This is a genomic window from Clostridium sp. E02, assembly GCF_003833015.1.
Lineage (GTDB): Bacteria > Bacillota > Clostridia > Lachnospirales > Lachnospiraceae > Lacrimispora.
The window spans coordinates 1-115,343 of the sequence record NZ_RJLQ01000014.1 but is presented as its reverse complement, the minus strand read 5'-3'; the positions used below and the strand labels follow the sequence as shown (position 1 = coordinate 115,343).

86 protein-coding genes and 5 pseudogenes (1 of these 91 running past the window's edge) are annotated in these 115,343 nt (G+C 37.4%); 21 read left to right on the top strand and 70 right to left on the bottom strand.

What is annotated here, in order from left to right; all coding sequences use genetic code 11:
• The 5 genes in view from EFT72_RS12070 to EFT72_RS12050 are tightly spaced (at most 58 nt apart) and all read right to left on the bottom strand, a layout consistent with a single transcriptional unit that may run on beyond the window.
• Positions 1–2,898, bottom strand: the beginning of a protein-coding gene (locus EFT72_RS12070) for an SDR family NAD(P)-dependent oxidoreductase (protein ID WP_124067172.1). It extends 4,500 nt beyond the left edge of the window; only the first 2,898 of its 7,398 coding nucleotides appear in the window; the start codon lies at positions 2,896–2,898; its stop codon lies beyond the left edge, outside the window.
• A gap of 58 nt (positions 2,899–2,956) precedes the next feature.
• Entirely contained in the window at positions 2,957–5,485 is a 2,529-nt protein-coding gene (locus tag EFT72_RS12065; protein ID WP_124067171.1) for an AMP-binding protein, read from the bottom strand.
• Positions 5,486–5,522: 37 nt separating this feature from the next.
• Positions 5,523–6,242: a thioesterase domain-containing protein gene (locus tag EFT72_RS12060; RefSeq protein ID WP_124067170.1), complete on the bottom strand. Its 720-nt coding sequence runs from the start codon at positions 6,240–6,242 to the stop codon at positions 5,523–5,525.
• Between the two features lie 43 nt (positions 6,243–6,285).
• Positions 6,286–6,525, bottom strand: coding sequence for a phosphopantetheine-binding protein (locus EFT72_RS12055; RefSeq protein WP_124067169.1), 240 nt, complete (start codon positions 6,523–6,525; stop codon positions 6,286–6,288).
• Between the two features lie 15 nt (positions 6,526–6,540).
• Positions 6,541–8,193, bottom strand: a complete 1,653-nt coding sequence (locus EFT72_RS12050) for an AMP-binding protein (RefSeq protein ID WP_164473143.1) — start codon at positions 8,191–8,193, stop codon at positions 6,541–6,543.
• A 315-nt stretch (positions 8,194–8,508) separates the two neighbouring features.
• Between EFT72_RS12050 and EFT72_RS12045 the strand changes: the two genes are divergently transcribed.
• On the top strand, positions 8,509–10,284 hold the full coding sequence (locus tag EFT72_RS12045; RefSeq protein WP_124067167.1) for an oleate hydratase: 1,776 nt from the start codon (positions 8,509–8,511) through the stop codon (positions 10,282–10,284).
• Positions 10,285–10,421: 137 nt separating this feature from the next.
• On the opposite strand, the gene EFT72_RS12040 is transcribed toward EFT72_RS12045, so the two are convergent.
• From EFT72_RS12040 to EFT72_RS11995, 10 genes are all read right to left on the bottom strand, one after another.
• Positions 10,422–11,117 carry a hemolysin III family protein gene (locus EFT72_RS12040; protein ID WP_124067166.1) on the bottom strand — a complete coding sequence of 232 codons (696 nt, stop codon included), beginning with the start codon at positions 11,115–11,117 and terminating at the stop codon, positions 10,422–10,424.
• A 15-nt stretch (positions 11,118–11,132) separates the two neighbouring features.
• Positions 11,133–11,801 carry a putative ABC transporter permease gene (locus EFT72_RS12035; protein ID WP_164473142.1) on the bottom strand — a complete coding sequence of 223 codons (669 nt, stop codon included), beginning with the start codon at positions 11,799–11,801 and terminating at the stop codon, positions 11,133–11,135.
• 43 nt (positions 11,802–11,844) lie between these two features.
• Positions 11,845–13,761 (bottom strand): VTT domain-containing protein, encoded by a 1,917-nt coding sequence (locus EFT72_RS12030; protein ID WP_124067164.1) that lies wholly within the window; start codon positions 13,759–13,761, stop codon positions 11,845–11,847.
• Positions 13,758–14,684, bottom strand: coding sequence for a hypothetical protein (locus EFT72_RS12025; protein WP_124067163.1), 927 nt, complete (start codon positions 14,682–14,684; stop codon positions 13,758–13,760). The genes EFT72_RS12030 and EFT72_RS12025 overlap by 4 nt, the downstream gene beginning before the upstream one ends.
• Positions 14,685–15,069: 385 nt before the next feature.
• A complete protein-coding gene (locus tag EFT72_RS12020; RefSeq protein WP_124067162.1) occupies positions 15,070–15,738 on the bottom strand; it encodes a helix-turn-helix domain-containing protein in 669 nt (222 codons plus the stop codon).
• Positions 15,739–15,865: 127 nt separating this feature from the next.
• Complete coding sequence (locus EFT72_RS12015) at positions 15,866–16,468, bottom strand: accessory gene regulator B family protein (RefSeq protein ID WP_124067161.1); 603 nt, start codon at positions 16,466–16,468, stop codon at positions 15,866–15,868.
• 5 nt (positions 16,469–16,473) lie between these two features.
• Positions 16,474–16,629 (bottom strand): cyclic lactone autoinducer peptide, encoded by a 156-nt coding sequence (locus EFT72_RS12010; protein WP_243110003.1) that lies wholly within the window; start codon positions 16,627–16,629, stop codon positions 16,474–16,476.
• A 127-nt stretch (positions 16,630–16,756) separates the two neighbouring features.
• Entirely contained in the window at positions 16,757–18,094 is a 1,338-nt protein-coding gene (locus EFT72_RS12005; RefSeq protein WP_124067160.1) for a sensor histidine kinase, read from the bottom strand.
• A complete protein-coding gene (locus tag EFT72_RS12000; RefSeq protein WP_124067159.1) occupies positions 18,084–18,797 on the bottom strand; it encodes a LytTR family DNA-binding domain-containing protein in 714 nt (237 codons plus the stop codon). Before EFT72_RS12000 ends, EFT72_RS12005 begins: the two co-directional genes overlap by 11 nt.
• A gap of 722 nt (positions 18,798–19,519) precedes the next feature.
• Entirely contained in the window at positions 19,520–20,434 is a 915-nt protein-coding gene (locus tag EFT72_RS11995; RefSeq protein WP_124067158.1) for a non-reducing end alpha-L-arabinofuranosidase family hydrolase, read from the bottom strand.
• A 243-nt stretch (positions 20,435–20,677) separates the two neighbouring features.
• Here EFT72_RS11995 and EFT72_RS11990 point away from each other — a divergent pair, with 243 nt between their 5' ends.
• Complete coding sequence (locus EFT72_RS11990; RefSeq protein ID WP_124067157.1) at positions 20,678–22,348, top strand: DUF2207 domain-containing protein; 1,671 nt, start codon at positions 20,678–20,680, stop codon at positions 22,346–22,348.
• A 182-nt stretch (positions 22,349–22,530) separates the two neighbouring features.
• Here the strand turns inward: EFT72_RS11990 and EFT72_RS11985 are convergent, their stop codons facing one another.
• Both EFT72_RS11985 and EFT72_RS11980 read right to left on the bottom strand, forming a co-directional pair.
• Entirely contained in the window at positions 22,531–23,085 is a 555-nt protein-coding gene (locus EFT72_RS11985) for a GNAT family protein (protein ID WP_124067156.1), read from the bottom strand.
• Between the two features lie 286 nt (positions 23,086–23,371).
• Entirely contained in the window at positions 23,372–24,736 is a 1,365-nt protein-coding gene (locus tag EFT72_RS11980) for a jacalin-like lectin (RefSeq protein ID WP_124067155.1), read from the bottom strand.
• Positions 24,737–24,947: 211 nt separating this feature from the next.
• On the opposite strand from EFT72_RS11980, the gene EFT72_RS11975 reads away from it, so the two are divergent.
• On the top strand, positions 24,948–25,541 hold the full coding sequence (locus EFT72_RS11975) for a TetR/AcrR family transcriptional regulator (protein ID WP_124067154.1): 594 nt from the start codon (positions 24,948–24,950) through the stop codon (positions 25,539–25,541).
• Between the two features lie 15 nt (positions 25,542–25,556).
• Positions 25,557–28,130: a PEP/pyruvate-binding domain-containing protein gene (locus EFT72_RS11970; protein WP_124067153.1), complete on the top strand. Its 2,574-nt coding sequence runs from the start codon at positions 25,557–25,559 to the stop codon at positions 28,128–28,130.
• A gap of 27 nt (positions 28,131–28,157) precedes the next feature.
• On the opposite strand, the gene EFT72_RS11965 is transcribed toward EFT72_RS11970, so the two are convergent.
• The 4 genes from EFT72_RS11965 to EFT72_RS11950 form a co-directional block, all read right to left on the bottom strand.
• Positions 28,158–30,587 carry a hypothetical protein gene (locus EFT72_RS11965; protein WP_124067152.1) on the bottom strand — a complete coding sequence of 810 codons (2,430 nt, stop codon included), beginning with the start codon at positions 30,585–30,587 and terminating at the stop codon, positions 28,158–28,160.
• A gap of 26 nt (positions 30,588–30,613) precedes the next feature.
• Positions 30,614–31,489, bottom strand: a complete 876-nt coding sequence (locus tag EFT72_RS11960) for a carbohydrate ABC transporter permease (protein ID WP_124067151.1) — start codon at positions 31,487–31,489, stop codon at positions 30,614–30,616.
• A gap of 14 nt (positions 31,490–31,503) precedes the next feature.
• Positions 31,504–32,433 carry a sugar ABC transporter permease gene (locus tag EFT72_RS11955; RefSeq protein WP_124067150.1) on the bottom strand — a complete coding sequence of 310 codons (930 nt, stop codon included), beginning with the start codon at positions 32,431–32,433 and terminating at the stop codon, positions 31,504–31,506.
• A 93-nt stretch (positions 32,434–32,526) separates the two neighbouring features.
• Positions 32,527–33,951, bottom strand: coding sequence for an extracellular solute-binding protein (locus EFT72_RS11950; RefSeq protein ID WP_124067149.1), 1,425 nt, complete (start codon positions 33,949–33,951; stop codon positions 32,527–32,529).
• 213 nt (positions 33,952–34,164) lie between these two features.
• Here EFT72_RS11950 and EFT72_RS11945 point away from each other — a divergent pair, with 213 nt between their 5' ends.
• Positions 34,165–35,787 (top strand): response regulator, encoded by a 1,623-nt coding sequence (locus EFT72_RS11945; protein WP_124067148.1) that lies wholly within the window; start codon positions 34,165–34,167, stop codon positions 35,785–35,787.
• The gene (locus EFT72_RS11940; RefSeq protein ID WP_124067147.1) at positions 35,787–37,571 is read left to right on the top strand and encodes a histidine kinase; all 1,785 of its coding nucleotides are present in this window, start codon (positions 35,787–35,789) and stop codon (positions 37,569–37,571) included. The genes EFT72_RS11945 and EFT72_RS11940 overlap by 1 nt, the downstream gene beginning before the upstream one ends.
• A gap of 51 nt (positions 37,572–37,622) precedes the next feature.
• Here the strand turns inward: EFT72_RS11940 and EFT72_RS11935 are convergent, their stop codons facing one another.
• The 9 genes from EFT72_RS11935 to EFT72_RS11895 form a co-directional block, all read right to left on the bottom strand.
• The gene (locus tag EFT72_RS11935; RefSeq protein WP_124067146.1) at positions 37,623–37,925 is read right to left on the bottom strand and encodes a hypothetical protein; all 303 of its coding nucleotides are present in this window, start codon (positions 37,923–37,925) and stop codon (positions 37,623–37,625) included.
• A 36-nt stretch (positions 37,926–37,961) separates the two neighbouring features.
• Positions 37,962–39,761, bottom strand: a complete 1,800-nt coding sequence (locus EFT72_RS11930; RefSeq protein WP_164473141.1) for an ABC transporter ATP-binding protein — start codon at positions 39,759–39,761, stop codon at positions 37,962–37,964.
• Positions 39,754–41,337 (bottom strand): ABC transporter ATP-binding protein, encoded by a 1,584-nt coding sequence (locus tag EFT72_RS11925; protein WP_164473140.1) that lies wholly within the window; start codon positions 41,335–41,337, stop codon positions 39,754–39,756. The genes EFT72_RS11930 and EFT72_RS11925 overlap by 8 nt, the downstream gene beginning before the upstream one ends.
• Positions 41,338–41,721: 384 nt before the next feature.
• The gene (locus EFT72_RS11920) at positions 41,722–42,249 is read right to left on the bottom strand and encodes a GNAT family protein (RefSeq protein WP_124067143.1); all 528 of its coding nucleotides are present in this window, start codon (positions 42,247–42,249) and stop codon (positions 41,722–41,724) included.
• Between the two features lie 34 nt (positions 42,250–42,283).
• Positions 42,284–43,342, bottom strand: coding sequence for a lysylphosphatidylglycerol synthase transmembrane domain-containing protein (locus EFT72_RS11915; protein ID WP_124067142.1), 1,059 nt, complete (start codon positions 43,340–43,342; stop codon positions 42,284–42,286).
• Between the two features lie 404 nt (positions 43,343–43,746).
• Positions 43,747–44,136 (bottom strand): VOC family protein, encoded by a 390-nt coding sequence (locus tag EFT72_RS11910; RefSeq protein ID WP_124067141.1) that lies wholly within the window; start codon positions 44,134–44,136, stop codon positions 43,747–43,749.
• Between the two features lie 95 nt (positions 44,137–44,231).
• A complete protein-coding gene (locus EFT72_RS11905) occupies positions 44,232–44,738 on the bottom strand; it encodes a WYL domain-containing protein (RefSeq protein ID WP_124067140.1) in 507 nt (168 codons plus the stop codon).
• A gap of 254 nt (positions 44,739–44,992) precedes the next feature.
• Complete coding sequence (locus tag EFT72_RS11900) at positions 44,993–46,945, bottom strand: NAD(P)/FAD-dependent oxidoreductase (RefSeq protein WP_124067139.1); 1,953 nt, start codon at positions 46,943–46,945, stop codon at positions 44,993–44,995.
• Positions 46,946–46,966: 21 nt separating this feature from the next.
• Entirely contained in the window at positions 46,967–48,124 is a 1,158-nt protein-coding gene (locus tag EFT72_RS11895; protein ID WP_124067138.1) for an iron-containing alcohol dehydrogenase, read from the bottom strand.
• 280 nt (positions 48,125–48,404) lie between these two features.
• Here EFT72_RS11895 and EFT72_RS11890 point away from each other — a divergent pair, with 280 nt between their 5' ends.
• A complete protein-coding gene (locus EFT72_RS11890) occupies positions 48,405–49,673 on the top strand; it encodes a helix-turn-helix domain-containing protein (protein WP_124067137.1) in 1,269 nt (422 codons plus the stop codon).
• Positions 49,674–49,866: 193 nt separating this feature from the next.
• Here EFT72_RS11890 and EFT72_RS11885 read toward each other — a convergent pair whose 3' ends face one another.
• The 6 genes from EFT72_RS11885 to EFT72_RS11860 form a co-directional block, all read right to left on the bottom strand.
• Positions 49,867–51,336 carry a glycoside hydrolase family 32 protein gene (locus EFT72_RS11885; RefSeq protein ID WP_347561880.1) on the bottom strand — a complete coding sequence of 490 codons (1,470 nt, stop codon included), beginning with the start codon at positions 51,334–51,336 and terminating at the stop codon, positions 49,867–49,869.
• Between the two features lie 32 nt (positions 51,337–51,368).
• Entirely contained in the window at positions 51,369–52,361 is a 993-nt protein-coding gene (locus EFT72_RS11880) for a carbohydrate kinase (RefSeq protein ID WP_124067135.1), read from the bottom strand.
• Positions 52,362–52,397: 36 nt separating this feature from the next.
• A complete protein-coding gene (locus EFT72_RS11875; RefSeq protein ID WP_124067134.1) occupies positions 52,398–53,957 on the bottom strand; it encodes a family 43 glycosylhydrolase in 1,560 nt (519 codons plus the stop codon).
• Between the two features lie 63 nt (positions 53,958–54,020).
• Positions 54,021–55,664, bottom strand: a complete 1,644-nt coding sequence (locus EFT72_RS11870; protein WP_124067133.1) for an extracellular solute-binding protein — start codon at positions 55,662–55,664, stop codon at positions 54,021–54,023.
• A gap of 35 nt (positions 55,665–55,699) precedes the next feature.
• Positions 55,700–56,596: a carbohydrate ABC transporter permease gene (locus tag EFT72_RS11865; protein WP_124067132.1), complete on the bottom strand. Its 897-nt coding sequence runs from the start codon at positions 56,594–56,596 to the stop codon at positions 55,700–55,702.
• Positions 56,597–56,611: 15 nt separating this feature from the next.
• Entirely contained in the window at positions 56,612–57,553 is a 942-nt protein-coding gene (locus EFT72_RS11860) for an ABC transporter permease subunit (protein WP_124067131.1), read from the bottom strand.
• A 362-nt stretch (positions 57,554–57,915) separates the two neighbouring features.
• Between EFT72_RS11860 and EFT72_RS11855 the strand changes: the two genes are divergently transcribed.
• Positions 57,916–58,968, top strand: coding sequence for a LacI family DNA-binding transcriptional regulator (locus EFT72_RS11855; protein ID WP_243110002.1), 1,053 nt, complete (start codon positions 57,916–57,918; stop codon positions 58,966–58,968).
• Between the two features lie 1,018 nt (positions 58,969–59,986).
• On the opposite strand, the gene EFT72_RS11845 is transcribed toward EFT72_RS11855, so the two are convergent.
• Positions 59,987–62,410: a flavocytochrome c gene (locus tag EFT72_RS11845; protein ID WP_124067128.1), complete on the bottom strand. Its 2,424-nt coding sequence runs from the start codon at positions 62,408–62,410 to the stop codon at positions 59,987–59,989.
• 14 nt (positions 62,411–62,424) lie between these two features.
• Positions 62,425–63,024 (bottom strand): NADPH-dependent FMN reductase, encoded by a 600-nt coding sequence (locus EFT72_RS11840; RefSeq protein WP_124067127.1) that lies wholly within the window; start codon positions 63,022–63,024, stop codon positions 62,425–62,427.
• Positions 63,025–63,195: 171 nt separating this feature from the next.
• On the opposite strand from EFT72_RS11840, the gene EFT72_RS11835 reads away from it, so the two are divergent.
• The gene (locus EFT72_RS11835) at positions 63,196–64,134 is read left to right on the top strand and encodes a LysR family transcriptional regulator (RefSeq protein ID WP_124067126.1); all 939 of its coding nucleotides are present in this window, start codon (positions 63,196–63,198) and stop codon (positions 64,132–64,134) included.
• A 1-nt stretch (position 64,135) separates the two neighbouring features.
• Entirely contained in the window at positions 64,136–65,080 is a 945-nt protein-coding gene (locus EFT72_RS11830; RefSeq protein ID WP_124067125.1) for an FAD:protein FMN transferase, read from the top strand.
• 66 nt (positions 65,081–65,146) lie between these two features.
• Here the strand turns inward: EFT72_RS11830 and EFT72_RS11825 are convergent.
• Positions 65,147–65,245, bottom strand: a pseudogene (locus tag EFT72_RS11825) (cupin domain-containing protein); the annotation flags it as partial.
• A gap of 35 nt (positions 65,246–65,280) precedes the next feature.
• On the opposite strand from EFT72_RS11825, the gene EFT72_RS11820 reads away from it, so the two are divergent.
• Complete coding sequence (locus EFT72_RS11820; RefSeq protein ID WP_124067124.1) at positions 65,281–65,928, top strand: Vat family streptogramin A O-acetyltransferase; 648 nt, start codon at positions 65,281–65,283, stop codon at positions 65,926–65,928.
• Between the two features lie 74 nt (positions 65,929–66,002).
• Here EFT72_RS11820 and EFT72_RS11815 read toward each other — a convergent pair whose 3' ends face one another.
• A complete protein-coding gene (locus tag EFT72_RS11815) occupies positions 66,003–66,530 on the bottom strand; it encodes a nitroreductase family protein (RefSeq protein ID WP_124067123.1) in 528 nt (175 codons plus the stop codon).
• 107 nt (positions 66,531–66,637) lie between these two features.
• On the opposite strand from EFT72_RS11815, the gene EFT72_RS11810 reads away from it, so the two are divergent.
• Positions 66,638–66,973, top strand: coding sequence for a helix-turn-helix domain-containing protein (locus EFT72_RS11810; protein WP_124067122.1), 336 nt, complete (start codon positions 66,638–66,640; stop codon positions 66,971–66,973).
• Positions 66,974–67,000: 27 nt separating this feature from the next.
• Here EFT72_RS11810 and EFT72_RS11805 read toward each other — a convergent pair whose 3' ends face one another.
• A complete protein-coding gene (locus EFT72_RS11805; protein WP_124067121.1) occupies positions 67,001–67,579 on the bottom strand; it encodes a TetR/AcrR family transcriptional regulator in 579 nt (192 codons plus the stop codon).
• Positions 67,580–67,729: 150 nt separating this feature from the next.
• Here EFT72_RS11805 and EFT72_RS11800 point away from each other — a divergent pair, with 150 nt between their 5' ends.
• Together EFT72_RS11800 and EFT72_RS19690 are read left to right on the top strand one after the other, a co-directional pair.
• The gene (locus tag EFT72_RS11800) at positions 67,730–68,902 is read left to right on the top strand and encodes an alpha/beta hydrolase (RefSeq protein WP_124067120.1); all 1,173 of its coding nucleotides are present in this window, start codon (positions 67,730–67,732) and stop codon (positions 68,900–68,902) included.
• A gap of 245 nt (positions 68,903–69,147) precedes the next feature.
• Positions 69,148–70,311, top strand: coding sequence for a helix-turn-helix domain-containing protein (locus EFT72_RS19690; RefSeq protein WP_243110001.1), 1,164 nt, complete (start codon positions 69,148–69,150; stop codon positions 70,309–70,311).
• Between the two features lie 240 nt (positions 70,312–70,551).
• Here the strand turns inward: EFT72_RS19690 and EFT72_RS11790 are convergent, their stop codons facing one another.
• From EFT72_RS11790 to EFT72_RS11715, 16 genes and pseudogenes are all read right to left on the bottom strand, one after another.
• On the bottom strand, positions 70,552–72,069 hold the full coding sequence (locus EFT72_RS11790) for a carbohydrate-binding protein (RefSeq protein ID WP_124067119.1): 1,518 nt from the start codon (positions 72,067–72,069) through the stop codon (positions 70,552–70,554).
• 27 nt (positions 72,070–72,096) lie between these two features.
• Positions 72,097–73,452 carry a glycoside hydrolase family 43 protein gene (locus tag EFT72_RS11785; protein ID WP_124067118.1) on the bottom strand — a complete coding sequence of 452 codons (1,356 nt, stop codon included), beginning with the start codon at positions 73,450–73,452 and terminating at the stop codon, positions 72,097–72,099.
• A gap of 14 nt (positions 73,453–73,466) precedes the next feature.
• The gene (locus EFT72_RS11780) at positions 73,467–74,687 is read right to left on the bottom strand and encodes a carbohydrate-binding protein (RefSeq protein WP_243110006.1); all 1,221 of its coding nucleotides are present in this window, start codon (positions 74,685–74,687) and stop codon (positions 73,467–73,469) included.
• Between the two features lie 74 nt (positions 74,688–74,761).
• Positions 74,762–75,328, bottom strand: a pseudogene (locus EFT72_RS19790) (carbohydrate-binding protein); the annotation flags it as partial.
• A gap of 185 nt (positions 75,329–75,513) precedes the next feature.
• A pseudogene (locus tag EFT72_RS11770) lies at positions 75,514–76,620 on the bottom strand (sialate O-acetylesterase); the annotation flags it as partial.
• A gap of 898 nt (positions 76,621–77,518) precedes the next feature.
• Complete coding sequence (locus tag EFT72_RS11765) at positions 77,519–77,782, bottom strand: IS66 family transposase zinc-finger binding domain-containing protein (protein ID WP_124067116.1); 264 nt, start codon at positions 77,780–77,782, stop codon at positions 77,519–77,521.
• Complete coding sequence (locus EFT72_RS11760) at positions 77,767–77,979, bottom strand: hypothetical protein (protein WP_124067115.1); 213 nt, start codon at positions 77,977–77,979, stop codon at positions 77,767–77,769. The genes EFT72_RS11765 and EFT72_RS11760 overlap by 16 nt, the downstream gene beginning before the upstream one ends.
• A 138-nt stretch (positions 77,980–78,117) precedes the next feature.
• Positions 78,118–78,492: an IS66 family insertion sequence element accessory protein TnpB gene (tnpB, locus tag EFT72_RS11755; protein WP_124067114.1), complete on the bottom strand. Its 375-nt coding sequence runs from the start codon at positions 78,490–78,492 to the stop codon at positions 78,118–78,120.
• Positions 78,486–78,812, bottom strand: a complete 327-nt coding sequence (locus EFT72_RS11750; RefSeq protein WP_124067113.1) for a transposase — start codon at positions 78,810–78,812, stop codon at positions 78,486–78,488. The genes tnpB and EFT72_RS11750 overlap by 7 nt, the downstream gene beginning before the upstream one ends.
• A gap of 94 nt (positions 78,813–78,906) precedes the next feature.
• On the bottom strand, positions 78,907–80,361 hold the full coding sequence (locus EFT72_RS11745) for a glycoside hydrolase family 1 protein (RefSeq protein ID WP_124067112.1): 1,455 nt from the start codon (positions 80,359–80,361) through the stop codon (positions 78,907–78,909).
• A 10-nt stretch (positions 80,362–80,371) separates the two neighbouring features.
• Positions 80,372–81,361 carry a PTS transporter subunit EIIC gene (locus EFT72_RS11740; protein ID WP_124067111.1) on the bottom strand — a complete coding sequence of 330 codons (990 nt, stop codon included), beginning with the start codon at positions 81,359–81,361 and terminating at the stop codon, positions 80,372–80,374.
• 841 nt (positions 81,362–82,202) lie between these two features.
• Positions 82,203–82,703, bottom strand: a complete 501-nt coding sequence (locus EFT72_RS11735; protein ID WP_124067110.1) for a cupin domain-containing protein — start codon at positions 82,701–82,703, stop codon at positions 82,203–82,205.
• Positions 82,704–82,960: 257 nt separating this feature from the next.
• A pseudogene (locus tag EFT72_RS11730) lies at positions 82,961–83,405 on the bottom strand (IS3 family transposase); the annotation flags it as partial.
• Between the two features lie 319 nt (positions 83,406–83,724).
• On the bottom strand, positions 83,725–84,519 hold the full coding sequence (locus EFT72_RS11725; protein WP_124067109.1) for a PhzF family phenazine biosynthesis protein: 795 nt from the start codon (positions 84,517–84,519) through the stop codon (positions 83,725–83,727).
• A gap of 56 nt (positions 84,520–84,575) precedes the next feature.
• On the bottom strand, positions 84,576–85,556 hold the full coding sequence (locus tag EFT72_RS11720; protein WP_124067108.1) for an NADPH:quinone reductase: 981 nt from the start codon (positions 85,554–85,556) through the stop codon (positions 84,576–84,578).
• Between the two features lie 43 nt (positions 85,557–85,599).
• A complete protein-coding gene (locus EFT72_RS11715) occupies positions 85,600–86,064 on the bottom strand; it encodes a RidA family protein (RefSeq protein ID WP_124067107.1) in 465 nt (154 codons plus the stop codon).
• A gap of 267 nt (positions 86,065–86,331) precedes the next feature.
• Between EFT72_RS11715 and EFT72_RS11710 the strand changes: the two genes are divergently transcribed.
• Positions 86,332–86,937 (top strand): TetR/AcrR family transcriptional regulator, encoded by a 606-nt coding sequence (locus tag EFT72_RS11710; RefSeq protein WP_124067106.1) that lies wholly within the window; start codon positions 86,332–86,334, stop codon positions 86,935–86,937.
• Between the two features lie 9 nt (positions 86,938–86,946).
• Here the strand turns inward: EFT72_RS11710 and EFT72_RS11705 are convergent, their stop codons facing one another.
• Complete coding sequence (locus EFT72_RS11705) at positions 86,947–88,374, bottom strand: FAD-binding protein (RefSeq protein WP_279221995.1); 1,428 nt, start codon at positions 88,372–88,374, stop codon at positions 86,947–86,949.
• Positions 88,375–88,818 (bottom strand): annotated as a pseudogene (locus EFT72_RS19785) (FAD-dependent oxidoreductase); the annotation flags it as partial.
• Between the two features lie 66 nt (positions 88,819–88,884).
• Here EFT72_RS19785 and EFT72_RS11700 point away from each other — a divergent pair.
• Positions 88,885–89,829, top strand: a complete 945-nt coding sequence (locus tag EFT72_RS11700; protein ID WP_124067104.1) for a flavodoxin family protein — start codon at positions 88,885–88,887, stop codon at positions 89,827–89,829.
• A gap of 82 nt (positions 89,830–89,911) precedes the next feature.
• On the opposite strand, the gene EFT72_RS11695 is transcribed toward EFT72_RS11700, so the two are convergent.
• The 3 genes from EFT72_RS11695 to EFT72_RS11685 all read right to left on the bottom strand — a co-directional run bounded on the left by EFT72_RS11695 (position 89,912) and on the right by EFT72_RS11685 (position 93,921).
• Positions 89,912–91,612, bottom strand: coding sequence for an alpha-amylase family glycosyl hydrolase (locus EFT72_RS11695; RefSeq protein ID WP_124067103.1), 1,701 nt, complete (start codon positions 91,610–91,612; stop codon positions 89,912–89,914).
• Between the two features lie 118 nt (positions 91,613–91,730).
• Entirely contained in the window at positions 91,731–92,687 is a 957-nt protein-coding gene (locus tag EFT72_RS11690; RefSeq protein WP_347561879.1) for an adenylylsulfate kinase, read from the bottom strand.
• 64 nt (positions 92,688–92,751) lie between these two features.
• Positions 92,752–93,921: an MFS transporter gene (locus EFT72_RS11685; RefSeq protein WP_124067102.1), complete on the bottom strand. Its 1,170-nt coding sequence runs from the start codon at positions 93,919–93,921 to the stop codon at positions 92,752–92,754.
• A 230-nt stretch (positions 93,922–94,151) separates the two neighbouring features.
• Here EFT72_RS11685 and EFT72_RS11680 point away from each other — a divergent pair, with 230 nt between their 5' ends.
• Together EFT72_RS11680 and rpoN are read left to right on the top strand one after the other, a co-directional pair.
• Positions 94,152–95,309, top strand: coding sequence for a helix-turn-helix domain-containing protein (locus EFT72_RS11680; protein ID WP_124067101.1), 1,158 nt, complete (start codon positions 94,152–94,154; stop codon positions 95,307–95,309).
• A 9-nt stretch (positions 95,310–95,318) separates the two neighbouring features.
• Positions 95,319–96,659 carry an RNA polymerase factor sigma-54 gene (gene rpoN, locus EFT72_RS11675; protein WP_124067100.1) on the top strand — a complete coding sequence of 447 codons (1,341 nt, stop codon included), beginning with the start codon at positions 95,319–95,321 and terminating at the stop codon, positions 96,657–96,659.
• Positions 96,660–96,679: 20 nt separating this feature from the next.
• On the opposite strand, the gene EFT72_RS11670 is transcribed toward rpoN, so the two are convergent.
• The 6 genes from EFT72_RS11670 to EFT72_RS11645 form a co-directional block, all read right to left on the bottom strand.
• The gene (locus tag EFT72_RS11670) at positions 96,680–98,671 is read right to left on the bottom strand and encodes a sigma 54-interacting transcriptional regulator (RefSeq protein ID WP_124067099.1); all 1,992 of its coding nucleotides are present in this window, start codon (positions 98,669–98,671) and stop codon (positions 96,680–96,682) included.
• A gap of 93 nt (positions 98,672–98,764) precedes the next feature.
• Positions 98,765–100,330 (bottom strand): ABC transporter substrate-binding protein, encoded by a 1,566-nt coding sequence (locus EFT72_RS11665; RefSeq protein WP_164473139.1) that lies wholly within the window; start codon positions 100,328–100,330, stop codon positions 98,765–98,767.
• Positions 100,331–100,349: 19 nt separating this feature from the next.
• Positions 100,350–101,303 carry an oligopeptide/dipeptide ABC transporter ATP-binding protein gene (locus EFT72_RS11660; RefSeq protein ID WP_124067097.1) on the bottom strand — a complete coding sequence of 318 codons (954 nt, stop codon included), beginning with the start codon at positions 101,301–101,303 and terminating at the stop codon, positions 100,350–100,352.
• A 1-nt stretch (position 101,304) separates the two neighbouring features.
• The gene (locus tag EFT72_RS11655; protein WP_124067096.1) at positions 101,305–102,279 is read right to left on the bottom strand and encodes an ABC transporter ATP-binding protein; all 975 of its coding nucleotides are present in this window, start codon (positions 102,277–102,279) and stop codon (positions 101,305–101,307) included.
• Positions 102,280–102,291: 12 nt separating this feature from the next.
• Complete coding sequence (locus EFT72_RS11650; RefSeq protein ID WP_124067095.1) at positions 102,292–103,158, bottom strand: ABC transporter permease; 867 nt, start codon at positions 103,156–103,158, stop codon at positions 102,292–102,294.
• A 5-nt stretch (positions 103,159–103,163) separates the two neighbouring features.
• A complete protein-coding gene (locus tag EFT72_RS11645) occupies positions 103,164–104,126 on the bottom strand; it encodes an ABC transporter permease (RefSeq protein WP_124067094.1) in 963 nt (320 codons plus the stop codon).
• A 473-nt stretch (positions 104,127–104,599) separates the two neighbouring features.
• Here EFT72_RS11645 and EFT72_RS11640 point away from each other — a divergent pair, with 473 nt between their 5' ends.
• A complete protein-coding gene (locus tag EFT72_RS11640) occupies positions 104,600–107,878 on the top strand; it encodes a CocE/NonD family hydrolase (protein ID WP_124067093.1) in 3,279 nt (1,092 codons plus the stop codon).
• Between the two features lie 113 nt (positions 107,879–107,991).
• Here the strand turns inward: EFT72_RS11640 and EFT72_RS11635 are convergent, their stop codons facing one another.
• Positions 107,992–110,409, bottom strand: coding sequence for a pyruvate formate lyase family protein (locus EFT72_RS11635; RefSeq protein WP_164473138.1), 2,418 nt, complete (start codon positions 110,407–110,409; stop codon positions 107,992–107,994).
• A gap of 304 nt (positions 110,410–110,713) precedes the next feature.
• On the opposite strand from EFT72_RS11635, the gene EFT72_RS11630 reads away from it, so the two are divergent.
• On the top strand, positions 110,714–111,643 hold the full coding sequence (locus tag EFT72_RS11630) for a glycyl-radical enzyme activating protein (protein ID WP_124067091.1): 930 nt from the start codon (positions 110,714–110,716) through the stop codon (positions 111,641–111,643).
• Positions 111,644–111,976: 333 nt separating this feature from the next.
• Here the strand turns inward: EFT72_RS11630 and EFT72_RS11625 are convergent, their stop codons facing one another.
• Positions 111,977–113,461, bottom strand: a complete 1,485-nt coding sequence (locus EFT72_RS11625; protein WP_124067090.1) for a hypothetical protein — start codon at positions 113,459–113,461, stop codon at positions 111,977–111,979.
• A 180-nt stretch (positions 113,462–113,641) separates the two neighbouring features.
• Here EFT72_RS11625 and EFT72_RS11620 point away from each other — a divergent pair, with 180 nt between their 5' ends.
• Positions 113,642–115,030: an MATE family efflux transporter gene (locus EFT72_RS11620; RefSeq protein WP_124067089.1), complete on the top strand. Its 1,389-nt coding sequence runs from the start codon at positions 113,642–113,644 to the stop codon at positions 115,028–115,030.
• The last annotated feature ends 313 nt before the right edge of the window (positions 115,031–115,343 follow it).

Genomic DNA, 115,343 nt, shown 5'->3' with positions numbered 1-115,343 from the left:
TATAATACCATCTATAACGCCATATTTTTTTTTGATATCAGTGATCAGATTTTTTACATCGCTTTCAATAGAAATATCTGCTTGATATACTGTAATGTCATGCCCTTGTCCGGTCAATTTCCGAATTGTATTTAACCTTTTTGCCAGCTGCTCATCTTTTCCCTCTAGTTCTAACTTCTCCCATTGATCTTGCGAAGGGAAACTGCTTCTAGACACAAGTATTAATTTTATACCACTTGCCAATGAAGCTAAATAATCAGCAAAACATAATCCCATGTTTCCCAAACCACCGGTAATAAGATAGACACCCTTATCCTTAATTTCTATATTATTATCTGGCAATTCATCTGGATGAATGGAGGCAAACTCTTCTACAAATCTTTTACCATCCCTCAATGCCACATAGAACTCACTATCTTTGTGTTCAATCTCCTTTAATACACTTTTCTTCACTGTTTTATCTGTTACATCTATGACCTTACATAATATATTTGAAAATTCCTGATTAATATTCTTTGCAAAACCTACTAACATCGCATTTTGTGGATTTATACGAATTTCTTTCCCCGTTACCTCATAAGCAGAGTCTGTAATAATAATGATATTAATTTTATTGTTTGTTTTTCTTTCGGCAAAAGATTGTATAAAATCAAATAATCCCAGAAACCCTTTATCCAATTCGCAGCTCAAGCTGCCTATTGAATTAATATTATCCTTTATCTCTGCTGTAGGAGCGTATACAATTGTCTTATAATATCCCAAATCAATTTCACTAAGCAGCCTGCTAAATCCAGTATGATTAAGCTGGACCCTATATGAATGACTGTCTAGTTTTTCAAAATGTTCTCCCGCAGTAATCGTTAAAACATCATAGTTGTAGTATTTTAAACCATTCGTTATCTCAGACATTAATATGCTATTATCCTGAATTACTAAAATACCATCATTCGCATTCATCCGTTTATCACTAAGCTGCGGCACTTCTACATAACGCACATTATAAAATATAGTTTCAGATTGTTTTTTTATGGCGGATATCGGATATCTAAGCCAGCAATGCTTCCTATCAAATGGATAAGAAGGTACTTCTATACGTGTATTTGACGATTCTCTATATAATGTTTTCCAGTCAACACGTAAACCTTTCACATATTCTTCACATAAGGTATTAAAAAGAGAACGTTTATTATCCTGCACATATGTAAGGTGGTCAATTATATAGTCAATCTCAGCATCACTTACTTTTCCATACCAAACATCTTTTAAATCAGTAACTCCGTCCAGACCTACTTTACATATTTTTATAAGTTTGCCTTGTAAATCCTTATTGGAATTAGAAAGTAATGCTACACGATATTTAAAAGCTCGTTTTCCTATATTTGATGTATAGCAAATACGGGTAAAATCATTATCATTACTTATATTAAGGTATTCAATGTAAGCATGAATCATATTATATAGCGCAGATTCTGATTTTGCTGAAAGCGTAAATATCTCAACGTCATTCTCTTTGATATTACGGTTTGGGATTGTTTGGTCAGGTGCTTCCTCAAGAACCATATGGCAATTAACACCACTGATCCCGAAAGAACTTATTCCACAGTATCTTTTTCCAACCGATGAATCCCAATACTTAAGCTCGGTATTAACATATAAAGGAGAATCAATAAAGTTAATTAAATCATTAGGCTGCTGAAAGTTGATTGATGGTGGAATTTGGGCATGCTTTAGAGATAGAATCGCTTTTGCTAAACCCGTTATTCCAGAACAATCTAAGAGATGTCCAAGATTAGATTTCACTGAACCAATTGCACAGAACTGTTTTTTATCTGTATAATGAGAAAATGCTCTTGTAAGAGAATCAATCTCTATAGGGTCTCCCAGCTTTGTTCCTGTTCCATGGCATTCTATATAGGAAAGCTTTTCAGGATTTATACCGGCATCAGCCCAAGCAGCAAGCAGCACTTTTTCCTGTGCATCTGGGTTTGGAGCGGTTAACCTCAGTGATCTGCCATCATGGTTGACTGCACTTCCCTTAATGATCGCATGAATATAATCACCATCACGTTTCGCCTTATCGAAAGGCTTAATTAACAGAACCACAACACCTTCTCCATATCCAGACCCATCGGCTGCACTGTCAAACGTTCTGGTTGACGCATCAGTGGATTCAATTCCTATTTTATAACAGTTATCATCCAAAGGTATTAATTGGATTCTCGCTCCACAGGCAAGTGCCATATCGCACTTATTGTTTTTTAATGCCTGGCATGCTTCATGTACAGCTACAAGAGATGAAGAACATGCAGTATCAACAATTTCCACTGGACCTTGTAAATTAAGAAAATTTGCAAGCCTTCCACCCATCATAGATAGAGTTGTTCCCGTGATAGCCAAAGGAAGTTCAGATGGTTTAACATCACGAACCATTTCCTTATAGCTATGAATATTTAAATCACCAAATGCGCCAATAAAAATCCCTGTATTGCTTCCATCAATATTATCACCATTGTAACCTGCAGTCTCCAATGCAGTTATTGCAGTCTCAAAAAACAATCGATGCAATGGATCTGTTAACTCGGCTTCTTTGGGAGATAATCCAAAGTAATCATAATCAAATTGATCTATATTATTCAAAAATCCACACTGCATAAATTTTTGTTTGGATTCGCCATATTTTATTTTCAGATATGGCTGTATATTATTAGCTCTTGAATTTGGAAAATCTACAATTGATTCAACCCCGTTTTTTATATTTGCCCAAAATTCATTTGCTGTATCAGCCATAGGTAATTTAACAGCCAATCCAATTACTGCCATATCATTTTTACGAACAGAGGTTGAACTATTCTTCTTATTATTTTTTTGTTGTTCTTCTAAACCCAAAATACTACGCATATATTCTCCCTCCAGACTTTCTTTGAGATAAAGGTAACTTAAATATCCACATTTGTTCCTATATGTTTTTTATTACTTTCGCAAAAAGTTTTAATAAGTTTTCCATACGACCGGAAACAAGTTTATTTGAATTATAATAAAGAGATATAAAGATTTGATTACCCTGTTGTGTTATCCCCCATAACATATCGAAAAAACCAAGTGCAATACGATCTGAATCTCTTAACAATTTTGTATTATATACTAGGGATGAGATATTATGGCTTTTATTAAATTTTGATTTACTTTGGAACATTTCAATCTTAATTTGATTTGATTTCTGTTTGGAAATTTCTTGATATAAATCATCAATCTCTTGTAGCGAATCAAAGTCAAAAATATAGGTATCAATAAAATGACTCTCCTTTAATAAACCATACAATGACGCAACCGAGTCATGAGTAACTTCCCAATATAAGTATGCAATTAATGTTAGAATCACTTCATCTGCATTTATGGTATACTTCCTTGATAAATCTTGTATTCTGTTCGCATCTAGTTCACAAAATGTTAACTGCAGTTCAGAGAAATCATTACATTCATAATCTGGATAATAGTATTGTTCCGGCCACTTTATAGTCTTTAATTGGATATCAGCTTTTGAACTTAGTGCACTTGCAATTTCTTTTATTGTCCTGAATCTATAGATATCAGCTACCTTTAATGCGCCTGGATAGCAGGCATCTATCTGGTCATAAATTTGCATAACAAGCATTGATTGCAACGAATAATAGAATAAATCATCCGCTATCCCAATCGTATCTGTTCCTATAACAGCTTTCACTATATTCAAAACTTTTACTTCTGTTTGCGTTATTGGCGCTTCCATTGTTCTCTGTGACAAACGTTCCTTCCTAATATGGTCAATCACTAAAATAGTATCATCAAAAATTCCATTTCTGTATTCTTCTAATAGTTTAAAACGCTGTATTTTTCCACTTGTAGTTTTAGGCATTTTTTTGATGGGAATTACATATTTTACACTCAATCCAAGTTCATGGAAAATGCCCAATCTTATTTCTTCTGTGGCAAATTCAAAATCTTTTAGCTCACCTCTATAGGTTACAAATACTAAAATTTGCTCCACCGTTCCATCAAAATAGCCTACAATCGCAATATCAGAAAATTTTACAGTCGAAAGTCTCTCTGCTATTCGCTCCAGATCAGTGGCATAGTAATTTTGACCATTAACAATAATAACTTCCTTTGATCTTCCCAATACGACAAGACTTTTATTACGGAAAAATCCAATATCTCCAGTATCAAGCCACCCATCTCTTTGCAGAATGACAGTGTTAAGATCTTCCCTGAGGTAGTAACCTTTCGTAACATTATCTCCCCGAACTTGGATATTTCCAACGATATGATCAGATACAATGCTTCTCTTATCATCAACAATTCTTACTTGACAGTTCGCAACAGGGGATCCCAAATCAACAAATACTGAGTCTTTTTCAGACTCGGTTTCAACTTCAATTACTTGCTGACCTACGGAGACTGTACTACGATCTACGATTACTCCCTTAATACCCTCTCCAAGAATTGAAAACGTGATTGCAAGACTTGCCTCTGCCATTCCATATACCGGAAACATAGCCCGCTCTTTAAAACCATACTGTTTCATGTGACAAATAAAGTTTTTTACAAGATGATAAGAAATCATTTCTGCACCGTTAAAAATAATTTTTAGCGAAGATAAGTCCCAATTATAATTGTTATTATGATCCATCTTCTGCAATAAATGAGAATAACCAAAATTTGGAATAGATGTTATTGTAGCTTTGTGTTCGGTGATTTTCTCCATAAAAAGCTGTGGACGCTTTACAAACATTGTAGGAGTCATAATATATTGATCAGCGCCAAGAACCAATGGTGTAAAATGCATTCCAATCAAGCCCATATCGTGAGTTAGTGGCATCCACGATATGGAGATATCGGTCTTCTCAGCATGACACCCTTTAAGAATTGATTTCACATTTGTCATAATATTTTTATGGGATAAAGTAACTCCCTTTGGGTCTCCTGTTGAGCCGGATGAAAACTGAACATAAGCAATATCAGCCTCCATAGCCTCCATAACAATACCTTCAAAATCATCTTCTTGTTTTATATTGAAAATCCTGCCTTTAATATCTTCTACGACTTTTTTATTTTCAACTACTTCATCTAGTAATTCTAAAAAACTATCATGTATTTCTGGAGAAATTATCAAATGCGGATTGGATAGCTGTTCCCAAATCTTTGCAACTTTAGTTCCATTTTCTTTGCTATTTCCTGTCGTAATAGGTATGGGGATAATACCACCTAAAAGGCATGCCCAAAGTGTACGGATAAAGTCTTTATTATCTACAATTTGGAAAACTAACTCGTCGCCTTTCACCATACCTCGCTTTTGAAATTGATATAAGGATACTTTTGCTTGTTGATAAAGTTCAGAATATGGTAAATATAACTCACGATTTTGTGAATATATAAAATGAATACCTGTATCCTGGTCTTTGATGCCAGCTAAGGCATCCGTTAAAGTATTTCCATTAAATATTTCCATAATATCATCCCTTTTTATTTGTTTTTACTCAATAATATTAGTTAGTATTTGCTTTAAGTTGATGATTAACCACCTTAATGATTTCATCATCAAATTCCCGAATAAAAAAATGATCTCCTTCAAAAAAGTAGTAAGAACACTTCTCCAAAGTCGTATTATCCCATTCTGTAATCCTTTTCATATCTACTTGCGGATCATCTTTTCCGCACAATACTGTTACCTCGCAATTCAATTGATAAGGAATATTACTGTAATGGTAATTACACGCTATATCCAGATCATGCCTGATAAGTGACATACAGAGTTCAAAATATGCTTGATTAGACTTTATTTCATCCGGTATTCCGCCCATTTTTATTATTCTTTCATCAAGTTCTGCAATAGACAAATTTCCAAATTGTTTTTGGGACATTTCGTATGATATCTGTGGGGCATTACTTGCAGCAACAAATAAGTGATTCGGTTCTTTGCAAAGGCGAATTTTAAATTGACGTGACAACTCAAAAGCTAATATCGAACCCATACTGTAGCCAAAAAAAGAAAAATCCGAATCACCAATCACCAATTTACATTTGTTAAAAATATCATCAATCATTTCATTGAAAGTTTTGTAAGCTGGTTCTTTATACCTAACTCCTCTACCGGCAAGTTCAATTAGCTCAACCTCAATTGGTTCACCAGTTTTTCTAGACCAATCCCGATACATGGAAACAGAACCTCCTGCGTACGGAAGACAAATCAATTTGATAGGTGACATAATTATTCCTCCAATACATTAATCTTTAATCATGTATAAATTGCTAAACAATATTCTCCATTTTTCCTTTAACATATGAAACTATATCTTCCACTGTTTGAATGGTAATTATATCCTCATCCAAAATTTCGACATCAAAATTTTCTTCAATGATGCCACAAAGATTCATAACTTCAATTGATGACATCTCAATATCTCGGATCAAATTTGTTTTTAAAGTTATATCTTTCGGATTAATATTCTGCATTTCACATAATATGGTTTTAATTTTTTCTTCCAACATAATCACTCCTTTCGATTAGTTCTCACTGCATATTAAATGTCTTTTTATTTTACCTGAGCTTGTTTTTTCAAACTCCGCATTACGTAACCGAATCAGCTGCACACGCTTGTAAGGAGGCAAATTACTATTAATTTGGAAAAATTCTTTTTCTAATTCTCCTTGTACATCCATAATACTATTTTCCTTAATGTACAGTTCATCTGGATAAACAGTAGCCGTTAATAAAAGTCGCTCTTTATTATTCAAGGCATGTATTACTACTTCTTTTACAAGTGGTACTTCTCCAAAAATGGCTTCTAATTCCTCAGATGATACATTCTCACCATTGTCTAAAATTATGAGATTTTTGATGCGTCCTGTTATATATAAATTATTATTTTTATCTATATATCCCAAATCTCCAGTTCGGTACCATCCATTAACAAAGGATTCCTCCGTAGCTTTTGGATCATTGTAATAACCACTCGTCACAATTGGTCCCCTTACCAAAATCTCATCATTTAAAATCTTTACCATACCATATGGGAACGGAACAATTACTCCTACCGACCCTGGTTTATTATGTCCTGGCATATTGCTTGCAACTACCGGAGAGCACTCCGTAATTCCATAACCATAATTAACCTGAATGCCAAAACATTGAAATTCTTCCATTAAGTCAGCACTTAATGGTGCCCCGCCACAAACTATTGTAAGTATCTCACCCCCAAATATATCTAGAACGCTCTTAAATAAGTTCCGCCTGAGATCTATACCTAATCTATTTAAAAGTTTGGCAATTACAATAAGCTTTTTAAGTTTTTTTTCCTTACCGGCTTTTTTTGCCTCTGCCCAGATTAATTTATGCATCATTTCAACAATCATTGGTACTAATATTAAGAGAGTAGGCTTATATTGTTTCATGCTTTGTGTAATGTATTTCAGGCCTCTCCCAATACAAATTGTACATCCTATTACGATTACACTCTGAATGCCGGTAGTAATTTCATACATATGATATGTTGGCAAAATTGGTATCGTTGTACTAAAATCACTTTTGCCAGCAAAATGACATGAAACGATTAACCCAGAACACATATTCTTATGTGTAAGCCTAACTCCTTTACTCGTACCGGTAGTACCTGAGGTAAACACGATTGCCGCCAATGAATCTTGCTCTAGTTCTGATAAGTGTGAATCCGTATTTTCAGAACTTTTAATAATATCAGGTACGTTTGGAAATTCATTACTTTCTATTATGGAAATAAATTTTAATGATTCTATATTTTTTTGAAGATATTCAATTAATCCTGATTTGTGTGACGTATCGTAGATGAGACAATCGGCATCCGATTTTCTTAATAAATGAGTGATATCTTCGTTTGAGAGTTGCTTATCAATAGGTATAACAACGGCACTTGAACATGAAATACCATAAAAAGAAACTATCCATTCATAACTCATATCTCCAATAATTGCGATATGACCTTTATTCAAATCAAGTTCTTTTAGATATGTTGCTATTTTGCAAACATCTGACCGCAACTGGAAATAAGACCTCTCTTCGATTGTTATACCGTTCTGCCATTTTACTGCTGGTTTTCCACCATAATTTTCAGCCGCAAACGTAATTACGTCTTTTAAAGTTTTTATGTTTGCATAATCCATATTCTTTAAATCAAGATCCATGACAGTCTCCTTTTTATTAATTATTGTTAAATAAAATTTATAAGTTTGCATAAATAAATAGTAAAGTGATATTATTTTTAAACTATACACTTTTAAGAATCTAATAACTCATGTATAGTCTGTAAGACAAGTTTTTGTGTCCAAATAACAATTGAGTTCGGGAGTAATAACTTCGGAATGCTTTGGGGTTTTTTAAACGGGAAAACTTACCTTATCGACTATTCATGCGAATTTAATTTCTATAAGGTGTTATGATTAATAAGACATACCATTTTAAATTATGTATCATATCAGCAATTAAAAGGAGGTTTTGTTATGTATTATTCCAGTGGAAACTATGAAGCATTTGCACGACCTGAAAAGCCTGAAGGGATTGACCAAAAATCTGCCTATATTGTTGGATCTGGCCTTGCAGCCCTTACGGCCGCATGTTTTCTTGTCCGTGACGGGCAGATGAACGGTGAAAGAATACACATTCTTGAAAAAGAATTTCTTGCCGGCGGTGCCTGTGACGGTTACAAATACGACAATACCGGTTATGTAATGCGCGGTGGACGCGAAATGGATAACCACTTTGAATGCATGTGGGATTTATTTCGCTCCATTCCATCTATTGAGACCGAGGGCGTTAGTATACTTGATGAATATTACTGGCTTAATAAGCATGACCCGAATTATTCCCTTATGCGTGCCACTGTGAATCGTGGTGAGGACACACGGACAGACGGTAATTTTAGCTTACCTGAAGAGGGAGCGATGGAAATCATGAAACTATTTTTTACGCCAGACGAAGCACTGTATGACAAACGTATTATAGACGTATTTAATGAAAATGTTCTTAATTCTGATTTCTGGTTGTACTGGCGGACAATGTTTGCCTTTGAGAACTGGCACAGTGCGTTAGAAATGAAACTCTATATTAAACGCTTCCTTCATCATATAAAGGGCCTACCTGATTTTTCGACACTTCGCTTTACCAAGTATAATCAGTATGAATCCTTAATTTTGCCGATAATCAAATATCTGGAATCTCATAATGTACAGTTTCACTATGGTGTCAATGTATTAAATGTTGAATTCGATATTCAAAAGGATAAGAAAATTGCAAAACGCATAGTAACGTTACGAAAGAATAGAAAGGAAGACATTAATCTTACCAAAAACGACTTAATATTCATCACCAATGGTGGCTGTGTTGAGAACTCGACTTTCGGTGACCAAAATCATCCAGCAGCCTTTAACGCAGAAATCAAGGATGGCGGTGGTTGGGATATGTGGCGTAAAATAGCAGCGCAAGATCCGTCTTTTGGACACCCCGATAAATTCTGTGGTGATCCCAATCAAACCAACTGGATGTCAGCGACCGTAACAACCCTCGATAACCGGATACCTCCTTATGTGCAAAAGATTTGCAGACGGGATCCTTTCAGTGGTAAAGTTGTCACCGGTGGTATTGTAACTGTTAAGGATTCCAACTGGCTGCTCAGTTGGACTTTTAACCGTCAGCCCCAGTTCCGCGATCAACCAAAAGATCAGTTAGTAGGCTGGATTTATGGCTTATTCAGTGACAAACCTGGCAATTACATAAAAAAAACCATGCGTGAATGCACGGGCAAGGAGATTTGTATGGAGTGGCTGTATCACCTGGGCGTGCCTGAAGCCCAAATTGATGATATGGCAGATTGTAGTGCCACTACCGTGCCATGTATGATGCCATATATCACTGCATTCTTCATGCCCCGGCGATCTGGGGATCGCCCCGCCATTGTTCCGGAGGGCAGTGTAAACTTTGCATTCCTTGGTCAGTTTGCCGAAACTGTGCGCGATACGATCTTCACTACAGAATACTCTGTCCGGACCGGCATGGAGGCTGTTTATACGCTACTGAATATAGATCGAGGTGTGCCTGAAGTTTGGAGCAGCACATATGACATCCGTGAACTGCTCAATGCCACCGTCAAATTAAACGATGGAAAAAAACTAACCGAACTTAACCTGGGAAATAATGACAAACTAGCTCTTATGGAAGTGTTTAAGAAGATAGCGGGTACCGATATTGAGAAGTTACTTAAAGAATATAACATAATTTAATAGCCATCATTATGAAATATCGGCATGGAATGGAATGTTTTAAGGCAAGAAATCGTAAAATAGAGCTTTGCCGGCATCTATAAATTAATAACTGGTTAGGGATTTGACACCTTAACCAGTTATTTAAAGAAATTAATTTAATTAAAAATCAAAAAAATACAGTGGCTTACAGAACCAAATAGCGTTAAGTAATGAGACAGCTTATGATTTACAATACGTTTATCTTTTATTTGCAATATTTTGTATGGGTGTATCAAAATCCCAAGTGCATAAAGTAAACCACCACCAGTTAACCAAAAGAGACCATTGTGATGAATGGTATGAGTTAAGACTATCATGGAGAAAAGCAAAACACCACATAATAGGGCTTGACAACAATACAAAAGCCATCGTGGATAAAGTGTTAATACTTTAAGTATGATGCTTGAAACTGCATACCCCCATACCATACCAAACATAGTCCAGCCAACTGCTCCCCGCAAAATAATAAAACAAATAGGCATATATATACCTGTGATCAGGAGCGGCAGCATACAGGAATCTATTCTTTCCAATGCCTTGTGTGCTTTTTCCGAGATATAGATTGTATGAACGAATACAGAGATTAAATAATACATACACAAGCACGCGCAAAACAAACTATATGCAACTATCTTCCATGGATCAGCTCTATCGAGAACATTATTAACAATTAGTTCAGCAGTAACTACCCCCGTCACAATCACACCCAAAAAATGTGATATTGCGCAAGATAGATTTTCACGTCCGCAAAATATATTCTTCTCTTTTATAATATCTTTATTTATTAGCTGTAATAAATCCTTGTTATACATTGTCACTCCCTTAAATCATTTATTTACAAGTTCCATTTGCGGAAAAATATCGTTTAGCAACTCGTCAGGGTAGTAAGTATCCAATAACTCATCATACAAAGATTGAGTCGAAACTCCGTTTTGCCTTTCTACCCAACGATCAATAGTTAAAGTTGTTAATGATGCATCAAATATAAAAAATATAACCAATGTCCACGTTATAAATCCTCCCATCTTATCTATTATTCTATCAATAAATAACGATATCCTGGGATAAACATGTCTTATAAAGAACACACCTAATGCCCCCCAAAATATCATATATATTAACGATGTTCTTCCAGTCAATGAAAGTGCAAAAGGTGAGTAATCCCATGACTGTACACCCCAAAAAAACTCTTGTATCCAACTGCATATAAATTCAAATAAACCGCCAAAGAGTGCACATATGCTAAAAATCCATCTATTACTTTTTCCTTTTAAGGGATATGTAATAATTACAAGAATCAAAGCACCTAAACCATAAATTTGACTAAAGGGTGCATAAAGCAAACCTTGTCGACTTTCCATAGCTCCATTCTTCATAATGCCATAGAGAACCTCAACAAAGTAGCCGATGATTCCACCAATAATAAATATCCAAATCCCCTTGTATAAATACTGCTTTTTTGTAGTCTTACTACCATTAGGCCCTATCTCTGCCATTGTAGTTGACAATATCCTCAACTCCCATCTATTCAAATCAATTTTAATTTTTTAACCATTGTATAATTTCGATTTTAATCTTTTCCAGCAAATCAAGTCCCATTTTCTTACGATACTCTGAACCTATTAGATTACAATTCAATGTGCATGTATTCTGATAAGTGCTGACGGAAACCTGAAAATCAGGACTTATCCTGTAAGTTCCAGTTAGGAAACATTTATTCAATTTTGTACCGTCAAAAACTAATTTATTACAATCAATTACTCCAAAATTTGTAAATGATATTGGGAAAATCTTATATAATTTTTTCCCAAAGATATTTAAAATAAATATAGGTACTTTATTATATAGAAAATGTAATAGTGGTATTCCATTAAAACAGCTATTATTAAATTTCAATTGTTCCATCTGACTGTGTATTTTAAGTAAAGTTGTTTCAAAACATTCGCTAGGCTTTATGATTATATGAAGTTTATATATACCTGTCATGTTTGCTATGGTAAGAGCTTCTTCTTGCAACTCCCGTTTTCCAAATCTGCGTAAATTTATAGGACAATTTAAAGTAATAGATTCAGTTTTAAGGAATTTAACTATAGTTCGGGCATATGCGGTTAAAAGTAAATCGTTAACTGTACAGTTTAACGCTTTTGTTTTTCGCTGTATCGCCAAAAATTCCTGCTTTTCTATCGTCTTTATAAGACAGTACGGAATATTTCCAGATTTATCAAATGGTAGCTCCTTGACTTCACCATATGATATAACTTTGCAAAGTGAAGTTTTGATATTAATTTTTTCCAGGATTGGTTTTAAATCCCGCTGATTCAGTATATCTTTTTGGGAATCATTATTGTTATAATAATTTGCCAGAAGATATAAATATTGTGTGAATCCTGCTCCATCACATAAGATATGGCTTATGCCGATTGTAAGAATATCATGGATTTCTTTGTGGCAGACATGGATTTTTAACTGTGTCTCTGTCAGTAAGTTCCAGCACCAATCGTCCCCGAAATCAGAATTATTATCAACAAACAAATCTTCAATTGTGTGCCCTCTATCAACCCATTTGCCTTTTTTTAAATCATAGGAGCACAGGATTTGAGGTACGGTTGAGAGAGTCTGTTGTACTGCATATTTCAGTCGTTCTATATCTATTCGTCTATCAAAATGCAAATGACAAAATACAAAAGGTTGCAGCTTTTCTATATTTATGGTTTGAATAAAATCCATACACTGTCCTTTTGTATTTAAGTCATTACGTTTTCCAATGGTCCTGCAAAAACTCACCAATTTATCTTTGCATAAAATTCCTATAAGGCCGATAACTCCAGTGAGTACAAATACCGTTATTGATATCTCCCATTCACCTTTACGCATTTTCGATCCTACCATTGCAGATGATAGCATAGAAGGAATTCGCGCAAAGGATGATAGCATTATGAATTTCGAAAGTTTGATATTGCTGAGTCCAACAACATACGTCAGCATATCTTTTGGTGTGCCGGGTATGAAAAAAAGCAAGAATGTGACTGTTTCAATTTTTTTATTGTCTTGTATCCATCTCCATACTTTTACTTTTTCCATTCCGAAAAATCTGTTAAGTAGTGGTTTCCCAAATTTCTTTGATAATGTAAAGGTTATTGTTGATGCAATAGACGCACCAACCAAACAAACAAAAAAGCCACCAAAGGTTCCGTATATAATACCAGCAAGTATTTCTATAGGTTCACCAGGTATAAATGCAATAACGATTTGTAAAATTTGAATTCCTAATACAATTAGCCATCCCCTGATTCCTATACTTTCAACCCAACCTTTGAATTGATTTTGATATTCTGGATCTGATAATTTTTCAATATAAGGTAACATAACCAGCATTGTTACTATAACTAAAGCTACAAAGGCACAGGAAGCAAAAATTATTGCAGTTATACTTTTGTCTTTTTTTGTAAATTTCATGTTTTGTACTCCAAATCTGAACTTTTTTTACAAAATTTAATTTCATAGGCAAATTCCAGTTTTCTATAATAGTCCAACTCTACAAAATCCGTCGGCCTAATATTAGCAATATCCTTTTGAAAGTATATAAGATTAGCTAAAGCAAGTATTTTATAAACAAATTGAGAACAAGGCATCTTGTTTAACTTAAATAAGTTTTTAGAATTTAATTCTAAAAGGTTATATGCGTTTCCTTGTTCATTGATTTCATGTACTTTGTCAATAATTTTTTTCTTTTCTACACTGGTTGCCTTTAATCTATATACCATAATTGATGAGTCAGCATTTTTACAAAAACCATTCATTATTTTAGTATTAAGGCCAAGTGGAGATATTTTTTTTCCACCATTATAACTGAATATTGTATATAGTTTTTTATCAAAAGAGAGAAGAACATGATTGAACGATTTGTTTTTAAAAATAGAAATCAGCCTACTGGCGGCACTTCCGAAATTTGTAATTATAATATATATAAATCCCTCATTTAATGTAGAATAAGCTAAGTCAAAGTACTCATTTGTTAAGCTGCCATTGCTAACATACCGAAAAGAGCTTTGTCGTAGGAGGTTGCTAATAATCTCCAACATGTTTTCTTTAGAAAGGGATATTCTAGATTGATTTATTTTTGCAATCCCTTTCCTTATGATGTCCTTGTTGTGTATCAGTTGTACATAACTAACAACATACCATTCCTCCAATGCTGAATTTAAAAAGTTGCTATTTTGTTTGTGGAAAAGCACTTGGTCAACTACAAACGGAACCAATACAAGGGTAGTACCGAATATTTTCCTTAATCCAAAAGCACCATCACTAGTATTTAATCCAAAAATTATCTGCGTGTTAAACACGATTTGCACAACCACAATAAATATATATGCTAACATGTATATGAATTTATCATTAATTGTAGCCGTAGAACATACGAACCGTATCAACAAATAAACGAACACGAGAATATAGGATAGATTGAACAATATATAACTATTGCTGAAATACAATATCAAAGCTGCAATAGAAGAAATAATAATGGGTAGAGTAAAGAAATGTATTTTTTTCATTGCGTGATCTGTACGCCTCCGTTTTGGTTTCAACTTCTATTAAAACAGTGGGGGAGGTACCTATCGTACCCTCTTGCACTGAATATAATACACATCAGTTCTTCAAATGATATCTCAATATAACTTCTGCTTCACTTTTTAATGAACGATCGATTCGTTCTATTAGTTGCTATTTTTTTTACGGAGTTATTCGCCCCGTAAATCTTTATTCTTACATTTTATATGAATGAATTAATGAATCTATGCTAACCTTTTTCGCAATCTCTACAGATATTTTTTCTTTTACTTCAAATGCATCTAAGTGGACATGCATTCCCCACCAAGACAGTGTTTCAATCATTAACCTGGTGCAATGTTGTGGATATAATAATTGGCGAATCGTGCCACGTTCAATAAATATCTGTATATATTCTGAAAAAGTATCAAAAAACTTTTGCCTGAATTTTATATAGTAATTCCACAACCTTCCACTGTCTTTAGGGTTGTTTTCAATAAATAAACAGCCTACTCCGTAACGAGTTAAAATATCAAAGGCATCTGATAACATTGTTTCATATGAATAATCTTGTGCATCATTTTCTAAATGGCTGCCAAACTTAAAATTATTATTATCAAATGCCTTCATTATCTCTTCTTCAAGATTAGTAAATGTATTCTCGTCAATAGGCAACTTAAAATCATATTTAATTAAATCAGGTTCAATTGTACATTTTAAGATAAAAAATAATATAGCCTTTTTACTAACAAATAAGGAATATAAAGCACCTGTTGATATACCAGTAACTTTCACGATATCTCTTATCTGAGTTCTAGAATAACCTTGATTAATAAAAAGCTTACTTCCTTCTTCATATATTTTTTGAAACCGATAATCTTTCATTAATATTATCCCCTCTGTTTAACAATCTGTTCGTTCTAATATTTTAACATAAAGAGACCGTCGTCATCCATGAGTCCAACTTATTTTCTTTTCGTAAAATACAATGCGATGAAATTCTAAATCACATTTATGGTGTAGTTATATAATTATTATGCTTCGTTAAATTTTGAACTATCTTTAATAATAAAAGCAACCCTATCATATCCACGGCGGTTACAGAAAAATAAATAATCAATGGATTTATGTGATATAACCATAATATAAAAATAATTATAACTTCTACAGCTAAGATACTTTTTGATATTTTAGAATACTTTATTAGCTCATAGCTATCCAGAGGTTTATTTGAATCCTCCAAAGGTGCAAATTTCCAAATACACCAAATTGCTAATGGTAAAGCCATTAGTAAAACCAAGTTAACTATTTCTAAGAACGGTACCTTGGATATAAAATAAACATATAAAAATAAAAATAGTGAACTTGTATAACACTTAAAGTAACTTTTCCTGTGAAATCCACCACAAAAAATTCTTAAAGGAATAAATAGTAGCATAAAACATATTGCAGACAGCAATGAGTCAAAAAAAAGACCTAGAAATATAAATGTTCCCCATGTATATATAGACGAAATTAACAGACCAAACCCATACATGTATAGATCTTTTTCTTGAGACTCTATTGCATTAACTGCAATGGCTTTATTACATAGGTACTCGGCCAAGCTATTCATGAACTTTATATATCCTTACGAAGTTTTTTCGCACTATCAGGTACTTTTGGCTGATGAAGGGGACCCGCGCATGCTGAATTGACATTGAGTTTGGCAATACTTCTCGCCTCAATTGAAAGAATCTTCATAACGGATGCTAAGACTTTATTCCTTATACTCATAATAATCTCTCCTTTATGTAAATAATATTTCTTGCAACAATAATGATTATACTATTTGTACTTTTGTGAAGTTGGTTGTTTGTTGCAAATGCAGATATTCTTGTCTCAAAAGCTAAGACTGCCTATGTCACTGATTTTTGTCATCTATTATAGGCATACAGAGGCTCAGTCGAAAAATATTTTCTGTAAATGAAAAATCCATTGTTCCATTATAATGGCTGACTGCATCTTTTATATTCATCAAGCCATAACCGTGTGAATCAGACGACTTTTTTGTGGATCTAATTCTATTACCTTTGAATACTATATCATTTACTTTTGTATTATAAATTTCAATAAAAAGCATAGAATTAACTCTAAATATTCTAAGATTAATATATGCCTCCAGATTAAAGTCGAGTGAAAGACCACATGCGCTAATAGCATTATCCAAAGCATTTGCAAAAATTGTACAGGTATCTTTATATGAGATAAAAGATAATAAATTGTATTCAATATCAATTTCGAATTTTATGTTTAACTTTTGACATTGCTGTTCTTTTTCATATAATATTATATTTAAGACGTTATTATCACTTTTGTTAAGATTTTGAAATTTAGAATTATCAATTTCATTAATTAGATTTGAAATATATTCTTCCATATCAGAATTAGATTGTATTAAACTAGACAAGCATATAAGATGATTTTTAAAATCATGTGAAATTCTTCTAAGCTCCTGCAAGTTTTTTTCTTGTTGTTTATATGAGATCTCAGTCGTAATCTGTTGAGTACGCATTTTTTCAACTTCTTGTTCTAGAGCAGCTTTTTTATTAAATTCGTCATGAACAGCTAGGACTATAATATTAGCCATTCCCAATCCGGTAACCACTGCTACATAAATAACATTTGTAATAAATGTATCAGTATCATAGGAATTATTATGTAAATATAAAATATAATACATGCACCCAATGCTCGCAACAGGCAAAATCAATAAATATTTACTGAAAGATAGTATCTTTAATTTTTTCTTTTTTAAAAATTTTATTAGGTAAAATGAAATGAAAGAATAAATTATAACACTACTATCAATTAAAAATATTTGCAGGGTATTTGTTCCACGTAAATTGGGCGTATACTGTAATATGACGTTGCAAATGGCAATAGTCATGAATTCACAGAATATTACAACGGTAAAGGCTATAAGGGAAGTGACAAATATTGTTCTCCAATTGCCATTAAGTACAATTTTGCATCGGACGAATATAATTATCAGCATAAATATGGAGTTTAAAACTGAGATGTTAAAAGAATTAATTAAAAAAAGTAAAACCGCAGAAATAACAATTCCAGACAAATCTGATAATAAACTATTGACTTTTGGCTGAAAGAATACATTAGTAAATTTATAAGCAAAATAAAAATCTATAAAACACTTAACAAAGCTCAAAAAGTAGACCACAATATACATGTCAATTTTCATGATATTCACCAAAATATGTATGAAGCTTACTTTTGAAATCTTTAAAATATTTTCGCCCTAAAGTTATAGCAGTTCCATTGTTCATGATAATTTGATAGTTTTTAAAATATTTAATATAATTAATATTTACAATAAAACATTTATGTGGATACAAAAACATATTATTCGGCAATCTATTATACAAAGATACAAGAGTTTCCCAAGTTTCAATTGCATAATCACAAACATATATTGATCTTTTGCGAGAAAGTGACTCAATATAAATAATATCGTTTATGTTAATATAGTATTCACTATTGTTCGAAGTAATAGAGATTTTATCTGCTGAATGAACAACCTTTTTAAGAAAAGCATCCATCGTCTTCGTTATGTTTTCCTGGCTAATTGGTTTTACAAGATACCGGAAAGCACCAACCGTATAGCCCTCTATTGAAAACTCTTGTGACGATGTAATAAATACAATAATAGAATTATTGCCCATTTCTCTTAGTATCTTTCCATACTCTACTCCATTTTTCTCTGTATTAAGGTAAATATCTAAAAATAAAAGATCAAACCTTAAACTGCTTCGAAGTAAATTTTCAGGTGATGAGAACTCTTCTACTTGAAAATCAATATTTCTTTGAATGGAGTAAAAATTTAATTGATCTCTTAATTTCGTACGATGACTATTTTCATCATCACATATAGCTATTCTTACCATTTTTTTCCCCCTCGTACAGTTGACATACGCACACTTTGATAGACTGACTTCTAAAGTGTCACATCAGAAATCAGTCAATTTACTATCATTAAAAAGTACATAGCAATTGTTTTTCGTCAATCAATAAAAAGTACGACGAAGAGGATTATTTTAGTATATTTTTTAAGCAAAATCCCTCAAGTTTAGCATTTAGCAGAATGAAAAACTTTATAACCATCAGCAAGAAAGTGATCTTTACAAGAAGATGTCAGTCTTCAAGTTTTGGAGATGGTTCGCATTGCTATGCTGATCATCAAGGTGTAACCTGCCAAATCATCTTTGTTATTTTGTAAAGCTTCTTGTTATATCAACGCATTTCTCAATTATATGGGGCTAAATTCAAACAATAAAACAAGTAAATTCGACAAAATTAGTCTTATTTTTATTAGATATTGTGTAAAATTATGCAAATAACACGTTATATCTTAATTTTAATCCAAAATTACATAATATGCAAGTTTATTCTAAAAAAATGCAGAAATGCAGAAATGTAAGTAAGTTAAGCACCAATGTACAATTTACATTTAGTAGCAGAAATTGCATAGGTCATACTTGCGTAAAAAGCACAGGGAACACCCAGCGTATGACCGCTTGGCATCCCCTGTAAGCAAAAGCAGATTTCTCATGAGCTTGTACCAATTATAACGCTTATGGTATTATCCGCATCATCCGTTTTGCCGATCTTATCTGTAATTTTTTATCATTCCCAAATCCCAGGTAATCTGCTGGTATGGTCCTGATAAGTTATTCGTCCCTTGGATCAGAAAATCAACCCGGTTAATATCCTTAATCTCCATCTTCTGATTATAGCCGGCACGTATAAACTCACCGTGAGATACATTGTTGGTCCATCTATCGGCATTATATTTTAAGTTGCCTCGCCATGCCCACTTCTCAGCTACTCTGTTCCATGGACCTCCGGCACTGTAAGATTGCCATAATTCATAGTACCGGCCATCTTTCATATCTTCGATTGCAAGGTAATATTTGCCATCTGCTAAGGATTTATAGATATTTGCTCCCTCAAAAGTATCTGATATGGCTACGGAAGCAGAACCCCAGCCTGATGGGAATCTGTAAAGTGGTGTTTTTCGTACATATAATCTATGTGAATTGTCACTTGGAGTATTATACATATAAGCATAGGAATCATCACATATTACATAATAATCCCATCCCTTATTTCCATAGATACCAAAGGACTTTGGTCCTGACCAGGATCTGGGATCTGCTATATTTGTTGTTGTTGCATATGCTGCACCATGGATTCCATCCTGATATACCAGATACCATAACTTTTTAGGTTCAAAATAAAATACCTGTGGTGCACAAAAGTAGCTTTCCCCAATGGAACTCAAATAGGTGCGTGGGGCGTACTTAAGGCCTGAAATTGTAGATGCTGACGTATAAAGCATCTGCCAGCCGCCACTTTGATTGGCGCCAGTATAAAAGACATGATACTTCCCCCCATAATATACAATGGTAGGATCTTTTGCACCATAAAAATCATAGGGCTTTGCTTGTCCATGATAAATAACCCTCTCATCTACATACCATGTGGGATTTGAAACTGCGGTTGCACTTAATGACTTATTCATAAAATACTCTCTCCCTATATATCTTTTTACTGCCCTTACCCATTCGTATCTTCTTACGGATGTCCCATAAATCTCTTACATCTGTAATTTACCGCCTCCCCTACTATCATATGCACCTAGTAAAGTAATTGCTCCCCCACCCATGATTTAGCAAAAATAATGATATGACAGTAAAAATGTGGTATACTCTAAGTACATAGTCAAATCGTATTATACTAATATCGAAAAGACAGGAGAAAGAAAATGGAATTAAAACAAAAACATTTATTCCCTATTTGGTTCTTGCTCGCAATACTGTTTATCTTGAATGCAGTCCCAGTATTTGCCGCAGAGGATGCAATCCCATCGATCCGTGTGGAGGTCAATCTTCAGAGTGATGGTTCCGCAGCCATAACGGAAATCTGGGATGTACGCGGTGTAACAAGCGGCACAGAATATTACAAGGCGTTGAATAACTTGAATGAAATGAGTGTTCATTCTCTAATTGTATCGGATGAATCTGGCCAGCAATACAAGACTCTGGATAACTGGGATACCAAACGCTCAAAAGACGAAAAGTCCGGCACCTGCGGCATTTTAAAAACCTCGAAAGGATACGAACTTTGCTGGGGCATTGGAAGTTATGGTGACCATCAATATACCATTCAATATACGCTTGAGGGATTGGTAAAAGATTACGGTGACTACGCAGGATTTTATCATCAATTTCTATCCGAACTTTCCAGTGCTCCGGGATCGGCTTATATTCGGATCCGGATGCCGGATGTACCGTTAACGGCTGACAATGCCCGTATCTGGGGTTATGGTTTTACTGGCGAAGTTACGATCGAAAACGATGGCAGTTTAACCGCTATTTCTACAAAAGCTTTAAAAAATAATGATTACGCAAATGTACTCTGCCGTTTTGACCGAAGCTTGTTCCCCAAGGCCTCAGCGGGCAGCATATCCTTTGAAAAATTGCAGGAATCTGCGGATAATAAAAACTCAAATACGGTCATGTATATTATTTTTGCTGTATCGGCAGTCGCCATTGTTGGGTCTATCATTTTACTTATCTTTTTTTATTCTCGGTTCAAACTGGCCGACGGAACAATTGTGCGGCTTCCAGGTATGAAACACATAGACAAAAACTGGGCGATCCCTTTTGGAGGAAGCATTCCATCTGTATATTCCACGATACTGCTTCTGCGCAATGGCATTCCCTACGATGCGCTTATGGGTGCGTATCTCATTCGCTGGCAGGAAGCGGGATACATTCACATTGAAATGCGTGACCATGATCAAAACGGTAAAAAATCCAAAAATGAAGAAGCAATCCTATTCAGTCCAGACAAACCAGCCGGACCTGGAGTGGAGTATTCGCTATACTTAATCTTAACCGGATTTGCCGATGAAAGCGGCATTCTTTGGGTGTCAGACATGAAAGATCAAGCAGAGAAAATTTCAGAAAAACTAACTGCTTGGGCAGAAAGAGTGAAACTTGACGGTAATAATGAATTAATCCGTATAAATGCAGCAGCAACTGACATAAAAGGTTCCATACGGTTTACAGCTTCGGGTTTTGAACAAGCGATACGGACACTTGGCTTTCAAAAATATCTCAAAGATATGCGTAGTCAAGACACAGATCAGGCATCGAATGAAGCTCTTTGGGGTGATTATCTTGTGTTTGCCACCCTGTTTCAAATTGGAGAACAAGTATTGGATCGTATGAAATCCCTTGATCCCAAACAGTTTAATTCCTTCTCTGGCATGTACGGCTGCTCCCCTCTCAGTATGATCTACTTAATGACTATGACTAACCACGTTACCAGCGCTGCTGCGCCAAAGTCAAATATTGCTGGGACTGGGGGAGGCGTAAGTTCTTCTGGTGGCGGTGGATTTTCAGGTGGAGGCGGCGGAGGCAGCCGGTAATGTGACGCACAAGCCAAATAAAAATGACGCCGCCCGGACCTTCTGGTACCCTGGCGGCATCATCTAAATAAATAACCTAATGTCTCCCGATCATTCCCCTCTCTTAACCGGCAGCCATACCTCAAATTTGAAATCAGCTGCTCCTCTGTTCCCCTGATTTGGAAAACACTCAATACCCACAGTCAATGATGGGGATTGAATTTCTTATATTCACTATCTAACATTGCGTATAGATAGGTATCACTCCAAATAGGATCTTTGTTTTTATCTTTTTTGAAATAAATGTTTTTTAATAGACAGCCTTCTCTTCTCATATTAAGACGTTCAAGAAGTTTCCATGAACTCTCATTTAAGGGGTTACATTCAGCCATTACTCTATGTGCCTTTCGAGTTTCAAACGCATACTTTAAAAATTCACGACATGCCTCTGTGGCATATCCTTTTCCCCAATAGCTTGAATTAAAAACGTATCCGATTTCGTATGTAGAAAAATCATCGGGTCCATTCTGATCAAAATATATATTACCAACTAATTTTTTCGTTTCTTTTAGGCATACCGCCCAGAAAAAATTAGATTTGGATCTGTATATAACTTCTTCCTTACTTGCATCCTCTGTATACACCTCATATGGTTCATATTTTACAACATCTTCATTAGAGAGATATTCATGTAAATCTTTCCAATCATCCTCCTTATATCTTCTGATTATCAGCCTTTCTGTGCTAAAACAATCCATAAGAAACAGCTCCTTCTTTTTATCTATTGACACAACATATTATTTATTCTATCATAAAATCATCTTCATGTGAAATCTATTTCATATTTAAAGTACCAATGGAATATTTATCCTGTTTTTTAACCAAAGCTTTGGAGGATTGATAAAGTGAATGAACAAATTATAATAACTATAGTAACGGCAATCGCAATAGTATCTACATTGTGGCTTTATATATATGGAGAGCTATTAGATCGTAAGCTATAAATATCAGCCTAATTGTCTTACTATACAGACTAAACTGACATTACACACTTGCTAGCGTTTTGTAGATAACGCCTATCTTATCAATGTTAATTTCTGCTCGCCCGAAGAAGCCAGCAATATAGGTTCCTGTAGGTGCGGTCAGAGTAAGTGCTGTTCCACTTTTTACTCCATTTTCCAAAACACGGCCCTTGTTTGTTGTCAGTCCCAGATAGAATATCCTGTCTGCTCCCTTATACGTATTTTTATAAATAACCGCCTTTGTGATATACTCATCGTTATTTAATTCTAATCTCTTCTCAGTCCCGCCAGTTCCACCATTGCTGAGTACCGTACCATCCGCATAGGTCATAGAAATTGCATCCACTCGGTTTTCTCCCCTTACAGCAACGGATACAGGCTTGCTAATCATTGGTGCTGTATTTCTTAGAAAATTAAAAGCGATTCCACCAGTTCCTCCCCATAAATCGCTATAAGTCAAACTATCATTACTGGTATAGGTGAAATTGGAACTGATGGGGTAATGATCGGAAAGCTGGTTTCCCTCGGAATCCGTAAAATATGTATTTTCAACCTGGTAAGAAGTAGGATTTAACGTAATGCCTGCACCACTTCGATAGAAAATCTTATCCACAACTTCATTGTCGGCACTTGTCTCGCCAGGCCTACCTAATAAGGCTTCTTCTCCCATTTCTGGATAACTTCCATTCCTTATTTTTTCGATCCAGACATCCTTCATATCCAACCGATCAACTAATAAGGTTTTTAAATTATCCTCAGTTCTGGTATATCTGCAATTCGTATCTCCAAAAACAATAACTGCATGTCCCTGTGAATATTGTTCAATATAGGTAGCAAGCTGATTTAAATTGCTACGTCTTGCCGCTTCCGATTTTGGATCAGTATCTGCATCCGCGTGTAGATTATAAACGTCTATGTAAACTCCTTCTGCTACTTTAACTTGATTGTACAGGAACCCCTTTGGAGTCAACTCATCGCTACCACGATCAAACAAACCATAACGGTCTATCCATGTCTCCCGATCTATATCTTCAAAAGAAAAATCGGATAAAAAATTCAACCCATCTCCAATTCCTGCTCCTCCTGAAGTGGGGGTTCTATATGTATGTGTGTCATTTGCATAAAGGGAAGCGTGATAATTGAAGTCTTCCTGTACGTTTACTAAATCGTAGGAATAAAGTTTTGTTCCGATTTGGGGAATGTAATTCTTAGGGTCTCCACTACTTGAAAACATGTCTGGCAATCCTCCGATATTATAAGAAAGAATGCTGAATGTACCTGTGGAAGTGCTTTTGGCACTTACGCGAATGGAATTATTTGCAATTATAAGAGTGGTTACAAGTCCCAGAATAGAAAAAATGAGAATTTTATTCTTAAGTTTTGACATAATGAATCATCTCCTTTTATTTTTATAATTAACTAATTACTAATATTAGTTTCTCACTTTATTATAAAATTGTCAATTAATACCCGTTTGTCTATCGCATAATCTGTATATTTTATTTTTACCTTCCTATCTCAGACGATTGACAGCCGACCGATGGTCGCTTATAATAAAGTCAAGAAGCGAACGCGGGTCGATACAGGAGGTAATACGTATGCCAAAGGGTATTATTCTAACATCAGAACAACAAGTAAAACGCCGCCTTGACATTATGAAAGTAGCGTTGGAGCTCTTTTACGTGAAAGGAATCGAGAAAACATCAATGAGGGAAATTGCTGAACTGGCAGGGTTAGGAAAATCAAGTCTTTATGATTTCTTTGAATCAAAAGATGAAATTGTGGTATTTGCGATTGAAGATCAAGTGAAGAATGCGATTACAACAGTACAAGAGATTATCAATGCCAATCTTCTCCCAGAGCAATCTTTAAGGGAAATCATGAAGATCACTCTTGCCTATTCAAAAGGAAATACCATTCTATTTATGTGGCTGGGGGCAAAAGCATATTTTCTAGATGGGATTTACCAGAAGCGGATTAGAAACGTACGTCATAGTTACCAGGATATTGTACAGTCGGTAATTGAACAAGGGATTAAGGAGGGATTTTTTCGGGTAGCAGATGTGGAACTGGCATCACGACTGCTGATTAATTCAATGCTTTCTATTACTTATACATCCCGTCCATCTCATAGTATGGAAGAAATGCTCAATGAAGCAGTCAATATCTTTTTACACGGAATCACTGTTTAAAGGGAGGTGTCTGATATGACTTATATTGTATCAATGAAACATCACAATACAACAATTGAAACCGTAGGTGGCAAGGGAATGTCCCTGTCGAAAATGCGGGCAGCCGGATTGCCAGTTCCAGATGGGTTTCATATTACTACCGAGGCCTACCGGCTTTTTGTTCACGCAAATAAAATTCAGCCACATATTATCGAAGCCTTCCATGGACTTGACCCCAGTAATACGGCAAAGCTGGAAGCAGCCTCCCTGCAGATCAGCAATTTATTTGCAAAGGGTAAAATGACTGATCAGCTAAAAAAAGAGATTATATCTGCCTATCAAAAGCTAGGCAATGTAGCGGTTGCCGTTCGGTCGTCGGCTACTGCCGAAGATTTGCCCGGCGCATCTTTTGCCGGGCAGCAAGATACTTATTTAAATATACAAGGCGAAAATGAAGTTCTTACGGCCATAAAGCGTTGCTGGGCCTCTTTATGGACGGCCCGTGCGATCTCTTATCGTTTGATCAATCATATTGATCAGGCTACAGTTGCACTTGCCGTCACCGTTCAAAAACTAATTTTTTCAGATACTGCAGGTGTTTTATTTACGGTCAATCCAGTAAACGGAAATCGAGATGAAATACTCATCAATGCCACTTGGGGACTGGGTGAAGCGATGGTATCCGGTCTGGTCACTCCAGATACCATCGTTGTTTCCAAGACTTCTGAGAAAATTACTGGGTATGAGACTGCAGACAAACAATTTATGACAATCCGTAGTACAAAAGGGACCAAAGAGGTACCAGTCGCTTTCCCGTTACGTCAGAAACCAGCTCTCACTATTGCACAAGTCAAGGTATTGACAGCGCTTGGAAAAACAATCGAACAATTCTATCAGATGCCGATGGATGTGGAATGGGCTTTGGAAAAAAATCAGATGTATATCGTTCAGGCCCGTCCAATCACAGTACTGCCTCCCAATTGGAAACCTCTCGAAAAAGGAGTGATCTACACCAAGGGCAGTTTAGCAGAACATATCCCCAGTCCCGCTACTCCTTTATTTGCAACTCTGGGAATGGATCTAATGAATCAGGCGACTCTTATTCTATGGAACCATATGTTTGAACATAGCACCAAAAAGTTATGGCCCACGCATGGTGCATACGTCACGATTAATGGATATACCTATCTGTCCTGCAGATTTAAGCCACTGCTTCTGATTACAAAATCTTTCTCCCCAAAATCCATACGCCGTACCTATAAAAAGAGTGTGGAAAGATCGAATAAAGCACGAAAGGATTTTGCAAAGGTCGTTACGGAATGGGAAAATAAATCAATGGAAGCCTTGAGCTCAGAACAACTGCTGGGTGGAATCCGAACCGTTTTCGGAGCAGCCTGTACCTATTTTACAAACATTCAGCTCTGCTTACCTGCAGCGCTTACAAGTGAAGCAATATTAACAAAATTATTTAAAGGTACGGCTGCCAAAGCTGGCGTACCTGATATTTCAGTACTTTTATTGGGAATGGACACAATTGCTTTGCAGGCAGAGAAATCGTTGTATAAAATTGCCAAGTACGCCTCCCAATCCCCGGATTTAATCAACTATCTTAAAAACACTTCGTCAACCAATGTTAGCAAGCAGTTCTCAGCTGATACCCCACCTTCAATGATCTCAGATGAGCTGTGGACGCAATGGAAAAAACAGTTACAAATGTATTTTATAAATTATGGCCGAACCGCCTATGAATTTGATTTTTCCAATCCCACCCCTCAGGAAGTACTCACTCCTTCCTTTGAATCAATTAAAACCTTTGCTGCCGATCGGGGAGAAAGCCCCTTCGCGCGTCAGGCTGAGGCTAAAAGCCGGCGAAATGAAGCTGAAAAAACAATTTTAAAACACCTTCACGGTCCCCGAAGAAAGTTGTTTTTTAGACTGTTAAGTTGGGCACAGGCAACCGCACCTATGAGAGAGGACGCCATCTTCTCAATGGGAATGGGGCACCCGGTAATTCGCAGAATGCTAAAAGAGATTGCACAGCGGCTGATGAAAAAAGGGGCACTCTCACAGTCTGAAGAAATCTACTGGCTCTACGAGACGGAATTGACAGATCTGGTAAAACGACTGGACCTTGGTGAGACATTGCAAAATCTGACCCGTGCAATTCCCGAACGTCGGGAAGAATGGAAAAGGAGTCAAAGCTATACATCTCCCCCAGAAATCCCAGAAAGGAAAAAGAAAAAATCTCATTGTAATTTGGAAAAACCAGAAATGATTGATGGCAATACAGTTCTTTATGGAATCGGCACCAGTTTGGGAACTGTTACGGCTCCGGCCTGCGTTCTATACGGTCCGGCTGATTTTGTAAAGTTCCAGACTGGCGATATTTTGATAGCCGCAACTACCACACCAGCATGGACGCCACTATTTGCTTCTGCCAGTGCTGTTGTAACCGATATAGGAGGACCCCTAAGCCACTCCAGTATTGTCGCCCGTGAATATGGCATACCGGCGATTATGGCCACTCAGTTTGCAACCCGAAAAATTCAGACCGGACAAATCATCACCGTAGATGGGAAAACAGGGACGGTGATGATTCATGATAAATAACAGATCCTATTCGTACTACCTGCGGCATCAAATATACTGGGTCAGATTCTCGTGTTTTTCGTACTGCAGACTTTCTTTTACAGAGATAAGCGTTCCTGTCTCCTTATTATAAATCGGGTTCATACGTTTACAGCTTTCCATAAAATCCGAAAGACTGATATCGTCCGACTGGCTTCCACAAATACAAAGATATGCACAATCCCTGCTATCTGCCCGATATTCACACCCAGAAAGCTGATCTTCATATGGTTTTAGTTCTTCACTACACCAAATTGCAACATATCCTTTGGAGGCCTTTCCAAAAATCCAGTTTCCGGTAAATGTCTGTTCCTCAAACCGGCTTTCTGGCCAATACACATGGGTAAATGGAATGGGGTGATTTTCCGGGATCCGGTAAATTCCATAGAGGATATTTTTAACCTGTTTTAAAGCAGGCATCACTCCATTTCCAAACCAGTATCCAGGTCTTGTAGAGCAGGTCTCACAGCTGCCACCAGGATGATTAACAAATACCACTGCTGCCGGGTCTAAAGCCGCATACCACATATGCTGCTGATACCCATATACGCCAGGTTCAAATTGTGTAGTACCGTGAAAGCATTCATTTAAGGATTTCACATAAGCAAAGCTCCCCTTATCCGCCTGATCATTCCCATATAGATTTTCCCAGGATCTGGGCTCTCCTTCTCTTTTGGACTGTACGGAAGTTAGCATGTAATCCGCTGTTTTTTCCACACATATTCTGGCATTGCTTTCTCCATAAACCACAGATATAGGATTTTTCATAACCTCTTTTAAGCCTTCTGGTATCTTGTACTTACTGGTTGCAAGGAAAATAATCCACTCACTGAATCGGTCCGGTGCCTCCGGATCAATTAAATTCACAAGACTCTGGATATCCTGTGCATACGGATAGAGAACCTCCCTGTAAACCCGCCCCATAGGAGCAATGGAAACCCCTTGAAACGTCTGCAAAGACAGATCATAAAGCAGGCGGTCTGCTGCTTGTTTCGCCAAAGAAGAAAGCTCATCATCTGCAAAGTCAACTACATTTAAGATTGCAGCAAATGTAATGGGAGAATAGCCTCCGCTATGGAATTCATCAAAACCTTCTTTTATTGTCTCTTTCATCCAGTCGTAAATTCTTACACGGGCTGCTTCCTTCCTCTCTCTGCCAGTCTTTTGAGAACGTACAAAAATCTCATCCGGGTAGAAATCTCCTGCAATATAGGCACTGACAAAAAACATCAGTGAATGGTTTTCACTCCAGAAGCACATACCATCATTTCCCGCTTCGTCCATCCAATAACGATAATTTACCATCACTTCTTTGCAGCGTTTTGCCATCGCATGATCCATTTCATAGAGGCTGATAAAGCGTACCAGTGCACAGGTCAGAAAATCAGAGCAATCTCTTCTGGATTCGATCTGGTCCAGGGACTTATAGATTTCCTTTTCATCATCGGGATGGATCTTTTTAAGATAACGGCGAGCCAGTATCGGATACATGGAAAAGCTCTCTGTATCCCCTCTTGGTATCTGTAATACAGAAGCAATTCGGTCATAAATTCGTTTTTCATTCTCTTTTTCCTCTACCGTCTGGCTCCATACTGGTGAAAGAAGTTCCTGACGCTCAAAGTTTCTTACAAGCTGCTGATCATTCACAGTAACCGCCACTTTAAACCAAGGCAATTTCGGATTTAGATGAGCCTCTGTTTTGCCTTTTATCTCCTGATCGGTATACCGGTCTTTGTACTCCATAAAATCCACTGGTCTGGAATCATAAATCAACTGACTCCCTTCGGGAGCTTCTGCCGGGAAAATGATCGTTTCTCCCTTTAAGCTTATATTCGTAAGCCACTCTCCTGCTTCCGCACACGCACTGACCGCTACCGCTTCCGGAAGAGTCACTTGAAGCAAATCTCGTTCTTTTCCCTGAACCTGAATTCCGAACAGGGTCCTGGTATCTCTCACTCCCAGATTCTGAAGACGGACAAAAATCAAATTCTCTCCCTGATTCAGCTTCAAGCGGAGAGTCCCTCTGCTGATCGGTTTATAAACGGGTTTTTCAATTCCTCCACAGTAACTTCCGTTCACCCAGACATCAACAGCCCCATAGCTCCAAAGCCAGGCTTCTACTTCCAGGTCCCTTGGAGCATTTAAAACAGTGGCACCATGAAGTTCTATTTTTTTCAAGAGTGGGTAGAACGCTGACTGATCCACAAACCAGCTTCCGTAATTGTAATAATATTCCCAGGGAAGTCCCAGTGTACTGACCGCACCAGCACGAATCGTCCCCTGCGGCATCTGTGTATTGTGATCGAAGGCTTCTAGACGCATTGTTTTTTCACAGGCAAGCTGATCTTCTCCTGTCACTTGGCTGCAATAAGGAGTTTCCTTTTTCCCACTTACCAGATAATTCGTTATAAATCCATATTCATTTAAATTAAATATCATTTTGATACCTCTTTTCTTTTCTGATCTTACCCCTTAACGGCTCCTGCTGTCATTCCTCCCATAAACTGTTTGCTTGCCACAATATATACGAAGATAATAGGAATAATGGCTATGGCAGACCCTGCAAACAAGATATTCCATGCTGCTGCACCGTCTCCTGCATTCTGAAGCGCCACGACTCCTACCGTCAGCGGACGAAGCTTATCGTTAGTCATGGTAAAAATCAAAGGAAGGATATACTCGTTCCAGCCTCCACGGAAGGATAATAAGGCAACGCTTGCCAAAGCAGGCTTTAACACCGGAAGAATGACTCTGCTGTATATTCCGAAAAAGCTGCAACCATCCATCTTTGCGGCTTCATCAAGTTCCTTTGGAATGCTGTTCATAAATCCATGGATTAAGAAAATATAGATAGCCTGACTGCTTCCTGCCGATATAAGTATAATTGCAATCAGGGAATTATTCATATGAATCTTAACAGCCAGTTCAAACAAAGGGCGGAGGGAAGCACTTCCCACATTGATGAACATAAACATTACCATGGCATTGTAGATGAGACCTTTTAAACGGAATTCCTTTCTGGAAAAAACATAGCCTGCCATACTGCTTACAAGGATTGAAATTGCCATGACACCAAAACCGATGAAAAGGCTGTTCCCTGTATATCTGGAAAAGTTGGCCATTTTCCATGCCTGAATATAATTGTCTACAATAAATGTCTTTGGAATCAGGTTGAGTCCCCCCGCTACCAGCTCACTGTTGGTTTTAAAGGAACCAAATGCAATATAAACAACTGGATATACAGTAAATACTGCCAATATCGCAAGCAAGAGAAAAATTACTGCATTGATTAATTTTGTTTTATTTGATTCTACGGAATGACCCGCTCTTTCCTTTGCCATCCTTTCTCTCCCTCCTATGAAATGTCATCCATCTTTTTGCTGAAATTCAAGTAAATAACCGTGACAATTCCCACAATGAGAGCTGAGACGATGCTGAGTACAGAACCATATCCGATCTGAAGATGGGATGCTGCTGCCGAGGTTCCAAATACCATTTGGAAAATATAGGAAAACATGACATGCGTCCTGTTATTGGGACCGCCTCCTGTCAATACAAGAATGGATTGGTAATCTTTAAATGCAGTAGTGACTGCCAGCATAATTACAACCTTAAGCACAGGTCCAAGCATGGGAAGGGTAATCTTGAAAAATGTCTGAATTCCATTTGCACCATCAATTTGTGCACTCTCATAGACATCGGAAGGAATTCCTGTCAGACCGGAAATCAAAAGAATCATATAATTTCCAAATGCCCCCCAGACTGCGACAATTACCACGGCAATCATGGCTGTTTTACCACTTCCAAGCCAGTCAATTGGCTGTTTGATCATTCCCGCCGCCTGAAGAAAGCCGTTTAGTACCCCATTATAGGTCGCAAAAATAAAATACCAGATCAGGCTGTATACTGCAGAGCTAATTACTGTTGGCAGAAAATAGATGCCTTGTATCAGACCGCTGGCAAACCGTTTCCTCTGAAGAAGTACAGCCGTCATCAGAGAAAGGGGAAGGACAAACAGAAGCTTTAAAACAGCGTATTCAAACGTATGAAGAACACTTTTCCAGTAAATCCCATCGGTAGTTAATCGTTTAAAGTTATCAAATCCGATAAAATACGCTTTAAATCCATTATAATCATAAAAAACATAACGGATCAGCCATGCAAACGGATAGACGGACATGACCAGGATAAAAAAGATTGTGGGAAGAAGCATCAACCACATGGGAATATCCCCACGATCCCAGCTTTTTTTGAATCTTTGTCCCAAAGATTTTTTTGAATTCATACATCGCACTCCTTACTTTCATAAACTTGACCCTATGTCAAAAAAGCTGCTGCAAGACAGCAAATCTGTTCTGCAGCAGCCGTAATGCCAGTCCTATTTATCCAGATATTCCATAGTACCTGCATTCGGGTAAAGTGGATCATAATTCTTAATAACCAGACGTTTTGTCTTGCCCATCTTTACTTCTTTGTCCAGTGCATCGTTATAAGTCTGATTTAGTTTTGCGATGGTGTCATCGATAGAAGCACCATCTGGGAGACATGCATTCCATAATGCGTCTCTGTAATTTTCTCCGTCAGGAGTTACGGAAGGAGCCACCGGAAGCACTGCTTCATATTCTGCGCCAGCAAAATCTGCCATTCTGCCGATTTTAGTCTTGTCAATCATCTCTTCCATATATTGAGATATTGGAAGGGAATAGCCGCCTTCTAAATACCCCTTTAATACCGCTTCTGATCCAAAGTACTCAATTACTTCCCAGGCTTCCTTGGGATGCTCCGTAAAGGCACTCATCAGCCATCCGGTGTTGGGATTGCAGGCTTCACTTCCCTTAATCTTACCATCTAACGTTGGCAGCTGTGCAACTCCCCATTCGATCTTTGCAGGGAACTGTTCTGTCAAAACAGTAGCTTCTTGGGATGCATTTGCGTGAATTCCCACATGTCCCTCTGAAAATTGTACACGCACTGGGTCAATTTTCATGGAAGCAGATCCAGGGAATACGCTTTCATCTGAAAACATCTGACGAACAGTTTCAAGATATGGCTTAAAGCCGGAAAAATCATATTTACCTTCTTTGTAATTATAAGGAGTGATTCCACTCATTTCAGCAGAATGCTCTAACCAACGCTCGAACGGGCCGCTGGCACCAGGGAAAACAATTCCATAAAAATCACCAGCTCCTGCCTCTGTAATCTGTTTTGCAACTGCAGGAAGATCACTCAAATTTTTAGGAACCTCAATTCCCAGCTGATCGAATATCTCTTTGTTATAGATAAATCTAGAACCACTTCGTTTTCCGCCTGGTACCCAGTATATCTTGTCTCCCAGTACATTGCAGCCTTCGTATAAATGTTCCTCAACCTCATTGACCTTTTTAAATTCATCGGTCAGATAATCATTAATCGGCTGAATGATTCCATTTTCTGCAAAATTCTTAAAATCGGTGGCACTTACCTGCGTAAATAAATCAGGTGACTGCCCTGAATTTGCAGCCATGGAAATCAGATTCTCATAGTTTTCTGTCTGAACTACATAATCCAGTTCAATATGATCGTTTGTTTTGTTAAATTCATCTACAATCTTGTTCATATACTCCAGATCATGACGGTTGTTGGTCCATACGGTGATCTTCACCTTTTTAGAAGAAGATGCTTCTTTTTCTTCTCCCCCAGTAACCGTGGACTGTATCTCTTTCTCCTTACTTTCCGCAGTGTTTCCAGAAGAACATGCAGACAATGCCGATACCGCCATCATACCAGCAAGTCCAATCGCAACCAGTTTCTTAGACTTTCTCATAGTTTCCGCTCCCTTTCTATTTGTTTGATTTTTTTGATCCGATACTAATATAACATCATCATAATACAAATTCACCAATAAAAACACCACATTTTTTACTGTACATGTGACATTTTTTACTTTATTTTTTGTACATTTTGTTTTTCTTGATTTTAATTATGCACAATGCTATAATTGGTTTACCTAAACTACAGCCGCAAAAAGGAGACAGCTATGTATCCATTATCCATAATAACTCTGCTGATCGTGGACGATGAAGCAGAAATACGTTCTGGTCTGCGCTCTATTATTCCATGGGAAGACTATTCAATCTCTGTCATTAGCACAGCCGTTAACGGTGCAGAAGCACTGGATAAGATTCGCTACTATGAACCAGACATTGTAATCACAGATATTCAGATGCCAGGTATGAACGGTTTGGAACTGGTTCGGCGTGCCAAGGAGGAACAGTTTGACTGTTCTTTTGTTATTTTAAGCGGTTATGACGAATTTGAATATGCAAGAACTGCAATTAAATATGGGGTCAAAGAGTATTTACTCAAACCCATTTCCACTAGGGACTTAACTGAATTGATCCTGAATTTAAAAGAAGATATAGTAAGCAAACGTGGAATGCAGAGTGACCAGCTTTCCACGCTTTTAAAACTTAGAAAAGCACAGATTTCCCTGCGCAAGCAAAATTTGATCCCTCAGCTGCTGCGGGGTGAGCTAACTGCTTTGGAATTGAAAAAAATCATAGATAATTATGCACTTTCCATAAAGGACACAGAAAGCTGTGCCGTACTAATTCAGGCTTTTTCCTCTTATCGGTATGCAGACGAGAATGCCGAACTGACTCAGACTATGGACCCTTTAAGGGATTCCTTGGAGAAAGCGTTAAACGGAAGTCCCGCTCTGATTGCAGATTTTCCTCCTGCTGGACTGCTGCTTATCTTAAATCTTCCTATTCATTCTGATCCGTATGGAAATCTTAACCAACTTTTGGAAGAATATATAAAATCCACCGGCTTCGTTGATACTCTGCAAATTACTGCAGCGATTGGGAAATCCGTATCCTCTCTTTGCGAAATTCAGTCTTCGTTCCAAGATGCAAGACAAACGATAACCTGGCATATTTATCCAGAGACAGGTCCTGTTCTTGATTCTTCAGTCATTGATACCAAACAGCCACCTGTAATTATGCCAGGGGACGAAATTCTCGAAGCCATTTTAAAGAATAACAGAAAAAAACTTGAGGAACGGTTTAATCTGTATTTTGATAAATTGTTGTCACCGCAGACTCCTCCGCCTTCCTATTTATATAGTATGTGTAATTATCTGATCATCACCTTGCAAAGCCAGCTGACCCGTTATCTAGACGGACCTCCCAAAAGCTATACAGGCAATTCTTTTGCGGCTCTTTCCAGTTTAGACTCTCTTTTAGATATCCGAAGCTTTATGATAACGATTCTTTGTGGATTTGCAGAGGAATTGACGGTAATCCAGGCTGCAAAAAACGATCCTTTGATCGAAAAAGCAATCGACTATATTAATAAAAATTTATTGAAAAATCCAAAAACGGAAGATGTATGTAGTTATTTGGGATTAAGTAGAAGTTATTTCAGTACATATTTCAAAAACAAAACACAGCTGAATTTCCGGAATTATACACTGGATTTAAAAATCAATTATGCGCAAGCGCAATTAAAATTTCCAGAACATTCCCCTAGTGAAGTATCTGTTCTTCTGGGATATGAGGATTACAGATCTTTCAGCAGAGCATTTAAGGCAAGAACCGGTCTTACTCCTTCCGAATATCAGAAACAGTACACAGCCGGAGAAAGGAACGGTCAATAATGAGACGTTTTGCCAATTTAAAGTTCCACTACCAATTGTTAATTGGTATGATTTTCATTACATCGGCTGCGCTCTTTTTGATCAGCCAGTTGTCCTATTCTTACTTTTACAACCGCAATACCAATGAAGTGCGAAAGAAAGAAAGCAGTTCCGTACAGATGGCCGCAGACTCCCTCTCCTCTCAGTTTAACTCTTTGTCTGCAGCTACCAATCATCTTCTGGTCAAGGAACCCTTTCCTAAGATGATTTCTGATATTAATAACAGGAATTTTACAGGCTATGCCAAATATTTTTCCTCGGCTACTGCTGCGACTGATTCCTTTCTTCAGAATCATAACATGGTGAACAACGTACTAATCTGTGGGGAGAACCACATTGTTTTCAGCCCCACTTCACTGGGAATTGGAAACCACTTTGAGCAGCTGTTTCCAGAAAACATCTGGCAATACACAAGTATCACTGTCCTGCCTACCCGTTTTAACACTATGTTTGGAAAAGATGGGGCGATTCCTATTGTTTATCCGGTTTCCAGAAATTTATCTTCGGGAAATTTAAGTTACCAGGATATCTCGGACAGCAGAAAAGCAAGATTTATACTTTTGATAGATACCAATCAGATCCGAGACTATTTTAACCGGATGTCCAACCGTTATACCTATTGCATGTATCTGGCAGATGAAAATGGCCATCCCCTTGATATAACTGGAAGCGAATATCCTGACGCATTTCAGCCTCAGATCCGCCAATGGATAGAAAAAAATCCTTCCGCACAGAGAGGCTTGGTTAAAATAAAGAATGAGGATCTATTTTTATCCATGAACTCCATCAAATTCTGCAATTTAAAAGTAGTCCACTTGACAAAAAAGGCGGCTCTTACCGGAGATATTAGGGAGCTCCGCTCGTTTTTTATTCTAGTATGGATTTCTTGTTTCTTTGCGGCCGTCTTATTAAGCCTCGCTCTTTCCGGTCTTCTTACCAGAAACTTAAAGGTGCTTGGTACAATAATCCGAAACATTAACGACAATACCTATACAACACGAAGGGAATTTGCTCATACGGATGAAATCAGCCTTCTGGGCGTACAGTTAAATCAGATGTACGATACCATAAAACTCCAGCTTTTACAGATTAAGAAAGAGGAACAAAAAAAGGCACTGGCAGAGATACAGATGATGTCGGAGCAGATTAACCCTCATTTTCTTTACAATACTCTGGAATGCATTCATTTTCAGATATTAAATGGTCATTCGGAGACTGCCGAAGCGATGCTTGAGAGCCTGGGGAAATATCTGCGAATTACCCTTAGTTTTGGTAAAACGCTCATCTCCGTTGAAAAAGAGGTGGAGCACGTCACTTCCTATTTGGAAATCATGAACCGCCATTCTTCTAATGGGATTCAAATGGAAGCAAAAATTGATCCGCTGTTAAAAGATTCCAAAATCATGAAGGTTCTGCTGCAGCCGCTGGCAGAAAATTGCATCCGCCACGGTTTTGGCGGTTTCGTTAATGGTTTCGGACCGGTTCCTCCACGAATTGATATTCAGATATCAGAGGCAGAAAACAACCGGATACGGATCGAAGTGATGGACAACGGGAAAGGGATTGATATTAAAGAGGCAACTGCCTGCATTACAGATAATTCTCCAGAGTCTCAAAGGCATTTTGGACTATCCAATATAAAAAAGAGATTGAAGGCATGTTATGGGGATTCTTTTGGCATATCATTTCTAAGCATCCCTTACTTAAAGAACAGCGTAATTATTGAAATTCCTAAGGATATTTAACCAAACACAAAAAAGCCCCCAGTCTTTGGGGGCATAGAAGCAATCGCCATACTAAACACCTGACTTTTTAATATAAACCACAATCAAAAAACCACATATTAATAAAGAATAGGCATTTGTCATAAAATAATTATTATAAAATATATTTACAAACTGCAAAATTGCACCTAGTACTGCGCTTCCAGCAAATATATAGTCATAAATATCTATTTTGGAGGCATCAAAAAATAGTATGTAACCTAGTAAACTATAAATCACTCCATTGGCATCGCTTTTTGTTATTAAATTAATGAATGCGTGAAAAAAAAGAATTACTAATATTAACAGAATAAACTTTCGATTGATTTTTATCATTTTTTCTCCTTTATCTAATTACATATGCCACTCTAACTAAACATAATACTTTGCCTGCGCCGTAAATAATTCATAGTACAATTTCTTTTTCTGCATAACCAGTTCTTCATGTGTACCTTCTTGTATGATACGCCCATCACAAAACACAAGGATACGATCACTAAATTTACAACTGGATAGACGATGTGATATAAAGATAATTCCTTTACTACTGGACAAATTCTGTACTTGCTGAAATATTTCGTACTCCATTTTAGGATCCAATGCAGACGTGGGTTCATCTAATATAATAATAGGCGTATTTTGATAAATTGCTCTTGCAATTGCAAGACGCTGCTTTTGCCCTCCTGATAAATCGATGCCTTCATTGTCAAATAACTTGGATACATTGGTAGCTTCTTTGTCATTTAATTCTTCTACAAAATCTTTTAGATTTACATCCTTCAAAGCACTCCTTAACTCATTTTCTATATACGGTTTTGACATCACTACATTTTCTTTTACGGAAGCTGCATATATTTGAAAATCTTGAAATACAGTTGATATCATTCTATAATATGCTGACTTTGGTATTTTTTTTATATCAATTCCATTTAATTTAATGACTCCTTTACTCGGTTCATATAGCCGAATCAGTAATTTTATAAAAGTTGTTTTCCCTGCTCCATTACGCCCTACAATAGATAAAGTCTCTTTCGAACTAATTTTAATATTGATATCTTTTAAGATGTATTCCTGCGTTTCATCATAGCGAAACCATACATTACTAAATTCAAAAATAATTTCGTTTAAATTAGCTTCCAGTCGTATAATCGTACTTTGTTTTTCTTTCTCCAATACGTTTTTGTATTTTTCGTAAAAGTCAAAATAGATACCGAAAAAATGAAAACTACGATTGATTTCCGTGTAATTACCAAACAGTTCCAATGAAATATTTACAAAATTTGTATATGCATTGGAATACAAAACAAAGTTACCAATCGATATTGCTCCCGTTATTGTTTTTAGAGCCAGATACATAAACATAACCGTATAATAAATCCCCTGAATCAAATCATTGAAAAATACATTTTTTGAACGAAGTCCAGCACGTTCTCTAAAGATATGATCTGAATATTCCTGGTATCGATCTGTATGATCGGTAATTAACTGTTTTGCGTCATATAACCTGATTTCTTTTCCAAAACTTACTTCTTTCATAATCTTTGTATAGTAATTAAACTCCCGATTATATTTGACCATCTGTGAGAAAAAAGGGACATCATAACTTGATTTCTTTTTTTCCAACATAATAAATAGCAATACAAAGATGGGTAAACAAATTGAGAATATCTGTCGGTTACTAATTAATATAGTCAAAATACCCATTAGTGATATGATGTTACTGGCAAACTTCATGCACGTTTGAGATGTCAAACTGATTCCATTCGACCAAAACAATAAACTTCGGTATGCATTTTCATACTCATCTAACATTTTAGAATTTTCCAGATAGGAAAAATTAATATGCATAACCAATTCCCCTAATTTTTCCTTCATTCGATATGTAGTTGCATATTCAATTTTTTGGAGGCTGGCATCGAACAAACTGATTGCATTTGTATAAACAAACGTTGCAAGTGCAAGAATGATAATATATCCAAGAATCCACTTGAAAGGTTTTACTTCAATTATAGAGTCAACAATTACTTTAGGTAGATATACAATAATAACAGGGTAAATACCCGCAAGAATGACATGCAAAAGCACCAAAACACGGTAGCGAATAGAATCGTCACTTAGTTCATGAAGAAGCCACATTAATGTCCGTAGATTCTTTTTTAAACCATCATGCATTACATTTTCCCTCTTCTCTGTAGTTCTTTGCCTGTAATTCAAATAACTGTTGATACTCTCCCTCCTCTTGCAATAAACTTTCATGAGTCCCATGTTGTATAACGTTCCCTTGATTTAGTACGTATATGGAATCACAAAATTTTGTACTTGCCAGACGATGTGTGATAAAAATTGCAGTTTTATTTTCTGTCATTTTATAAAATTCCCGATAAATCATATCTTCTGCCAGTGCATCTAAAGCCGCTGTTGGCTCATCAAATATAAAAATTTCTCTATCCTTGTATAATGTTCTAGCTAAAACCAGCCTCTGCTGCTGTCCCCCCGAAAATTGAACTCCTTCTAAATCCAACTGGTTCAGACAGCTAGTATCCAACTGCTTTGGTAACGTTGCAATCTTTTCTTTTAAACCAACCTTTTTCAGTGCTTCCCATATTAGCCTTTCATTTGCCTCCTCTTTGGGACGCAATGTAATATTTTCTTTTACAGAAAACGCAAACATAAATACTTCCTGGAACATCGGTGCAAAAAGCTGATATAACTCTTTTCTTTTGATTGTCTGAATATCTACTCCATTTAGCAATATTTTCCCTTGAGTCGGCTCATACAATCTGGCTAACAACTTTATCATCGTTGTTTTTCCTGCGCCATTTAAACCCGTAATTGCGATTTTATCACCTTTATGTATTTTTAAACACAAATTACTGATTACATCTTTTGTTTGGTTCGGATAATGAAAACTGATATGATCAAATTCAATCGTCCAATTACTTAAGTCAAAATCAGCAAGTGCATAGGTTCCTACATCCTTATTATCCATTTGGTCAAAAAATTGCATCAAATCATTTACATACATCCCATGATATTTAAACTCAATTGTGTCACCCATAAGTTGATTTAATGCTGTTGCAAACACTGAAGCCAGTCCAATATAAGTTAGATAGCTTCCTATATCAATTTTACCAGATAAAACAGAAACAGTTGTGGCTACATAAACAATAATAATCTGGATAAATGAAAGACAAGATACAAGCAGCTTAATGACTACTCCTTTATCTATTATTCGACTTTTTGTAATAATTAAAGTTTCTATCAACGCATGAAAATTATCTTTAATCCAGTTGTGAAACTGAAATATCCGAATTTCCTTTCCATAACGAAAATCACTCATTAAATCAAAGAAATATTCCGCTTTTCGTTCTGTAAATACACAGGATTCTACCAGTTCCTTTTCCTGTTTCTTTTTCCATTCATTTAATTTTCGATTCGATAAGACGATTGCCATAATGAATGGAACCAAGAGCGGTTGAAACGTTGCAAATGCAATCAAACTTACCAGACATGTAACAAAATGTCCTCCCATAAGAGTTAAACTTTTGACTGCCGCTTCCAATCCGGGGGAACAGCCTTTAACCGCTACATCAGACTTTTGGCTTTTGTCTAAAAAATCTGTAGACTCCAAATAATTATATGGCTGTCTCATAAATTCCCCACTCATCTCAGCTATGATTTTAAGCCTTAACCTCATATATGCTGCATTGCAGTATTCATTGGAAATGGAAGATAAAAATTTTGACATAATAATGACGAGCCCGAAAATAACTGTTGTTATCACAACCCTTTTCTTATCTGCCTGTACTCTCACCAGTTCTAAAATTAGTTTGGGAATGTATGTAAATGATATGATATACACAGTCGAGCTGATACTAGATAAGAGCATCAAAACATATAAAAATTTGTCATACTTTATAATTTTTTTGTGAATCCATAGAAAAACTTTACTTGTTCTCATATTGATTTCTTGTAGTGTATATCAAATGAATACATCTATTTTCCCTTTCTCTTCGATTTGTGCTTTATTGAAATATACATTATATAATATATATATCAATATTTTCATCATAATAACAATACTTATTTTATAATATATTGTAAAATAGTTCAATCAAATAGTTGCGATTTATTAATCGCATTTCATCCATTCATCTGCGGAAAGGCGAAACTCGTAAGAAGATATCTTTTTATCTAGGCTTTTAGCATAATAAGTTCCTTCTTGTTGAAACGCAAATCCACACTTCTCAATCATCCCCTTAGATGCTAAATTATTTTGAAAACAGCATGCCCATACATATGAAATTCCATGGTTAAAGAGATGATCCAAAACTGCTTTTATAGCTTCTGTCATAATACCCTTTCGATGAAAAGTACAATTTAAAACGCATCCCAGTTCACTCGTATCCTCACGTCCGTCTTCTGAGTCCTCATCAATAGAAATGTGTCCAATTACTTTTCCGCCCTCATACCAAACTATTGCCAATTTTTGTCTATTTGCTATCCATTCGGAAAGGATTTTCTTAGTTTCCACTACTGATTTGTGAACGTGCCAGCCCGCCATTTCTCCAACACCTTCTTGGCTGCAATATTCGAAAACATCGTTAATATCCTGTTCTGTAAACGGACGTAATTCTAAACGAGAAGTTACTATTTTCATATCTTTTACTCCTTTTAAAATGAACCGTATAGGACTATTGCAATTTTTTACTTAAACACCTCTGTTCCTTCCTGATTCTGTGATGTGCAAAAACATAAACAATAAAGCTGATTAGTAACGGAAAATAAAAATTAATAATTCTGCTTAAGATCATAGCGGATGGGAGCTGCTCACCTGAATAAAACTGACCAAACATATTTAAAAAAGCTTTTTCTGCAATTCCAACTGACCCCGGAAGGGGGACTGCGGCAACTGCAATATTAATAAAAGATTGACCAGCCATTAGATCAAAGCAATCATACTTCCTGTAACCAAAGCTTAAATAAACTAAATAAGCGACAAGGCAGTAAGCACTCCATTGAAATATAGAAACGACAAACACTTTTAGAAACAGGTCTGGATTTTTTAAAATCAGTCTCGATTTTTCACGATAAGATATAATTAAAATATCCAGCTTTTCTTTTATTTCCTTCGGTTTTTTAAAGAGGTGAAGTTTTACACCAAGTTTTAATGCTAAGTCAATTAGAAGAGGTATGATTACTCTGGAAAACATCAATGCTGATAAAGCAACTGTCAGAAAAATCATAACAGAGGCTCCTGCAAATAAAATCCAGATAAACCAGTGTGCAGACTTGGCTAATATATAAAATCGTAGCACCGCAAATACTGCACCCATTAAGACAACAACAATCTGACTTACAAAAACCATAAAAAATATAGTGATAGCAGAGAAATCAACATGGATTTTATCTTTATTCATGTAGTACATCTGAGCAGGCTGCCCTCCGCATGCTCCCGGTGTTATTGCACTAAAATAATTTCCAATGTAAGTATAATCAATGCAGTTTTTATACGAAACAGCCTGCCGTAATCGATGCATAATTATATAAAAATTCATGGCCTGACACCCAGCACAAAAAAACATCAATGCAATTCCTGTAATAAGGTAAAAGAAATGAGCTCTTCCAACCGCTTTCATCAATTCTTTAATCGAATACTCTTTTAGTACAACTGTAACAGTAACTGCCATCAAAGAGGTTATAAATAAGATACTTCTCATCTGGTTTTTTTTACTGACTATTTTCTCCCTCATAATAAATGATCCTCATGTAAAAGTTGATATTTTTTATTATGACCAAGGCTCACGAATCCTATGTTAATTTTCTTCAATTTCTTTCGTTCTGCATACGCTCTCTCACTTGGCGCACGATTCACTCTCTGCAAGCTACCATCTACTACTGCACTTGTAGCTTCATCGATTATGAATATACAATACTACTAAAAACTACAATATAAAACTTTGATTCACCGCATTTTTCGACATTATATGCTAACAGTAGCTAAATTTTTTTATTTTAATAAAATATACCCCACTTATTTCGATTCAGTAGGGCAATTAATTATAGTGAAACCGTATATCGTAGTAAATGTAACGTTGGGATTTTGTTCAAACTCTGCAACTTTTTGATTGTCCGTAAAGCTTGAAAATATAATTCATTATTTTTTGAAAGAGCCTATTTCAATTAAGTTGCCTTCTGGATCTGCAATATAGCAGGTTCGTTGTCCCCACGGTTCTGTTGTAGGTTTCAAAAAAATCACTGCACCTTTTGAAATAACTTCGTTAAAGGTATCATCTACCGCAGCATAATTTTCAACACTAAGTGCAATTTCATAATGACCATTTATATCATTCGCATAAGAAAAAGATTTTTTTGTCATCTGTTCAAAATCACTTCTGCGGTAAAGCAAGAACAAAGTTCCATCCTTAATCAGATAGACATTATCTGTATTTACTTCTTCTTTAATTTCAAAACCAAGAACATCACGATAAAAGCTTACCATCACCGACATATCTTTTACAAAAATTCCAAAACCATCTAATTTCATAAGTTTTCTCCTCTTCTTTGGGGCATCTCTCCATGCTCATTCTTCCAATCTACACGCAGAGTATACCACTGTTAATTAGACAACAGCGTGTCATATTAAAGATACTGTTGCAAAGTTCTTTGGAGTTTTTCTTTTATTTGTAGGCGAATGTCTATGGGTTCTAATACCTCACAATGTTCACCAAAGGTAAATTCATCATAAACACGATAAGCCATTTCATTTGAAAATTTGAGTGCTATAGTTACAAAATCATCTTCAAACACTTGGCTTCCATTAAATATTTTTTCAGGTTTATTGCGTTCAAACTGTTCTTCCGTTACCATTAAATTCTTTATTCGTCTGAGTTTAAAGAAACGGTAATCATTTCTCTCTCGACAATATCCATAGAGATACGTTTTATTCAACACAAAATCAGGTAAAAGTGAGATTCCTCCCCCCTTACCTTTGGTCATATAAATAGGAATGCCTGCCGAGGACAAAAGCTCCACATCACGATAAATCGTACGGGGGGATACTTCAAAGTGTTTTGCCATCTCACCAGCGGTAACATTTTTTTTGTTTAAAAGTAAATACACCATTTCAAAAAGTCTATTAATTTGCATTTCTTTACACCTCTTACTTTATTATAAGAGGATAATATGACATCGGCAAGACATACTTAACTACAAATCACTTTATTGGGTTGAATTCCTAAATCTGTAAAATCTGTAATTTCACTTGTGTCAGGGGATTTCGTGGAATCCTGAACGATTTCATCCCATAGACTTTCTATCATTCAAAAGTTTAATCGTATTATAATACTTCATAAGGGTAACATTGTGCCCGCTCCTCCTATATGAGGGGCGGGCATTTGGCATCAGCGAAGTTTGTATGCCTCGTGGTAACCGGAAGCAACGGCCTGCTTGATTCTGCCGATGTGATTGGCATCCCCAATCACAATGACGTTTTTAAATTCTTTTTTTAGTTCAGCCGCCAGTTGATTAACGGGTTTTACCCCAAGGGAAAGTACGACGGCGTCAGCAATTAGCTTTTTTTCAGTTCCGTCTTTATCTTCTGTGATAACTCCGTCAGGTAAAATTTCAAGCAGTTTATGTCCGGGATAATATTCAGGATTGGAAGCACCCAGCTTTTTCTTAATATCAGTCAGTGGCTGCCAGTAAGCTCCTGGTCCTATCTCATCAGCCATATCCACAATTTCCAGAGTGTTGCCAGAACTTGCAAGCAGCTCTGCTGTTTCCATACCAGTTAGTCCAGAACCGATTACTGCGATTTTTTTGTTAGAAAATGATACTTTTCCGCTGAGAATCTCCTCTGGGGTATAGACATTGGAACTATTCACACCAGGGATAGATCCGGGGATAACTGACTTTGATCCTGTTGCAGCAAAGACAGCATAGGGGTTGAGTTTTTTGATTTCCTCTGCAGTGGCGGGTGTATTTAACCGTACGTTTACATTCAGCTTTTTAAACATGCTTTCGTAGTACTCACCCATCCAGCCCATTTTTTCTTTGCATGGTGGCTTTGAGCCAAGCCATACCTGACCACCAAGATGATCATTTGTTTCAAATAATGTAACGGCAAAGCCTCTCTGGGAAAGAGTCAGCGCGGCTTCCATGCCGGCAGGACCGGCTCCAATTACGGCAACACAGCGTCCGTTTCCGTTGTTTTCCATATCATTATAGAACCATTCATTTCCAGTACGGGGGTTGACAGAACAGTTAATGCCGTCAAACATTGTTTCCATACAATTAAGGCATGAGATACAGCGCCGGATCTCATCGGTGCGTCCGCTATTGGCTTTATTACACCATTCTGGATCTGCCAGCATTCCTCGGGCAATGGTCACTCCGTCTGTACGTCCCTGTGCAATGATAGTTTCCGCAAATTCCGGATTCCGGATAACCCCCACTGCAAACACGGGAACTTCAATTACTTTTTTTATCTCTTCCGCAAGATATACTTTCCAGCCTTCTGGATAGGATACTGGTTCCCAAGCTTCGTTCATGGTTTCATATACACCTGCAGATACATTTACGGCATCAATTCCAAACGGTACTAAATACTTAACAATCTCAATGGATTCCTCCAGTTTTAAACCTGTTTCGTTTTCTGGAATCGGGAATACAGAGCGCTCTAAAAATTCATCTGCTGATATTCTCAGCATAATCGGGTAGTCTCCCAGTCTCTCACGTATGCCTGTGACAATTTCCTGAATGATACGGGCACGTTTCTGAGGGCTGCCGCCGTATTTATCCGTTCTTTTATTGGTATAAGGGGAGAGGAACTGATTGAGCAAGTAACCATGTGCAGCGTGGATCTCAACTCCGTCAATTCCAGCTTTTTTACACCGCTCTGCACCGTCTACAAACTGTCTTACAAGCTCTTCTACCTGTTCGGTTGTCATCTCAAAGCAGGGCCAGTTTATAAGCAGGCTTTTCACACCGCTGGGGGTAGCACACATACCGCCTGGTACTGCGGTCTGGCGTCCTGGGTGGTGAAGCTGAACAAAGATGGCACCGTCATAGTAATGAATTGCATCGGCAAGTCTGGTAAGATCTGGAATATACTTATCATCCGTGACAGAGGTCTGGCGTTCGCCCATCATACCATGTTCATCATTTACACGGGTTACTTCGTTAACAATAAGACCGACCCCTCCCTTTGCACGGGCAGCATAGTATGCGATTTCCTTATCAGAGACAGTCTGATCCGGATTTGCGGTCATATTTCCCATTGCACCCATTACTACGCGGTTTTTGATTGTTAAAGAGCCTATTCTTAAAGGAGAAAATAAATTTGGATAGTTCATAATAAATCCTTTCTGTTCGTTTTACTGGTAACAGTCGTAAACATTTGCCATCATATCCGTAATAATGGCTTCATCCTGAGGAACAATACATCCCATGCGCATCATCTCGCTGAGAGCGTAGTTAACGGTGGATAAAACCTGCTCTCTGGTGATTCCAAGGTCTTTCATGGAAGGAATTCCGATTCTGCGGTTGAATGATCGGACTGCATCTGCAAGCTTTGTAGGAAGCTCTTCCTCAGAGGAAATCTTCAGTTCAAATATTTCTGCAACCTTGCGGTAGATTCCCGGTCTGGCACCAGCAACCAATTCGATGACAGAGGGGGTTACCAGTGCACAGCCTATTCCATGAGGAATTTGTAATCTTGCACCCAGTGCATGCGCCATGGCATGTCCTACATTTACCTGGGAATCCTGAAAGGCGATTCCGGCAAAGTTGCTGGCTATGGCCAGATTATAACGGGCCTCTTTGCAATCTGGTTCTTCAACCGCCACAGGCAGCCATTTGTAGATTCGTTCCATGCTGTTGAGGGCTAATGTATCTGAATGTGGATTTGGCATTGCGTTGCAGAGACATTCGTTGCAGTGGGAAAATGCATCCATACCGGTGTAGGCAGTAATTGTTTTTCCAAGTCCCAATGTTAAATCAGGATCAACCACAGCAGCGTTTGCCCATACGATACAGCCGCACTTCTGATGTGTGTCGGTATCTGTGATAACTGCAACAAAAGTAGATTCTGATCCGGTTCCGGAGGTTGTCGGAATCATAAGTGATTTAAGGGCTGGATTTAATGCGATCGGATTCGCCGGATCAAAATGTATCATCTTTTTAAGATCAACGGTATCCTTATTTGTAAGATATAAAGCAATTCCTTTGGCTGTATCAAGGCTGGAACCGCCACCGCATCCAATGATCCCATCAGTACCTGTACTTTCTGCAAGCTTTGCGCCTTCTATAACCGTTGTGTCGGGGGCATCCATTTTTACTCCGTCATAAACGCTGACTGTTATTCCGCTCTTTAAAAGGCTGTCTATGACTTTCTGGGGAATTCCTGTATCAACAATTGTTTTTTCTGTTACCACGAGTACTTTTGTCATCCCTAATTCTTTTGCTATGGTACCTGTGTTGTTCACTTCTCCTGAACCAAAATAAACCGGGCATAATTGTGAATATCTTGACATTGTGACATCTCCTTATTATGATAGTAGTATAAAATCTTTGTTACGATTATAACGATTTCTCTACTCAGTGTAACAATTATATCAAGTGCCTGCAATGGTACAGATTATGAAAATTGTCACTGGTAATTGTCATTATAAGATAAGCGACCTTTGTCTTAATCAGACAAACGCCCCTTATGCAATTTGTTGAAATTTCACAACCAGATGCCACATATGTGTGATAAAATTGATAAATATGGAGATTCGATTAACAGACGAAAAAGAAAGGCGATGACAATTTATGCGGACGAAACCTGAAACCGGAAAAAATAACGAGGATTTTATCAATAAGCTTCTTGATGTATCCAACAGTAGTCAAAACATACAGCTGCTGCTGGATATTGGATATCAGGAGCTTGGTAACCCTCTTCTGCTGGTTGACGTTGCCCTTTGTTTTGTTGCACAGACTGGAGGGGGACTCATCACAGATGAACCACTTTGGGACTGGACACTTTCCAAAGGCTATGTAACAGAAGAATACGTAAAATATGTATTAAGCGGCGATAATACGGAGTATGATCTCGGCGAGGATTGGTCGACGGGGGATTCCAGACTTATCTGGCAGGATGGCCTTCTTCATCACAGACAGCTGGTAGGTAAAATCAACAGAAACGGAATACCCATCGGTTATTTGAAGCTATTGGAATACAACCAGCCAATAACCGATGAAGCAGTGAACAGGTTGAAAATATTATGTAAATTTCTTGCAATTTGTATGAATGCTTCCATAGGAACATCGGATCAGGAAAATTCACTGATTGATACTCTCCTAACCTCTATGCTCACCCAGCGCTTGTATGACAAATATGCAATTGACGAAAGAGTAAACCGCTTTGGACTAAAGTTATATGAGAATCTTTCCGTAATTGTACTGGGAACCAGAGGACTGGTCACGGATAAAATCTATTTTATAAAGAAAAAAATGAAGAATTTTTTAAATCGGGAGACGGTCATCACGTTTAAGGGTAATCTGGTTATTCTTTATGACTGCAAAACAAAAGTCCTGTTTACTAAAAATGAATTGATTCATCTGGAAAAATTATGCACCGATTATGATATAAAAGCTGGCATAAGCAATTCATTTAAAGAAATTTATAAATTCGAATTGTTTTACCGACAGGCATTGACAGCGTTGGAACTTAGTACGGAAACAAATAGTAAAGAGCGAGCCGCGTACTATGATGAATTCTGCGTTCATCATATGGTAAGACTGTTTTCAGAGCACAGTGACCCGATGGTATTAATTCATTCTTCTATTAAGTTTTTAAAAGAACATGATAAAGAAAATAGCAGTGAATTATGTCCCACTTTAAAAGCGTACATAAAATACAATCAGGATTTGCAGTTGACTTCATCATCTCTGCATATTCATTATAATACTTTAAAATACCGGATCAACAAGATCATAGAACTCACTGATCTGGCTTTTTCAGATAAAACAATTTTTCGTCTGCATTTGTCATTTCTCGTATCTGATTATCTGACTGAAACAGGTAAATCCAATATTTAACATCTGCTGTCAGTGAAGCGATTAAAGTTGATAATATTCCATTAGCTCCGATGCAATTACAACAAGTCTTTCTTTTACAGCCTACTCCAATATCGGCTGAATGGAGGGGGTTACCATGCGTCTTATAACTTCAAATCAAGCTAAATGATGGTTGTGTTAATACAAAAAGAGCCATAATTGCTACATTAATATATTAACCAATGTCGTGTTTTACTATATTAATGTAAGCATCTCCTTCTGTATAGAATGAGATGTCTTTTGCATCCAAAGGTGTATAAATAAGAGCAGACATAGCTTGCTCCCCGTCATTAACAAATAATTCCGCTGAAAATTTATCCAAAAGAAGCCTAACCTTTATTTTATGTTTTCTATCTGCAACATACATGCTTCTTTTATGTATCATATCTTTCCTTGTACCTGAGTATTCTCTATTTATACTTACTTTGTTTTCCTCTGCCTTATACTCAATAATGGTTTGAAATTCTTTATTTTTTGCAAAAGCTATTGTAAACACCTTAAAATCTCCTCCGGTAACTTCCACTGTCAGGTCGATACAACGCCCTGCAACTTTCTCCAACGTCATATCACCATGGATATTTAAATCATGAAAAGTTACTGTTTGTTTATAATACTGCGCTAGCTCCCTAACCGGATTTTGAATTAGTTTCCCGCCCCTGATATTTAATTCTCTTGGAATCGTCATCATTCCTGACCACAAAAAATCACCGGGTACCAAATGATTTTCCCATGATTGCATCCACCCAATCATGATCCTTCTTCCATCCTCTGTTTCCAATGTCTGAGGTGCATAAAAATCAAGGCCGTATTCTATAGTCCCAACAGATTCTCTTTTAAATGACTGTCTGTCTGTCTCATAATTACCAATGAAGTATACAGTTCCATTTCCATTATGAAACTCCAATTCCTTAGCAATCATATCTTGAGGCGAAATCAAAAGTACCTGTTTTCCATCTAAGGCAAAAAAATCTGGGCATTCCCACATTTTACCATACTCATTTTTACAGCTGTCTAGGACGGTAATATAGTTCCAATCTGTCAGATTCTCAGTCCGAAACAATACTATTTGTCCGCTATCATCTGCGCTCCTGCTTCCAACCGCTGCATAAAAACTATTTTGTTCCTTCCATATCTTCGGATCTCTAAAGTCAGTTAAACTGCTGCCTTTTGGAAGTTGTTCATGCGTAATGACTGGATTTTTTTCGAGTTTTTCATAATCTTTTCCATCCCCAACCGCGATACACTGTGTCTGAAAAATAACAGAAGAACCGTCTTCTCTCTTTTTTTCCTGCACTCCCGTGTACATGAGCACATGCTTTTCTTCATATTCCAAAGCACTGCCTGAGAAACAGCCTTGGGCATCATATTCCCTATCAGGAGCTAATGCCGTCTGTAATTGCTCCCATTTTATTAAATCTTTGGATTTACTGTGTCCCCAGTGCATTAGCCCGTTTCTTACCTCAAAGGGATTGTATTGATAAAACAGATGATACTCCCCCTTATAAACAGAAAATCCATTGGGGTCATTAATCCAGCCAACCGGAGCACTTACATGAAAAGAAGGTCTTTGCTCCTGTGGAATCTCCCTACCCATTATCTGTTCATATTCTCTGGCCTTTTCTAACTTCTCTTTATTTACTTCCACTATTTCTTTCCTCCTAGTAATATTCATCGGTATTATTTTTGTATTTTTTCCAATAGTTCATCTATTTCGACTTTATCCGGCATCACACACAAAGCCCCAGGTTTCGTTGTGATAATAGCCGCACCTGCACCTGCATGGCATAATAACTCTTGTAATTTTACTTCATTTAAATGATCTAATCCATATTCCAAAATATAGTGAATTGCAATTCCGTTAAAGGTGTCACCTGCCCCCGTGCAATCAATGGTATTACTTTGAATAAAAGCTTTTTGAAAGATACATTGTTTCTTATAATATGCATAGCTTCCTTCCATGCCCATTGTAGTCAGAATCAGCTTAATACCCGGATATTGCGTTTGAATCCTTTTAATACCTTCCTCAATTTCACTTGTATCAAATAAAAACTGAATCTCGTTATCGGATATTTTTAAGACATCACATTTTGACAGCCCATAGTGAATGGCCTCTTTCGCCATTTTTTCATCAGACCATAAGGGTAGTCTTAAGTTGGGATCAAAAGTAAGAATACAACCATTCTCTGACGCTATTTTAATTGCTTTTTGAGTCGCTTTTCTAACCCCTTCAGACGTCATGGATAACGTACCAAAATGAAATATCTTCGTCTTTGCAAAGATCTCTTCCCCAATCTCATTTTCTCTAAGCATCATATCAGCTCCGGGGTTTCGGTAAAAAGAAAAGTCTCTTTCTCCATTTTCCTTGTTTTGAACAAACGCTAATGTAGTAGGGATTTCCTCATCCATCACAAGAGCCTGTGTATCAATTCCCAAACTTGAAACCCTCTCTTTTAGCATGTGCCCGAAGGCATCATTTCCAACTTTTCCAATAAATGCGGTTTTTCTTCCAAGTTTTGTAAGTATTGCCAGCACATTACAGGGTGCCCCTCCGGGATTGGATTCAAAAAGAGAATTTCCTTGCTTACTTTTTCCATATACGGTAAAATCAATTAACAATTCCCCCAAGGCAATAACATCATAGGGTCTTTCTTGAAATTCCTTTTTCTTCATATTTCTTTCAACCTTTCATACATACGGGGTGATTTTTTAGTTAGCATAAAACATTTGAATATCTGAAAATCTAACATCACTCATTCCAAAAATTCCCCACCCATTACCAACTGCACGATAAATACGATTGCTTAATACCTTAGTATTATCGAGATAAATTACAATAATTTCATTTTCCACCACTACTTTTAAATCATATTTTTTTCCGGATTGAAATTTAAAATCCGAGTATGTAATTGGTTCCGCGCTAACCTCATCCGCTATAGATTTTTTATCATAGTGAATTTTCCCCAATTGTGTATCTAATAATATGGCATACGCCTCTTTAAAGTTTCCTGTATTGCCAAAATAAAATCCCCCACCCTTTTCAGATGCATCTTCAAAAGCAACCTTACACCTTAATAGCATGGTTGATGGTAAATTCCCAAAACTTACTCCTGCTATTTGATCCGTTTTTCCTTTCAGGATAAGGGAATTATCATCTTTCCAAGCCTTACCATAAAACGCTTCGTATGGAAGCTCTGCTTCTTTATTAAAGTACTCTTCCTCAAATTGGTGAGGTATCTTAGCCTTAAACGTACCGTCTTCGTTTTGTTCCAACTCATAGACGCATAAGTTTCCGGCCCAACTGTAGTCTTCCAAATCATCTTGATACTTTTTCCGGTCAATAAAACCAAACAGATACCGTTTCCCCTCATACTCCACTGTTTTTGCAGCATAATATGCATTTCCGTCCAGAACCGGATATTCGGGTTTAACCCATGGCCCCTCCATACTTTCACTCATTTGATAATAGGAAACGTTATTCCAGCTATAAAACAGATAATAGTACTTTCCCATTTTAAAAAAATCCGGACATTCAAGGAAATACAATTCTTTCTGCTCATAGAATGTCCCTTCCAATGACCATGTCGATAAATCTTTCGAAGTGTAAGAAAGGATTCTCCCTCCCTCTTCTCCTTCTTTTCTTGCAGATACTAACATTTGATAACACTGTTTTTCATCATTAAAAAACACGAAAGGATCCCTAAAATCATTACCGCTATAGCCAACAGGAGCCCAAAAGGTATCTTCCTGTATCTTTTCCCAGGTCACATTATCTTTACTTACTGCATGCATGATACATTCTTTATCTTTATTCACAGAAGGGTTTATGTCGTTATGTCCGGTATAGAAAAAATGGTATACTCCATCTGCTAAAATAAAGCTTCCCGTACCCACCGCCAGATCTAAATCTTTCAAATCACTTCCAAACGGAATAACCAATCCATCATCCTCATATCCATATAAATTCCTTGTAGAAAACTTATGGATAGGATGATATCCAACCCCGTTATTATCGGTATCATACAGGTAATACAACTGGAGTTTTTCACCGTCATTCAACGGCATGATATCACCCACCCACGCATTATTAGATTTTACAAACAACTTATACTCTTTTTCCTTATTTTCTACTTTTGATATTCCACTCAAATTCACCATTCTTTTGTCCACTGTTATTTGCTTCTCTTTTTCTGTATTTACATCTAAATTTCCCCCACACCACCATACGATTAGACACACCACAATTATAAAAAGAACCATTTTTCTCATACGATAAGTCCCCTTGGCTTTTAAAAAGGTGTTGTTATTTAAACCAACAACACCTTGCTCTATTTAATCAACCAAATATTTATCTAAATATGTTTGTTTCAATTGAAGATACTTTGACAAACCATAACCTTCCAGCTTTTCTAAATATGCATCCCATTCTTCATCAACACCACCGTTTAAAATCCACTCTGCTTTTTTTTGATTTGCATATTTATCAAGATCTGTTGTATATTGTGTAACCGTATCGGTATCTTCCTGACTCATGAATACATTCGGATATACATATTTTTCACTCATATCTTTGGTATAAATATCTTTAATCCAGTCTAATCTGTATTGTGCATCAGCCGGGGGAGTTACATAAGTTCCATAGTAACTGTTCAGGATTGCCAAAGGTCCCGCAACATTTTGTGCCTGCCTTACTTCAACCGGTGATTCACTTCCAAGATCCATATGCTGCAGCATACCGCTGTCTGTCATTTCAAAGATATTAAACTTATCTTTTTCTCCGTAAGTACCCCAATTGTTCTGTATGGATTGTAATGGTTCATACATCTGGTCAATCCATGCCGCTGCCAAAGCCGGATTTTTGCAGTTACTTGTCAGCACACTTCTTCCCCTGTCAAAACCACTTGTTGCACTGCTGCTTTGCCTCGGAACACTTACCGTACCTGTAGGACCTGCCAATGCCGGCAACGGAACATAATCATCCACATTTGCCGCGATATTAGCGCTATCCCATGAAAAAAACAATCCGTATCGTCCTGCTTTTCCTTTGGCTACAAAAGTGGACCAGTCTTGTGTAAATACCTCCGGATCAATCACTCCCTTTGTTTGCAATTCATGCAGCCAGTTAATTGCATCTTTATATCCATCCTGAGTCGCTGTGTAAATTACTTTTTTATCATTTGTTACTGCAATATGATCGGGAACATCACCAAATCCTTTTCCAAAAGCTCCCATTAAAAAGCTTACATCTTCATTTCCACCATTAATAATAAAGGACATCGGAATGGTATCACCATTTCCTGCCGGATCCTTTTCCTTAAAGGCAATCAAAACTTCTTCCAATTCAGCCGTGGTAGTTGGAACGTTTAATCCAAGTTCATCTAACCAGGTCTTATTAATAAATGGCATATCTCCTATTGTCTGTATCGCTTCTTTATCAGAACCCAACTGCTCAATCCAAGGGAATGCATAGACATGCCCATCAGTTGCTGTTATCATGGAACGATACTCCGGATTCTCATTGAGAATCGCTTTTAAATTTGGCATATTGTTGTCAATTAACTCTTCCACTGGGATAATTACACTTTGTTTTGCATAGCGAAGTAAATCATAGTCGCTCATGCCCGCATTAAATAATCCGTCCGGAAGACTCTTAGCCTGCGCCAATGCTAAATTTTTCTTGTCATTGAACTGATCCTCTACAAAACAGGTCCAGTCAATATGTACATTGGTTTTCTCCTCCAATCTTTGAAAAATAACTCTTTCATTCGGATTCTGAGTAGAATTTGCTGACGCATTGGTAATGAACGATAATGTAGCTGTATCTTTTAGCGGGAATGTAATGTCTACCGGATTTCCATCAGAACCCTTTCCTACCGCTTCTGCTTCTTTGCCCCCCTTACTCCCACAAGCTACTGCAGACAACGCAATACATAATACTAATAAGACTGACAATACTTTTTTCATTCTCTTTTTCATATTTCCTCTCCTTTTTGTTGTATGTAAATTTAATCTCAGCCCTTTACTGACCCCATCATAATTCCGCTGTCAAAATATTTTTGGAAGAAAGGGTACATGATCAGAAGCGGCAAACTGGATACCACAATCGTCGAATACTTTAATAATTCGGCTAATTTAGCCAACTCAGCGGTGCTCTGAATATCTGCTATCATACCTGTTTCCGGCGTATTCTGAATCAAAATAGAACGAAGTACTAATTGCAATGGCTGTAGTCTTGAATCATTTAAGTAAATCATTGCATCAAAATAACTGTTCCACATTCCAACAAACTGATATAGTGCCAAAACCGCAACTATCGGTTTGCAAACCGGTAACAGCACTTTAATGAAATGGACTAACTCCGAAGCGCCATCCACGCTAGAAGCTTCCCGTAATTCATCCGGAATGGACTGATAATAAGTTCTGGCCAAAATCATGTTCCAGACACTGAAAGCCCCCGGTAAGATGACTGCCCAAGGTGTATTAATTAATTGCAGGTTACCAATCACTAAATATGTAGGAATCAACCCACCGCCAAAAAACATTGTAATGATAAATATACTATTAAAGAACCCTTTCCCCACAAAGTCTTTTTTTGACATAGGATAAGCAGCCATAATCGTAACAAGTACTGAAATAAAGGTATAAGCCAACGAATAAATAGTCGAATTTATAAAACCGATCCAAATCATTTTGTTCGCCATAACTCTTTTATATGCAGTTAGGGTCCAAGTATTAAAGTCAAAACGAATCCCTTCATTCTGCAATACCGTCGGATCCATAAAGGATGCTGCCACCACATAGAGCAATGGGACAACAATGATTCCCACAAAAATTGCCAGTAAAATATAGCCAATTCCCAGTAAAGTTCGATCTGAAAAGGATAACTTATTAAATTTTCTTGTCTGCATAATTTCTCCTGTCCTCTATAGTCCCTGTCCGTCATTTAATTTAGCAACTATTTTGTTTACAAAAATCAATAGAATAATATTGATTAATGAATTGAACAAGCCAACTGCCGTAGAGAAGCCATAATCACCATTTAAAAGTCCTAACTTATAGACATAGGTAGCCAGAATTTCTGATGCCCCCATATTCATATCTGTCTGCAACGCAAATGCCTTTTCAAACCCAACGCTCATAGCATTACCTGCCTGTAATATAAACTGAATTGCAATAATTGATTTAATCGCTGGCAGCTCTACATTTCTAATCTGCTGGAATACATTCGCACCGTCAATGACTGCTGCCTCCGTAAGTTCCTTACTCGCATTGGCCAAAGCTGCGGTATACAAAATAGAGGCCCAGCCTGCCCCCTGCCATATTCCGCTGGTTATGTAGATGGTACGAAAAGCGCTTGGCATTGTCATGAAGTTGTACGATGTTCCTAACAAGTTATTAAGTGGTCCTACCGGCGATAGAAAGATACGTACCATACCGCAAAGAACAATAACCGAAATAAAGTTCGGGGCATATACAACAAGCTGTATCTTTTTTTTCAATCCGGTTCGCTTGATTCTGTTTAGTAATAATGCAAGAATAATAGGCACTGGAAATCCCCATACAAGCCCATACAAACTGACTTTCAAAGTGTTTAGTAAATAACCCATAAAATCAGGCGAAGATAAAAATCTTTGAAAGTATTTAAAACCTACCCAATCGCTTCCAATAATTCCTTTCATTGCACTGTAATCCTTGAAAGCAAGCAGAACTCCTCCCATAGGAAGATATTTAAATATCACAGTCAGCAAAAATGCTGGAAGCATGAAGATAATATATAGCTGCCAATTTTTTTGAATATAGTTCCATTTGTATTTCCTGCTGTAGGAATTATTTTTATATATAACTTCACTTGCAGTACCTTTCATATTAACCCTCCTGTTTTTACATTTGCACACATGATTATATTTTTATAGTACAACTTGTGCATAAATACTATATTTTCTCTAATCAAAGCGTCTTTTATGTTCATATATTACCACTCTACCTTTAATTTGTCAATATTGTTTTGTTTATTTTTTTCAAATGCACAATATAGTCGTTTTATTTTTTTACATTTGACACCTACAAAAGAGCGGTTCTGTATGAATTTCAAGTTTTTTAATTTGAAAGTTTACATTTGACACTTTTGCATAAATAATGTATTATAAATGTAAACATAACTATTTTTTGTTATCGCTAAATGGTTATATGTAAACCCACTTTAATAATTAATAATAGGAGGCCTCTTATGAAATCCAGAGTTACTGCGCAAGATATTGCAGATAAATTAGGGTTATCCAGAAATACTGTATCAAAAGCTTTTAACGGAACCGGTTCCATTTCTGACGAAACAAAGGAGAGAGTTTTAAATAAAGCGATAGAACTTGGTTATAGGCAATATTCTTATATGGATTCCAAGCCACTTAACGACCAAGTTCCAATATCGAAAGAGATTGCACTATTAACCTGCAATATGCCCACCCCTTCCCATTTTGGTTTTCATCTATTGTCAACCTTTGAAGCCGTAATCAGTAAATCAGGTTATCGGCTGGCAATGTACATGGTAAGGGAAGATGATATTGCAGCTACGAATTTTCCAATTAACTTTAATCCAAATACAACAAGCGGTTTAATCTGCATGGAAATGTTTTCCGAAAGCTACAACCAGCACATATGCAATTTAGGGCTCCCCACACTTTTTGTCGATACCTGTGTCATGAATCCAAAATCCCCTCTGAAGGCGGATATTTTATTAATGGAAAGCTACAATAGTGTTTATTCTATAACCAAAACATTGATTGATAACAACTATAAAAAAATTGGGTTTTTAGGAGATAAAAATCATTGTCTTTCTTTTCACGAACGTTGGCTGGGATATAGAAACGCTTTGATCGATTATGATTTTTTCTACGGCGAAGAATTTTGTATTCTAGATAAGGATACCGCTCCTTACAGCGACAGCAATTGGCTCAGCATACGAATGAAAGATTTACAGCAGCTTCCTCAGGCTTTTATCTGCTCGAATGACTATCAGGCAATCAATGCCATTAGGGCAATTAAACGACTGGGTCTTTCGGTACCGGAAGATATTCTTATTGTGGGGTTTGATGATTCACCAGAATCAAAAATCATAGAACCACATTTGACCACTGTCCATATTCCCAAAAAGGAAATGGGGGAGATTGCAGCAAATCAGCTACTATCCAGAATTCAAGCCCCAGAATCTCCTTTTTATACCATTCACGTACAGACTCAGATCAAGAAAAGAAGTTCTTCCGGAAACATTTGTTTTTCAGAATAATAGAAAGAGAGATATCCTTCTTGATCCATACTCAAAAAGCCACCTTTTTTGAGTATGGAAACAGCGTGATCATCTATTCTTGATTTTGAGTTATATAGTCAGTCAAATCCAATAAATATTTATTTAAGTGCTTTATAATAATTAACATCCAATGACGTATAAGAGAATATGACACCAACTAATTTAGCTATACATGACAACATATATTCCGTGAGTGAGAATATAATATTCAAATTAACACCTCTCATAGTTACAAAGATAGGGGAGGCCGCATTAAAAAAGCGAAATGCTACTAGTTGCACAGAAAACATTAAAAGTTAATGAGTCCATCTCCGTGAGAAAATATTTTTATAATAAAAAATCAATCGATTACAAATTAGCAATTATAATGAATGCCAGGAGTAATATCATTAAAACAGTGCTGATTGTTGAAATTATATTAACAAAGTTATGAGCTTTATCCCTATTATTAAATAATTTTACGATTACCTTAAATATCAAAAAGCCTATAATTCCCCCCAACGTATTGTTGATGATATCTGTAATATCAGAAGCTCCTACAGCAAATATAAATTGTAATACTTCGCATACCAAACTTATAATTAAAAATATTAAAATCTTTTTAGTAGTAGACCATTTATAAAATATTATCTCTATGTAAATACCTAGAGGCATACTATATTTTAATCTTGTGTACTCTCTTTATTTTATGACAAATTGTAAAAAAATTCAATTAAATAATGACAATTCATCATTCCATTATTTGCTTCATCTCCATAATAAACAAACAATTTTGTATCACCTCAACAATTCCCCTTTTGATCTTCATTTAAAACAAAAAAAGCCACAAACTTTCATGCCTGCGGCTTATTGTTTAAGCAGAGATCGTGAGATTTTCTGCTATACCATGTCTAATTATTATACCCTGTGTCAGCCGTGGAAGAACAAAAAAACGGGGCCAAAAATTGCATTTTTAGCCCCATTTTCAGCTCAACAAAGAGCGGAATTCATTCTATAGCTATTTTATTTCGTCAACGGCAGTCTTACCAGCAATTCGTCCGAAGGTAAATATATCTGTTAATGCGTTACCACCAAGTCGGTTCCCTGCATGGATACCTCCAGCAACTTCTCCAGCGGCATAAAGATTTTTAATTGGCTGTCCCTTTTCATCTAATACGCGGGCTTTCGTATCTATCTTAAGTCCACCCATGGTATGATGAACTGCTGGTTTTCTAGGAGTCGCGTAAAACGGAGCTTTCTCCACTTTCAAACTAAATGTATCCTTATGGAACTCAGGATCAAAGCCCTCATCTACATAAGAATTGTATTTATCAATGGTTTCCCTAAGAGTTTTAGGCTCCATACCGACTTTTACTGCCAACTCTTCAATGGTATCAGCTCTAAATAAGGTGCCGGCTTCTACCTGACGGTCTATCTTTTCCTGACTTGTATTGGCTGCTGTTTTCTTAATCTCATCATCAGCAATCAGGTAGAACAATCCGCCCTGATCGATTGCAGCCTTTGTTAAAACATCTCGTCCAGAAAATTCATTGATAAATCGTTTGCCTTCTTTATTAACGATTACAAAGTTTTCCGGTGGTACCTGAAGTCCACTGAATAATTCACCCGTTTCAGGATCTGATACAGGCATCATCTGGGTAAATCCCATTCCAGTCAGCGCTGCTCCTACTGTTTTACCCAGCTGGATCCCATCTCCAGTCATGGCGTAGGAATTGGTGGTTCTTATATCGTCATCAATATGACTCCAATAGGTGTTATACTCCTTTAACATCTTTGTATTTGCACCAAAACCACCACTTGCCAGTACAACTGCTTTAGCACGAACCGTAATCTTTTGACCATTGACACCAGTTGCTATCACTCCTGCTATTTGACCATCCTCGATGATAAATTCCTTTACAGGACTGTCAGTAATAATCTTTCCTGACTGCTCCTCAACATATTTTGTGAGGGAAAGGATAAATGCAGATCCATAGCTTTTCACTGGCTTATGACCGCGGCGCCAAAGTGCACCAACCGGAGCAAATACTAAGCTCTTATCATATTCAACGCCGATCTCTTCCAGCCATTTCACACTTTCTAAGGCTCTGTCTGTCAGTATTTTTACTAAATCGTATTGTCCATATATGGTATTTCCATTAAGGTCCGTTCGTTTACCACCAAAATATGTCTGCATTCTGTGAAGAAGTGGAGAGTCAAACAGATGGCCTTTTTGTGTTCCAAACTTTTTCTGATAGGCAGCAAATTCTTCCTTCAGCGCGCGGAAATCCTCTAAATATTCTATATGAATCTGGCTCTCATCTGTATTTAATAATGCCTCAATGGTATGTCTTTCTCCAGGATTTTCCTGAAACTGCTTCTGCCACTCTGGATCTGCTGCATTGACAGGACCGCCGGAACGTATGGTATTTCCACCTGCTGCCGGATATTTTTCAAGAACAATTGCACTGCAGCCCTTCTGTAATGCGGTAGCAGCCGCACTGAGTCCGGCCCCGCCTCCACCTACAACGACCACATCACAAGTATACTCTTCGTCTTCTCTGATCCGGCTGCTGGCAGGTTTTGGACGTCTCTTAAGAATGTCAGGGTTTACTCCGGCAAGTTTCACGGCTTTGGCAACACCATCGATAACACCATTGCTGGTTTCCGATGCTCCAGAGAGGGCATCCACATTTAAAGTTTGTCCTTCCATGATTTTATCTGGGATTCTTACAAATACAACATCGGCGATTCCTTCGGTTTCACCCTTGGTATCTATATTTATACTTTCGATTCGTTTTTCACTAAAGGATACTTTCATTGGAAGATTTCCGCTGTGACCGATTGCATTTACCTCATATTCACCCGGCTCAAAGCTAAACTCCTCTTCCTCGTTAAGCTGATTTGCAATATTGGCAAAACGCAGAAAGCGCAGGAAACAGATATCCAGGAAGTCGATAGTTCCCTCATTCATAAGGTTACCGGCATCATCAAATGCCTTACTTGCACTGCCCAATAAAAACTCATAACCTGGCATGACACTTGCATCCACTCCTGGTGCATCTAGGATCTGTCGAAGATGCAGCTGTGCACGAGAAGAACCCTGCGTTCCAAGAGATGCGCCAACAATCATCACTGGCTTACCTGCAAGGGGATGAAGATCAAAGCTCAGCCATTCAATCAGGCTTTTAAGACCAGATGGGATGGAATGATTATATTCAGGAGTAGCCATAATAACACCATCACTCGCTGTGATCTTATCATTGAACATCTGGATCACTTCACCATAAGACTGATTATCCGATTGATTAAACATGGGAACATCTGTAATCTCAAGTACTTCAATCTCTGCTTTTGACTCAAAATGTTTTTTCATAAACTGAAGAAGTTTACGATTATATGATTTCTTTGCATTCGTTCCAACAATTGCTATAAATTTCATTGATATGAATCCTCCTACTCTTGCCAAGTAAATTTTTTTGCATCTTTATTCTGAACCTTTTCTGCCAAAAGTTTCGTTGTAATATCCGTAAACAAAACAAATTCTCTGAAAATTTCATCAAGCTCAGATACCTTTTCCGGATAGATAAGATTTCCTGCACTATCAAATGCGCCCTGTGATTTCCCCAACAGGAACTCACTGCTTGGCATGATTCTGGCCGCAAGCTCAGGGGAATCAAGGATCTGTCTAAGATGCGCCTGTGCACGAGAGGATCCAAGCGTACCATGAGATGCCCCTACAATTAAAGCAGGTTTATCCGTAAGCGCCTGACTGGTGTAACTAATCCATTCAAGAGCACTCTTTAGAACTGCAGGTATGGCATGATCATACTCTGGAGTTGCTATGATTACTCCATCTGCGTTTGAGATTTTATGGGATAACTCCGCTACCTTTTCAGGAATATCATTATCCTCAGGCTCCATAAAGGCAGGTAAATCCTTAATTTCATATAATTCAATCTCTGCCTCACTTAAAAAATGCTTTTGCATAAATTGAAGCAGCATACGATTAGTTGACACATCTGAATTGGTGCCTACGATTGCTAAATATTTCATAGTAATCTCCTTCCTGTACATAACTTTTACAATGATAGCCATGTGTTTGATATTATTTTAACATGTCAATTCTATAATATCTAATAGTTATTCATTGAAGTTTAATAACAAATTTGTTATAATGAAAAATAATGATAGAAAAGTATATTGTTTTTTAAAGAAAGGATTAAAATGTCCAAAGTCTGTTCTCAGGATATTCTGTATTATATTGATGCTATTTTAAAATACAGTAACTATAGTAAGGCTGCTAAATCCCTTTATATTTCTCAGCCTTATTTGACGCAGGTAATTAAAAGAGTGGAAAATGAATTAAACTGCGAACTGATCACCCGCAACAAACTGCCATATCGATTGACCGAACAGGGGAAGATATATTATCAGTATTTGACTTCTTTAGAAAATAACTATTCAAAGCTGCTTAGGGAAATCTCAGATGTATCCGATAACGATAGAACCATCATAAAGATAGGGGTGCTTCCCAGCCTTGGGACCTACCTTTTACCTCTTTTTTTACCGGATTTTGCGACCATGCACCCAGACTGCAGAATCGAACTTTTAGAGGATTTACCAGGAAAAAATGAGAAGCTGATTCAAAATAATGAATTAGATTTCTGGATTGGACAAAATTCAAGAAATATTTCACCAAACTTAAACTCTGTTAGCTGGGGCAGACACAGATACCGGGCCGTGATCCCGCGTTGCTGTGATCTTTATCAGAAAGATGTAGCCATTATTGCAGAAGGTACGATCGACATAAGTATAATCTTATGTCAAAGGCTGATACTGACTTCCAAGGGTTCTGCTATAAGAAAACAGATCGACCAACTATTAAACGTCTATAAGGTAGAACCCAAAATCATAATGGAAAGCACTGAAATAAATACTGTGCTTAAGCTGGCTACGGGTAATTTGGGGCTGACCATTATACCTGAAAGCATCTATGTGAAGGAGTGCCCGTCTGAATACAATATATATCCAATTCCCATTGATGAGCTGAGCTTAGATTATTTTATGGCATATCACGGTGAAAGAACACGAACCAGTATTGATAATGACCTGATAGATGCATTTCTAACTCATGGGCAGGACCATTTTGATATAGGAGACTGAAATGACTGAGTATACGAAGATTATATATCTTATGGGAACAAAAATCTCTCTATATATAAAGGGAGAAGGTGCTGAAATGCTGGCAAAAAAAGCTGAGGATATGCTGGTTCATTATAATGAAATCTTTAGTGCCAACAGTGATCACTCACAGCTTGCCATGCTTAAAAGAACGGCTGCCTTCGCTCCGCAAAAGGTGGACGAGGAGCTGTATGAGCTGATAAAAACAGGAAAAGAGCATAGTCTACATGAAAATTCATATCTAAATATAGCAATAGGCCCATTAATAAAATTATGGAGAATCGGTTTTACCGAAGCTCATGTGCCAGAAAAAGAAGCAATAGAGAACGTTCTGGAACTTTTAAAGCCTGAAAATCTACAACTGGACGACGAAAATAAAACCATCTATTTCTTAAAAAAAGGCATGGAGATAGACCTTGGAGCCATTGCCAAGGGATATTTTGCTGATAAAATCATGGAATTATTTAAGGAAAACGGAGCTATCTCAGCTATGGTAGATATGGGGGGCAATGTTCTCGTTTTTGGAGAATCACCGTCTGAAGACAGCGACTGGAAAGTCGGAATACAAAATCCTTTTTTACCAAGAGGGAATGCGGTAGTACTTGTCAAAATAAGAAACCAATCCGTTGTAACGTCAGGAATATATGAGAGAGTTCTTGAAAAGGGAGGCAGTAAATATCACCATATATTTAACAGCAAAACAGGCTACCCCATAGAAAATAACATTGCTTCTTTGACTATTATTGCCGACAGTTCGCTGGACTGCGATATCTATACGACTGAATTATTTGGACTAGATGCTGCCTCAATTATTCATAGAGTTAACAGAATTAAAGATATGGGGGCTGTTGTCATAACTGTGGATGGAAAACTAGCCTACACAGATAATCTTATCGAAAAAATTATAGCTCCAGGCGATATGTCGTAACAACGACCAACGTCTAAAGGCCGTATGGCATTTATATGTCAAATGGATCATCCCCTTGATAGCTTAAAATAATTCGAAATCTTTAAAATGAAAGCCAGGAGATACCATACACCCCACCAAAACATACCCTTCTTTGTTCATGGCTGAACCAAATATATATAGACGCTAAGTTAATCTGAGTTAATATAGGAGGATTTTTTATGCAATACGGACCAGACCCCAAAGTCATATATCCAAATGAGGCAATTAAAAGTGTGTGCTATATTAAAAATGTCGTGACACGCCCCAATATAATGATTGGAGATTACACATATTATGATGACATAAACGGTGCTGAAAAGTTTGAAGAGCATGTTACACACCACTATGAATTTATTGGAGACAAGCTCCTCATCGGGAAATTTTGTGCCATAGCAAAGGGCATTGAATTCATAATGAACGGGGCAAATCATAGAATGCACAGCGTTACCACCTATCCCTTTAATATTATGGGGAATGGTTGGGAAAAAGCGACGCCAACATTGGCAGACCTCCCCCTGAAAGGCGATACTGTAATTGGAAATGATGTATGGATCGGACAAAACGTCACCATAATGCCCGGTATTCATATTGGTGACGGAGCAATTATCGCCGCTAATTCTGTTGTAACAAAAGATATTCCTGCTTACCACATTGCAGGTGGTAACCCATGTAAAACACTGAAAAAGAGGTTTGATGATGACCTGATTGAACATCTTCTCACGATTAAATGGTGGGATTGGCCTGCTAAAAAAATATTTGATTATCTTGATGTCCTGTGCAGCGGAGACCTGAAAAAGATCACGGAGATTAAACCACTTCACGAATGAGAATAACTCAGAAATTTAAAGAAGCAGCCTCGATTTTTTATAAACCGGGGCTGTTCGTTTATGAAAACCATTCATTAGCGCTTGTAGGTATTATAAAAAATGGTATGCTCAGCAGGATATTTTTCATAGTGCATCTTACTGGGTTCCACTTCATCGTCCGGATAACCGACAGGCATGATACCAAGTATTTCGTAATGAGCAGGAATATCAAATTTCTTTCTTAGCAATTCAGGATTAAACAGTCCCACCCATACACTGCCAAGCCCTAAATTAAATACTTCCAGCATCATTTGGGTTAATACAATGCTTGCATCAACCTCACCATATGGTCGTTGATCTCCATAATGATTGTGATGTTCGGCTTGTCTGTCATAACAAACCAGAAATAACAGCTTTGCATGAAAATGACAAGGTGTACATTCCTGCATTTTTGCAATCCCTTCCTCGCTGTTTACAACTAAAATCCTTTGTGGCTGGTGATTTCCTGCGGTAGGTGCAAACCTTCCTGCTTCCAGGATCTTGTTCAATTTTTCTTCCTCAACTAACTGATCCTTATACTTGCGTACAGAATATCTCTTTCTAAATGCCTCTTCATAATCCATAATAATTCCTCCATACTGATTTCAATATTATAAAAATATGATACAATATCTGAATACCAAATATAAGTACGCACTTTTTTGTGCCTTAATATAAGAAAGGAATCATCATGAAAGAACAGGATAATAATAGTAAACCTTATTATTTTGAAAAATGTCCAGTAATCCGCGCTTTAGAAATTTTAGGTGGAAAATGGCGATTGGCGATCATTTGGGAACTATCTCGTTATGATAGCATGCGCTACAATGAGCTTAAACGTCATTTGTTTGGAATTACAAACATTATGCTGACACGATCTCTTCAGGCACTTGAACAGCATGATCTAATCACTAGAAAAAAATTATGCCAAATACCACCACATGTTGAATATTCTATTACGAAAAGATGTGAAGCGCTTCTTCCTGCTTTAGAAATAATTAATGAATGGGGTAAACTTGAAAAATAACCAAATTTGCAAATAAACTTAAGCGATTTAAATTCCGATTGACTTAGTTGGTCCTGCCACCAATAATTTAACTAACTGTTCAGCCATAAAATTGGGGGAATATTTCATATCATTATTTAGCCACCATTTTATGGCTGACATATATAGCGAAGTGATCATCTCTAAAAATAAATCTCTTGAAATTAAAATATGATCTGGAAAACAATTGCCAAGCTTCTCAATTAATGCATTCTCAAATTTTTTGGTTATTCCTGACATTTCTTTATCATTTAAAATTATTTTATAAAGCATAGCATCACGTTCAACTGCCTTGAGAATAGAGCTTATATTTTGGATAAAGCTGTCATATTCAAGTTTCCCATCTATAATATGCGTCTCAGGAGCCACCAGCTGCAATATATTTTGCATAGCTTCCTCCATTGTTTGCTGCAAAAGATCATATTTATCGGTATAGTGAAGGTAGAAGGTTGATCGGTTAATCATTGCCCTGTCTGCAATATTACTTATTGTTATTCCGCTAAACCCCTTTATATCCAACAACTCTACGAATGCATCCCTTATCAGCCTGCGAGTCTTTATAATCCGTAAATCATTTTCATTCGACATTTTCTCCCCTACCTTTCTATTGTTTCGTACATAATCAACAATTACAACTGCTTCGTTGCATAAACCGCAAATTCTATTTTATCCATCATTGATTATAAAATTTGCCTCTATTATACTACTACTAGTTAAAACAAGAAAGGAGTTTTCAATATGACAAAGAAATGGACAACAAACGATTTTCCGGTAGGGCTTTATAATTTACATCCAGACCCAAGCGTCAATTTTCAAATGAATCGATTTTACAATTGGACAAACGATAAATCTATGCTGGCTGAAATGCAAAGTTCCAGTGATGCGATTCATTCATATAGTGACTTAATTAAATCGTTTATTGAACTTGGGGAAAGTTCTCTCGAAAAAAATAAAAAGTTAAAGGCTGCCTATTATTTCCGTGGTGCTGAGTTCTATATGCCTGATTCTAATCCGGACAAAAAAAAGTTACGCAAACAGTTTATATCTCTTACCTGTGATTATTATGAGATCTTAGAGAAGCAGCACTATATGATTCCTTATCAGAATGGTTATCTCTCAGCTTATCGTATATCACCTCAAAATCCCAAAGGCACAATTGTTTTTTTCGGCGGTTTCGACAGCTATGTAGAAGAGCTATTTCTGATGTGTATGATATTTAAAGATGCAGGATATGATGTTATCTGTTTTGACGGACCAGGTCAGGGCAGTGCATTGGAAGATTATAATATACCAATGACGCACGAGTGGGAAAATCCTGTAAAATCAATTCTTGATTATTTCCAGTTGAACGATATTACATTGATTGGCATGTCACTTGGAGGTTATTTATCCTTAAGGGCTGCGGCATATGAAAAAAGAGTAAAAAAAGTGATTGCATACGATATTTTAGCTGACTTTTATGATGTTTTGACTCATCAAATTGACCCTATTTTCAGAGATAACCTAAAAGACATGATGGTTCAGGAAAAAATAGATGAGGTTAACACAACACTTAAAAAGCTGGCGGAACATAATTTAATGCTGGAATGGGGAATTATGCAGGGACTGCATATAACCGGCAGTGCATCTCCTTATGAATTTTTCCATAGAATGCTTTCTTATAATTCAAGGGCCTTTTCACCTTTAATAACTCAGGATGTCCTTCTTCTTGCGGGGCAGAATGATCATTATGTTCCAATAAAACAGTTTACAGATCAGATTTTAACATTGACAAAGGTACGCTCTCTTACCGCGCGTATGTTTACTTCGGAGGAAACAGCCGATACCCATTGCCAGATTGGGAATCTGGGGCTGGCGGCAGATGTCATGCTTAACTGGATGGATCAGATTACAACAGGAAGGCGGGGATGAAAAGTGTAAACATTCTTTCAACCCGCCCTTTCGCTTGTGCAACGCTAGATGTACGAATGTCGATTCCTAATTGTTTGCAGGCATAACCAAACTGAGTAAACGTATCCTTCTCTACAGAGGTTTCATGTTTCTTTTTGTATTACCAATAATGCTTGACCATTACAAGTTAACCTTTCTTTAACTCTACGGAGCGTTTATTGAAATATACAATTTATTAATATACAATTCTTTTAGGAGGAAAAAAAGTGCAGAATATAGAAGTTGGTAATGTAATCAAGCAAATTAGAATAGAAAAAAGCATGACACAAAAACAGCTTTCAGATAAAATGAACATAAGTGATAAAACTATTTCTAAATGGGAAAGAGGTCTTGGTTGTCCAGATATTTCTCTCTTAGGTAAGTTGTCTGAAATTTTAAGAGTTGATTTAGCAAGTCTTTTAAATGGTAATGTGTCAAGTAATAATTTTGTGGAAGGAAACATGAAAAAAACAAAGTTTTATGTCTGCCCGACTTGTCACAATATTTCTCTTTGTACTGGAAATGCTGAGATTTCTTGTTGTGGCAGAAAGGTATCAGAGAATATTTTACAAAAAGCTGATTCAAATGATCAAATGATAATTGATGAAATAGATAATCAATGGTATATAACAAGTAATCACGAAATGGAAAAAGATAATTACATTTCTTTTGTTGCATATCTCACAGGTGATAATTTAACGATTTATAAACAATATCCCGAATGGGAAATAGAACTTCGTATTCCCAAAAAGAGATTTGGGAATACGACAAATGTAATTGCTGAATCTTTTTTAAATGGTGCAAATAAGGCGGGAGCCGAAGTTGAAAATATTCTTTTAACAGAAAAAAATATAAATCATTGCAAAGGTTGTTTTGCCTGCTGGTTTAAAACACCCGGAAAATGTATCATAGACGATGACATGAGTGAGCTTATGCAAAAGTATACTTATTCTGATATTGTAGTGCTTGCAACTCCTGTTTATACTTGGAATATGACAGCAATGCTAAAAAACTTCGTAGATCGATTAATACCCTTGAAACAACCTCTTATAGTAGAAACAAAAGGTAGATTTGACCTTGAAGAAACAAAGCCTAAAACGCAAAAATTTGTTATTATATCAAATTGTGGTTTTCCTGGGAATAAAAATTTTGACATATTAAAATTTTCCATTTCTCCTTGCAAGCCTACTTTGGAAATATACAGAAATTGTGGTAAGCTTTTAAAAAGCAAAACTGAAAATGTGCAAGTAATGGTAAGGAAGTATTTGCAAGTTGTGGAACAAGCCGGTTATGAAATGGCAACTCATGGTGAGATTCATAAAGAAACCAAAGATAATCTTGATATGGAACTGATGTCTACTGTAGATTATGTCAAATATTTGGGAATGTAGTATTTAGGACACGTACTCAGCTATTGATTTTTGGCGAATATGGCGGTAGCTGCCTTGTACTCCTTCATAGAAATAGTTTCTGTTTCTGAAACTTTAATTGGCAGAGAATTCCCTTGATGTGTTAAATATACTATCTTTTTTACTTCTGAAAATGGAATTCTCTGCTCTATCATTTCACTACTTAGATATATTCTTTCTTCCTCTGCTCCAGCAGCTATAGGTAATTCCTGTTTTAGTAATCTAACTGCTAATATTGGAGTCTATTTGCCCATCGGAATTTAAATTACCCAAGCTTCCTGAATTACTTCCTGTACCAAATTTGAACCAGTTTAGGTTGAATAAGTATCCGCTTCCTCCCGTAAATTTTAGATATAAGTCATGCTTTCCACTCACCCTACTAACATTGCACGTTGCAACCGCCCAAGTATTCTGCCAATCCCCGGTCCCGGCAACCGGACAAGTCCCTATCAAAGTCCCGGTAAGACTATCCAGCCTGATCTCAATATTTCCTCCGCTGGTGGCACTGGCGACTCTGGCCTGAAAGCTTTTAGAACCATTGCCGAAATCAATATTGCTGTAAACTGCATAATCCCCGTTTTCGATATATCCGACACTCTCCCCACCTTCCGTACAGCTTTCGGTTTGAACTCCTGATTGGTTATTGTAACTCTCCGCTTCGATCTGTGTAAAGGCTGATCTTGGGTCAGGACCGGAATCTAATCCGGCACCATCAAATGGAATGACGATAACCTTACTGCCATGACTGTCGTTGCCCCGGTCTTGGTCTTTTGCAACGTCTATCCCCGCGAGTGTCATCGCAACCACATGGCCATTCTCCATATACACATTGGGACGTTCTAATTTATTCCAATGATTGACCGTACCATCTGAATAGCGAATAAAATTCGATGTCGGGTCATAAGCGTATCCCGGTTCTAATTTCCAGTTGCTGATGCCATCTTGGGAAGTGATGTGATACGCCTTACGTGTGTCCCACTTATTGACAATAATATGATAAAGTCCACCACTATACCACATAACCGGATCTTCCATGTTGCCTGTCGGACAACCAGGAGTCTTCGCATAAATATTGGTTCCTTGAATGGTGTAAGGTCCAAGGATATTATCAGCAATACCAATTACCCCATCTCTTTCAATCAACCCATAACGTCCATCCGGACGAAGCATAATGTAAACATTCGACGCTGTATAATTAGATGAGTAAGCATTTGAAGCAATCGATACACTCCCCAGCTTTGACCATGGCCCATCCAGGGAATTGGAGACAAAAATGTTTGCCGGACGCCTGGTTTCACTCACGAGGATCGCAAACCGTCCGTCTTTTAATTGCAGCGGAATCACGTTGTGACCTTTACCGCCCTGATCGTTCGGCCAGCACATACCCTTGTCCGTATAAGGTCCATACAGATTGGAGCTCGTCGCATGAACAGCAACAGAGCCAAACCACCCGTTGTGGCCGGCAGATTGATTCCACCGACTGGCAAACATATGATACGTGCCATCTGACCCCTTGATGATTCCTCCATCCCAATAAGCATACTTCGACATGGTTCTGTCTTCCAAACCGTTCGATTGATCACGTGGCCCCACTGCCGCGGCGCCCCAACAGGACGACGATAGGGAATCGATTATCGGCGTCGCTTTAAAATAATCAATGTACGATGAAGCAGCATGTACTACCCCGAAAGATAACATTGATAAAACTAATCCAATCATAAATATCGATTTTTTTTTCATACTCCACATCTTCCTCCTTATTTGTATTTAACGGTCCCCGGCGGTTACACTTCCACCGGTAAACTTGAACCAGTTAAGGTTGAATAAGTATCCGCTGCCTCCCGTAAATTTCAGGTATAAGTCATGTTTTCCGCTTACTCCGTTAACACTGCACATTGCATCAGCCCAGGTCTGCCAACCTCCGGTACTTGAAACAGCACAAGTTCCCACCAGTTTCCCTGTCTCGCTGTCAAGGCGGAGTTCAATCTTCCCGCCATTCGTTGCCGAAGCCACTCTTGCATCAAAAGATACCGCACCAGAACCAAAATCTACACCTTTTACTTTTATCCAGTCCCCGTTTTCGATATAACATACATCCATTCCGCCTTCACTGCATTTTTCTGTCTCAACACCAGATTCCCAGCAAATTGTTTCAGCTTCCGTTTTGACATATGGGTCTAGATTACTAAGCTGGTCCGGACCATTTTTAGTAATTGGAATACTGGGAATCGTACCATCTGCATTATATTTGAATTGTTCCAAGCCAACAGAACGATGGTAGCTTCCACCTCCCGGTAAAATACCGGTATGGTAAAAAAGGTAAGAATTTCCCTTATAATCAATTACTCCCGGATGGTTTGTATAGCTGTTTTGCGAACCCATAATAGTCCCCTTGGAGGTCCATGGCCCGGTAGGACTGTTGCTGGTAGCATAGGAGATATTTTCGGATCCTCCAGCCATACCTGCGTATACCATGTAATATAAATTATTACGCTTGTAGAACCACGGGCCTTCGATAAAACTCGCTGGTTTGGGAGATACTTTAACAATACCACCTGAGTATGAAATCATATCTTGATTCAACTTCACATAATAGAGATTACCGTTCCCCCAGTAGAGATACGCCTGTCCGTTGTCGTCAATGTATACAGTAGGGTCGATATCCTGCGCCCCGTTATTGGTGATTAAAGGTTTCCCGATAGGATCGGTAAACGGTCCGTTCGGGCTGTCAGATACCGCTACACCGATTACCCTTGCGCCCCCAGCGTTTTTCCGGGTCATCGGAACGTAGAAATAAAACTTCCCGTTCCTATGAATAACCTGGCCAGCCCATGCATCGCCTTTTGCCCAATTAAATGTTCTGTAATACAGCGGTGATCCATGATCCGTCCAGTTTTGCATGTCGGTGGATGAATAGCATCTCCAGTCATTCATGGTATAAAAATTATTGACGATGGTGTCCTCGTCATGAGTGGTATACAAATAGCAAGTCCCGTTATAGACCATCGGGGCAGGATCCGCAGTATAATTCGTTTGTACGATTGGATTGTCTGCATAACACTCTGTTGAATGAAATAGGGAAATAGCCAACAGGAAAACTACAATTCCACATACTTTTTTCATAGATTTACCTCCTATCAATTGAGATCTCCTGCGGTTACACTTTTGCCGGTAAACTTGAACCAGTTCAGGTTGAATAAGTATTCACTGCCTCCTGTAAATTTCAGATATATGTCATGTTTTCCGCTTACTCCGCTAACACTGCACGTTGCATTCGCCCAAGTCTGCCAATCACCAGTTCGGGCGACTGCACAAGTCCCTACTAAAGGACCGGTAAGACTATCCAACCTGATCTCAATATTACCTCCGCTGGTGGCGCTGGCTACTCTAGCCCAGAAGCCTGTCGCACCTCTGCCGAAATCGATATTGTTGAAGATTGCATAATCCCCATTCTCGATATACCCGATATTCTGTCCACCCTCGTTACAAGCTTCGGTTTGGATTCCAGACTGGTTGTCATAACTCTCTGCTTCGATTTGAGTGAATGCCGATCTCGGGCTAGGCGTTGGAGTAGGGGTGTCATAATCCGTAAATCCTTTCGCGCATGCCATTTGTGAAAAATTCCACAGACTTGGTTTCCAAACAGTCCAATTGTGACCTCTTCCTGGAATTTGATAATAGGTGCAAGGGATATCATTGCTCTTACAAAAATTAGCTATGCCGTCACTGTAAGATAAATTATCATTGGTTCCAATGCAAAGAAACAATAGCTTCATCTGCTGGCGGGTAGCTGCAGGATCTGGAAACAACTTGCTGGTCGGATAGGCAACAGGTCCGCCGCCTGAAAAACCTCCGACATAGGCGAATTTGTTCATATTGGTACACCCAATATTATAGGATTGTGGACCACCATACGAAAGACCGGCAATTGCTCTGTGAAGGCGGTCAGTATAAACGGAATAGTGTGAATCGATGTATGGTATAAGGCTGTTGAGTATATCATTCGGAAGCTTATCATCAGATATTGAAGCTGTATTCGCATTTGGTGTTACTATGATAAATGGCTGAATATTGCCATCGGAAATAAGGTTGTCCATAATGACATTGGCTGCGCCTCCGCCTGTAAACCAATCCCCTTCACTCCCGCCGTAACCGTGAAATAAATACAGGACGCTGTATTTGTTGCTTATTGAATATCCTGGTGGCAGGTAAACTCTCGCCTTCCTCTGTCTGTTTGTTGCTGATGATTGATAAGTAATACTGTTGATCTGCCCGTGGGAAATGTTGTTCCTAGCTTGGTCATATCCTGTCGGCGGCATGGTTGGGAACGCTTCCGCCGCCATTGAATTAACAGGCATTGCTAAAAGTACTGCAAGAGTGAAAAAAGCCGGTACTATTTTCCTGCCAATTTCATTCATTAAGGTTTTTAGTCTCATTTTTTATTTCCCCTTTCTTTTATATCGCCGGTATCCCAAACAGGATACACGGCAGTGAGAGTCGCACTTCCCCCGGTAAATTGGAACCAGTTTAGATTGAATAAGTAACCACTCCCACCGGTAAATTTCAAGTATACGTTATGCATCCCGCTTGCGCCGCTGGCTACTCTGGCCTGGAAGCTTGACGCTCCGGCGCCGAAATTGATATTGTTGTATACGGCATAATCCCCATTTTCAATATACCCAATGTTCTTACCTGGACGGATATAGTAATAAAGTGTTTTGGCCGTCTTGTCAAAGTAAAATTGTCCAGGGGAATTTAAGAATTCGAAGGCATTATAAATCGTATGGGTACCGGAAGCGCGAAAGGCTGCACCCCACCCTGGAGTCTGTGCGATCGCCCCATAAGGCTGCTGCAAAAGAAGCACTCTATAACTGCCGGATGTAATGACATCCCTGGTACAAACTATATTCTCATTCCAGGTAGTACCGTTTACAATCTCAAGGTCATCTTTGTTGCTGGCAATTACCGGTACATCCGTTGTATTATACTGAACCCCGTCACGAATATGCTGCATAATACAGTTATCAAAGAGAGAATGCATGAAACGCTTCTTTTAGAAGCCTTCTTTTTTTAACATACCCGTTTCCTTCTGATTTTTTTACATTTCTTTATAGCTTAGGTACTCGGAAATTGTACCCAACAAGTACTTTTAAAGACGGTAAAATCATAGTTTTATATGCCAACTCACCAGCCGAGAGCTTGAATCATTTTTTCAGCATATCGTTTGCCCAAGGTTACTGATGAATCATGACTAAAATGGAGACGGTATTGTGTATCGCCAGGATCTACTACCAGACCTCTAGCAGAGACTACCGAGCAATTTGGTATCAGGGAAGGCAGTTGGTTTACCAACGTATTGTGACCTGCACAAGGACCGCTATAAAGCAGTTCACCGGGAATGAAGGGAACATTCCCCAGGTTTAAATCTTTTCTAAGGTCTTCCACCAGTGTTTTTACCTTGCCGGGCCATCTCGGGTCACCGCTGTTGGATTCGCCCTGGTGGAAAATGATGCCTTCAATGACGCCTCCATTTTGCTGTGCAATTTTTGCACGGTTGATGATCCAATTATATTTGTTGCCTCCCGACTTCATAAATGTCTCGATCCTTTCACCGCTAATCGCGCAGGGTATCAGTCCGATGGTATCACCAGCCGGGACTTTCTGTATCATGGTCTTGCCGAACCAATCTCCAGGGCCGATAGCATTAAGCCATGAAGCATGAAGAGGTGGAGATGCCACATCCCACTTATTGGTTACCCGTCCGAGTGCAGCATTATTATCATACCCCAATACAAGCACGCGGGGGTCTTCCACTTTATCAGAAGCTTGTGCCAAAGCATAACCTGCCATATTGGATTGACCTAATAACAGAAAACAGTGGAATTTAGCAGCATTATGTGCTGACGTCGAAAATTTAAACCAGTTAAAGTTGAATAGGTATCCACTTCCGCCTGTAAATTTCAGATAAACGTTATGTTTTCCGCTTGCCCCACTGACACTGCACTTTACATTGGTCCAAGTCTGCCAAGCGCCGGTTCCTGCAACCGGACAAGTCCCGATCAATGTGCCGGTGATACTATCCAGCCTGATCTCAATATTACCTCCACTGGTGGCGCTGGCTACTCTGGCCTGGAAGCTTGCCGCACCGCTGCCGAAATCGATATTGCTGTAAACAGCATAATCCCCATTCTCGATATACCCGACATCTTTCCCACCTTCGGTACAGGTTTCGGTTTGGACTCCCTTCTGGTGAACGAAACTTTCCGCTTCAATCTGTGTAAAGACCGATCTCGAGCCAGAGGTTGGTGTTGGCGTGGTCTGATCCGTAAATCCTGCTTCGGACGGTAGGGTTGGGAGCGTTTCCGCCGCCATTGAACATACAGGTATTGCGAGAATTACAGAAAGAATTACAGCGAGTATGGAAAATGTTCGTCTCAATTTCCTGCTTATTTCTTTTATTAAGGTTTTTGATTCCATTTTTATTTCTCCTTTCTTTTTTTTTAACAGAAAAACTACCTTTCGATTAAATTCATCGTTACGTTACCATTTTAACCTCCTTCATTTTCAGTAAGTACACTGCACTCGTATTGCTTATCTTTAAGTTTTCACATCACTTCTCAACATATATTATGGTTATATTTTACCATATAATATAATATGATATAATGTAATATTTATTTATTTATAATACTATTTTACTATAATTGGTTTTACTCGGTATTGTTTATTGATAAGCTGCAGACAATTCACATAGCCCGACACCGTCAATCTTCAGATTACTAAAATCCCTTCTTAGACCCGGCATACTTCAATGACAGAAAATTAAAGATTCTAAGGATAAATAATCTACTTGAGCATTATGAGTGGGAAACTACCTAATAGAAAAGAAAATTCTTTGTCTCTCCTGATATATATCCTCCTCCAATGCCCCCTTGTCATCTACAATTAGGGCAAAAAAAAAAGGTACATTCTCAATACTGAAAACGTAACTTTTTCCTCGGATATACGATCAATTCCGTCAAGAAATTGCTGTATATCCATGTTTAACTCAATATCCAGTTTATAATATTGTATGCATGGCTGCAGTCATTTCAATCCACGACCAAAATGCATCAAGGCTCGGCTTTGAGGCCTCCCGCTCCTTTAGGGCCAGGGATTTCTTTCCCTTTATTATCCAAAGGAATACTTTCTATAAAATATCTGCAACAGTAGGCCCAGCACAGGCATCTTTTATAATTTCCAGCCTTTTTAAATCCGGCGTATGCTTTCCACAGTTCTCGCACTTGGCAACCTGACGCACGATCTGCTTTACAATCAGTTTTGCCTGTATAAATTCAACCTCAGTACAAACAATGTCTTTTCCCATCACTTTAAGCCGACCACCACACTTTGGGCATTTTTCCCCTTCATTCATCACGTATTCTACAAGTTCATTCTTTAATCCAGAAAGCATTTCTTCTCTGACCCCTGACTTACGTGGAGATTTTTCAGAATATGTGCCAAAGATTTTTTCCGTACATGAAGCAGTGCCTGTATCATGTTTTCGATTTGAATACGCTGCTTTTCAATCAGCTTGTTCTGATCAGAGATCAGTTGTTCTTTTTCAGCTAAAAGTGCACGCAGTTTTAAAAGTTCTTCCTGTTCAGTCATGGTATCTTTCCTTTGATTTTTGTTAAGATAAGTATACCATTTTTCTCAAATTTTCACTATAATTAAAGCATATAAAAGAAACTGAAAAGTGCTTAAAACGTGGTGGTTTCCGGCACTTTTACCGTCATTTTTATTTGTTTAAAAGCAGATATTTTCTTTGCTTATTTTTATATCATGATGAGCTTTTTTCTGTTCAATTTCCAACCCTTCCAGAAGCCATTCCACCTGCTTTGCGGAAATCTCTCTGACCATTTGAGAATCTTTTGGCCATTGAAATTTTATCTTTTCCATTAGCTTCTTATGTGCCAGTATGAACCCATTTCTGTCATATCTCAGGATTTTAACAGAATCTTTTTTCTTATTGCAGAAGACAAATATACAGGCTTCTGCAAATGGATCCATTCCGAACTGGAGCTGCACCATGGATACAAGGCTGCTGATCTGTTTACGAAAGTCGGTAGCCCCAATCGCAAGATAGATATGCCTGGCATCAGCAGTAAAACGATTCAGCATTCTCTCACCAGCTTTTGCATCAGTTCTGCCAAGAGAGGAACGTGTTGTGTGTCATTTACAAAAATTGAAAAGTCCTTCCAATTGACGATTATTTCGCCGCTGACTGCACCAGCTTTCTTTTCTTTTGACGGATCATTGACCAGGGCTTCAACAAATGTATCTTCCAGTGACACCAGCTGATCACCTTGGATTTTGCGGTGCCAGTAATAATAAGCATTTTTCGTAACTCCATTCCTTTTACACCAGTCCTCAACCTTTAAGCCACTGGCTGCTCTGTCAGCAAAGCGCTCCTTCCACAGGATGGCATTGTTAGTTTTCATTATGATTTTCCTCCTGACGCCTTGTTTTGAAGCGGTTACGTTCTTTCTTCTGCTCCAGGCAGGAAAAAACCGGTTTATTTATGTTTTCTCTATTTTATAGAATTGCACCATTTGTTTCTATCACTTTTTTATACCAGTAAAAAGAATCCTTTTTATAACGTCTTTTCGTTCCATTTCCATAATCATCCTGATCCACATAAATAAAACCATAACGTTTACTCATTTCAGAGGTGCTGGAGGAAATCATGTCAATTGGTCCCCACATGGTATAGCCGGCTACTTCTACCCCATCTTCAATTGCAAGCTCCATTTGCTCAATATGCTGTCGCAGGAATTCAATCCGGTAAGGATCATTCACCGTTTTATCCTCATTTAGTTTATCGTAAAATCCGGAGCTGTTTTCTAAGATGAAAATAGGTTTTTGATACCGGTCATAAATATGATTTAATGTATATCGTAATCCAACGGGGTCAATTTGCCAGCCCCATTCATTTGCTGGAAGAAATGGATTTTTATAAACACTGTGCACATTTCCTGCGGTAAGCTCCAGCTGGGAGTCATCTCCTGCCGATATCATGGAATTGTAATAAGATATTCCGATAAAATCAGCCGGATTTTCTTTTATCAATTGTAAGTCCAGCTGCTGCATTTTTAAACAAATGCCTCTATCTTTAAAATAAGTCTTTGCATAATAAAGATAGGCTCCCTTGTTTAAGACATCCAGAAAAAATAAATTTTTCATTTGATCATCTTTTTGCATTGCTATGGCATCCTCTGGTTTGCAGGTATGGGGATAAGTGGTAAAATAAGCCACCATACTCCCCACTTTATTGTCCGGGTCAATTTCATGTGCCAGCTTTGTTACAATAGATGCTGCAACAAATTGATGATGTAACCCCTGAAAAATCATTTCTTCATAATTATCTTGCCCCTCATTGATAATTCCTAGTGTTTTCGCACCGGCTTTTACGCTCATATTTATCTCATTAAAAGGAATCCAATACTTTATACGCCCTTTAAAATGCTGGAATAGAACGTTACAATAGTTCACATACAAATCGACCAATTCCCGGTTGTACCAGCCTCCATATTTTTCAATTAAAACAAGAGGCATATCAAAATGTGAAATGGTTATGAGTGGCTGCATTCCTAATTGAATACAGGTATCGACCAATTCATCATAAAATTGCAAAGCCTTTGGATTTGGATCTTTCTCATCTCCATTCGGGAAAACTCTTGCCCATGCAATAGAATAACGAAATACTTGAAACCCCATTTCCGCCATAAGTGTTAAATCTTCTTTAAAGTTATGATAAAAATCAATTCCACGACGTTTTGGATAAAAAGCAGTATCCGCATCCGCCTTTGCCCCCTGAATCATTTCCATTGTGATATTCATTTGATTTGTAACTTTACGGTCAATCTTATCATCAAACCTCATTACCTCCGGAATGGTCATCGTCTTTCCATCCAGATTGTAAGCACCTTCTGCCTGACAACCGGACAATGCCCCTCCCCATAAAAAATTGTCTGGAAATTCTTTTCTCATAAGCAGCTCCTTATTCCTCTTTATAACCAAATAAATACGTTAAAATGAATGATACTGCAAATGCAACTGCTCCCATAATACATGCCAATATAAAGTTATTCAAACTATCTCCAATAAAAATTGGCATCGTTATAATTGATACAGAAGCCGCCGCATACGCACGAATCTTTAAGATGCCCATAAAAACTCCGCAAATACCTGAAGCAATGCACGTAGTTACAAAAGGTCTCTTATAGCGAATCAGGCAACCGTATATTGCTGGCTCTGTAACGGAAAGCAACGCTGTAATCCCTGTGGTTAATCCCACCTGCTTATTTTCTTTTTTCTTAGACTTAATCCCTACTGCAATTGCAGCACCAGCAATCGCAAAATTAGCAGCCAAAGCTTTTGTGAAAATATAAGAGAAGCCATATGTGGCCATTTCGTTAACAATAAGTGGTATTAACAACGTATGCATACCGGTAAGAATTAAAATCGGCTGTAAGAATGCCATAAGCCCAATACTGATCGCTCCATAATTACTTAATAAAACACAAAATTGAGCAAGAGCAGTACCAACGACAGAACCAATCGGTCCCAGCAGGAATAAAGTCAATGGAGCCATTATGATTGTTAATAAAAATGGTCTTAAGATAAACTTAACTGCATCCGGCAGCCATTTTGTAACATATTTATCAATAACAGCTAAAATAGGAACCATAAACAATACCGGAATAATATTGGAAGAATATTTCACCTGCATAATATGAATGCCAAACAAAGACAGGTCAGCAATATTGTTAATTGATGGATGTATCATTGCCATGTAAATCGTCGCTGTGATAAAGACCATACGGATGAAAATTTTGAGAATACTTGAGCAATTCGTTGAATCCAAGGTTGAAAATAAACCGGGGCAAACGGGCAATCTTTGAAAAGTCCATGTATAGTCCACCGTTTTCGGTTCCTTTTCCTTCCGCCAGCCGATTTGACCAAAAATAGTTGAAAATGACTTTGTCAAGCTCGCTGCCTTTTTCCATTTTGCGCATGGGAGCGGGAATCGAGATAGAATTTCCACTAAATCAAAAAAGGATATAATTCTAACAGGTACGTGTCATGTTTGTGCGCCGATACTGGTTTTCTGATTCCTTAACCGAATTTGCAAAAATGTTCGAGATAACTGAGCACAATGCTTCTGTCCGCCTTTCACGTATACGTAGGAGAATGAAAAAATATCTAATAAAGAGAGGTGTTATAATATGAAAAAAGAAATATTCTCTGAAGCAATTGGGAAGATAGATACAAAATATATCAATGAAGCTCTTAGGTATATAAAACCTTCGCGGAAAGTACTTTTCTATAAAAAGCCTGTAGGTAAAACTTTAATTGCTGCTATATTCTGTATCTGCTTTCTTTTCTCATAGTTAATCTCAATGTAGTATAATTCCATTAAAATCCTCCCCTTTAATACGAAAACAGACCCCCAGAACATTCTACAAAAATTCCGGGAGTCAATGCTTCTTCTATATATCATATACATTTGCTTTGATAGCATCTGTTTTAAGATGTAAATCTTTATCGGCATCGTCAGAAATTCAATCCACTATTTTCAAGTAATATCAATTCCTTAGAAACAAATTTGGCACAATCTGATTAATGGAGCTCCTGGGCGGTCAGATCACTGATTGGCTGCATTATATCGCTTTCCCATAGTAATTCCACCGATAACAACATGCAATACATAAACTGAAGCACCCAGCATTCCAAATGCAGTTAACTTTTACACATTTTTATATCTCCTCTTTAAGTCAAGTAACTATTCTTATGATATCTATTTATATGACATTTATATGTCAGATGGATCATTCCCTCGATAGCTTAACGATAATTTCCTTATATTGATGGTATTTTTCCAACAAATCGTCCTGGTCAAATAATTCGAAATCTTTAAAATCAAAGCCTGGAGATACCATACAGCCAACTAAAGCATAACCTTCTTTGTTCATGGCTGAACCAAATATATATCCTTTTGGAACTAAAACCTGAGGCTGTTCTCCCTTTTCTACATCAAGTCCCAGTTCTTTTGTGATTAATTCTCCATTGGGATTTATCATGTATATGGTCAAAGAAGATCCTGCGTGATAATACCACATCTCATCTGACTTTAATCGATGAAAATTTGAAACTTCACCATCTCTAAGCAAAAAATAGATGCTTGTCCATAATTTTCTTATTTCCTGTGTTTCCCTTCCATCTTCATTTAACGGCGTATTCTTAGTGGAAGCTTCGATTTCTTTATAAAAACCTCCTTCCTGGTGTGGAATCATATCTAACTTTTGAATAAAATAGTCTGCTGTATACATTATATACTCCTTTTTATATCTACAAAATTTTTATTATTAAGGATAGAGCCAGTTCAGTTTATCATAAATTATTATGGTCTGCAATGCGAGTACTTCTTGAGTTTCCGCAGATTTATCCACAGTACCTTCACTTCATAGGTATTATAATAAACAACTTTAAGAAAATGCCTAAAATATAAGGAACCTTCTCCCTTTTTATTGTAAAATTAAATCACCACAATTAAAACCTTACTAAACAATGGATTGTCAACAGTTTTCTAGTCAATTTTTTTAAAGGTAATCATTCTGTACTCCACCGGTGTGAGATAACCTAGTGAAGAATGAATCCTGTGGTTATTGAACCAGTTCACATAATCAGCCAATTCAATCTTAAGATGGTATAAGCTGCTAAAGGTCTGGTTCCTGACGAACTCTGTTTTGATTATTTTAAATGTTGCTTCTGCAACTGCATTATCATAGGGACATCCTTTATGACTTAAGGAACGTTGAATTTCAAATGCTTTCAGAGTTTCATCAATCGTCTGATTCTTGAATTCGTCACCACGATCCGAATGAAATATCTGGATATCTTTCAGACTTCCCTTACGGACTGAAATGCCTGTTTTTCAAGGTTTGCTGTTTTGTTGCGTAGGCACTGTAACAAATTATTTCTCTATTAAAGAGGTCAACAAGCACAAATATATAGTTCCAGCTCATGCCGAGTAGCTATTGGACTTTGATTTGTTATGCAATCTTATCCTTAACCATAGCCTCATATGATTTCTGTTCGTCAGACCAGAGATTTGCCTCCACCTTCCTTCAGATTCGCAGTCACCCACGACACCCTTGGTCTTGGCTGTATCCTTCCCACTACTAGGGCGGATTAGGGACTTTCACCCATTAGAAATGTGCGCCGCCAGGCGCACATTTAAAACTAAAACAGGCTCATTTATGCCTGCTTTAGTTTACCATGTTTTTCCTCTTCTACTACATTGGATAAAATGAAGAAGTTGGATTGTAGTGGCAGGGAACAATAAATGCCTTATTCAATATTAATATCCCCTTCAAGATAAAGGCGACCCCGGCCTCCTAATCTTACTCGCTCCCCATCATACTCGCAATACACCGTACCGCCTCTCTCAGATACTTGTCTTGCTGTCATTTTTTCTTTGCCAAGGCGATCTCTCCAGAACGGAATCAGGCAACAGTACGCAGCCCCACAAACCGGATCTTCATTGACCTTGATTTTGGGCCAAAACGAGCGTACTACAAAATCAATTTTTTCATTTTTGCTCTTGGCCGTAACATGCGCCGAGAGGCCTATAGGAAATGCTTTAATTTTAGAAAAATCTGGTTTCATCTCCCGTACAACATCTTCCGAATCAAATAGAAAGAACAAATCCCGTTCTGTTTTGAAAACTTCCAAAGGAACTGCTCCAAAAGCATCTGACATATAATCATACAATTCATACTTTTCCGGAACAATCGTTGGGAAATTCATTTCAAGAAGTTTCCCGTCCCGCCTGACAGTTAAGTTATGGCCAACTTTCTTAGTATAGAAATTGATAACATTACTTTCCTTCTCATAGAAATTGAATAATATATACGCCGTACCAAAGGTAGCATGACCACAGAGATCTATTTCACCTGCCGGAGTGAACCATCTCAATCCGTATGTATCGCCTTCTTTTACTGCAAATGCAGTTTCCGATAAATTATTTTCAACTGCGATTTTCTCCATAACTTCAAACGGAAGCCATTTGTCCATTACGCATACACCTGCAGGATTTCCTTCAAAATTTTTATCTGCAAAGGCATCAACTATAAAGTACTTCATCCTTAATTCCTCCATGTTTTTTATGAATGGCTGAATAACTAAAACGGGAATTTATTTTATTTAATCGAAAGTATAATTTTGCCCATAGCATTCTTACTAATTATCTGTTCATGAGCATCTCTTGCATCTTTTAGCTTAAACACCGTACCAATTTGTGGACGCAAAATTCCAGATTTCAAAAATCCTTCAATTGCATATAAACTTTCTTTATATTCATGATCCGGTGCATTTACTAAAGCCATTCCCAAAATATCCGCTTCTTTAATCATTGCCAGTCTCGGTTCAAATTTTAGAGAACCACGATTACCAACGATAACGATACGTCCATATTTAGCAATCACTCTAAGGTCAGTGACCAGATTTATATTCGCTAATGATTCGAAGATTACATCCGGACCTTTATTATTCGTTAAAGCAAGAATTTCGCAAACCGTATTCTCGGTTAAATGATTAATAGCATATTTAGCTCCTGCAGCCAATACGAGACCTTTTCCAACATCCGTATTGGCCGTTCCTATAACATTTGCCCCAATACTGCTGGCCATCTGAACCGCAAATATTCCGACGCCGCCTGAAGCACCGTGAATTAAAACAGTTTCACCAGGTTTAATCTTTGCTCTGTGAAACAATCCTCGGTAAGCGGCCAAGGCTGGAATTCCAAGAGAAGCTCCTTCCTGAAATGATACAGATTCATGCAATTTGTATACAGAATTTGCGTCACAGACTACCTTTTCTGCGTATGTACCGGTATTGTGTCTGGCAAGCAACGCTGCCACAAATACCCGGTCACCAATTCTCAAATGATTCACATTTTCACCAAGAGCATCTACCACACCCGCTCCATCAAACCCAAGAGTACAAGGCAGCTCAGGTACATAGAAGGAGTAGGTTCCTGTGCGAACATACGTCTCGTTTGGATTGACCCCCGCCGCATACAACCGCACACGTACTTCGTTTTCTGATGGAATTGGTTCATCAATTTCTACAAGCCTTAAGACTTCTGGCCCACCAAACTCTGAAATTTGAATGGCTTTCATAAGCACTCCCATAAATCATTCATATAGATTCCATAATTTTATTTTAATTCTGGTTCACCTCAAATATCGCTTCAATCTCTACGGTTGCATTCATTGGCAACATGTTCGTAGATACAGCAGTCCGTGCATGTCTCCCTGCTTCTCCAAAAATTGTATATAACAATTCAGATGCTGTGTTCACTACGAGGTGGGCTTGATCAAAGTTTGCTGTACTGTTCACGAAAGCCTGTAACTTTACAACATTTCTAACGTTATCCAAATCCACCAGATGTTCTTTAGCGGCTGCAATTATATTGATTGCACATATTCTTGCGGCTTCCTGTGCTTCTTCAAGAGTTCTCTCTCCTCCTGCTTTTCCTACGTAAACTAATTTACCATCTACTATAGGAATCTGGCCTGATATGAACAGAGCATTTCCAAGTTGTTTTGCAGGTATATACATAGCCGCAGGTTTAGGTGCTTTCGGGAGTTCAATTCCCATGTCTTTAATTTTTTGCTCAATCTTCATAATTCTACCGCCTTTCAAATGTCTTTTACCATTGTTTACCTAAATATTACTCCACAAATACCAATAGCTAATTTGGATTTCAAAATTAGATTGATATTCTAATATTTGATTCTATATTAGTATAGCAGGAGTTTAAAGTCAATAACTATTTATAAAAAGATCACAATTATTCACTTTACGATTCTAATCACATACTCTAATTATTTTGCAATTCCCATTTTAATATGTTATAATTCAATCACTGAAACAGAGAAAAGAGGTCTTCAGATGGCAACACATAAGAATATGTCACGACAGGAAAAAACGAAGCGAAATTATCAATTAATACTGGAAACGGCTATCAAGCTGTTCAATGATAACGGGTATGATGAGACAACAATAAGCGATATCAGCAAAGTAACAGGTATATCTAATGGCTCCATATATCACTTGTTCACAAGTAAGCAGGAAATTCTCAAGCAGATTTACAATCAGTATATCAATATATCTCTTGGCTTAACCAAAGACATTGACGAAAAGGTGAAAGACCCTTACAACCATCTTTTAAAATTCATGCTGGATGTACAAAACCTCTGGATTAAAACCGGACCAATGATGCTAACTAACAAATTCAGATGGACATCTTCCCGCACTACGTCGGGATGCAGTCCCATCCAACGAGAAGAATTGGTTACTTTTATAGCCATGGCTCAGGAGGCAGGAACCATTAGCAATCATTTACACATTACCGATACGGTTGAATTCCTGTTTACCATACAGAGAGGTATCCTTTACGGCTGGACAATACGCGATGATTTTGATATCCATAAATACTCAGTTAAATTTTGGGAACCGATACTACGGGCTTTGATTGATGGAAATTTAAACATTTGATAAAGTCTATTAATTTGTTCTTAGCTCCTTAACAAATTCTGCCACAGCCTCTCCAGCCATACATCCGGAATTAACTGCGAATCCCATGGTGTTCCCAGGTAATGTAAAGTTATAGCTATCGCCATAGATGGTATTGGCATCTGATCCTGCAGAATACAGACCTTCGATTGGCATAAAGCCTTCATCTAAAACTTCGCAGTATTTGTTAATACGTACTCCACCGATGGTTCCATACGCTCCAAGGAAGAATTTACCAACCATGTATTTTCCTTTTCCAGTGATCTTGTGTAGGAATTTAGGATTCTTATTGAATTGTGTATCACAATGAAGATCACACATCTCATTATATACTTCAACCGTATTCTTAAGCACATCTGCATCAATCTGAAGCTTTTTTGCAACTTCATTCAATGTTTCTGCCTCAGTATAAGCTTCATACCCCTGTTCAACTGCAACTGCTGCCTGCTGCTCAAAAGCATGAAATGCCTCAGCTGGATGTACAATATCTTCAAGGTCCGGACCGTTTTTCTTATAATGCTTTAAGATTGCACCATCCATAATACAGTAAGCATAATTTCCCGGCTGAAGAGCTAATGCGTTTCCAGTAAATGTGGTATTACCCATACGGTCTTCATTCATAAAGCGTTCCCCCAGCTGATTGATCAGGAGGTTTGGCTGACGAAGAACTGCATCAAGCAGGAACCAGTTTAAGTTATCCGGAAGCTGATAGATTGCTTCGATACCTGCACCATATTTCATTGCTCCGGCATTCCACATCATTTTCAGTCCGTCTCCAACGATACCTGGAATCATGAATGGATAGTAATCCTCTCCTAAATGAAGGTTGAATTCTTTCTCCAGCATTTCTTTGTTGTTCCCAAATCCGCCGGTTGCAACGATGACTGCTTTCCCGGTTGCTTTAATCTGCTGTCCATCTTTATCTACAGCGATAACGCCACAAACTTTATCTCCTTCTTTGATCAACTCTACTACTGCAGTTTCCATTTCAAACTGTGTTCCCAGCTCTTTTGCACGATTGGTAAGAGCTTTCACCATTCCGCCTGCTGCACGTGGTCCAATGACACCATTCTCAGGTTTTACGATATGCCAGGTAGCTTCGGATTCTGCAAAGTATTTAAATGCTCCGGCAAATTCCACCCCCATATCCTCTAACCATTCAATTGTTTCCCCAGATTTGTTAAAATAGGCAGATACCAGATCTGCATCCACTCTCCAATGAGTATAATCCATATGCATATCAAATGCCTTCTCAACTGTGATCTGGCTGAAGCTTTTTCTTTGAACCTTAGTATCAATTCCAAGTGGTCCCATTCCCATATTGGCAGCACCACCAGTGGTGTTGGACTTCTCAAATATAATAGAAGACAGATTATTTTCACCAGCAGCTACTGCTGCCGCCTTTCTTCCATCTGCAATGGCAAGAATTACAGATTTGGTTCCATATGTAACATCACCACATGCAAAAATACCTTCTTCATCTGTAGCAAATGTCTTCTGATTGGCAACGATAGAATTGGCTCTTCCCCTTGCCAAACCAGCATCTGGATCCAGACCACAGCTCTGTCCTACTGCAAAAATAACAGTATCCGCTTCAATTTCATGATAGGAATTTTCCACCTTTTCAATGATTGCACGATGGCTCTCATCAAAGGTGAACGATGCAATATCAAAAAAACCGACACCGGCTGTTTCTCCATCATCTGTTTTTATAATCCGCTGGAAAGTCTGTGCCGGATGAACCTGAATTCCTTCTTCCTTCGCCAGAAAGATCTCTTCATCGTCTGCTGTCATCTTTTCTCTTGCTTCCAGACATGACACATGAATTACTTCCGCACCAAGACGTTTCGCAGTTCTTGCACAGTCAAATGCAACATTATGTTATTATTAATTGATAAATAAATAACTAAGGAATAGAAGAGGTACAAAATGAGTTATAAAGTAGTCGGTGTTACTGCCGGAAGAAAAAACAGCAATAGTGAGATTTTATTAAAAGAAGCATTATTAGAATGCCAAAATCAAGGTGCTGATGTAGCAATGCTAAACTTAAGAGATTATGATGTTCAGGATTGTACCGGATGTACCTCCTGCACCAAAGGAATGTCTGAAGGAAAGAACGTTGGCTGTATCCTCGACAATAAAGATGATAAAAAGAAAATGATGGATCTAATTATGGATGCAGATGCTTTAATCTGTTCAACACCTATATATGATCTTATGGCATGCTCTACATTTTTAAAATTTATGCAGCGTAATTTGAGTTATGAAACTTCTTTTCTTGAAACAATCGGAGCAATTGAACATAAAGACCGTGTTGCAGCTCTCATTGCAATTGGAGGTTCCACCCGTTCATGGATGTCCATGGCTTTAGAATCCATGCAGGCTGCCATGTTTACTACTGATATGAAAGTAATCGACATGTATCTTGCAACAAGAGTTCCTGCCCCTGCACAATGTCTGTTGAATGATGACATGATTCTTAGAGCAAACGAAGTTGGCAAACACATTATGGAAGCAGTCCGCACTCCTGCCAAAGAACGTAAATGGCTGGGTGATGACGATATGGGTTGGTGTCCTAACTGCCATTCTAACGCCTTGATTCTTGGAGAAGTCCAATGGGATGGACTTCACTATCCAGTTGAATGCCAGGTATGTGGTGCTGGTGGAACCCTGGAAAAAACTGCCGATAATAAATGGAAATTTATAATTGCTGAAAATGGATTCAGTCGTGATCGTACTACGATAGAAGGCCGGGCGCACCATTTGGAAGAAATTTCTCATACTCAGGGTGGTTTTTTCGCTAATCCGGAAAATATAAAAAAAGTAAAAGAAAAACAGGAAAAATATAAAAAATTAACATTTAAAAGCTTGTAAAATAAAAACTATATGTATATCCTCATCTTATATTTCCAGATAAGGATATACATATAGTTCAGCATAAGCAGGCTTTGCAATATCAGGACCACTTGAATACGATACTACCAGCAGTATCTGTTCCCGCTATCTCAAAATTATAATTACTTAGATCCGCATCTAATACTGCTTTATAGCCGTTATTACTCCATACAAAATGCATTTTATTGCAGTCAACTTTTACCTCTAACTTTGCATCAACACCAAATGCCTTAAATTGATTTCTAAATTTTACCAGCTCTATTTGCTTTGCAAAAACCTTTTGTTTCATAGCCTGTTCAATTTGTTTCCAGGAAAGATTGGTACGATTTATTTCCTTGTGCCCGCCTGCTCCGGCTCTCTTTACTGCTTCGTGATCATTTTTCCCCGCAAACAAATCCAAGTACCAAACTTGTGGTTTACCCGGCATAAAGATTTGCAATGCTCTTGCAAGCAGCATCTTTTTGTCATCCTCACCCAAAGCACTATAGTAGGTTGCATTAACCTGATAATATACATTTTTTTCTCCATGAAGATTTTTTACATATCCGCCGCGCTTTACGACAATATCAATTAACTTCTCAATCTGATCATCCGGAATTAATCCCTTCAAATCCAATAATGGAATACCATCATGGCACCCAAGCATATTGACAACCATAATTTGTTTTTCCTGAATCTCATTAGCCCATTTTACAAGAAATTCACCTGAATGTCTTTCCAATGCATCAATAATTAATCCCGGAAGGAAGAAATCATAGGTCACATATCCCTTTTGTGACAAAACCTCATAGGTTTTTTCCCCATAACTTGAATGTATCTCCGGCAATAATTTTAATTGATATTTATCCGCTATCTCCTGTACCTTTTCCAGAAGATCCCATGTCCCCGGACTATTTAAGAAATTCTTTTCTCCCGGTTCCTTCGGTGCATAAGCAAACGCATCCAGTCTTACAATTCTTGCGCCATAATCGGCTAACGATTTTAATGTATTTTCATAATATTCCCAAACAAGAGGAGATTTGATATTTAAATCCATCTGTCCTAAATATCTTTTATTTGTCTCAAGATAATTTACGACAGCCGCTTTATAGGTATCGTATCTGCCAAACGTAATATCGGCCGGCGAACCCCCATCATCCAGTGCATTGTTTACAATATCAGTAATACAGGAAGCCGCCAGATACTGGATATCCATTTCTTTCATCAAATCCTGAGCATCAATTCTTTTATAATTTACCTCTTGATAAAAAGTATTCCAATACGGTACACTCGTTCCATCCGGCATTCTAACCATAAGCAATGGAAGTCCCGGCTTTCTGAAAAACATATCTTTAATCAGCTCCTGATCCGGCTGGATATATCCTTCCTGCGTCATTACTCCCTTATTTTCCCAAAACTTGTTCCAATTAATAAAAAAATCCTTATATTTTGAGTCCTCTCCATTTTTGAGTATATCCTGAAACTGCCTGGACAAGACGGAAGCATGATTTAAAACAAAATCAAATTTTAAATCAATCCCCAATTTCTGAAGCTCACTGATGTCCTCTGCAGTTGCATAATTTTCATTTAGATTATAATCAATAATTGAAAATCCTCTATCTAAATCTGTATTAAAAACGCTTGGAAGAATGTAAAAGCTGCTGAATATATCTTCCAACTCCGCCTTTTTTAAAAATGAAACAGAATCCGATAATGCTTCGCCAATACTGTCCGGATACGCATTGAGCATAGGTCCCCAGTTTACTATATTTTCTTTATTCATCCTGAATTTGTATGATTTACAATCATACTTTTCCTTTCTAAATTATTATAAAAGTCCCAATCATGTAAACAGGCACTTTCCATGTACTCAACGTCGATTCCTTTACCATATAAAGTTGCTAGTTTCCCATTAATTTCTGAAATTGCTCATGAGTCAATATCGTTCCTTGTTTTGAAAGGATGATTTTTGCCTTATGCGCATCTCTTATAAGCAGCCGCTGTTCTAATTCCAATACCATCATTGTAAATGGACTATCCGTTGCTCCGTCTCTGTTTCTTGCTCTTCTGTGCTCTAAGGTTTCCTGTGGCGTACTGTTTAATAACACTGGAATATCAACACCATTGTAATTCTTACTATTTCCATGTGTCCATTCTATTACAAGAACATTTATACCGAAAAAATCAACTGCATCATACCACAGCTCTGTGTCTTCCCGTCCCATACGCCTTAACCAGATTTCTTTCTCACCGTTTTTAAATGCTTTTATGATCGAATCAATTTCCTCAAATCCAATCTCTTCACTGCTTCCCAAATATTGCTTCAGCCCTTTACGTCCTTCGTTTATATAAGTTTCATACCAAGGGTATTTATTTATTGTCTCTGGATTTGAATCCTGACCTTTCATTTGCAGTTCGTGGATTATATCAAAACGCTCCTTTGAAAATCCGCCCCTCATAACCATGCCTTTTATTGCGCTCTCACGAAATATACGCAATCGTTCCGCATCATTATATTTGGGAATTCTGTGAGGATAATTATCTCCTGACAGCGTATATGCACCTATGCCCATTTGATTCAAATAATAAGTAATTAAGGATGCTGTTTCAGATTTTCCAACTCCCGATCCACCGCAAACTGTGATGACTACTTTTTCGCTTCCGGTTTCTTTTACCAAATGGTCCATTTCTTTTAATAAAACCGGAAAAATAATATTTGCCTTATCAATATGATTCTCTTCAATATTAACTTTATCACCCGGCATATCACCGTGTGGGATGCTTCCTGTAATTGCGACCGGAGTCCAAGGATTATTTCCTTTTATTTGGCTGCTTATATTTTTTGTTTTGTTCAACATCTAAGAACCTCCTATAAATTTGATATTTTTTATTTTCATCAAACATAATTGTTTATGAATTAATTTAAGACAAACAATTATGTTGTTTCTTGCCTTCTTTTCTATTGCTGAAGTAAAATACAACCAGTGCTAAGATCATAAGTAAAACACACAAATAAAAAACCTCTTCATAACCATACCATTTTGCAATCACTCCTCCTATCATTGGTCCGGCTCCTTGTCCGATGTCTCCTCCCAAATAAAAGGTGCTCGTTGCTAATCCGCTTTTCTCTATCCCAACCTTTTTAATACTGGCAGCTTGTAATAGTGGCTGTACTGCTCCTTGGGCTAAAGCTCGAATAACCGCTGATACTAATATCATTGCCAGTGAGTCTGCAGAAGCCAAAAAAATCAATGAAATAATCGTCATTATTATCCCTGGGTAAACAATATATTTTAATCCCATTTTATCAACAATCTTGCCTGATAATGGTCTGGCGAGGAATAAAAACACGGCACTTACAGTAAAGTAGATGCTTACATCTTCAATTGATTTTCCTTGTGCATATATTACAAGAAAAGCTGCGATTCCACCGTTCATAAATGAATAAACACCTGCAATAAAGGCATAATCCAACACATTTAACGAAATAATATCTTGTAATAATATCTTATGTGATTTGCTTTCTTTGATCATTTTTGAATAGTGAAACAGCAACAAATATAACATAGTAAAAAGTGAGAATAAGGCTGATACATAAAACGCATACTTGATACCATATTGTACCATCAAAGCTACACCAAGACCCGGTCCGACAGCTGAAGCAATTACTTGTCCTAATCCCAGATATCCAATCCCTTCGTTAAATCTTTTTGATGGAATATATTCACTTGCCATTGCTACAATTGCTGTACTGTTTATTCCAAAGGCAATCCCGTGAATAACCCTAAATAGGATAATGACCATTAAATTATCCGTAATTACATAAGCCATGATAGAAATCGCCACAAAAAAATTACCAATTATCAGCAATTTTTTCCGATTAAACTGATCTGTAATATACCCTGTAAAAGGCCTGATAAACAAAGAGGTTATAGAAAACAACCCCACAATTAATCCTGCTTTCGAAAGATTTACTCCAATTCCTGTCAAATATACCATTAATATGGTTGTTATCATATAAAAGCTAAAGCTTATCAATGAATTAATGAAAATTACGGAGCAAAACTTAAAGTTCCATAGCTTTTCGTTCATTTATCTATTTACTCCTCCTAATTTTACTCTCTAATAAAATTATAAATGGAATCCTCTTTTGTAACAAATGTTTTATGTTATGCTGTGCAATTTATAGACCTATTGCACATTATTTTGTAATACTTGCATAGAATGGAATTTATTAATACAAGATTTTTACCGGCACCCGTTGACATTATATGGTATTAGTATAAACTAAAATTATAGAAACATTACAATGGAGAAAAACTATGAAATCAGAAGAATTAGTTTTAATTTTGTCTCAATATATAAAAAAAACTGTCTTAGCTTCCTCTGACATAAAAATTGAAAACGGAATTTCTCTGCTCCTGCCTAATTCTTATTTAAAACAAGATGGGGTTTATTTATGTCGTTTAAATACATTAAAGGAGATTCTAAATTTTGAATCCCAACCAGCCAATATTACCTTTTTTGTTATTGATTGTACTGAGGCGTCACTTGAAATAGAGAACATTCAAACGAACTGTTCGTATTTATTTCTATCTTGTACTATGGATGAAATAAGTGTGCTCTTATCAAATATATTCCAACGAAATGAAAGGTTAATTGTTCGAAGTAATTACAAGAAGATGCAGGCTATCTGGAACCAGATCATTCAAATTCCGGGGCAGACTGATGAAATTCTGACAATCATAAAGGATTTTTATTATTCCTTTCATAAGTATATTGCTTGTCTTGTACTTACTATGGAACAAGATTGTGCCAAAATATCAGAAAATGATTTGTTGCTTTTACTGGAAGAGTTAAATATTTTTTTCCCTGAAACTAATATTTTCCCTTATAAAAATCATATTATTATTTTATACTCCCAGGATAACCGTCCAACCAGTACTTTATCCTTTTCCTATGATTCCTTTTCTTCTATTCTTCATAAATATCATATGAATGCAGGAATAAGCAATGCGTGCCGGTACCCACATATGTATCCAACTTTATATCATACTTCTCTTTCAACTTTGGATTTAGGGATAAAGATTTCTTCCTTTCGTATTAATAACAGAATTTATCAGTACGAAAATTTCAGTACTTTTTATATGATTGATTTATGTGTGAAAGAGTTTGTTCGAATTCATGGTCATTCTGATATTATTTATCTGGTTTCTCCCTGTATTATCGAGTTATACCGATATGATATAAAACACAATGCTGATTTATTATCAACACTATTTCATTATTTGCTAAATGGCTGTAATATTACCAATACTTCCAAATCACTTTATATGCATCGGAATACACTTTTTAACAAGTTAAAAAAAATCAATTCTATCATTTCTTCTCCCCTGGATAATGGACGCACACAATTTAAATTGCTAATGTCCTGCTTTGTCGTAACTTATTACAGAGAGTATATGGAAAGAATTTTATGAGGTTATATTATGTCGGACTTATTTTTAAACCTTGAACAAAAGCAAACATTGTCTCAAAAGGTGATACAAAATATAGAAATATTACAAATGAGTACCAATGAGCTGGAATTATATCTTAACAATATTTCGTTGGAAAATCCGGTGATTGAGTTAAATGATAAATCTCGGATTTCCGAAGAAACTCCATTGAATGAAACAGACCTATATCATAATAATCATTTAACCGGAAGCTCCATAGCGAAATCTTTTACAGATGGAGGTCGTTTTAAAAATGTGGCTTCTACTCCTGAAAATTCTCTTACTGAACATGTTTTATTTCAATTAATACCTTTTTTTCACACCGAGCAGAATAAATCTATTTTTTATTTTTTAGTGGATTCCTTAAATGATAATGGATTCTTAACCGTTACCATAAACGATATTTGCAGTTTATTTAAAATAACTCCCGAAGAAGCAGACTATTATATCTGCACGTTACAATCCTTGGAGCCAGCTGGTATCGGTGCTGGTTCATTGGCAGAATGCCTGATATTACAATTGAAAAGAATATCGAACCCAATTAAGGATCTATCCATAGAAATATTGACTAGTCACATGGAAAATTTAGCTAATAATCAATTGAAATTAATTGCCCAGAAATTAAAGGTACCTCTTAGTGATATTATAGATGCCTGTGAACTTATTAAATCCTTGAATCCAAAGCCAGGTAACGGCTTTTGCTGCAAGGAGCTGGCCACATATGTCCAGCCTGACATTATTGTACTGCAGCGGCATAATAATTTTCAGATTACAATTTGCAATGATTTCGCTTCTGGATTTACCATCAGCAATAGTTACAGGAACCTGTTAAATCATCCAGATAAAGAGGTTCGAGAATATCTTTATCAAAAGTTTCAGCAGGCAGAATGGCTTAATAAATGTCTGGAGCAAAGAAATGTTACATTGCTTCGGATCACACAACAATTACTCATTAATCAGAAAAACTTTTTTTTAAATGGACCAGATAATTTAAAACCCCTCAAACAATCAGACTTAGGCAGTCAACTCAATTTAAACAATTCGACCATTAGCCGTGCGATACATGATAAATATCTGCAGTGCTTCTGGGGTGTGTTCCCTTTAAAGTATTTCTTTTCCAAAGCCGCCAGCAATCAATCAGACTTAACCAGCCTTCACTTGAAACATCAAATAAAACAGCTAATTGATACCGAAGACAAAAAACATCCATTAAGTGATCAAAAAATTGCTGACCTGCTTGCACAAGATAACATAAATATTGCCAGGCGAACCGTTGCAAAATATCGAACTGAATTATTAATACCAGATACATCAAAACGGAGAAGCCTATAACTTCTCCGCTAATATAACCACTATTCTTTAGTACTTATTGTTAATCCATATGCTTTGATTTTACGCCATAGTGTTGATTTACTAATTCCAAGAATCTCTGCTGCTTTTTCTCTATTGCCTTTTGTCTTCTCCAATGCATGACATATGCTATTCTTTTCTGCTTCTACAATACTCCCCTTTGCTATCACTGAACCCTTTATCATTTTTTCTAACGAACTGTCAGGCAATTTTGTCTCCTTTTGAAGTAATGCCAACTCAGTTACATCCAGCTGTTCCCTAATATCTTTTCCATCAATATATTTATTGTCTGCTACAATAACAAGTCTTTCGCAGAAATTTCTAAGTTGCCTTACATTTCCATCCCATGAAAGATTTAATAAAAACTCCTCGGCATCTTTGCTTAGTAATATCTTCTTATTATATTCTATTCCAAAGTTTTTAACGAATATATTCGCCAGCAAAATCACATCTCTGCCTCGTTCTCTTAAAGACGGGATATTAAGGGTTAAAACATTCAAACGATAATATAGATCCTCTCTGAATTTCCCTTCTTTTGAGAGCTTTAAAAGATTTTTATTGGATGCCGCAATAATTCGTACATCAATCGGTATAACTTTATCATCTCCTATCCGCATAACACATAGCTCTTCGATTACCCTCAACAGCCTTGTCTGACCTTGGGCATCTATCTCCGATATCTCATCAAGAAATATCGTACCTTTATTCGCTATTTCAAAAAGGCCTTTTTTGCCCTTCTTTAAAGCACCTGTAAAAGCCCCCTCAACATATCCGAATAATTCACTTTCTAAAAGATTCGTCGGTAAAGACCCACAATTTATCGCTACAAACGGCTGGTTATTCCTAAAACTGGAATTGTGTATGCTCTGTGCAAACAGTTCCTTTCCGCAACCGCTTTCACCATAAATTAATATACTGGCATTATACTTGGAAAATCGTTCCCCCAGCTTTTTTGATTTTATAATTGTCTCTGACTCTCCCAAAATATCTTGGAACTTGTATTTTGCATAATGACCCTTTTGATAAAATTCACTTTTTACATAAGATTCCATTTTCTCAATTTGTTGGATCGTGGTAAAATGCACAACAGCACCATGAGAAATATCATCCTTGCTATTAGGCGTGATATTAAGCATACCTGCCATGCTGTTAACATTTACTATTCTGCTGTAATATGCTTTCCCTTTATTTAATACATCGTTAAACTCATCCTTTTCCAGTGTTGTAACCATATCCGCAAAATATTTTCCGATATAGCTGTCATCTTCAATTGGTGTGAACATATTGACTGCCTGCTCGTTATGAGCTGTAATTCTGCCCTCTTTATCTAAGATGCAAATAGCTTCAAATGAATAGTTCAACATATTCTTAAGCTCGTCTAAAGTTTCCTGCAATTGGGAACCAATCGCTACCTGTTGGATCGCACGCTTCAAATCCAGACTAAAGTCCAGATAATCATAAATCCGATCATCATGAAAGGCATACATACCACTATTTCTGACCATATCTAAATATTGGGTATTACAAATAACCACCTCATATCCTTCTTTAGCAAGGGAATCGAAATAACTTTGTCCCAAATCATCCCGCCAAGGCGGATTCATAAGCTCAAATCCATACATCTCCTCCAGTACATCCAAACGAACCGTTATGGGCAGATAAGTACCTAGAATTACTCTCTTATAATGTTCCAACCCTTTTGACTTTAACTCTTTTTTTAAAAGATATAATATCACACAGGTATCAAAGGCAGTCATAGAAACAGGGTATACCGGTACCAGAGGCTTATATGACATAATTCTGTCATAATGTTCCCATTGGCATATAATTGCATCCATCTTTTCTTCATTTACCCGCTTAATCTGCTTTTTTAGCTGTTCATCATTAACTGTGGCATCGCCTACATACATATTAAAATCTATAATTTTCTCAAGGCTTTGTACTTGCTTAATCATGGAATCTCCAAACAGATTCATGAAAAATATACGAAACATTTCATTCACCCCTTTGTTTTTTAATCATTGTACCACACCTTGCAGCAAAAGACAGCAGGTGTACCTGCTGTCTTTTAATATTAGTCCTAATTCTTATTCAAATTTTAAATCTTTTAAATAAAGACTCGACGCATTCCATACCTTAAAATTCAAATTAGCCTCATGTGCATAACAGTTTACTAGCTGCACCATAGAATAAATCGGGCACTCGTCTTCAATTACCTTTACAACCTCTACTGCCTTTTCATTTGAAGTCTGATCATCACTAGCTCCGATTGTCTCTGCACAAAACTGCAAAAAGGAATCATAGCTTTCACCTTGCCAACCACTCCAATTAAGTCCACCTAAAAATGCTTTCATGGAATCAACTCCGTAACCACTTGGTGAAGCAGTAACCATCAATAATACATCCCATTGTGTCGGATCTGCTGCTACATTCCATATGGTAGCACTGTCATAATTATTAATCTCAGCTTTAAATCCTAACTCGGTTAATGTATTTTGAATCACTTCAGCCGCACTAATCTGAGGGCTTGTTCCATCGGTTACAATCTTTACTGTTCCCTCCGCTGCACCAGCTTCCTCAATTAAGCTCTTTGCTTTATCCATATCTGCTGCAGTATACATATCCCCTGTCATTTGTTCGCTGTAATCCCTCATCGCTGTAGAAAATGGAGCTTTACCTGCCAATGCAAAGCCACCATAGGAAACTGCGTTAATTGCTTCATTATCCATTGCATAACACAGTGCCTGTCTAACCTGCTTCTTGGTAAACACAGAATTATCATGCATATTCAAGAAGAAACTTAACGATTGTACACCAATATCTTTTGTTACTGCAAACTCACTTTTTTCACTCATATAATCTACATCACTGGTCTGTAGATTCATTATTAACTGAACTTCACCAGTATCTAAAGCCGTTGTTTTCTGAGAAGGCTCTGCAATTACGGTAAATGTCGCTTCCTTTATGTCTGCTTCACCACCCCAATAATCAGGGTATGCTTCTAAAGTCACATAAGAACCGCTTACATAATCCTTCAGTTTGTATGGTCCTGTTCCGATTGGCGTAGTAACCATTTTATCTGGGCTTGAATTCCAGGATGCCTCACTTACAATACTAACATTCGATAAATTCGTAAAAGTGTATGCATTCTGCTCCTTTAAATAAAGTTCAAAAGTGTAATCATCTATAACATTGGTCTTGTCAAAATCAACATTTATTACATATTGGCTATAGTTGGTATCTTCCTGCATAAGCTTAAAGGAAAACAAAACATCTTTTGCAGTTAATGTGTTACCATCCTGAAATTTTACTCCCTGTCGGATTTTAAAAATGTAATGGGTACTGTCTACTTCCTCCCAACTTTCTGCTAAACGAGGAACAACTTCATCGTCGTATCCCACTGCAAATAACCCCTCATAAATCTGATTGGATACATATGAATAAGTGCTTCCGCTTCCAAAAACGCTCATATTTCCAACGTCTCCGTCAACCGCTATGTTAATGGTGTCTCCACCTCCACTGTTTGCAGCCGTATTGGTTGATTCCCCTGTTGCATTATCATCAACACCTTTCCCTGAACCGCACCCTGCTACTGAAACCATTGTTGCAACAGCTGCCAAAAATGCTGCTAGATATTTCATACTTTTTTTCATAATCCTTCTCCTTTTTGTGTTATTTATCATTATCTTCTACCATATGGCAGAATACAAAATGATTCTTACTTATTTCTCTGACACGTTGTTCTTTTAGGCATTCTTCTGTAACATAATTGCATCTTGCTGCAAAACGGCATCCCGGCTTTGGATTGATTGGAGATGTAATTTCACCTTTTAAAAGTATACGTTGTTTCTTTGCATGTACATCCGGAATCGGAATTGCTGATAGCAAGGCCTTTGTGTAAGGATGTAAAGGATTTGCAAACAGTTCATCCGCCGGGGCTTTTTCAACCATCTGTCCCAGATACATTACCATAATCTCGTCCGATATATACTTTACTACGGACAGATCATGGGTTACAAAAATATAAGTTAGATTTCTCTCTTCCTGCAAATCCATCATCAAATTTAAAATCTGAGCCTGAATGGAAACATCTAGGGCTGAGACTGGTTCATCACATAATATAAATTGGGGATTTAATGCCAAGGCTCTTGCAATTCCTATCCTTTGTCTTCTGCCTCCGTCCAGCTCATGAGGATAAGAATCTGCCAATCTGTTTGCAATCCCTACCGTTTCCATAAGCTTTTCTGTTTCTTCCTCCATTGTCTCTTCTTTCATACCGCCTCTTAAAATCAAGGGTTCCTTTATGGTTTCCCGGACACTCATTCTTGGATTTAATGACGCAAACGGGTCCTGGAAAATAATCTGCATTTTTTCTCTCAGTATTTTTAACTCCTTCTTCTTTAAATGAGTTACATCCTGACCCTCAAATAAAATCTGTCCATCCGTACTGTCTAATAAATGCAAAATCGTTCTGCCCAAAGTCGATTTCCCGCATCCGGATTCTCCAACAACACCAAGGGTCTTTCCTTTTTCTATTTTAAAGCTGATATCATCTACCGCATGCAATTCACCTTTAGGAGTACTAAAATATTTTTTTAAATTCCTGACTTCTAATATTGTTGCCATATCATACCTCTTTCATCCTATCACACTTAATATAGTGTCCATTTCCTAATTCAGTATCCCTGTTCCTCTCCGTTTTACATGCAGCAACCGCATATGGACATCTTTCATAAAATTTACAGCCTTCTGGCAGCTCTGTCGGATCGGGCATCATACCCCTGATCGGTTTGAGTCGTTTTTCATTCGAATCTAATTTAGGAAGGGAATCAAAAAGTCCTCTGGTATACGGATGACCTGGATGGTCAAACACATCTATTGTCGTACCATATTCCACAATTTCACCTGCATATACAATCGCAACCTTATCGCACATCCCCGCTACAACACCAAGGTCATGAGTGATCATTAAAACAGCGGTATTGAGTTCCTTCTTTAGGTTGTCCATCATATCAAGAACCTGTGCCTGAATCGTCACATCCAATGCGGTCGTAGGTTCATCTGCCAGTAACAGTTCCGGCTGGCAGGCCAGTGCCATGGCAATCACCACTCTCTGTTTCATCCCCCCGGAAAACTGGTGGGGATACTCAGAGAATCTTTCACCTGGAATTCCAACCATTTCAAGCATATTGATCGCTTTTATTTCTGCCTCGGCACTAGACATTTTTTCATGCAGTCCAATTGTCTCGGCAATCTGTTTGCCTACTGTCATAATTGGATTTAATGCAGTCATAGGATCCTGAAATATCATGGATATTTTATTTCCTCTGATTCTGCGCATTTTATGTTCCGATAGCTTCATAATATCCGATTCTTCGAATAAAATCTCACCGCTTTTAATCTTTGCCGGTGGATCCGGAAGAATTCTCATAACGGACTTTGCAATTGTAGTTTTACCGGCTCCTGTTTCACCGACAAGTCCCAGTGTCTCTCCTTTGTTTATTGTAAAGGAAACACCATTTACCGCTTTTACAACTTTTTTATCAGTCACATATTCAACAACTAAATTGTTAATATCTAATAAACTATTCTTATCACTCATTTCTCTGTCTCCTTAATTCTTCAACCGGGGATCCAACGCATCTCTCAAACCATCTCCCAGCATATTAAAGGATAAAACACTGGTCATAATGCAAATGCCTGGATAAATTACCAAATAGCCATAATCTCTCATGTAGTTTCTTCCCTCTACCAGCATAGCTCCCCATTCTGGTGATGGTGGCTGTGCCCCCAATCCAATAAAGCTAAGCGTTGCCGCTGCCAGGATGGAATTTCCAATATTCATTGTAATCTCTACGATCAAAGGAGAGATTGCATTAGGTAGAACATGTTTGGTAATAATACGAAAATCACTGGCATTAATAGCAATTGCAGCTTCAATAAATTCCTTCTCTCTTACCGTCATAATCGAAGCTCTGATAATTCTGGCATAAGCAGGAATAGTAGAAATACCGATTGCAATGATTGCGTTGTTGATTCCAGGTCCTAAAGAAGCAGCAAGCGCAATGGATAAAAGCATACCTGGTATTGACTGATAGATATCCAGAATTCTCATTAGGATATTATCGATCTTCCCGCCATAAAAACCTGCGATAGATCCTACTATTGTTCCTAGTACGGAGGCAATGGCCACAGAAAGCATACCAATTTTCAAAGACTGTCTTGTTCCGTATATTAATCTGCTTAAAATATCCCTTCCTAATTTGTCAGTTCCAAGTAAGTGTGTACTACTTGGTGCAGCATAGGTTGATTTTAAGTCCTGAGCCGCATAATTATATGGAGCAATAATCGGTGCCAGCAGCGCAATGGAAATGAGTAAAAGAATAATAACCATACCAGCCATTGCAAGTTTATTTTTGGCTAGTCTTGCCATAACTTCCTTAAAATGTGACTTATGTCTTTTTTTATTTATAGCAGCCATGAGTTTTATATACCCTTTCTTTTTCTCTTCTTATTTGCACTTTTATATTGGGAACGTATTCTTGGATCCACAAAGGCAAATACAATATCTACCAACAACATACATAGACAAAAACATACCGAAATGAACAATACCCCTCCTTGAACAACAGGATAATCTCTTTGTGCTATTCCGTTCATCATAAATACACCCATTCCCGGTATGGAAAAAATAGTTTCTGCAATCAATGCACCACCAAGAGAAGCACCAATCATATTACCAATTGTCATAATTATCGGTATTAAAGCATTTTTTAGTGCATGTCCATAAATAACCTTCACTTCCTTTTGCCCTTTTGCTCTTGCAGTTGTGATATAATCCTGACGGATGACCTCCAACATACTAGACCTTGTCTGCCTTGCGATTCCGGCTGCACCTCCTAACGCACAGGATACACAAGGCAATATATAGCCAGTCCATGATTTGATACCCGAGGAAGGAAGCCAGCCAAGTTTTTGTGCAAATATCATTACCAAGATCAATGCAAACCAAAAGCTTGGCATAGAAACACAAAACAAAGAACCAAACATAGAGAGGTTATCTTTCCATGAATATTGATGAGTTGCAGCGAGAACTCCCACTGGAATTCCAATCAACGCCGCTAAAAATACACTTATCAATGCGATTCTTAGGGTATATGGAAATCTTAAGAAAATCTGTTCCGTAACACTTTGTTTTGTCTGATAAGAAGTACCAAAATCAAAATTTACAAATACCTCCTTTAAATAATTCACAAATCGTACAAGAAACGGATCGTTTAACCCCAGTGCATCTCTCTGCATCTGGATTTGTTGTTCTGTTGCATTGGCTCCCAACATTAATCGAACCGGATCACCAGGAGTGAAATACATTATAGTAAAAACAAAAAATGTTACACCTAAGATGATTGGTATGAGCCAAAGAATCCTTTTTAATATAAATCTAACCATTTTTTCTCCTTTCTTTATCAAACTCTTATACAATATGATAACGCAATTTATATGCCAATTTATTCATCTACAAAAAATAATAATGCAAATAACATTTTACTTATCATATACTTATAACACAATCAGATAGACTCTATCTTCTTTCCTTTGTATTTCTCACATTGTTTTGAATATTATTAGCATCCCCGCATCGTTTCATTGTGTGTTTTTGTTCCAAAATGAATTTTCATTTCATTATCATCATTTCATTATGAAATGATGAATCAATATACAATAATGTATATCGTGTACACTAGGCCGATATAATAGTATTTTTAAGTTATTTCTTATTAACTATCGACTAATAAATATTTTTATTATAATGTGGTAAATGTAATAAATCAGTGTAATTTTTCCATTTTCATTATTTTAATTCGCAAAAATTGGCATAGTATTTGCGGTATTTATAAGTATAACAAAAGGAGGTTAATTATATGATCACCCATAACTATAACAAAGAATCATTACCATTTTCATATAAGGAATATTCTTTCCCACTATATGCTGAGTCTAAAACAAAATCGCAATATATTAACAGTTATGATGGAACAAAGCTGGCAATTGATATAACATTTCCTATATTAAACAACAAAATTGCTTCTGAACAGTTTCCAGTTATATTACTTGCATCAAGAACCAACCGCAGAAATATGGAAGATGTGGAAATCAAGCTAGGTTATGATTTAGTGGCATTTGGTTATATATTTGTCGTTTTAGAGCTAAGAGGCTGCGGCGTTTCGTATGGCATCAATGACAGCTTTGGAAGCCTTGAACATTGTAAGGATTTAATCAGCGCTACGGATTGGATCGCAGCTCAGGATTGGTGTTCCGATAAAATAGGGATGCTTGGGTGCTCAAACCGTGCCTACATTCAGCTCTGTGCTTTGGCACTATATCCGTCTAATATAACTGCCCTTACTCCCGTTGTAGCAGTTTCTGATTTCTACTATCAGAATTATCCCAACGGAGTATCTGCTGTACCAAATATAAAGCTTCCTAAGCCAGACCACATGCTTTCAAAGGAAGAATTCTTAAAAACAGCAGTACCCGTGGATGAAGATACTAACGGCTCAATGGCTTATGAAGCTTATACAAACTTTCATTATGATAATAATAAGAATTTTTTCGAAACACTTTTTCTTGAAGATATGAATCGGGATTCTGAGCATCCAGACTATCATAATGAAAAAACCAATCTGACATTGCCTCCTTTTGGCAAGTTAAATAAATTTTATCATAACTATCCCATTAAGCAGCATCAATACATTGGCGAGCTTGAATCAGGAACTTTGGGACAACTTGCACATTTTATTGATTTTGGAGGAACTGTCTGTCTTGGTCCATGGACCCATTTTGGTTCTTTAATTGGAATATCCGATTTTCCTAATGGTACTGTCAACATGCTGCAATCTTATAACCGCTGGTATGATTATGTTTTAAAAGGGATCAACAATGGTTTTGAGAACGCACCAGCTGTCACTTACTACATGTTTCATGCCGAAGCAGGAAATGAATGGCGCTTTTCTGAAAGCTGGCCTCCAGAAAATGAAGTACGCACAAAGTTATATCTTTCACCGGATTCCTCCAATACCATTTCTTCCGCCTATGATGGCACTTTAAGTCTTAACTTTTCAGATGCCGCAGATTCTATTACTTATCAGGTAAATGATGACATATCTGTTTTCATGGACGAAAATGGCATCAGCCACTACAATCGAAGCGAGCTTTTCTGGAATGGCAATATGGCCGAAGAGGTTGATCAAAAGGGATTAACCTTTACTTCAGCTCCTCTTTTCCCCTATTACTTAAATGAAATGGCTGGATGTGTTTCTGTTGATCTGTGGGTATCCTGCTCCAGCAATGATGTTGATTTTATTGTATATTTGGAAGAAATTCTTCCAGATGGTACATCACATTACATTAAGGATGGCATTATGCGCGCTTCCCACAGAACCACAGGTTTTAATCCTGCATGGGAGAAGATGGGCGCTGCCTGGCATACCAGTATGTCTGCTGATGTGTCACACTGCCTTCACGAAGGACTCAATCAGCCTACTCATATTAAATTTGCAATTGATCCGATCGCTTATCATTTTGCGCCGAATAGCCGTATACGCTTTACTGTTACTTGTTCTAATAAGGCCGCTTACCAGCACAATATGTACAAGAACGGATCACCAGAGCTTGTGCTATATACAGGAGGTGAATATGCTTCCTTTATCAGTATTCCATTTTTGGAGCAATCAAATCAGACTTACAGAGGTACAGCTACACAAAAAGGCGGCACTTCTCCTGCTGTACTTTATGCATTTAACGAAAACACTTACCTTTATACCGATGGATACTGGCATAAATTCAAAAATTCAGACTCTTATACGATCAAAGGAAATGACGTCGTGTTTGATGAAGGAAACATGATCTTTCATCCCATGGGAGCTCCTCTTAGAATTCCCGGTATGCCAGAAAGCAGTATGGAGAACGAAATTCTGCACCCATTTCCAGCATTTCGAAAGAAATTAGTAGCAATAGAAAAAGTTTCGTCACGTGATTACACGCTTTTTGTTCCCGGATACAAGAAACTTTACCTGGATGTATTCACACAGCGTCTTTCTGATACTATGCCTTGCATTATATACATTCATGGTTATGGAAGCCCTTATGCATATCTTCCGTCACAGTTGCTTACGATGTATGAAAATGGTTATGCCATTGCTGCAATTGATGTCAGGAATTATCCACCGAATAAATTTCCTGATTATATCAATGATGCAAAAGGTGCAATTCGTTATTTAAGAGCCAATGCTGCCTCCTTTGGTATTGATCCGGAACGATTTGGTATGTATGGATTCTCTTTGGGCGGTAATACCACCCTTATGACTGCAATGACCGGAGATTTGCCAATTCTTGAAGGTAATGTCGGTGGTAATCTGGAATATTCCAGCCGAATCCAAGCGGCGGCAGCCGGATTTGCCTGGTCAGATTTACTTTATATGGGGAAAGATATTGCCGACGAATTTCAATTTTCTCCAGCGCTCCAGGCGGATCGGGTTTTGATGACTGATGGAGAATATTCTCCCAGCTCTGAAGTAATTGGCTTTAGCGGACCTGGTAAAGGTCTTAAGGTATTAAGAGAATATAAAGAAAATGGCTGTACACCGGCAAATGAATATTTTGACCGTAAATTACAAGAGGCTTCCTTTGCTTCTCCTGTAAATTACGCCAACCCTTCCGTTCCGCCTATTGCTTTATTTGGCGGCCATGGTATGAATACCATCAATATAGCCTTTAAACAGTCATTAAGAACCTTTGAAGCATTGAACAAGGTGGAGGCTTTAACGTTCCTTTATGGCAATACAACCGGTGAATACGGCGAAAAACCTGAAACCCAACAGGCAATCAAAGCGTTTTTCGATACACAGTTAAAAGCAAAAAGAAGGCTTCATATTCTTGCTATCAGTACTGACAGCGATATAATAGTCGAAGATTATGTATCAAAAAAGATATCAGAAAAAACCAAACTTGAAAACGATGGCTTTTGGATTCCTGAGAACGATTTTATACCTCTCCTTACTAATATTAATGCTGCTTCCTATGATATCCTAAACGGATATGTGAATCTGTTTAGCCTGACAGGAGACAATTTAACCTCTAAGTATTTTAAAGAACATTATACCATGATATTTAAATTTAACGAAAAGCAGTCCATGCATTGATATGGCATTTTTGTCAATTATGACGCAACCTACAAAAGGATTGAGCTCTGTTTCATACAGGTCTCAATCCTTTTATTATCTCTCTCTATTAATTTCTATCTGACTTTTTCAAATCAATCCATTGTATGGCTGGTACGTTCTATTACTTCGTCTTGTATTTGTGTAGTCAGCTTTGTAAAATACGCACTGTAACCTGCAACACGAACTACAAGATCCGAGTGGCTTTGAGGATGCTCTTTTGCATCCAGCATTTCCTCTTGATTGATGATATTGAACTGAATATGCTTGCCTCCATTTGTCAAATATGTTTTGATCATGGAGCCCAGCTTTTTCAAATCATTTTCTGTTTTCATATTGTCCGGAAGAATCTTCATGTTCATTAAGGTTCCCTGGTATGCATCCTGATTTACTTTCATGGCACTCATAAAAGCTGCCAACGGTCCGCTCTTATCGGTTCCATGCTCTGGTGAAAGAGACGCATCTGCAAGAATTTCTCCTCCCTTTCTTCCATCTGCAGTAGCACCGGTACATTCTCCACCCGGCTGATGTGCAGAGATGGATATCGCATTCGGTTTTAGCGTATCTCCATAAGCACAAGGAAGACTTAAGCAAACGTCTGCATGTGTTTTATATACCTCTGCAACCATCTGATCCACTTCCGTAATATTGTTACCATATTTATCCTGTGTTTTAAAATCCTGCTGCATTTTTTCATAACCAATCCAATTTGCATCAAGCGCCTCAATCAGCTGCTTCATAGAATACTTCTTTTGATCATAAACAAGCCTCTTTATCGCATAGAGAGAGTTTCCTGTATTAACCCCGCCAACTGCACCAAGTACGGCACCATTTTCAAACGAAAATCTTCGGTTATACATATCCTTTCCTTCTTTTACTCCATCCTTCATGAGTGCAGAACGAAATACATCAGGGAAAAGCTCTCTTTCTGTAATTAACTCTACATTAATTCTTTCATTTGCCATTGTCATTAAATATCTTGTTTCTTCAAACACTGCATGCTTAAATTCTTCGAAGGTGTCCATCTTAGTCACATCACCAAAGGATTTTCCTACCATCTCATTGGTATACCGGCACACCCCATTGTGCATACATATATCCATAGCTTGCGGAACAACAAAAAAGGTAGCAACCTGAGTACGGGTAATGCCTGGAATATTCCCATCTACACAGCCCGTCGGAACATAATCTCTGGCTTCCTCCACAGTTAGCCGATTAGTCTCACTCTGGTTCACAAAGAAGTTAATAAAGCTTTTGTCTCCGATAAATGCCGGCAGACCAATTCCGCTTTTCACACATTCTAACGCCTTTGTCATTATCTTTTCCGGAGTACCTGCATGAACACGAAGCGTAATGGTATGGTGGGGTAAATGAGTTTCGATTGCTGCTTCCAGTAAAAGGTAGGACAATTCATTGGTTGCATCGCTTCCATCTGCTTTTTGTCCGCCAATTGTCCAGTTATACCATTTTGCCATACCAGAATTTTTTGCTCTGTTCGCCTTACCTGACACACGGTTGATCTTCATAACCTTGCAGCGCATAATCTCTAATAATTCCAGAACCTTATCGTCAGATATTCTTCCTTCTTCGATATCTTTCTTATAAAACGGATACATATACTGATCAAAACGGCCTGCCGTAGAAGTCGGAGACGGACATACTAAAAGAAATGTAAACCAGAAGGACTGCAATGCCTCATAAAAGGTTTCTGCCGGTTCATACGGCACCTTGTTACATACTCTTGCCATTTCCAGTAATTCTGCTTTACGGGCTTCATCCTTTTCCTCTGATGCCATTTTTTCTGCCATAGCTGCATATCTTTTTGCAAAGCGAACCCACGCCTCAAAAACGATGATAACCCCTTCCCAATAGTTGCGTTTTTCAATACTATCAGTAGAATCATACCGCAGATTATTTAAGCATTCTTTTGCTTCATTTATAATGCTTTTGGCACCTTCCTGCAAAATACGGGAATAATCAATACACACAAGAGAAAATCCCGGTCCAAGACCATATCCTGACATTGCAAAGCCACCACCCGAACCACCTTTTTTATCCTTCCAGGGCGGAAGAATACAACCTGACTTCATAAATGGCCACAAGCGTTCATTTTCCCCCAGTGATTTTCCCATTGCTTCAATCAAATTGCTATTCAAAGAATTTTTGCTGAACTTATCATTCAGGCGGTATAATTCTTCTTCATCTTCGGGTGCTATGGTATATATTTCGCTTTTTAAGGATTCTACCTCTTCTCTCGTCCATACCCCATATTCATACTGCATTTCAAGTCCAAATGGCTTACTTGCACCAGAGCCGCAAAGTAAATCATCCTCTTCAATAAAAACATTAATATTGTCCAGTACATGGGCATGCAGCTTAGACCTTCTAAGCAGCATTGGTTGACCTCCCGTTTTTTCTAATGATTCATTTGCCAGACGAAATTGTTCCACGCACAATGGATATTGATTAATGCGAAGACTTTCTATCATCTTATTTACTCGTTTTGTCATCATATAACTCATTCCTTTCTGTCTGTTTGTATTTGATACTGCTAATCAGTATGTTACGCTAATTTACGTATAGGTATATAAATCGCTGAAATATATACTCTTTCTAATAAAAATTATATACACAAATCAGCATAGGAACAACTATATACATACTCCCCCACTAAATTCTAAACACTTTGCACACTTTATTGTTATATTTGACCATATTAATAAAATCATATTGATTATATATTAATAATGGATAAACTGATACTATATAGAAAAATAATGAATTAAAATAAATTAATTATAGTAAGGGGATGGTTTTATGAAGATAGACACACAATTAACAGCACCGGTATTTAATATACAGTCCTTTTGTATTCATGATGGGCCAGGCATACGTACTACAGTATTTTTAAAAGGTTGTCCTCTTCGATGTTTATGGTGTCAGAATCCGGAATCGCACAGAAGTGACCCACAATTAATGTTTTATTCCTCTAAATGTACACACTGTAATCTTTGTGTCCCATCCTGTCCGAACGAAGCGATCAGTTCATCAGATTCTACATCCTTTCCATTTACGGACAGAAGCATATGCACAAACTGCGGCAAATGCGTTCAGGTATGTCCGACTGGTGCCAGAGAATTGGTTGGTTCCTATCTGTCTGTTGATGAGGTATTTCAAAAGGTAGCCTCTGATAAATTATTTCTTATTGAATCCGGAGGTGGGGTAACGGTTAGCGGCGGTGAGGCCCTAATACATCCTGAATTCGTCTCTTCGCTCTGTTATGTATCCCAGCAAAATGGAATTCATACCGCAATCGAAACAAGTGGATTTGCATCAAGAGATATAATTGATTTTGTATTTAAAAATATCAATCTGGCTCTTTATGATATCAAGCATATGGATTCAGATACGCATAAAAAACTGACTGGCGTGCCGAATGAACAAATCCTTGATAATTTAAAACACATTTATAATGATCTTTCCATTCCCGTCATAATCAGAATACCTGTTATACCTGGTTTTAATTCCTCTTATGAAAATATGGAAGCTGTTTCCAAATTTGTGAAACAACAATTAAGTCAGGAGGTTGAAATAAATTTACTTCCCTATCACCGATTAGGGGATTCCAAATTGGAGAGCCTGAATATGCCCCAAAGACAATTAATAGAAATTCCGTCCAGTGATTTACTAACTTCCTTAAGTGAAATTATTGAATCATACGGACTTTATGTAAAGATAGGCGGATAGATAATTTATACCGTTGTCTTTTGGTGGTTTCGTCAGCTATGTAAAAGAACTTTTAGTAAAAATTTTACTTACATGATAAAAAAACACATGTTATAATAACAATAATAAATGGTTGTAGCTTTTTTGTGTGAGGACCATACACAAAAAAACCACAACCATTTTTGTTGCTAATAATCTATATTATTAAATAACTTCTCGGAATTAGTACCTTCTGGTGCTAACGTAGATTGAAAACTTAATACTGGTGGTTTGGAAGAATAAGAAGAAATTTTGTGTATGAGGAATAGACATAGCAACCGCTATGCTTTAAAATGAATATGTCATAAAAACTTATTAAGCAGTGAGTTTACTAAATGACATTTGGAAATCCTCTACGGAAGGTATTTCCCATGCATCAAGGTGTTGGAGCATCATGATGCCATAGAGGCGGCAGTACCACATCTTAGTGGAGCGGTGCTTGCCGGCCTCTAAAAGATAATCATTTTTCTCACGTTTGTTAGAGCGTTCCACAGAAGTTCTTCTGTCATATTCCTTTTTCCATTCCTTACTGTCTCTTGGCGGTATGTTAATTATTCTTGGATTATCCTTAAGCTGTGCATGTACGGCTCTGCCGTATTTTGCCTGTGAGCAAGGTGTTTCGCAGAAACAACCACGTTTACGGTTAGCCCTTGGACATCTGAATTTTGCACGGTGCTTTTTGATTTCAATACCATCGTGATTCATACGTAAGCCCATCTTACAGATAGGAACACCATCTGAATCAAGAATGAAATCGTTTTTATAACTAGTGCCATCTGCTTTTGTTTTCTTTAAGTCAATAAAAGGAACGATATTCATTTTGCGGCAATACTCGTAAAGAGGATAGGCATCCATGGCAGAATCCAGCAGAAGTTTCGTTACATTAAATTCAGGTAGATATGATTTCATAGAGAAAAAGGTGTGTAGGAAAGAAAGCATATCATGTCTAGAAGCCCTTTCGAGTAAAGGGAAAACAGGTAAATCACTGTGAGAATCAGATGCGACAAACATGTATAGATGGTAACCATTGAAGTGACATTCCCGGGAAGAATCCCAGCCACTATTACAGTCTGGTTGGGAAAAAAGCCGCTTGCATTTACAGTTAATGAGGCCTTTTTCCTTACAGTCACAGATACGTTTTTTCCTAAGCAGTGACGAGGTTCGGACGGGAGTACCATCACCGGCTACAGACAATTGTTTAGAATCTAAGAGACCTTTTTCTACCGAGACATTTAAAAACTGTTGATGATAAAGCTTAAAAATAAGCTGAAATGGATGGGTATTCTGAATTGGATGTTTTACAAGAAAAGGTAACAAATTTTCACAGGTCATTTTTGTACCAAGCGGTGTTTTATCCCCGTGTTTTTTACCTTTTTTAGCCTTTTCTTTTATGTGTCGTTTTTTGGTTGAAAGATTATTTGAATCTGATTGCCAAAGGCGAGAAAAGAAGTCGTAAAAAGTACCGATACCGGGAGTATCATTTACAGGGAAACCACTGATTATAGCGTATAAAGGGCATTCTTTAAGCTTTGAACACCACTGAGTAATAGAAGTGATTCTTAGCTTGATAGAAAGCAGATAGGAACGCAGCATACAAGAAGGCTGACGAGGAGAAGGACCAAATTTGGAATAAGAGTCCAATAACAAAGAGTCGGTTAGGGATAAATCCAGATACCAGAACTCAATAATCGTGTTCCATGTACTTTTTGACAAAGCAAATGGGTCGGGATAAATAGCAAGAAAGTCAGATACGAAAGTATCTTGATAGGCGGAATGACCGCCAGAAATAATAGGTAACATTAAAATCGCCTCCAGTCGAAAAATAAATTACAATTAATCGTCTTTGCCGCAAATTTTTGGTGACTTGTCAAGCATTTTCGGCAAAAAAAGTGGGTGATTTTATAAAAATAGAGTCTGAAAGCCTTATAAATCAAGGGCTCAAGACTCCGAGAAGATATTTAAATATCATGGAGGAAATTTATGGAAAATCAAAAAAATCATTATCTTGTAAAGGAGTCAATCGGAAAACTTATGTTAAAGTTCTCTATCCCCTGTATTGTTTCCTTGCTGGTCTCTTCGCTTTATAACATTGTAGACCAAATCTTTATCGGTCGTGGTGTTGGTATGTTGGGAAACGGTGCAACAAATGTAGTCTTTCCTATCACAATAATTGCATTGGCGTTTGCACTTCTAATAGGCGATGGGGGGGCTGCATTTTTAAGTATATGTCAAGGCAGAAAAGATGAAAAAAACGCACACAGGAGCGTTGGAAATGTAATAGTAGTTTTAATTTTATGCAGTATCATTTTAACGGTAATCTTTGCTATCTTTAGAGATCATATATTATGGGGATTTGGAGCTACGAAAAACAATATTAAATATGCTGAAGAATACTTTAATTACATCATCATTGGAATTCCTTTTTTTATGTTTGGCAATGCCATTAATTCAATAGTCAGAGCAGATGGAAGCCCACAGTTTGCAATGATAACTATCTTTATTGGTTGTATTATCAACATAATTCTTGATCCTATTGCTATTTTTGTATTACATTGGGGCATGATGGGGGCTGCTTTGGCGACAATTATGGGCCAAATAGTATCTGCACTTTTTGTATTGTACTATTTATTTCACACCAAATCGTTTCACCTTAAAAAGTCTAGCTTTTATCTTAGAGGGGCAATATTAAGACACATCTTCCCATTGGGAATTAGTAGCTTTTTAACTCAGGTTTCTATCGTTATTATTATGGCAGTGATGAACAATACACTTGTTATCTATGGTGCACAATCTAAGTATGGTTCTGACATACCACTAACTGTCGTTGGTATTGTCATGAAAGTATTCCAGATTGTTATCTCCGTTGTGGTTGGCATCGCGGCCGGAGCACAACCCATTGTGGGATACAACTACGGAGCAAATCATTATAATCGTGTAAAAAATATTTACAAAATTATGATTGCAGCTGAACTTGGTGTAGGGCTAATCGCTATGTTTTGCTTTGAAGTTTTCCCTTTACAAATCATAAAAATATTTGGCAGTGAAGAGGGATTATATAATGAATTTGCTGTACATGCATTTCAGATTTATTTAAGCACAATTATATTATGTTGCATTCAAAAAGCAACCAGTATTTTTTTACAATCACTGGGCAAACCAGTTCTTTCAATGGTGTTATCCCTTATGCGTGATATTATTTTAATTGTTCCTTTAATAGTATTACTCCCAATAAAATTTGGACTGATTAGTGTTTTGTTTTCAGCACCAATTGCAGATGTGGTTTCATTTATTGTAGTAATCTATATTATGGTCTTCCTATTTAAACATTTAGATAAACAAGACGAAGCGAAGTATGTGAAAAGCGAGTAGCGGTCCATACCGAAACCAGCCCTTCTCCTTCCTGGTCAAAGGAAGATCCATCAAGCTTCAGGTACATGACCTGCTCCACAAGGGATGCTGTGAAGATAGAATGAGGATGAACAGGAGAAGGGAGATACTGTCAAGACTTTTGCGCAAATTAAATTTTAACTTAACCGCCTTGATTATCTAATACCAGTCCGCTCAGGTAAAGTCAAGAGTGCTTGCACTTGTCTTGCTCTTGACCTTACCTGGGCAGACTGGTACCGTACTTCAGGGCGGTAAGACTGTTTTTCGTTTGGTTCCGGTAAGTTAGCCGGCTATG

What these genes read in the sequence shown, in the direction of transcription:
- EFT72_RS11760 (WP_124067115.1), bottom strand. Translation starts at nt 77,979, where the DNA reads ATGACTGAACAGGAAGAACTTTTAAAACTGCGTGCACTTTTAGCTGAA.
- EFT72_RS11865 (WP_124067132.1), bottom strand. Translation starts at nt 56,596, where the DNA reads ATGCAGACAAGAAAATTTAATAAGTTATCCTTTTCAGATCGAACTTTA.
- EFT72_RS11815 (WP_124067123.1), bottom strand. Translation starts at nt 66,530, where the DNA reads ATGGATTATGAAGAGGCATTTAGAAAGAGATATTCTGTACGCAAGTAT.
- EFT72_RS11690 (WP_347561879.1), bottom strand. Translation starts at nt 92,687, where the DNA reads ATGTTGAACAAAACAAAAAATATAAGCAGCCAAATAAAAGGAAATAAT.
- EFT72_RS11980 (WP_124067155.1), bottom strand. Translation starts at nt 24,736, where the DNA reads ATGTCAAAACTTAAGAATAAAATTCTCATTTTTTCTATTCTGGGACTT.
- EFT72_RS11895 (WP_124067138.1), bottom strand. Translation starts at nt 48,124, where the DNA reads ATGTCAAGATATTCACAATTATGCCCGGTTTATTTTGGTTCAGGAGAA.
- EFT72_RS11650 (WP_124067095.1), bottom strand. Translation starts at nt 103,158, where the DNA reads ATGGCTGCTATAAATAAAAAAAGACATAAGTCACATTTTAAGGAAGTT.
- EFT72_RS11945 (WP_124067148.1), top strand. Translation starts at nt 34,165, where the DNA reads ATGTATCCATTATCCATAATAACTCTGCTGATCGTGGACGATGAAGCA.
- EFT72_RS11700 (WP_124067104.1), top strand. Translation starts at nt 88,885, where the DNA reads ATGAGTTATAAAGTAGTCGGTGTTACTGCCGGAAGAAAAAACAGCAAT.
- EFT72_RS12055 (WP_124067169.1), bottom strand. Translation starts at nt 6,525, where the DNA reads ATGTTGGAAGAAAAAATTAAAACCATATTATGTGAAATGCAGAATATT.
- EFT72_RS11940 (WP_124067147.1), top strand. Translation starts at nt 35,787, where the DNA reads ATGAGACGTTTTGCCAATTTAAAGTTCCACTACCAATTGTTAATTGGT.
- EFT72_RS11780 (WP_243110006.1), bottom strand. Translation starts at nt 74,687, where the DNA reads ATGCCTGTTAATTCAATGGCGGCGGAAGCGTTCCCAACCATGCCGCCG.
- EFT72_RS11695 (WP_124067103.1), bottom strand. Translation starts at nt 91,612, where the DNA reads ATGAATAAAGAAAATATAGTAAACTGGGGACCTATGCTCAATGCGTAT.
- EFT72_RS11625 (WP_124067090.1), bottom strand. Translation starts at nt 113,461, where the DNA reads ATGTTACCTATTATTTCTGGCGGTCATTCCGCCTATCAAGATACTTTC.
- EFT72_RS11820 (WP_124067124.1), top strand. Translation starts at nt 65,281, where the DNA reads ATGCAATACGGACCAGACCCCAAAGTCATATATCCAAATGAGGCAATT.
- EFT72_RS11830 (WP_124067125.1), top strand. Translation starts at nt 64,136, where the DNA reads ATGACTGAGTATACGAAGATTATATATCTTATGGGAACAAAAATCTCT.
- EFT72_RS11805 (WP_124067121.1), bottom strand. Translation starts at nt 67,579, where the DNA reads ATGTCGAATGAAAATGATTTACGGATTATAAAGACTCGCAGGCTGATA.
- EFT72_RS11685 (WP_124067102.1), bottom strand. Translation starts at nt 93,921, where the DNA reads ATGAACGAAAAGCTATGGAACTTTAAGTTTTGCTCCGTAATTTTCATT.
- EFT72_RS12015 (WP_124067161.1), bottom strand. Translation starts at nt 16,468, where the DNA reads ATGAATAGCTTGGCCGAGTACCTATGTAATAAAGCCATTGCAGTTAAT.
- EFT72_RS11875 (WP_124067134.1), bottom strand. Translation starts at nt 53,957, where the DNA reads ATGAGAAAAATGGTTCTTTTTATAATTGTGGTGTGTCTAATCGTATGG.
- EFT72_RS11670 (WP_124067099.1), bottom strand. Translation starts at nt 98,671, where the DNA reads ATGTTTCGTATATTTTTCATGAATCTGTTTGGAGATTCCATGATTAAG.
- EFT72_RS12005 (WP_124067160.1), bottom strand. Translation starts at nt 18,094, where the DNA reads ATGAAAATTGACATGTATATTGTGGTCTACTTTTTGAGCTTTGTTAAG.
- EFT72_RS12045 (WP_124067167.1), top strand. Translation starts at nt 8,509, where the DNA reads ATGTATTATTCCAGTGGAAACTATGAAGCATTTGCACGACCTGAAAAG.
- EFT72_RS11800 (WP_124067120.1), top strand. Translation starts at nt 67,730, where the DNA reads ATGACAAAGAAATGGACAACAAACGATTTTCCGGTAGGGCTTTATAAT.
- EFT72_RS11905 (WP_124067140.1), bottom strand. Translation starts at nt 44,738, where the DNA reads ATGCAAATTAATAGACTTTTTGAAATGGTGTATTTACTTTTAAACAAA.
- EFT72_RS11935 (WP_124067146.1), bottom strand. Translation starts at nt 37,925, where the DNA reads ATGATAAAAATCAATCGAAAGTTTATTCTGTTAATATTAGTAATTCTT.
- EFT72_RS12010 (WP_243110003.1), bottom strand. Translation starts at nt 16,629, where the DNA reads ATGAGTATAAGGAATAAAGTCTTAGCATCCGTTATGAAGATTCTTTCA.
- EFT72_RS12050 (WP_164473143.1), bottom strand. Translation starts at nt 8,193, where the DNA reads ATGGATCTTGATTTAAAGAATATGGATTATGCAAACATAAAAACTTTA.
- EFT72_RS11855 (WP_243110002.1), top strand. Translation starts at nt 57,916, where the DNA reads ATGAAATCCAGAGTTACTGCGCAAGATATTGCAGATAAATTAGGGTTA.
- EFT72_RS12020 (WP_124067162.1), bottom strand. Translation starts at nt 15,738, where the DNA reads ATGAAAGATTATCGGTTTCAAAAAATATATGAAGAAGGAAGTAAGCTT.
- EFT72_RS11990 (WP_124067157.1), top strand. Translation starts at nt 20,678, where the DNA reads ATGGAATTAAAACAAAAACATTTATTCCCTATTTGGTTCTTGCTCGCA.
- EFT72_RS11840 (WP_124067127.1), bottom strand. Translation starts at nt 63,024, where the DNA reads ATGAAATATTTAGCAATCGTAGGCACCAATTCAGATGTGTCAACTAAT.
- EFT72_RS11725 (WP_124067109.1), bottom strand. Translation starts at nt 84,519, where the DNA reads ATGAAGTACTTTATAGTTGATGCCTTTGCAGATAAAAATTTTGAAGGA.
- EFT72_RS11900 (WP_124067139.1), bottom strand. Translation starts at nt 46,945, where the DNA reads ATGAACTATCCAAATTTATTTTCTCCTTTAAGAATAGGCTCTTTAACA.
- EFT72_RS11785 (WP_124067118.1), bottom strand. Translation starts at nt 73,452, where the DNA reads ATGAAAAAAGTATGTGGAATTGTAGTTTTCCTGTTGGCTATTTCCCTA.
- EFT72_RS11845 (WP_124067128.1), bottom strand. Translation starts at nt 62,410, where the DNA reads ATGAAATTTATAGCAATTGTTGGAACGAATGCAAAGAAATCATATAAT.
- EFT72_RS11655 (WP_124067096.1), bottom strand. Translation starts at nt 102,279, where the DNA reads ATGAGTGATAAGAATAGTTTATTAGATATTAACAATTTAGTTGTTGAA.
- EFT72_RS11735 (WP_124067110.1), bottom strand. Translation starts at nt 82,703, where the DNA reads ATGTATACAGCAGACTATTTTATTCAAAAGTTAGATATGATTCCACAC.
- EFT72_RS11680 (WP_124067101.1), top strand. Translation starts at nt 94,152, where the DNA reads ATGAAATCAGAAGAATTAGTTTTAATTTTGTCTCAATATATAAAAAAA.
- EFT72_RS11950 (WP_124067149.1), bottom strand. Translation starts at nt 33,951, where the DNA reads ATGAGAAAGTCTAAGAAACTGGTTGCGATTGGACTTGCTGGTATGATG.
- EFT72_RS11765 (WP_124067116.1), bottom strand. Translation starts at nt 77,782, where the DNA reads ATGCTTTCTGGATTAAAGAATGAACTTGTAGAATACGTGATGAATGAA.
- EFT72_RS11860 (WP_124067131.1), bottom strand. Translation starts at nt 57,553, where the DNA reads ATGAAAGGTACTGCAAGTGAAGTTATATATAAAAATAATTCCTACAGC.
- EFT72_RS12025 (WP_124067163.1), bottom strand. Translation starts at nt 14,684, where the DNA reads ATGTTAGCATATATATTTATTGTGGTTGTGCAAATCGTGTTTAACACG.
- EFT72_RS11710 (WP_124067106.1), top strand. Translation starts at nt 86,332, where the DNA reads ATGGCAACACATAAGAATATGTCACGACAGGAAAAAACGAAGCGAAAT.
- EFT72_RS11910 (WP_124067141.1), bottom strand. Translation starts at nt 44,136, where the DNA reads ATGAAATTAGATGGTTTTGGAATTTTTGTAAAAGATATGTCGGTGATG.
- EFT72_RS11630 (WP_124067091.1), top strand. Translation starts at nt 110,714, where the DNA reads ATGAAGATAGACACACAATTAACAGCACCGGTATTTAATATACAGTCC.
- EFT72_RS11870 (WP_124067133.1), bottom strand. Translation starts at nt 55,664, where the DNA reads ATGAAAAAGAGAATGAAAAAAGTATTGTCAGTCTTATTAGTATTATGT.
- EFT72_RS12040 (WP_124067166.1), bottom strand. Translation starts at nt 11,117, where the DNA reads ATGTATAACAAGGATTTATTACAGCTAATAAATAAAGATATTATAAAA.
- EFT72_RS11720 (WP_124067108.1), bottom strand. Translation starts at nt 85,556, where the DNA reads ATGAAAGCCATTCAAATTTCAGAGTTTGGTGGGCCAGAAGTCTTAAGG.
- EFT72_RS11890 (WP_124067137.1), top strand. Translation starts at nt 48,405, where the DNA reads ATGCGGACGAAACCTGAAACCGGAAAAAATAACGAGGATTTTATCAAT.
- tnpB (WP_124067114.1), bottom strand. Translation starts at nt 78,492, where the DNA reads ATGCTGAATCGTTTTACTGCTGATGCCAGGCATATCTATCTTGCGATT.
- EFT72_RS11915 (WP_124067142.1), bottom strand. Translation starts at nt 43,342, where the DNA reads ATGAGGGAGAAAATAGTCAGTAAAAAAAACCAGATGAGAAGTATCTTA.
- EFT72_RS11750 (WP_124067113.1), bottom strand. Translation starts at nt 78,812, where the DNA reads ATGAAAACTAACAATGCCATCCTGTGGAAGGAGCGCTTTGCTGACAGA.
- EFT72_RS12000 (WP_124067159.1), bottom strand. Translation starts at nt 18,797, where the DNA reads ATGGTAAGAATAGCTATATGTGATGATGAAAATAGTCATCGTACGAAA.
- EFT72_RS11920 (WP_124067143.1), bottom strand. Translation starts at nt 42,249, where the DNA reads ATGAAAATAGTAACTTCTCGTTTAGAATTACGTCCGTTTACAGAACAG.
- EFT72_RS11930 (WP_164473141.1), bottom strand. Translation starts at nt 39,761, where the DNA reads ATGCATGATGGTTTAAAAAAGAATCTACGGACATTAATGTGGCTTCTT.
- EFT72_RS11925 (WP_164473140.1), bottom strand. Translation starts at nt 41,337, where the DNA reads ATGTCAAAATTTTTATCTTCCATTTCCAATGAATACTGCAATGCAGCA.
- EFT72_RS11645 (WP_124067094.1), bottom strand. Translation starts at nt 104,126, where the DNA reads ATGGTTAGATTTATATTAAAAAGGATTCTTTGGCTCATACCAATCATC.
- EFT72_RS11715 (WP_124067107.1), bottom strand. Translation starts at nt 86,064, where the DNA reads ATGAAGATTGAGCAAAAAATTAAAGACATGGGAATTGAACTCCCGAAA.
- EFT72_RS11970 (WP_124067153.1), top strand. Translation starts at nt 25,557, where the DNA reads ATGACTTATATTGTATCAATGAAACATCACAATACAACAATTGAAACC.
- EFT72_RS11660 (WP_124067097.1), bottom strand. Translation starts at nt 101,303, where the DNA reads ATGGCAACAATATTAGAAGTCAGGAATTTAAAAAAATATTTTAGTACT.
- EFT72_RS11995 (WP_124067158.1), bottom strand. Translation starts at nt 20,434, where the DNA reads ATGAATAAGTCATTAAGTGCAACCGCAGTTTCAAATCCCACATGGTAT.
- EFT72_RS11880 (WP_124067135.1), bottom strand. Translation starts at nt 52,361, where the DNA reads ATGAAGAAAAAGGAATTTCAAGAAAGACCCTATGATGTTATTGCCTTG.
- rpoN (WP_124067100.1), top strand. Translation starts at nt 95,319, where the DNA reads ATGTCGGACTTATTTTTAAACCTTGAACAAAAGCAAACATTGTCTCAA.
- EFT72_RS11960 (WP_124067151.1), bottom strand. Translation starts at nt 31,489, where the DNA reads ATGGCAAAGGAAAGAGCGGGTCATTCCGTAGAATCAAATAAAACAAAA.
- EFT72_RS12060 (WP_124067170.1), bottom strand. Translation starts at nt 6,242, where the DNA reads ATGTCACCTATCAAATTGATTTGTCTTCCGTACGCAGGAGGTTCTGTT.
- EFT72_RS11835 (WP_124067126.1), top strand. Translation starts at nt 63,196, where the DNA reads ATGTCCAAAGTCTGTTCTCAGGATATTCTGTATTATATTGATGCTATT.
- EFT72_RS11640 (WP_124067093.1), top strand. Translation starts at nt 104,600, where the DNA reads ATGATCACCCATAACTATAACAAAGAATCATTACCATTTTCATATAAG.
- EFT72_RS12065 (WP_124067171.1), bottom strand. Translation starts at nt 5,485, where the DNA reads ATGGAAATATTTAATGGAAATACTTTAACGGATGCCTTAGCTGGCATC.
- EFT72_RS12035 (WP_164473142.1), bottom strand. Translation starts at nt 11,801, where the DNA reads ATGGCAGAGATAGGGCCTAATGGTAGTAAGACTACAAAAAAGCAGTAT.
- EFT72_RS11965 (WP_124067152.1), bottom strand. Translation starts at nt 30,587, where the DNA reads ATGATATTTAATTTAAATGAATATGGATTTATAACGAATTATCTGGTA.
- EFT72_RS12030 (WP_124067164.1), bottom strand. Translation starts at nt 13,761, where the DNA reads ATGAAATTTACAAAAAAAGACAAAAGTATAACTGCAATAATTTTTGCT.
- EFT72_RS11620 (WP_124067089.1), top strand. Translation starts at nt 113,642, where the DNA reads ATGGAAAATCAAAAAAATCATTATCTTGTAAAGGAGTCAATCGGAAAA.
- EFT72_RS11635 (WP_164473138.1), bottom strand. Translation starts at nt 110,409, where the DNA reads ATGATGACAAAACGAGTAAATAAGATGATAGAAAGTCTTCGCATTAAT.
- EFT72_RS11985 (WP_124067156.1), bottom strand. Translation starts at nt 23,085, where the DNA reads ATGGATTGTTTTAGCACAGAAAGGCTGATAATCAGAAGATATAAGGAG.
- EFT72_RS11975 (WP_124067154.1), top strand. Translation starts at nt 24,948, where the DNA reads ATGCCAAAGGGTATTATTCTAACATCAGAACAACAAGTAAAACGCCGC.
- EFT72_RS11790 (WP_124067119.1), bottom strand. Translation starts at nt 72,069, where the DNA reads ATGAAAAAAAAATCGATATTTATGATTGGATTAGTTTTATCAATGTTA.
- EFT72_RS11955 (WP_124067150.1), bottom strand. Translation starts at nt 32,433, where the DNA reads ATGAATTCAAAAAAATCTTTGGGACAAAGATTCAAAAAAAGCTGGGAT.
- EFT72_RS11810 (WP_124067122.1), top strand. Translation starts at nt 66,638, where the DNA reads ATGAAAGAACAGGATAATAATAGTAAACCTTATTATTTTGAAAAATGT.
- EFT72_RS11745 (WP_124067112.1), bottom strand. Translation starts at nt 80,361, where the DNA reads ATGAGAAAAGAATTTCCAGACAATTTTTTATGGGGAGGGGCATTGTCC.
- EFT72_RS11665 (WP_164473139.1), bottom strand. Translation starts at nt 100,330, where the DNA reads ATGAAAAAAAGTATGAAATATCTAGCAGCATTTTTGGCAGCTGTTGCA.